Origin of the sequence: Plantactinospora sp. GCM10030261, assembly GCF_042666615.1 — a bacterium.
Classification (GTDB): domain Bacteria; phylum Actinomycetota; class Actinomycetes; order Mycobacteriales; family Micromonosporaceae; genus KBS50.
The window spans coordinates 1-114417 of sequence record NZ_JBHTDD010000020.1 but is presented as its reverse complement, the minus strand read 5'-3'; the positions used below and the strand labels follow the sequence as shown (position 1 = coordinate 114417).

Here is a 114417-nt window from a genome sequence, read left to right as displayed (position 1 = left end):
TGCGGGCGGGCGACGCCATCGAGGTGCTGCCGCCGCTAGGGCAGTTCACCACGGCCTTCGATCCCACCAGGACCCGGCATTACGCGGCGGTGGTCGCCGGTTCCGGCGTCACACCCGTGCTCGCGCTGGTCGCGACCGCCTTGGCCGAGGAGCCGACGAGCAGCTTCACCCTGGTGTACGGCAACCGTTACGCGCGCAGTGTGATGTTCGCCGAGGAACTGGCTGATCTCAAGGACAGGTACCCGGCCCGGCTGCACCTGATTCACGTGCTGTCCCGGGAGCCGGGCGATTCGCCGTTGCTCTCCGGCCGGGTGGACGCCGACAGGCTGGGTCGGCTCCTGGACACGCTGCTGCCGGCCGACCTGGTCGACGAGTGGTTCCTCTGCGGCCCGTACGGCATGGTCACCGACGCGCAACGGGTGCTCGCCGAGCGTGGGGTCGCCAAGCAGGCGGTGCACACCGAGTTGTTCCACGTGGACGAGCCGCCGGCGCCGATCCGCCGCCCGGAGGACTCGGCCGCCGGCAGCGAGGTCACCATCCTGCTGGACGGCCGGGCGTCGAGCTTCCGGATGGGTCGCGACGAGCGGGTTCTCGACGCGGCGCTGAAGGTGCGCGGCGAGTTGCCGTACGCCTGCAAGGGCGGGGTCTGCTCGACCTGCCGGGCCAAGGTCGTCTCCGGTGAGGTGACGATGGCTCGCAACTATGCCCTTGAGCCGGACGAGGTGGCCGCCGGATACGTGCTCACCTGCCAGTCCAGTCCGGTCACCGATACCTTGGAGATCGACTACGACGCCTGAGGGAAGTCGGTCACGGGCTGTCCGTGGAGCCCGGATCAAGTGGGGTTGTCGAGCGCATGAGGCGGGCGGAGAGGTTCTCGTGTGCCAGCAACCGAAGGGCGGAGATGAGCGTTTCGCCGAGGATGGTGCCGATCACGACACTCTCGGCGATCTGATCGGGTTCGCCGCGCGCGGCGGTCGCCGCGACCTCCATCTCGGCGATGCGTTCGACCGCCTCCGCGTACGTGCCGAGCTGTTCCGCGAGGTGGGCCCTGTCGAGTGCGCGCAGGGCGGTGATGGTGTCGACGAGCGTGGCGATGGCCGGCGCGTCGGGGTCGATGATCCAGCCACGCCCCTTCACGAACTCCCGGACCTGGGCGGTGGCCGCGGCACGCGTGTCGTCGTCGGCGGTCACCTGCCGGCTGGGGGTGACGGCGCGGTGCACCGTGCCGATCCGGTCGTGCGTCGACATGGTCTTCGAGTCGAATGCTTCCAGGACCGACTTCACCCGGGCGACCGGGACGCTCGCCAGCTCGATCAGGGCGCGGATCAGCCGGAGCCGGTGCAGGTGGGCCTCCGCGTAGCTCGCCTGGTTGGGGCTGCTCAGCTCGCCGGCCGGCAGCAGGCCCTCGCGTAGGTAGTACTTGATGGTCGGTACGGGGACGCCCGACCGGCGACTCAGCTCCGCGATACGCACTTGCCATCCCCTCCGACGTGATGGATAGTATCACTGTCCATATGCGGATAGTGCAACTACCCATTTTCCTTGACCTCCCGGGGGTCCAGGCGGCGACCAGAAAGGAATCCCGTGGAACCTATGGCACTCAGCACCGAGTCCCGGCTCATCGCCGGGGCGGTGCTGCTCACGATCGTCACCATCCAGGTGGGTGGTTGGTTCATGACCCGGATCGCCCGGGGAGATGTGGCCATGACGGACTTCCAGAAGTCCTTCGCCCGTGCCGGGCACGGCCACGCCGGAGCGCTCGTGCTGCTGAGCCTCATCGCCCTGCTCTACGCGGACGCGACCGGCCTCACCGGCGTGCCGCTGTGGGTGGCCCGGCTCGGCGTCCCGATCGCCGCGATCCTGATGTCGGGCGGCTTCTTCGCCTCGTCCGCGGGCAGAGGTCTTACGGCGCCCAACCGGTTCATCTGGGTGCTGTGGGTGGGTGCGCTGTCACTCGCCGCCGGAGTGATCACGCTCGGGCTCGGGTTGCTGACCGCGTAGCTGACCCGGAGTGATCCGGCATACCCGGCGGTGCCTTCCATCCGGCACCACCCGGGGAGGACGTACTCTCGGATTCGTGACGACTGTGAGCCGGGAGATCGACGACATCCTCCAGCGCGGCGCGGACGGCGGGCGGATCACGCCCGAGGAGGCGCTGCTGATCTACACGGATGCCCCGTTCCACGCGCTGGGCGAGGCCGCGGACGCGGTCCGCCGCCGCCGGTACCCGGAGGGCATCGTCACCTACATCATCGACCGCAACATCAACTACACGAACGTGTGCGTGACCGCGTGCAAGTTCTGCGCGTTCTACCGGGCGCCCAAGCACCGCGAGGGGTGGACCCACCCCACCGAGGAGATCCTGCGGCGCTGCGCCGAGGCGGTCGAGCTCGGCGCGACCCAGGTCATGCTCCAGGGCGGACACCACCCCGAGTACGGCGTGGAGTACTACGAGGAGCTGTTCTCCTCGGTCAAGCGGGCGTACCCGGACCTGACGATCCACTCGATCGGGCCGAGCGAGATCCTGCACATGGCCAAGGTCTCGCAGGTCTCGCTGGAGGAGGCGATCACCCGGATCGCGGCCGCCGGGCTGGACTCGATCGCCGGTGCCGGCGCCGAGATGCTTCCCGAGCGGCCCCGAAAGGCGATCGCACCGCTCAAGGAGTCCGGCGAGCGGTGGTGCGAGGTGATGGCGCTGGCGCACCGTCTGGGCGTGAAGTCGACCGCGACCATGATGATGGGGACCGGCGAGACCAACACCGAGCGCATCGAGCACCTGCGGATGATCCGGGACGTACAGGACCAGGCCGACCAGGGCGGGTACGGCGGGTTCCGGTCGTTCATCCCGTGGACGTACCAACCGGAAAACAACCACCTCAAGGGCCGCACCCAGGCGACCAACCTGGAATACCTGCGGCTGGTGGCGGTGTCGCGGTTGTTCTTCCCGACCATCCCGCACCTGCAGGCGTCCTGGCTGACCACCGGAAAGGAGGTCGGCCAGCTCGCTCTGCACATGGGGGTGGACGACCTCGGGTCGATCATGCTTGAGGAGAACGTCATCTCGTCCGCCGGTGCGCGTCACCGGTCGAACCTGACCGGGCTCATCGACATGATCCGGTCCGCCGGGCGGATCCCCGCCCAGCGGGACACCCTGTACCGCCACCTCCGGGTGCACTGGACCCCGGCGGACGATCCGGCGGACGACCGGGTTGTCTCGCACTTCTCCTCGATCGCGCTGCCCGGCGGTGGGGCTGGGCGGCGACTGCCGCTGGTCCAGCCCACCTGACGCGTCGCGGTCGACGGTGGTGCGGTGGAGCCGTGTCGCCTCGCGGTCGACGGCGATGCGGTCGACGGTGTGCGGTGTGATCGACTCGATGTCGGCGATATAGCGGGGTCGAACGCGGTGCAAGCCCCCAACTTCGCCGACATCGAGTCGATCATCTGTCCGTCGGCCGGTCGTCGGCCGGTCCTTGGCCGGTCCTTGGCCGGTCGAAGGTCACGTTTGGGCGGCGACGCGGCCGTTGGCACTCCATCAGCGTCCCGTCGTGCGATGCTGCTGCCCTGCGGACAAGCGCATGTCGGGGCGGTGAGGTCTGGCCGACGCCGGGGCCGACGTGCCCCGCTCCGATCGCGGACTCGTCGCGTCATCCATCGGCCCACGAGGGCCGTTCATATAGAGCCGCCGGGCGGGATGGGAAACCATCCCGCCCGGCGGTGCGTCAGGGGCGTGGCGCATTGATCTTGTGGCTGGGCAGGGGCCGCGAGGCCGCCACGGCCGTCGGTGAGGCCGCCGAGCCGGGGTCCGACCCGGGCTGGCAGAGTGGGTCGGCGTGAACCGCGCAGCACACGGCCGCCGAGCCGGCCTGGACAAGCAGCCGCACGAGGTAGCCGCGATGTTTGACGGCGTGGCCGCCAACTACGACCTGACAAACACCGTCATGACGGCCGGACGGGACCGGGCCTGGCGGCGGGCCACTCGGGCGGCGCTGGACCTCCGTCCGGGCGAGCGGGTCCTCGACGTGGGCGCCGGTACCGGGGTCTCCACCGAGGAACTGGGCCGCTCCGGGGCGTACGCGGTGGGGGTCGACCTGTCGATCGGCATGCTCGTCGCCGGTCGGCGGACCCGGCCGTCGGTGTCGTTGCTCGCCGGGGACGCGCTGCGGCTGCCCTTCGCCGACGCCACCTTCGACGCGGTGACCATCTCGTTCGCGCTGCGCAACGTGGTGGACACCGAGGCGGCGCTGCGGGAGTTCGCCCGGGTGACCCGGCCCGGTGGCCGCCTCGTGGTCTGTGAACTCAGCCACCCCACGAACGGGCTGTTCCGCACCGCCTACCTGTCGTACCTGATGCGCTGGCTGCCCACCGCGGCCCGGGTGGTTTCCAGCAACCCCGACGCCTACGTCTACCTGATCGAGTCGATCCGGGCCTGGCCGGACCAGGCGGCGCTGGCGAACCGGATCGCGGCGACGGGGTGGAACACGGTGGCATGGCGGAACCTGACCGGCGGGCTGGCGGCGCTACACCGGGCAACCAGGGCCTGAGGCCGGGCCCGTGTGCCCGGTTAGGCACACCTAACTGGGCGGCGGTGCGGCACCGGTCATAGACTCCCATGCGGAACCGCTTGTGAAGGAATTCACGAGCCATCGGAAGGAGGGCCCGGATGACCGCCGTCGAGAACGACGCCGACGTCATCGTCGTGGGCGCCGGACCGGGCGGCTCGACGACCGCCTACCACCTGGCCCGGCACGGGCTCCGGGTGCTGCTGCTGGAGAAGACCGAGTTCCCCCGGGAGAAGGTCTGCGGTGACGGGCTCACCCCCCGCGCCGTGAAGCAGCTCATCAAACTGGGCATCGACACGTCACCGGAGGCCGGCTGGCTGCACAACCGGGGACTGCGGGTGATCGGCGGCGGGGTCCGCCTGGAGCTGGACTGGCCGGAGCTGGCCAGCTTCCCCAACTACGGCCTGGTGCGGCCCCGACTCGACTTCGACGACCTGCTGGCCAGGCAGGCCGTGAAGGCCGGCGCCGAGCTGCGCACCGGCGTCACGGTGCTGGCACCCGTGCTGGACGGCACCGGCCGGGCGATCGGCGTCCAGGCCGAGCACGGTCCGGAGCGTACGCCGATCAACCTGCACGCGCCCCTGGTGGTGGCCGCCGACGGCGTCTCCGGCCGGTTCCCGCTGGCGCTCGGCCTGACCAAGCGGGAGGACCGACCGATCGGCGTCGCGGTCCGCCGCTACTACCGCTCGCCGGCCCGGCACCACGACGACTACCTGGAGTCGTGGCTGGAACTGCGCAGCCGGGACAGTGGTGACAAGCTGCTCCCCGGGTACGGGTGGATCTTCGGGATGGGGGACGGCCGGGTCAACGTGGGCCTCGGCGTCCTCAACTCGTCCACCGCGTTCGGCAAGACCAACTACCGGCGGCTGCTCACCGACTGGCTGGCGAACACGCCAGCGGAATGGGGAATGGCCGACGAGGCGAACGCGGATGGGCCGATTCTCGGGGCCGCCTTGCCGATGGGCTTCAACCGGGTGCCGCACTACACCCGGGGAGTCCTGCTGGTCGGTGACTCCGGCGGCATGGTCAACCCGTTCAACGGCGAGGGCATCGCGTACGCGATGGAGTCCGGCGAGCTGGCCGCCGAGCTGATCGTCCAGGCGCTGGCCCGGCCGGTCGGGGTGGCCCGGGAGCGGGCGCTCGCCGGCTACCCGGCGGAGCTGAAGAACCGGTACGGCGGTTACTACCGGCTCGGCGGCATCTTCGTGAAGCTGATCGGCCGTCCCGAGATCATGCGGATCGCGACCAGGCACGGGATGCCGCACCCGACCCTGATGCGGTTCGTACTCAAGCTGATGGCAAACCTGACCGATCCGCGGGGCGGGGACGCGATGGACCGGGTGATCAACGCGATGACCAAGGTGGCGCCGGCGGTTTGAGCGCCACGTCGGTCGGGCATCGCCGCCCGGCCGGCCGGCACCCCCGAGCCGACCTGCCCGGGAAGCGGTGCCTAGTGTGACCTACGACAACCGAGGGCAGGGAAGGACGAGCAGGAGAAACGATGTCGCTCTCCCCTTACGTACCGATCATCGGGCTGTTCGCCCTCGCCGCGGCCTTCGCGCTCTTCTCGGTGGCCGCCGCGCGGTTCGCCGGTCCGCGCCGATACAACAAGGCCAAGCTCGACGCGTACGAGTGCGGCATCGAGCCGAGCCCCGAGCCGGTTGGCGGCAGCCGGTTCCCGGTCAAGTACTACCTGACGGCGATGCTCTTCATCGTCTTCGACGTCGAGATGATCTTCCTGTACCCGTGGGCGGTCTCCTTCGACATCCTGCCGGCCTTCGCGTTCGTGGCCATGCTGCTGTTCATCGGAACGATCTTCGTCGCGTACGCCTACGAGTGGCGCCGCGGCGGCCTGGACTGGGACTGAGGGAGGACCGTCAGATGGGTATCGAGGAGAAACTCCCCGCCGGCGTCCTGCTCACCTCGGTGGAGAAGCTTGTCAACTGGTCGCGGAAGTCGTCGGTGTGGGGCGCCACGTTCGGCCTGGCCTGCTGCGCGATCGAGATGATGGCGGCCGGCGCGCCGCACTACGACCTCGGCCGCTGGGGCATGGAGGTGTTCCGCGCCTCCCCGAGGCAGGCCGACCTGATGATCGTCGCCGGTCGGGTGAGTCAGAAGATGGCCCCCGTGCTGCGCCAGATCTACGACCAGATGGCCGAGCCCCGCTGGGTGCTGTCGATGGGTGTCTGCGCCAGCAGCGGCGGCATGTTCAACAACTACGCGATCGTGCAGGGCGTCGACCACGTCGTGCCGGTCGACATGTACCTGCCGGGCTGCCCGCCCCGGCCGGAGATGCTCATCGACGCGATCCTCAAGCTGCGCGAGAAGATCGGCCACGAGCCGCTCGGCGCCAACGGTCGCAAGATGCTGGCCGCCCGCCAGGAACGCGGCGACGTGCCGGTCGTCCCGTACGGCTCGATGCCCTCCTCGTACCGCTCCGACCGGGCCCGCCGGGCCGAGTGGACCAAGGCGGTTCGCGAGGGGCGCGAGGAGCAGTTGCGCATCGAGAACTGGATGAAGGCCCAGAACCACCTCTCCGGGGGCGTAGCGAAATGACCGAGCCCAGCAAGAGCACCGAGCGGCCGGGCGGTGGCGTGCCGCTGCCCGCCACGCCGACCGGGGCCAGCACGACCGCCCCGGCCGACTACCCGCCGAGCAGCGTCGCCGGTCAGGGCATGTTCGGCAACCACGGCACCGGCGACACGTCCGGGTTCGGCGGGTTGGTGCGCCGGCGTCCCGCCGTGGGCGACAGCCCGCGCCCGTACGGGAGCTACTTCGACGACGTGACCGACGCGCTGGAGGAGGCGTACCCGGCCTTCGCTGACGCGATCGAGAAGGTGATCGTCGACCGGGGTGAGCTGACCCTGCACATCAAGCCGGCCCGGATCGCCGAGGTCTGCCAGATCATGCGGGACGACCCGGCGCTGCGCTTCGAGCTGTGCTCCTCGGTGTCCGGCGTGGACTACCTCGGCGCTGACGAGCGCCGGCTGCACGTGGTCTACCAGCTCACCTCGATGACCTACCGGCGGATCGTGCGGCTGGAGGCGGCGGTCTCCACGGTCGACCCACACCTGCCGAGCGTCACGGCTGTCTACCCGACCGCCGACTGGCAGGAGCGCGAGGCGTACGACATGTTCGGGGTCGTCTTCGACGGCCACCCCGCCCTCACCCGGATCCTGATGCCGGACGACTGGGAGGGGCACCCGCAGCGCAAGGACTACCCGCTGGGCGGCGTCCCGGTGGAGTACAAGGGCGCCGAGATCCCGCCCCCGGACCAGCGGAGGAGCTACCAGTGACGACTCCCGGATACGCACGCGAGCGGGACACCGCCGAGGGCAAGGTCTTCACGGTCACCGGCGGCGACTGGGACACGGTCGTCGAGGGGACCGACCCGATCGGCGACGAGCGGATCGTGGTCAACATGGGCCCGCAGCACCCGTCCACCCACGGTGTGCTCCGGCTCGTGCTCGAACTCGAGGGCGAGACCGTCCGCGAGGCCAGGTCGGTGGTGGGTTACCTGCACACCGGCATCGAGAAGAACCTCGAGTACCGCAACTGGGTGCAGGGCAGCACCTTCGTCACCCGGATGGATTACCTGGCCCCGATCTTCAACGAGACGGCGTACAGCCTGGCGGTGGAGAAGCTGCTCGGCATCACCGACGAGATCACCGAGCGGGCCAACACCATCCGGGTGCTGATGATGGAGCTGAACCGGATCTCCTCGCACCTGGTCTGGCTGGCCACCACCGGCATGGAGCTGGGCGCGCTGTCGATGATGCTGTACGGCTTCCGGGAGCGGGAGTACATCCTCGACATCTTCGAGATGGTCACCGGTCTGCGGATGAACCACGCGTACGTGCGTCCCGGCGGCGTCGCGCAGGACGTGCCGGACGAGGCGATCGTCAAGATCCACGAGTTCCTGGAGCTGATGCCCAAGCGGCTCCAGGAGTACGAGGACCTGCTCTCCGGCCAGCCGATCTGGATCGAGCGGACGAAGAACGTCGCGGTGCTCGACGTGACCGGCTGCCTGGCGCTCGGCGTCACCGGTCCGGTGCTGCGCTCCGCGGGCCTGCCCTGGGACCTGCGCAAGACCATGCCGTACTGCGGCTACGAGACGTACGAGTTCGACGTGCCCACCTCGAACGACGGCGACGTGTGGGGCCGGTACCAGGTGCGGCTGGCCGAGATCCGGGAATCGCTGAAGCTGGTGGAGCAGGCGCTCGACCGGCTGCGGCCCGGCCCGGTCATGGTGGCCGACAAGAAGATCGCCTGGCCGGCGCAGCTCGCCATCGGCGTGGACGGGATGGGCAACTCCCTGGAACACGTCGCCAAGATCATGGGTCAGTCGATGGAGTCGCTTATCCACCACTTCAAGCTGGTCACCGAGGGGTTCCGGGTCCCACCCGGCCAGGTGTACGTGGGGATCGAGGCGCCCCGCGGCGAGTTGGGCGTGCACGCTGTGTCGGACGGCGGGACGCGGCCCTACCGGGTGCACTACCGGGAGCCGAGTTTCGTCAACCTCCAGGCGCTCCCGGCGATGGCCGAGGGCGGCCTGATCGCGGACGTGATCGCCGGTGGCGCGTCGCTGGACCCGGTGATGGGCGGTTGTGACCGGTGAGCGTGAACGGAAAGAAGACCCTCTCATGACTGACGCGATGGTTGACCTCTCGCCCGCCGCCACGGCGCTGCACGAGCAGCTCGCCGACCGGGCCCGGGAGATCGTGGCCCGCTACCCGGCCGACCGGTCCCGGTCCGCGTTGCTGCCGCTGCTGCACCTGGTGCAGTCGGTGGAGGGCTACGTGTCGCCGGCCGGGGTGGAGTTCTGTGCCGGTGTGCTGGGCCTCAACAAGGCACAGGTCGGCGCGGTGGCCACCTTCTACACCATGTACAAGCGGCGGCCCACCGGTGACTGGCTGGTCAGCGTCTGCACCAACACGCTGTGCAACGTCCTCGGTGGACAGCAGGTCTACGACACGCTGTCCGAGCGGCTGGGCGTCGGGCACGACGAGACCACGGCCGACGGCACCATCACCCTGGAACACGCCGAGTGCCTCGCCGCCTGCGACTACGGCCCGGTGATGACGGTCAACTACGAGTTCTTCGACCAGGTGGACCCGGAGAGCGCCAGCGCCGTCGTGGACGAACTGCGGGCCGGTGGCCGGCCCACGCCGACCCGGGGCGCCCGGCTGTGCACCCTCAAGGAGATGTCGATCCAGCTCGCGGGCTTCACCGACCCGCGGGATGAGGCGATTGCCGACGGGCGGGCCGGCGAGCCGTCCCTGCGCGGCCTGCGGCTGGCCGAGGAGCACGGCGTCTCGGTCCCCGGCTTCGACCCGGACACCCCGATCCGGCGACGGGACGAGAACACCGGCAAGCCGGCCGACAAGCCGGCGCCGCCCACCAAGGTTCCGTCCTCGCGGACCGGCAGCACGGCGCCGGACACCAAGGACCCGGACGTCAAGGACCCGCAGGTCCGCACCGCTGAGACCCGGCAGCCGGACGCCCGTACCGCCGTGCCGGACGCCCCCGGCAACGCGGCCCCGGCCGACGGTGTCCCGCCGGGACCGGCCGACGCCCGGTCGGCCGAGGCGGCCGGAGTCGGGGCCAACCCGCCGGCCGGTGACGCCAAGCCCGCCGGTGACGACACCGGCGCGCAGGAGCGCAACCTCGCGGATGCCGGCGGGGCGCCGGCCGGCGGCGAGAAGGAGGCCGAGAAGTGACCACCCCTCGACGGGAGACGCTGCAGAAGCTGACCCCGGTGCTCACCAAGCGCTGGCTCTCGCCGGACGCCTGGCGCATCCGTACCTACGAGAAGCTGGACGGGTACGCCGCGCTGCGCAAGGCGATCACGGCGCACCCGGACGACCTGATCCAGCTCATCAAGGACTCCGGCCTGCGCGGTCGGGGTGGCGCGGGCTTCCCGGCGGGCCTCAAGTGGGGTTTCATCCCGCAGGGCGACGGCAAGCCGCACTACCTCGTGGTCAACGCCGACGAGGGTGAGCCGGGCACCTGCAAAGATCTGCCGCTGATGACGCACGACCCGCATTCGCTTATCGAGGGCGTCATCATCGCCTCGTACGCGATCCGGGCCAACCGCGCGTACATCTACATCCGTGGGGAGGCGGTGAACGCGGCCCGCCGGCTGCGCAACGCCGTCGACGAGGCGTACGCCAAGGGCTACCTCGGCAAGAACATCCTGCGCTCCGGGTTCGACCTGGACGTGGTGGTGCACGGCGGCGCCGGCGCGTACATCTGTGGCGAGGAGACCGCGCTGCTGGACTCGCTGGAGGGCTTCCGCGGCCAGCCGCGGCTGCGCCCGCCGTTCCCCGCGACGCACGGCCTGTACGCGTGCCCCACGGTGGTGAACAACGTCGGCACCATCGCGAGCGTGCCGTACATCGTGCTGGGCGGCGCGGACTGGTGGAAGAGCATGGGTACGGAGAAGTCGTCCGGACCGATGATCTATTCGCTCTCCGGCAGGATCGCCAACCCGGGCCAGTACGAGTGCTCGATGGGGATCACCCTGCGCGAGCTGATCGAGCTGGCCGGTGGCATGCAGCCCGGACACAACCTGCGGTTCTGGACGCCTGGCGGGTCGTCCACCCCGCTGCTTACCGCCGAGCACCTGGACGTGCCACTGGACTTCGAGGGAGTGGCCGCGGCCGGCTCCATCCTCGGCACCACCGCCACCCAGATCTTCTCCGACCAGGACTGCCCGGTCTACGCGACCTACCGGTGGCTGGAGTTCTACCACCACGAGTCGTGCGGCAAGTGCACCCCGTGCCGGGAGGGCAACTTCTGGATGGTCCGGGTCTACCGGCGCATCCTGTCCGGCCTGGGGACCCACGAGGATCTGGACACCCTGCTCGACACGTGTGACAACATCCTCGGCCGGTCGTTCTGCGGCCTCGGCGATGGCGCGACCAGCCCGGTCACGTCCTCGCTGAAGTACTTCAAGCAGGACTACCTCGACTACATCGAGGGCCGGACCGCGCCGAAACTGTCCGACAAGCAGTTGGTAGGGGCGCATTAATGAGCGCGAGGAGTGAGCCGGGTTTGCGAGCCCCGCAGTCGCGAATGGAAGGCGGTGCGGCATGACTGACGTTGCCAAGGCCACCGACACCGTCACGCTCACCATCGACGGCGTCGAGGTCACCGCACCCAAGGGCGCCCTGCTGATCCGGGTCGCCGAGCAGATGGGCATCGCCATCCCGCGGTTCTGCGACCACCCGCTGCTGGCCCCGGCCGGTGCCTGCCGGCAGTGCCTGGTCGAGGTGGAGGGGCAGCGCAAGCCGGTCGCCTCGTGTACCCAGACGGTGGCCGACGGCATGGTGGTGCAGACCCAGCTCACCTCGGAGGTCGCCAAGAAGGCGCAGGCCGGGATCATGGAGCTGCTGCTTGTCAACCACCCGCTCGACTGCCCGATGTGTGACAAGGGCGGCGAGTGCCCGCTGCAGAACCAGGCGATGTCGACCGGCCGGTCCGACTCGCGGTTCCACGAGCACAAGCGGGAGTACCCGAAGCCGTTGCCCATCTCCAGCCAGGTCCTGCTGGACCGGGAACGGTGCGTGCTGTGCCAGCGGTGCACCCGCTTCTCGGAGGAGATCGCCGGGGACAAGTTCATCGACCTGATGGGCCGGTCCAGCGCCGAAGAGATCAATATTTACCGGGACGAGGCGTACGGGGTCGACTCGGACGACGCCGAAGTGGTCCCGTTCAACTCCTACTTCTCCGGTAACACGGTGCAGATCTGCCCGGTCGGCGCGCTGACCGGCACCCAGTACCGGTTCCGGTCCCGCCCGTTCGACCTGGTTTCCTCGCCCAGCGTGTGTGAGCACTGCTCGGCCGGCTGTGACCAGCGCACCGACTGGCGGCGCGGCAAGGTGATGCGCCGGCTTGCCGGCGACGACCCGGCCGTCAACGAGGAGTGGAACTGCGACAAGGGGCGGTGGGGCTTCCGCTACGCCACCGCCACCGAGCGGTTGACCACCCCGCTGGTCCGGGACCGGGAGACCGGCGAACTGCGCGAGGCCTCGTGGAGCGAGGCGTTCGCGGTGGCGGCCGACGGGTTGCGGGCCGCACGGGACGGCGACCGGGGCGTCGGGGTGCTCACCGGCGGCCGGCTCACCGTCGAGGACGCGTACGCGTACGCCAAGTTCGCCCGGGTCGCGCTGCACACCAACGACATCGACTTCCGGGCCCGGCCGATCCGTCTGGTCGACGCGGAGGTCGCCGGTGAGGAGGCGGACTTCCTGGCCGCCTGCGTGTCCGGGCGCACCGACGTGACGTACGCCGACGTGGAGAACGCCAAGGCGGTCGTGGTGGTCGGGCTGGAGCCGGAGGAGGAGTGCCCGATCCTCTTCCTGCGGCTGCGTAAGGCGTACCAGAAGAAGGGCCTCCAGGTCTTCGCGCTCGCGCCGTACGCCACCCCGGGCCTGGAGAAGCTCGGCGCCAAGATCGCCCGGGTGGTCCCGGGCGAGGAGGCGTCGGTGCTGGCCGAGCACCCGACGGTGGCCGAGGCGCTCGGCGCCGAGGGGGCGATCCTGCTGGTGGGCGAGCGACTCGCCACCGTGCCGGGCGGCCTCTCCGCCGCCGCGGCGGTGGCGGAGCGCACCGGCGCCAGGCTCGCCTGGGTGCCGCGGCGCGCGGGCGACCGGGGCGCGGTGGACGCGGGTTGCCTGCCCAACCTGCTGCCCGGCGGCCGACTGGTCACCGACGCGGCGGCGCGCGCCGAACTCGGCGCCGCCTGGGACGTGCGGCCCGGGGACATCCCGAGCCAGCGCGGCCGGGACACCGACGAGATCGTCGCGGCGGCGGCCGCCGGTCAGCTCGGCGCCCTGGTGGTGGCCGGGGTCGACCCGGCCGACCTGGCCGACCCGCGACTCGCCGAGCGGGCCCTGGACGAGGTGCCGTTCCTGGTCAGCCTGGAGCTGCGGGGCAGCGCGGTGACCCGCCGGGCGGACGTGGTCCTGCCGGTGGCGCCGGTGGTGGAGAAGGCCGGTAGCTTCCTCGACTGGGAGGGCCGCCTGCGTCCGTTCGAGGCAGTGTTGAACACCGCCGCGATGGCCGACGGTCGGGTGCTCGACGCCCTGGCCGCTCAGCTCGGGGTGCGACTCGGCACCAGCGACGTGAACGGCGTCCGGCGCGAGCTGGGCACCCTGCCGACCAGCCGGGCCGATCGCCCGCAGCCGCCGAGGGCGGCCCCCGCGGGCGTGCCGACCCCGGCGACCGGGGAGGCGGTGCTGGCCACCTGGCACCAGCTCATCGACCTGGGGACGCTCACCGAGGGCGACCCGTACCTTGGCGGCACCGCCCGCCAGCCGGTGGCCCGGCTGGCCAAGGCGACCGCCGAGGCGATCGGGGTGGCCGAGGGCGAGCCGGTCACGGTGGGCACCGACCGGGGGGCCGTCACCCTGCCGGTAGCGCTCACCGAGATGCCCGACGGCGTTGTCTGGCTGCCCACCAACTCGCCCGGTTCGACGGTCCGGCGGGCGCTCGGCGTACCGGCCGGTGCCGTGGTCCGGCTTTCCGCCGGCGCCGCCGGGCGGTCGGAGTCCGGGGAATCGTCCACCGTGGCCGGTGGATCCGGCGTCGCCGCCGACGCGGCCGGTCGGCCGGGGCCGCTGCTCAACACCGATCCCGGGAGCCTCCAATGACGAGCCTCTACCTGGCGCAGGATCCGACGCTCGCCGACTTCGGCCGCGACGTCTGGTGGATCGTCCTCATCAAAGTCGTGGCGGCGTTCGTCTTCGCCGTGCTGGCCACGCTGCTCGGCGTGTGGTTCGAGCGGCGTGTGGTGGCCCGGATGGCTCAGCGGCCCGGCCCGAACCAGATCGGTCCGCTGGGTCTGCTGCAAACCCTCGCCGACGGTCTCAAGATGGCCTTCAAGGAAGACATCCTGCCGACCAAGGCGGACAAGGTCGTCTACTTCTTCGCGCCGACCATCTCGGTGATCGCGGCGGTGACGGCGCTGGCCGTGGTGCCGTTCGGTCCGATGGTCAGCATCTTCGGCCACTGGACCCCGTTGCAGGTCACCGACGTGCAGGTGGCGGTGCTGGTGGTGCTGGCCGCCTCGTCGATGGGCGTGTACGGCATCGTGCTCGGCGGCTGGGCGTCCGGCTCGACCTATCCGCTGCTCGGCGGGCTGCGGTCGAGCGCACAGATGATCTCGTACGAGGTGGCGCTGGGCCTGTCCATCGTGGCCGTGTTCATGACCGCTGGCACGATGTCGACGAGCGGCATCGTGGCGGCCCAGGCGGACGCCACCCGGTTCACCATGTTCGGCCAGGAGATCCCGGCCCCCGGCTGGTACGCGCTGTTGCTGCTGCCCAGCTTCATCATCTTCTTCATCTCGACGGTCGGCGAGACCAACCGGGCGCCGTTCGACCTGCCCGAGGCGGAGTCCGAGCTGGTCTCCGGCTTCATGACCGAGTACAGCTCGCTGAAGTTCGCGCTGTTCATGCTCTCCGAGTACGTCGCCATGGTGACCATGTCGGCCGTGACCGTGACGCTGTTCCTCGGCGGCTGGCGGGCACCCTGGCCGATAAGCGTCTGGGACGGGGCGAACTCGGGCTGGTGGCCGCTGCTCTGGTTCCTCGCCAAGGTCATCCTGCTGGTGTTCGTCTTCGTCTGGCTCCGCGGCACGCTGCCCCGGATGCGGTACGACCAGTTCATGCGCCTCGGTTGGAAGGTGCTCATCCCGGTCAACCTGGTGTGGATCGTGGCGCTCGGCGGCATCCGGGTCACCAGTGGCTGGGAGCGCACCGACCGCCTGATCGCGATCGGTGTCCCGGTGGGACTGGTGCTGCTGGTGGCGCTGTTCTGGCCAAGTCGCAAGGCGGAGCCGAAGCCGTCGTTGCAGGACGAGGTGCGGGCCCGACCGGAGGGCAGCTTCCCGCTGCCACCGATGGACCTGCAGGTGCCCCCCAGCCCGCGGACCAGACGGGCGGTCGCCGAGCGGCAACCGGCAAACATCGGCGCCGACGAGAAGGAGGTGTGACATGGGTGCGATCACGGACAGCTTCAAGGGCTTCGGGGTCACCTTCTCGCACATGTTCAGGAAGGTCGTCACCACCGACTACCCGTTCAAGCCGCCGGTGTCGGCCCCCCGCTACCACGGGCGACACATTCTCAACCGGCATCCGGACGGCCTGGAGAAGTGCATCGGGTGCGAGCTGTGTGCCTGGGCCTGCCCGGCCGACGCCATCTACGTCGAGGGCGGCGACAACACCGAGGAGCAGCGGTTCTCGCCCGGTGAGCGGTACGCCAGCACGTACCAGATCAATTACGCGCGATGCATCTTCTGCGGCTTGTGCATCGAGGCGTGCCCGACCCGCTCGTTGACCATGAGCAACGAGTACGAGCTGGCCCGGGACAACCGGCAGGATCTGATCTTCACGAAGGAGCAGCTCCTCGCCCCGCTGCTGCCCGGGATGGAGCAGCCGCCGCACCCGATGCACCTCGGCGACAGCGAGAAGGACTACTACGTCGGCGCGCTGGACAACCCGGGCACCTCGGCGGGCGCCGAGCACTCCCCGATGGGGCCGGGCCGGTACACCGTGGACGAGCACCCGGGAGTGACCTTCCCGGGCGCCGAACAGGCGGAGCAGCGCGCCGGGCGGACGGCCGAGCAGGCCGAGCGCCGGGCGGCGGCGGGCAAGGGAGATCGGACGTGACGACACAGGCGGTGCTCGCTGCGGCGGGCGGGGTGTCCACCGGGGAGGCGGTGACCTTCTGGATCCTCGCCCCGCTGGCACTTGTCGGCGCCCTCGGGATGGCGGTGTCCCGCAACGCCGTCCACTCGGCGCTCTGGCTGGTGCTGACCATGCTCAGCCTGGGTGTGTTCTACGTGCTCCAGGCGGGGCCGTTCATCGGCATGGTGCAGATCATCGTCTACACCGGCGCGATCATGATGCTGTTCCTGTTCGTGCTGATGCTTGTCGGCCGGGACGCGTCCGACTCGCTGATCGAGGTGCTGCGCGGGCAGCGGATCGCCGCGATCGGGTTGGGTGTCGGGTTGGCGGCCCTGGTCGGCACCGGGGTGTACCGGGCCACCGCGGGTGGCACGTCGGTCGGTCTGGATGCGGCCAACGCGAACGGCAACGTCCAGGGCATCGCCCGGCTGCTCTTCACGGACTACATCTTCGCGTTCGAACTCACCGCGGCGCTGCTGATCACCGCCACCATGGCCGGGATGATCCTCGCCCACGTCGAGCGGCGCAAGGAGGACAAGCGCGACCAGGTGGCGACCATGAAGGCCCGCTTCGCGCCCGGTAACTACCCGGGTCCGAAGCCTGGGCCGGGTGTCTTCGCCACCTCGTCGTCGGTCGCCACCCCGGCGCGGCTGCCCGACGGCCGCCCCAGCACGCTCAGCACGCCGGAAATCCTTCCGGTGCGCGAGCTGACCGCCGAGGAGACCTCCCTGAAGGGCACGGACAAATGAGTGACTTCTTCTCGGTGGAGCCGAGTCACTACCTGGTCCTGTCGGCAATCCTGTTCACCATCGGGGCGGTCGGCGTACTGATCCGGCGGAACGCGATCGTGCTGTTCATGTGCGTCGAGCTGATGCTGAACGCGGCCAACCTGGCGCTTGTCACCTTCAGCCGGATCAACGGTGACCTGAACGGCCAGATCATGGCGTTCTTCGTGATGGTGGTGGCCGCCGCGGAGGTCGTGGTGGGCCTGGCCATCATCATGTCGATCTTCCGGAGCCGGCGTTCGGCGAGCGTCGACGACGCCAACCTGCTCAAGTACTAGAGGGGCCTGACGTGGAAACGACTGTCGAGTACGCCACGGCGAGTGGCGTACTGAGCAGCGTGTGGCTGCTGGTGGCGATCCCGCTGGCCAGCGCGGCGATCCTGCTGCTGCTCGGCCGTCGCGCCGACCGCTGGGGACACTGGCTGGGCGTGGCCAGCGTCGGGGCCGCCTTCGTCCTCGGCCTGGTCAGCTTCTTCGCGCTGCGCGGCCTGGAGAACAAGTCGGTGGAGCGCAGCCTCTGGGAGCTGATCTCGGTCGGCGACCTGACTGTCGACTTCGGTCTGCTGTACGACCCGCTGGCCGCCGTCTTCGTGCTGCTCATCACCGGCGTCGGCTTCCTGATCCACGTCTACGCGGTGGGCTACATGGCGCACGACGCGGGGCGCCGCCGGTTCTTCGGCTACTTCAACCTGTTCGTCGCCGCCATGCTGCTGCTGGTGCTCGGCAACAACTACGTGATGCTCTATATCGGCTGGGAGGGCGTCGGCCTGGCGTCGTACCTGCTGATCTCCTTCTGGTACGACCGGCCGGCGGCGGCCACCGCGGGCAAGAAGGCGTTCCTGATGAACCGGGTCGGCGACGCCGGCCTGGCGATCGCCATCTTCATGATGTTCGCGACCCTCGGCACCACGCAGTACAGCGACGTGTTCAACGGCGTCAACCAGTTGGCCGCCGGCACCGTACTGGTGATGGGCCTGTTGCTGCTGCTCGGCGCGACCGGTAAGTCCGGCCAGTTCCCGCTCCAGGCGTGGTTGCCGGACGCGATGGAGGGCCCGACCCCGGTGTCGGCGCTGATCCACGCCGCCACCATGGTGACCGCCGGCGTCTACCTGATCGCCCGGTCCAATCCCATCTTCTCGGCCAACCACACCCTTCAACTCGTGGTGGTCAGCATCGGCGCGCTCACCCTGCTGATCGGCGCGATCATCGGGTGCGCGAAGGACGACATCAAGCGGGTGCTGGCCTGGTCCACGGTCAGCCAGATCGGCTATATGTTCCTCGGCGTCGGTCTCGGCGGCGCGGCGTACGCGCTGGCCATCGTGCACCTGCTGGCGCACGGCTTCTTCAAGGCCAACATGTTCCTCGGAGCCGGTTCGGTGATGCACGGCATGAAGGACCAGGTGGACATCCGCCGGTTCGGTGGACTCGCCAAGCACATGAGGATCACCTGGCTGACCTTCATGATGGGCTGGCTGGCCATCATCGGCATGTTCCCGTTCTCCGGCTTCTTCTCCAAGGAGCCGATCATCGTGGCCGCCTTCGAGCGGGAGGACTGGACGGCCTGGCTGTTCGGCTTCGCCGCGCTGCTCGGCGCCGGGCTCACCGCCTTCTACATGACCCGGCTGTTCGTGCTGACCTTCCACGGCCCGGCCCGGTGGACGGACGACATCAAGGAGCCGCACGAGTCGCCGGCGATCATGACGGTGCCGCTGGTGCTGCTCGCCATCGGCTCGGTCGGCGCGGGCTTCCTGCTCTCCACCTCGGTTCCCGACTGGCTCGCCCCCACCCTCGGCGAGCCCGGCGGCGAGCACGAGGCGGTGCTGTCCCACACCGTGATCACGGTGCTCTCCCTGCTGGTGACCGTGCTGGGCGCCGGACTGGCCTGGGCACTGTTCCGCAACGGCACGGCCACCCAGGAGCAGCCGGCCGGCGTCCTGGTCCGGGCCGCGCGGCGCAACCTCTACGGCGACGCGGTGAACGAGGCCATCTTCGAGAAGCCGGGCGTTTTCCTCACCCGGGCCCTGGTGTACCTCGACAACAAGGGCATCGACGGCGTGGTCAACGGGCTGGCCGCGGCGGTCGGCGGCGGTTCCGGCCGGCTCCGCCGGTTGCAGACCGGCTTCGTCCGGTCGTACGCGATGTCGATGCTGACCGGCGCGGTGCTGGTGGTGGCGGCCTTCCTGGCGCTACAGGCGGGCTGGCTCTCATGAGTGAGCGGACCATCCGGGGAGCCGACGGCGGCGTACCGGGACTGACGAGACGAGGTAAGGCCGAATAATGTCCGACTTCCCCTTCCTCTCGGTGCTGACCGTCGCGCCGCTGGTCGGCGCGCTGGTGGTGGCGTTCCTGCCACGTCAACGGCCACAGTTGGCCAAGGTGGTCGCCCTCGGGTGGTCGCTTGCGGTGCTGGTGCTGTCGGTGTTCATGTGGGTGGCCTTCGAGGTCGGCGGCGACCGGCTGCAGTTCCACGAGTCTTACCCGTGGATCCCGCGCTGGGGCGTCAACTTCACATTCGCGGCGGACGGCATCGCGCTGGTGATGCTGATGCTGATCGCCCTGCTGGTGCCGCTTGTGATCCTGGCTTCCTGGCACGACGCCGAGTCATCCAAGCGGTCGGTGCCTGTCTACTTCGCCCTGCTGCTCGTCCTCGAGTGCACGATGATCGGTGTCTTCGCCGCCGCCGACGTCTTCCTGTTCTACGTGTTCTTCGAGGTCATGCTGGTGCCGATGTACTTCCTGATCGGCAGCTACGGCGGCCACCAGCGGCAGTACGCGGCGGTCAAGTTCTTTCTCTACTCGCTTGTCGGTGGCCTGTTCATGCTGGCCGCCGTGATCGGCCTGTGGGTGGTCGGCGGGAAGACCTTCGACTGGGTGGCGCTCACCGACGCGAACATCGCCACCGACACGGCCCGCTGGCTGTTCCTCGGCTTCTTCGTGGCGTTCGCCATCAAGGCACCGTTCTTCCCCTTCCACACCTGGCTCCCGGACGCCGGTGGCGCCGCCCCCGCCGGCGCCGCCGCGCTGCTGGTCGGCGTGCTGGACAAGGTCGGTACCTTCGGCATCCTGCGGTACTGCCTGCCGCTGTTCCCGGAGGCGTCCCGCTGGTTCGCCCCGTGGGCGCTGGCGCTCGCCGTCATCGGCATCATCTACGCGGCGCTGCTCGCGGTCGGGCAGCATGACCTGAAGCGGCTGGTGTCCTACACCTCGATCGCGCACTTCGGCTTCATCGGGGTCGGCATCTTCGCCTTCACCACCCAGGCCGGCACCGGCTCGGTGTTCTACATGCTCAACCACGGGCTGGCCACCGGCCTGCTGTTCCTCGTGGTGGGCATGCTGGTGGCCCGCCGCAACTCGGCGCTGATCCGCGACTTCGGCGGCGCCGGCAAGCTGGTGCCGCTGCTCGCCGGGGTGCTGTTCTTCGCCGGCCTCGCCTCGCTGGCGCTGCCCGGCACGGCGCCGTTCATCTCCGAGTTCCTGGTGTTGATCGGCACCTTCACGGTGAACAAGCCGGTCGCGATCATCGCCACGGTCGGCATCATCCTCGCCGCCGCGTACGTGCTGTGGATGATTCAGCGGACCACGCAGGGCACGCTCAACCCCGCGCTGGCCGAGTCTCCAGCGATGCGCAAGGACCTCTCCCTGCGGGAGAAGGTCGTGGTGGCTCCGCTGATCGCGCTGCTCCTGGTACTCGGCTTCTATCCGAAGCCGGTCACCGATGTCATAAACCCCGCCGTCCAGGCGACCATGCAGGACGTCGGCGCCACTGATCCGGCACCGACGGACGTACAGGAGGCCAGCCGGTGAACGAGCTGCAGTTGCCCTCGATCGACTATGCGGCGCTCGCGCCGATACTGATCGTCTTCGGGGCGGCCGTTGTCGGCGTACTGGTCGAGGCTTTCCTCCCGCGCCGGTCGCGTCACCCGGTGCAGTTCGCGACCGCGTTGATCGCCCTGGTCGCGGCCGTCGTGATGGTGGTGCGCAACGCGAGCACCCGGTCGTTGACCGCCGCCGAGACGGTCGCGGTCGACGGGCCGACGCTGTTCCTCCAGGGCACCATCCTGGTCCTCGGGCTGGTGGCACTGCTGCTGATCGGGGAACGCTCGGTGGAGCAGGGCGGCGCCTTCGTGTCGCAGGCCGCCATCGTGGTGGATTCGCCGGCGGACCGGGCCCAGGCGGAGCGGGCGCCGGGAGCGACCGAGGTATACCCCCTCGTCACCTTCGCCCTGGGCGGAATGCTGCTCTTCGTGGCGGCGAACGACCTGCTGACGATGTTCATCACGCTTGAGGTCTTCTCCCTGCCGCTGTACCTGCTGTGCGCGCTGGCCCGCCGCCGGCGCCTGCTCAGCCAGGAAGCGGCGATGAAGTACTTCCTGCTGGGCGCGTACGCCTCGGCGTTCTTCCTGTTCGGCATCGCGCTGGTGTACGGCTTCACGTCGGGCGTGACAAACGCCCGCGGCCGGGGCGGAGTCGACTTCGGCACCATTTCGGCGGCGGTCTCCGATTCGAACGCCAGCCCCGTGCTGCTCTTCGCCGGCCTCGCGCTGATCTCGATCGGCCTGCTGTTCAAGGTCGCGGCGGCGCCGTTCCACGTGTGGACGCCGGACGTGTACCAGGGCGCGCCGACGCCGATCACCGGTTTCATGGCCGCGTGTACCAAGGTTGCCGCCTTCGGCGCGCTGCTGCGGGTGCTCCATGTCGGCTTCGCCGGCGCCGCCTGGGACTTCACCCCCGTCCTCGGCGCTGTGGCGGTGCTCACCATGCTGGTCGGGGCGGTCCTCGCGGTCACCCAGACGGACATCAAGCGCCTGCTCGCGTACTCCTCGGTCGCCAACGCGGGCTACCTGCTCGTTGGCGTGCTCGCGCTGAGTCGGGACGGCCTGTCCAGCACGATGTTCTATCTGGTGGCGTACGGCTTCACGGTGCTCGCCGCGTTCGCCGTGGTGACCCTGGTGCGGGACGCCGACGGGGAGGCCACTCACCTGTCCCGCTGGGCCGGCCTGGGTCGCCGCTCGCCGCTGATCGCCGGTGTTTTCACCTTCCTCCTGCTCGCGTTCGCCGGTATCCCCCTGACCAGCGGCTTCACCAGCAAGTTCGCGGTGTTCGGGGCGGCGCTCGACGGGGGGCAGGCCTGGTTGGTGATCGCCGGCGTGGTCACCAGCATGGTCCTCGCCTTCCCGTACCTGCGGGTGGTGGTGATGATGTGGCTGTCCGAGCCGGGTGAGACCACGCCGGCCGTGGCCGCGCCGGGCTGGGCCACCGGAGTCGCCGTGGGCATCGGTGTGCTGGCCACCCTCGCCCTGGGGGTGGCGCCCGGTCCGTTGCTCGATCTCGCGAACGGTGCCGCCGAATTCGTCCGATGACGCCCGGCTTCGCCCGGTTACCGGCCGGGGGTCGGAATCCGGCTCCGCCCCCCGCCTGGCCCGCTGGCCAGCGTGTGGCATGGTTGGAAGCGTGGTGAGACCGGGGGACGAACGTCCAGGCGCAACCGGCCCCGGCGCGCGCCGGAGCGGGTCGAGCACGCGCCAGCGCTTCGGCGCCATGGGCCTCGAACAGCTCGACCCGACCGTCGAGGCGGCGATGGGATCGGTGCTGGGGTCCGTCGAGGCTGAGCTGCGGGACAGCGTGTTCAGCGCGGACCCGTTGGTGGCCGAAGCGGCTCGGCACCTGGTCGAGGCGGGCGGCAAGCGGTTCCGGCCGATGCTGGTGGCGCTGGGCGCGCAGTTCGGCGACCCGCGCGAACCGTTTGTCGTCCCGGCCGCCGTGGTGATGGAACTCACCCACCTGGCCACGCTCTACCACGACGACGTGATGGACGAGGCGCCGGTGCGTCGGGGCGCGCCGAGCGCGAACTCCCGGTGGACCAACTCGGTGGCCATCCTGGTGGGCGACTATCTGTTCGCCCGGGCCGCCGACATCGCGGCCGACCTGGGCACCGAGGCGGTACGGCTGCAGGCGCGCACGTTCGCCCGGCTGGTGCACGGTCAGATCGCCGAGACCGTCGGGCCGCGCGGTGGTGAGGACCCGGTCGCCCACTACCTGCACGTGATCGCGGAGAAGACGGGCTCGTTGATCGCGACGTCCGCGCAGTTCGGCGGGATGTTCGGCGGGGCCAACCCGGCTCACGTGGCGGCCCTCGCCCGGTACGGCGAGACGATCGGCGTCGCCTTCCAACTCTCCGACGACCTGCTGGACATCGCCTCGGAGTCGGAGCAGTCCGGCAAGACGCCCGGCACCGACCTGCGCGAGGGGGTGCCCACCCTGCCGGTGTTGTACGCGCTGGCCGCGGACGACGGCGACGCCGCCTCGGTGCGGCTGCGGGAGATCCTGGCCGGCGGTCCCGTCACCGACGACGAACAGCACGCCGAGGCGCTGACCCTGTTGCGCGAGTCCGCCGCGTTGAAGCGGGCCCGGGAGACGGTGCGCAGCTACGCGGAGGAGGCCCGGGAGCAGCTCAGCCCGTTGCCGGTGGGCGGGCCGCGACGGGCCCTGGAGTCGCTCTGCGACTTCATCGCCGACCGCACCAGCTGAGCCGCGAGCAAGCGTGGACCATCGCGACACCCTCGGGCCTGCCGGGCGATTCTGGCGGACCCGGAAACGGCGGTCGAGGTGCCGGCTCCCGCCCCGGCCAGGTCCTACGAGCGGAAACCAGTCGTTGTCGACCGGATCATCCTGCTTCCCGACCCGTGGAGTGCCGAGGTGTGGCGGCTCGACCTTGGCCCCGACGCGGCGGACCAGCCCCCGGGACTGGTGGTGGGCGACACCTGCAACCAGTGGAACGGGCAGTTCGGTGACGTTGCGTTCGGCTGGGCGCGATGGGCGGTGGGCGCACCGCCGTACTGGCGTGACGACCACGTCCCATTGATCAACATCAGCGACCAGTCCTTCCATCCCACACCCTGGCCGACGACGTACGCCTCGATCCCGGCAATGGCACTGCGGGCGGGCGACTTTGACCAGGTCACGGCCGGCGGAGAGGCGTACTGAGCTGGCGGACGCTGGAGTCAGTTCTCGTGGTTCCCGGGCCTGAGCAGCAGGCGCCGGCCGGTGAGCATGAGCACGGCGGCGAGCAGCATCGCCACCGCGGCGCCCCACCACATCGCCGGATAGCCGGCGTGGCCGGCCACCGCACCCAGTCCCAGGGGGCCGAGGCAGCCACCCGCGTACACCCCGGTCTGGGTGATCGAGGTGGCGGCGGCCGGGGCTTGCGGATGCAGCCGGACCACCGCGAAGTTGAGCAGGCCCGGCCAGGCCCAGCCGAGACCGAAGCCGAGCGTCACGCCGGCCACCAGCGGCACCGGACCCTCGACGGCCAGCAGCCCGAGGCCGCCCGCGCCGACGACCAACATGCCGGCGATCACCGCGACGTGCCCCGAGGAGCGCCGGTCGGCCAGCCAGCCCGCGCCCACCCGGGCCACCACGCAGACCACGCTGCCCAGGGTGAGCGTGAGACCCGCCAGGGCCGGCGAGAGGCCACGGCCGGCCGCCGAGTCGACCAGGAAGGTGCCGAGCGCGTTGGCGGCGCCAGCGGCCAGCGTGGCGGCGAAACCGAGCACCACGAGCGCGCCGGTCGCCCGGCCGCCGCCCCCGGCCGGCCGGTCCGTGGCCGCGGTCGGATCCGGGGGTACGCCGACGAGCGTGGCCACCGCCAGCGCGGCCGCCAGGACGAACGCCCAGCGCCAACCGACGGTCAGCGCAACCGCCGGCACGGCGGCACCTGCCAGCAGGGTGGAGAGCGGGATGGCGGCCTGCTTGGCGCCGAACGACAGCCCTTGCCGGCCGGCGGGCACCTGCCGGGCGAGCGCCATGTTGCTGGACAGTTGGCCGAGCGCGTTGGCGCCCGCGCTCACCGCCAGCAGCAGCACCAGGATCGGGTACGAGTGGGAGAGCCCCGCGATCGCGAGTAACGACCCGGCGGAGAGGACGATGCCGGCCCGCGCCACCGTGCCCGGGCCGTACCGCTCGACGAGCGCCCCGGAGGGGACCGATGCCAACGCGCTGACGCCGAAGTACACGGAGACCGCGAGCCCGAGGCGGACCGGGGAGAAGGCCAGGTCGCGACCCATCTGCACGGCCAGACCACCGACCAGGAACACCGGAAGAACGCAGGCCACGGTGGTGGTGACGGCGCCGGCCGCGGCCCGGACGGGGCGACGGACCGACGTGGTCACGGGCGGTTCGAGGTGGGTGGCGGCCATCTCGATCGACTCTACTTCGCCGAGAAAGAGAACCCTTCGTGTCTGACGCCGCACGTACCGTCGCGATAGGATCTGGCTCCTCGATCCCTACGGGCATTTCGCAGACGCCCGGTTTTACATATGGTGTAACTAACGTGGCGGCGGAGGTGGTTGTGCGCGACCCCTTGGCAGAACCTTCGGACCTGATCCGCAGCGTGTCCCGTGCACTGCGCGTCCTCGAGGCGGTGGGTCGGGCCCCGAAGGGCCTGACCGTGAAGCAGATCGCGCGACGCTGCGAGCTGACCGTGGCGACCACCTACCACCTGGTGCGCACCCTCGCGTACGAGGGATACGTGATCCGTCGCGAGGACGGGACCTACATCGTGGGGCTGGAGGTGGCGGACCGCTACCGGGAACTTGTCACCGCGTTCCGGGGCCCACCGGCGGTGGGGGAGGCCCTGCGCCGGGCGGCCGCGGAGACCGGCCACAGCCATTACCTGGGGCGTTTCGTCGGCGGCCAGGTGGCTGTCACCGCGGTGGCCGAGGGTGCCCGCTCGCCGTACCTGGAGGATCTGGTGCCGGGCTTCGACGAGGGCGCCCACGCGACCGCCCTCGGCAAGGCGCTGCTCGCCACGCTCTCCCCCGAGCAGCGACTGCGCTACCTGCGGGAGTTCGGCATGCGTCCGTTCACCTCGGCCACCCTCACCACGACGGACAGCTTCGAGGCCGACATCGTCGCCGGTGACCGGCGCGGGATGCACCTGGAGATGGGCCAATTCCGGCAGGGTGTGGCGTGTGCCGCCGTGTTGGTGGCGCCGGAGAAGGACATGGAACGCCGGGTGGTGCTGGCCTGCGCGTTGCCGGCCGCCGAGATGATGACGTCGGCCCGGATGGTCCGGGCGAAGCTGCTGGCGGTCGCCCGGTCGGTCGCCGACGGGCTGGCCACCGAGGGGTGAGACGGGGCCGGCGCCGGTTCTGGCGGCCGGCCCCGCCGGAGATGGACCGACCCGTCCGGTGGCGGTCCGGACGGGTCGGTCCTGGAGTGATGTTTCGTGTGTCGACGGCCGATGGGCCGCCGTCGTGATGCTCGAAGGGGATCAGCGGCCGATGGCGCTGCCGTCCAGTCGCCAGGTGACCACCACGGCGGGCTTGGCGTAGTCGCCGTTCGGCCAGGTGGACTTCGGGTTGTCGATGCTGGCCCCGGAGATCTCCCCGGGGTGCTGGACCGCCACGAACACCGAGCGGTCGTCGGCGGTGATGAACGGGCCGCACGTCTCCGCGCCGATCGGCACGGTCAGGAACTGCTTGAGATGCCCCCGCTCCGGCCCCTCGATGTGGGTGGCGAACAGGCCGTCGTTGCTGCCCAGGGCGTTGCCGTCGGTGGAGATCCAGAGGTTGCCGGCGCCGTCGAAAGCCACGTTGTCGGGGCAGGAGATCGGCGAGACCTTCGACTTGTCGAATCCGGCGAAGTAGGTCGACTCGTCCGCCGGGTCACCGCAGACGATCGGCAGCGACCAGGTGAACGTCTTGGCGGCGTTGTCGCCGCCGGCCTCGACGAGTTCCAGCACCTGCCCGTGCTTGTTCTCGTTGCGTGGATTGGCCTCGTCCGCCGGCGCCTTGCCCGGCTTGCCCCGGTCGGTGTTGTTGGTAAGCGCCACGTACACCTTTCCGGTGGCCAGGCTCGGCTCGACGTCCTCGGGCCGGTCCATCTTGGTGGCCCCGACCTTGTCGGCGGCGAGCCGGGTGAAGGTGAGCACCTCGTCGACCGGCATCCCCTCGACGTACGACCGCCCGCCCGCCGCCAACTTGATCCACTCGCCGGTGCCGTTGAAGGCGCCGTCACTCGGCAGCTTCCCGGACCCGTCGATCTCCCCGGCGCTGGTGAAGCCGAGCTTGGCGACGTACAGCGTGCCCGACTCGAGCAGGCTCAGGTTGTGCTGTCGGGCCACCCACGAGTTGCCCGGCATGAACTTCTTGTCGGAGACGAACTTGTAGAGGTAATCGAACCGCTCGTCGTCGCCCATGTAGACGACCACATCGCGGTGGCGGGTCACGATGACGTTGGCGCCCTCGTGCTTGAACCGGCCCAACGCGGTGTGCTTGCGCGGGCGGCCCTCGGGGTCGAACGGGTCCAGCTCGACGATCCAGCCGTGCCGGTTTGCCTCGTTCGGGTTCTTCGTAAGGTCGAAGCGCTCGTCGACCCGGTCCCACTTGCGGCTGCCGCTCGGGTAGCGGGCCGTGGTGTTGATGCCGTACCGGGCGAACCGCGCCTTGTCCGCGTCCGACGCGCCGTCGCCACCGACGAAGTACTGGTTGAAGTTCTCCTCACCGGAGAGCACCGTGCCCCACGGGGTCATCCCACCGGCGCAGTTGTTGAGCGTGCCGATGACGGTCCGGCCCTTCGGATCGGCGGCCGTCCGCAGGAACGGCGACCCCGCCGCCGGGCCGGTGAGCTGGAACCGGGTGGCCAACGCGGTGATCCGCCGGTTGTACTGCCGCCGGCCCGAGCGCACCAGGCGCCACTGGCCGGTGCGGCCCACCCGCTCGATCTCCACCACGGACATGCCGTGCGCGGCCATCGCCGCCTTGACCTGCTCCACGGACAGCGCGTCCTGGCTGGTGAAGCCGGGGAACATCAGGTCCTCGTTGGTGTACTCGTGGTTCACCACGAGCAGCGCACGGTCACCCCGGCCAGGTAGCGGAAGCACGCCGACGTAGTCGTTGTTGTAGCCGAACTGCTTCGACTGGGTTGCTCCGGTCTGCCGATGGATGTTCAGCGCCGGTGCGTCCGGTAACACCGGGTCGCCCCACTCGATGAGCACGGCGTGGTCGTACCCGTTGGGCACGACCACCGTGTCCAGGGTGTTCGGCGGGACCGCGGAGAAGGTCAGTGGGCCGGCCTTGGGACCCCGGCCGGGCGCGGCGGCGGCCGGAGCCGCGGGCGCCGCCGCGGCCGGCGAACCGGCGAGCGCGCCCGCGGCCGTACCGCTGAAGCCCAGCACGAGGGCGCCGAGCGCACCGGCGCGGACCACGCCGCGGCGGGACATCTCGGCGCTGACCAGGTCGCCCAGGTACGGATTGTCGGACTGGTTCGGTACCGGGTGGTCACAGGCGTTGCCACACCGGTACAGGCAGGTCATGGAGTCCCGGCTGCCGTGCCGGGTGGTGTTGAGCAGGGGGAGCAGCCGACGGCGGTCGCTCATGGGGATGGAGCCTCCTCGTTCTTATGCAGATCAGGGGCGTCTGGGGCCGGTGGCGGTCGACGCGGTGAGAGCCATCCGGACCGGACGGTAGGGGCAGCCCATGAGCGCCGTCCGGCGGAAACGTGAACCACCGGTGAACAGGCGAGCGGTGAACCTTTCGGCCGGTAAACCCGTACGAGAAATCGGAAGGCACACCGGTCAGCTCGGCGGTGAGCGCGCGAGTCAGCGGAGGGAGGTGGCCGTCATCAGCGACTTGGACGCCCAACTGCTCCGCGCACTGCACGACGAGCACGCGGAGGCGCTCTACGCACACGCGTTGCGCCTCGTCGGCGGGGACCGGCAGCGCGCCGAGGACCTCGTCCAGGAAACCCTGCTCCGGGCCTGGCGGCACCCGGAGGCGCTGGATCCGCGGCGCGGGTCCATCCGGAGCTGGCTCTTCACCACCGCGCGCAACCTGGCCATCGACGCCTGGCGGCGGCGCAACTCCCGGATCGGGGAGGTCGTCACCGACACCGTGCCGGAGCCACCGCAGGGTCCGGACGAGACAGACCGTGCGGTGGAGGCGTGGACGGTGGCCGAGGCCCTCGGCCGGCTCACTCCCAGCCACCGCGAAGTGCTGGTGGAATGCTTCTATCTGGGCAGGTCGGTCGCGGAGGCGGCGGCGAGGTTGGGCGTTCCGCCCGGAACGGTGAAGTCGCGTACCCACTACGCGTTGCGCTCGTTGCGGCTGGTCCTGGCGGAGATGGGGGTGATCCGGTGACCAGTTGCGAGTTCGCCCACGACGACGGCGCGTACGTGCTGGGTGCCCTGGCCCCCGCGGAACGGGCCGCCTACGAGCGACACCTCGGTGGATGCGCGGACTGCCGGGAAGCGGTCGCCGAGATCGCCGTGCTGCCGGGCCTGCTCGGCCGCCTCGACCCGGCCGGTTTGGACTCCATCGCGATGGGCCTGGACGCTGTCGCGCCATCGGTGGAGTCGCGGCTGCCCACGCTGCTCGCCAATGCGCGCGAGGTGCGGCGCCGGGACCGGCGCCGGGCTCGGTACCGGACCCTGGGTGGCGTGCTCGCCGCCGCCTGCCTGGCGCTAATCGTAGGTCTCGGCGCCACCGTGCTGACCCGTGGCAACCCTCCGCCGGTCCCGGGCGGGTCGCCGGCCACGAGCGAACCGGTCGTCCAGTTCGCCGCTATGCGGCCGGTACGCGGCGCCGCCCCGGTGACCGCGGAGATCGCGCTGGACGACACCCGGTGGGGCACGAAGGTCACCATGCATTGCAGCTATCCGCCGAACGGCGAGTACCCGAAGGCGTACACCTTCCGGTTGGTCGCGTACGGCGCGGATGGCGCCCAGGAGCAGGTGGGTTCCTGGCTCGCGGCGCCCGGCGACGATCTCACCTTCTCCGGGGTCACCCGGTTCTCCGGGGCTGAGTTGACCCGGCTGGAGCTGCTGCGGCCGGACGGCACCGCACTGCTCGGCTACGACGTCCGCTGACGACGGACTCGCGGCCCTACCGTCCACCGGACCCGGCCCGGACGGACCCCCCGCCAGCCGGAGGGATGGCTGGCGCGCCGGGGGGAGGAACCACGGCCGGGCTGTTGGCTCGCGCGACCCGGTCGCGGCGGGCTGTCCGGAGACCGTCCACAGTGAACACCACAAGCGCGAGCCAGACCAGTGCGAACCCGGCGAGGCGGGCGGGGGGCATCGGCTCGTGGAAGATGAGTACGCCGCAGCCGAGTTGCAGGATCGGCGCGAGGTACTGGAGCAGACCGAGGCCGGTGAGCGGTAGCCGGTTGGCGGCACCGGCGAAGAACAGCAACGGAACGGCGGTCACCGCGCCGGCGCCGACCAGCAGCGCCGTGTGTCCGGCGGACACCTCACCGAAGGTGCCCTCGGAACGCCAGGCCAGCCAGCCGAGAAAGGCCAGCGCCGGGACGGCGAGCGCGGCCGACTCGACGAACAGTCCCTCCGCCGCCGGCAACCCGAGTCGTTTCTTGACCAGCCCGTAGCTGCCGAACGTGCAGGCCAGGACCAGCGCCAGGTACGGCAGCCGGCCGTAGTCGACGGTGAGCACGGCGACCGCGAGCGCGCCGAGGCCGAGCGCGATCCACTGCGCGGCGCGCAACCGTTCCCGCAGCACCGCGACGCCGAGCAGCACGATGACGAGAGGATTGATGAAGTAGCCCAGCGCGGTTTCCACGACCCGGTCGGAGTTGACCCCGTAGGCGTACGTCCCCCAGTTGACGGCGATGAGCCCGGCGGCCAAGCCGACGCCGGCCAACGCCTGTGGCCGGCGTCGCAACCGCACGAGGAACCGCCAGTTGCGCAGGGCGGCGAGGACGATGGCGACGAAAGCCACCGACCACACGACGCGGTGCGCCAGAATCTCCACCGGTCCGGCCGGCCGCAGCAGCTTGATATAAACCGGCATAAATCCCCACATGCCGTACGCGGCGATGCCGAACAGGTATCCGATCCGGAGCTGGCTCACCGTTGATCGAGCTCCATCCACCGCTCCGGGGTGGCCAGCGCCGCGAAACCCACGCCCGCGTAGACACCGTGGGCATCCGCCGTCGACAGCAGGATCCGTCGTACGCCCCGGTTGAAAAGTTCGTCCCGGACGTGTTCGGCCAGCCACCGCCCCAGTCCGCGACCCCGGTCGGCCGGGTCCACGTACACGTCGCAGAGCCAGCCGAACGTCGCGCCGTCCGTCACCGCCCGGGCGAACCCGACCTGGGCGCCGTTTCCGATCCGGTATATCCCGCACACCAGGGAGCCGGCGTTGGCCAGCTCCTGGACCTGGAGCGACCGTCCGAGGGCCCAGTAGGAGTCCTCGGACAGCCAGCGGTGCACCCGACCGAGGTTGATCCGGCTCGGATCGGTGGACAGCTCGTAGCCGTCGCGGACGACAATCCCCATGTCTGCGAACCGTAGATCACTCCCGGCCGAGCGCTCGGGCCAATTCCCGGATCGTGGCCCGGACCTCCTCAGTCGCGGTCCATCACCAGCCCGAGCAGCCAGGTGACCACGCTCACGAAGAGCGCGCCGAGCACCGCTGCCGGCCAGAACCCGTCGACCTGGAAGGGCAGGTCCAACTCGCCGGCGATCCAGCCGGTCAGCAGGAAGAGCAGGCCGTTGACGACAAGCGCGATCAGGCCGAGGGTGAGCGCGTAGACGCCGCAACCGATGGTCTTGATGATGGGTTGCAGGACGCCGTTCACCAAGCCGAAGATCACCGCCACGATGAGCACCGTGGTGGCCTTCTCCGTCATCGAGTCGGTGGTCAGGTCGATGCCTGGGATCACGAGGGTGGACAGCCAGAACGCCACCGCGGTGGCGATCAGCCGGAGGAGAATTCCCATCCGGGCATGGTGCCATGCCGGTCAACCCCCGGACGCCCGTCGTCAGCGGCGGATGGCGGGACGGGGCCGGCCGGGTTGACCAGGTGCGACTCGGTCGCCGTCGCGGCCAGCACCGCCCACCGAAGCGTTCCGTGCTCGACCAACGCCACCATGTCGTCGCGGATCCGGGTCAACCAGTCGCCGGCGGTCGTCGTCCCGAGCGTCGCACCGACCAGGGCTGCCTCGTCCGCTCCGAGTCGGCCCAACGCCACCAGGTCCACCCGGCCGAGCCGGGTGCGGTCGTCGACGCTCAGGCCGTCGCGGACGATCAGGGTGGCCGTCCAGCCCCCGGTGCTGTCGGCGTCCACCGTCATCGCCGGCGGATCAGGCACCGGGCGAGGGCCGGGCGCCGGCCGGGTCTTCACCGGCACCGGCCCGGCGTCCACCACCACGAACAGGGGGCGCACCGGCGTACCGACGGCGTCGATCGGCCGCCCCGGTGCCCGCATCGTGACCGCCGCGCCGGTCGGGTCGATCGCGGCGACAAGCGCCGCCCAGGCCGCCGGCCGGGCGGTGCGCACCACGATCCGAGCGCCGAGCGCCCGAGCCCGCATCGTCCACAACCGCGCCGGGCCGAGTCCGCCGACCAGCAGTACCTCGGTCGGTCCGGGGCGAAACAACCGCGCCGTCACCGGTGCGCCGTGCCGGTCGACGCCGAGCACCAGCCCGGCGTCGCCGACGCGCGGCATGGACACGCGCGCGTTGCCGCCGGAGTCCAGACCCGGCGACGACAGCTCGGACGTCAGCGGCAGGGTGGCCGCGAGGGCCGGGAGATGTTCGCCGTCCAGCCGCTGTGCCGTCCCCCCGGCCTCGCCGACCAGCCGGTGCAGCGCCGCTACCCCGTCCGACAGCAGCGGCGCGGCCAGTCGTACCAGGACCGGTCCGTCGGACGCGCGACCCGGCGCGGTATCCACGGCCACGGTTACGGCGGCGGCCGGCAGCATCAGCAGCCGGTCCAGTGGCAGCGCCGCGGAGCCGTCCACGCGGTACGTGACCTGGAGCTGATCGCCGATCCGCAGGGCGGCCCACCGTTCGGCGACGGGACCGCCCGGTTCGTATCCGGCGAGGTCCGCCACGGCGGCCAGCACCTCCCGATCGGTGAGTGGCGTGACCGGCAGGGGCGCGAGTCGACGTCGGATTCGGCGTGCCGCCGCACCGAGAGCCTGGCGCAGTTCCGGTTCCGACCATCGGTCGGACCGCAACACCCGCACCGCGAGCAGCGCCCGGTCCCGACTCGGCCGCCGCCCGCCGGTCAGTTCCCGGTAACCGGTCCCCGCCGGCCCTGTGACGTCGGGAGCGGGTGCGGCAACCGTGGTCACCAGCAGCCGCAGCAGCACCGTCGGCGCGTTGGCGGGGGAGGCGGGCAGCAGATCCGCGGGCCGGGGCAACGGGCGGGGCGGGTCGCCGAGGACCCGGGCCGGATCGCCGAGTTCCAGCACCATGGTGAGCGCCGTGGTGCCGGTGAGGACACCGGTCACCGTCCCGGACAGGTCCATCGGTACGACGCCGGTCCGGGGCGCGACCAATGCGAGAAAACGCGACCCGCCGGCATCGGGCCCGATCGTCCGGTCGCGGACGTACCGCCGCGCCACGACGCCGACCCAGTCGGTCAACCATCGGCCGCGCAGCCGCAGCCAGCCGGCGCAGAGCAGCGCGGCCAACGGCACGGCCACGGCGAGCCGGGGGCCGCTGCCGGTCGCGGCGAGGAGTAGCGCGAGGGCGACCTGGGTGGCGACCACGCGGGCGGTACGGGAAGCCAGGACGGTACGCGCACGTGCCAGTTCTGCCGTCACCGTTCACCCATCGTCGATCCGGTAGTGGCTTATCGTATTGGCCGACGTCGGTGAAAGGGGGCCGGATGCCGTCGCGGCGGGATCAACTGCACTCGTACCAGTATCTGGTGCAGCGGGTGGTTGCCGCGCTGGTGCTACGGGAGACCGATCCGGCGCGGTCCCCGTTCCGGCGAGCCGCCGGTGCGGCTCTTGCCAGCGTCCTGGTGGCCGGGATCGCACTCGGTGGCATGGCCCTGTACGGCGCACTGGCCGGCACCGACACCGGTCGCTACCGGGACGGCTCGGTGGTCATCGTCGAGCGGGAGTCCGGCGCCCGGTACGTCTTCCGGGACGGTCGCCTGCATCCGGTGCTCAACTACGCGTCGGCGTTGTTGATCGTCGGGACCGCGCAGCCACGGACGGTCCTGGTGTCGCGCCGGTCGATCGAAGGGGTGCCGCGGGGAACGCCGCTGGGCATCGGCGACGCGCCGGACTCGTTGCCCCGCGCGGCTCGGCTGGCGGCCGATGGGTGGACGGTCTGTTCCACGGTGACGGAGGGCTCGGCGGGTCGGCCGGAATCGGTCCTGCTGGTCGGCGCCGAACCGGCGGGCGCCCGCCCGCTCGACGGCGGGCTACTGGTCCGGCATCCGGATGGGAGCCCGCATCTGCTCTGGCACGGCCGGCGGCACCTGGTGCGCCAACCGGATCTGGTGCTGTCCGCCCTCGCCTGGACCAGCCGGCGGTTGGTGCCGGTGGCCCCGGCACTGCTCAACGCGCTGCCCGCCGGAGCCGACCTGGCACCCGTGCGGGTGCCCGACGCCGGCCGGCCGTCCGGTATGCCGGACGTGCCGGTGGGAGAGGTGTTCGTGGTGGCCACCCAGGGCGGCGACCGGCAGTACGCGGTGGCCCGGGTGGGTGGCCTGGCCGGCATCACGGAGATGCAGGCGGACCTCCTGCTGACCGCGCGCCGGCAGGCCGCGCCGACCGTCTTGCCGCAGGGCCGTTACGCGACCCTGCCCAAGGTGCCCGATCTGGTGCCGACTGGTCCGGGGGCGTTGCCGGCCCGCGCTCCACGACTCGTCGAAGCCGCCGCGGCGGCGGTCTGCGGCCGGTTCACCGATAGCGCCGACCTGCCGCAACTCCGGCTTGCCGAGCCGGCGGCGCTAACCGCGGGCGGACCGCGGGCCGCGCCGGCCACCGGTGGCGGACCGTTCGCCGACCGCGTCATGGTCGCGCCGGGTGGCGGCGCGGTGGTGGAGGCGATGCCGGCTCCGGGGGCGCCCGGCGGCGCTGTCTGCCTCGTCACGGATCTTGGTCGCCGGTACGTGGTGCCCGGCGGTGAGGTGCTCGCCGTGCTGGGTTATCAGCGGGTGCGGCCGATCCGCCTGCCGTCGTCGGTGGTGACGCTGCTGCCCGCGGGGCAGGCCCTCGACCCCGCCGCTGCCCGCGCCCCTGTCGTCCGGTAGAGACGGACGCCGGCCGTTGTCCACAGGGTCATCGTGGGGGCTACCGCCGGTGGACTCGGCCGGCTAGCGTCAGCGATGAGAAACCAATCGATCACAAACAGTGATCATGGACGGCGGTCGACCGGTGGCACCGGTGGGGCTGCCGCGAGACGGAGCGGGGGTGCCGCCGGATGTCCCGGACGCAGGCGGAGGCCGCGGTGCTGCGGCAGACCGCGGCGAGGTTCGAGCAGGTCGATGAGGCATTGCAGGCGACGTTGACCGGCCTGATGGCCGAACTGGAGGCGTTGCGTCAGGCCTGGCGGGGCGCCGGTGGACGCACCTTCGAGCAGGTCAAGCAGCAATGGGCGGCGGACCAGGCGGCGCTGCAACGGGCACTGCGGGAAACCGCGGCCTCGATCCGGGCCGCGGGCCAGCAGTACGACGCCACCGACAGCGCGGCGGCCGGCCGGATCACAGCCGCTCATCGCGGCGTCCAGTTGCCTCTGTGACCATCGGGCGAAGGAGCTATCCACGATGAACGACGGGCTACTGGTTGTCAGTTTCCCGGCCCTACAACAGGCGAGTGTGGACATCCAGCGGGCGTTGCACGCCCTGGAGTCCCAACTCGGGCAGCTTGAGCGCGACGCGGCGCCGTTGGTCGCGACCTGGGAGGGGGCGGCCCGGGAGGCGTACGAGCAGCGCCAGGCCCGGTGGCGCACCGCCGCGCAGGACCTGCGCCAGATGCTTGCCGAGATCAAACTCGCGGTCGACGATTCGGCGGCCGACTACGTGAACACCGAGAAGCGCAACACCGGCCTGTTCGGATAGGACTGCCTCGCCGGCTGCTCGCGGGCCGTTCAGCGCGGACGGCCGAGGTCGGGGCTGCCCGGTGACCACCGGCGCCGCACACCGTGGGGAAGCACCGCCGCGGTCGTCAGGACAAGCACAGCGAGCCCCGCCGCGAGAGCGCCGATCATCATGGCGGCATGGCCGGATTCGTTCCGGCGGGACTCCTGGACGGCAAGCGACGGATCAACGGGCCGGGCCGGTAGCGCCGCGACCGGTCCCGCCGGCCCCGTCCCGGTGGTTCCGGTGACCGCCCGGAACGGGTTCAGTACGCCCCGGCCGTGGCCGGCGCCCGCGTCGGGTGCCGGGTCGACGTTGTCCAGGATCTGAACGGCGACCTCGGCGGCTGTTGACCTCGGCCGGTACTGCCGGATCAAGGCGGCCGTCGCGGCCACGAACGGCGCCGCGTAACTCGTGCCGTCGCGCTCCTGGGTGGCACCCGCGAGGCTGGCTACCGGTACGCCAGCACCCGGTGCCATCAGGTCCACATGCGGCCCGGTCTGGGAGAACTCGGATCGCTTACCATCTCGGCCGATGGCGCCGACACCGAGAACGCCCGGATAAGCCGCCGGGTACGGCCGGGGATCACCGCTGTCCCGCCGGTTGCCGGCGGCGGCGACCACCACGACATCCCGAGCCACCGCGAAGGCGACCGCCGTTCGTATGCTCGGCACGTCGCGGTAAAGCACCACGGAAAGGTTGATCACGGTAGCGCCCTGCTCCACCGACCAGCGGATCGCGTGGGCGAGTTGCTGTGGGTCCGCCGGTCGGCCGGTTTCCCGACCGTCGATCACCTGCTGCTCACTCACCCGAATCGGAAGGATCCGGGCGTCCGGGGCGAGCCCTCGGACCGGTGTGTCGGGTCGGGGCGCTGCGGCGATGATGCTGGCCACCGCCGTACCGTGTCCGACGCAGTCCTGCCAGCCGTCACGTCCGTGATCCAGGAAGTCCGCTCCGACGTCCACCCGGCCGGCGAGCTGGGGGTGACTCGCCTGGACGCCGGAGTCGATCACCGCGACCGTGACGCCGGCACCGGTTGCCAGCGCGGCGAGTTGTTCCGGTGGATAGCGCCGTTGCGTCCAGGGAGTCCCGGCCGGAGCCGGCTGAGCCGCTGGCTGGGCGCCGCACCCGGACTCGGGGGCGCCAATGCCCGACCGGCTCGGGTCATCACCGGAGAGGACGATGCCGGCGGGTACGGTGAGCTGGCCGAGCAATCCCGCTGCGAGGACGGCGGCGAGGGATCGGAGCAGGATCATCAACCCCCCATCGTGTCGACATCGGCACGGAATGTTACCCAGCAGGGCTAGGGGATGTGGCCCATTAACAGGGCCGGGCGGCAATCGTAATCATGAAAGTACCTTGTAGGTTGTACCCGAATGCCCGTTGGCCTCTTCCGAAGGGACGGTGGGCCGTGACCAACTGGAAACCGGCCACCGAGGCCGAGGCGGCGCTGCGAGACGCGCTCAACGCCAATGATCAGGAACTGTACTTCCAGATCTTGTCCCGGCTCGACCTGTTGCTCCCGGTCCCCACCCAGACGCCATCCGGCCGTCCCACCGGCTGGGGCACCTGGACCAGCGGAGGTCGTACCCACGTCCTGGCGTTCACCTCCCTCGACGCCGTTCGCGCCTGCCTGCGCGAGAACGCCGGGCCGACCTGGCGGACCAGCTACCGTGAGTTGGCCGCACGCTGGCCCAACCCGCAGTGGTGGCTCGCCGTCAATCCTGGTCTCCCCATCGAGGGGTACCTGCCGGCATGGTTCGTCGCGCAGTTGGTCCGTGGTGACGTCCGGATACCGGGCCGGACGATGGGTGCGCGCGCCCGCCTGGACCGGGTCAGGGACGGTGGTGGTCACCCGCCGGGTCCCCCTCCGCCGGCGCAGGCCCCGCCGGTCCATCAGGCCCCGCCTGTCCAAGCCCCACGGGTCCCGCCGGTCCCGCCGGTCCGTCCGGCTGCGCCGGTTCGTCAGACTCCGCCGGTTCGTCAGACTCCGCCGGTCCATCAGACTCCGCCGGTTCGTCAGGCCCCGGCGCCGGTTTCCACAGCGGGCGGCGAGCCGCCCATCGAGTACGGAGAACCGGTCGATGCCGCCATCGCCCGTTCCTCGACAGAGTGGGCGACGTCGCCACGTTCGTCAGCGCGGCCAGTTCCACAGGCGGACCCAGCTCCGCGCCCAGGCTCGCCCGATCCGTCTGCCTCCCGCGCGGACGAGGACCCGCGATATCCCGTTCTCGGCGAGTCTCACGCGTCCCCCCAGCGGCCCAGCACTCCGTCGGCGCCGCAGCAGCGTCCGGAGGTGCCGCCCACTCCGCCGTTGGAGCCCACGGAGTTGACCCCGGCGCCGACGTTCACCGTGCCGCGACCGGTGACGGTCGATCAGCGGCCGCTCATCATCGAGGGCGCGGTCGTGGACGAGCGCACCACTGTCGCAGTCTCCGAGGACAGTGGTTCCCTCAACGGTGATGTGGTCAACGGTGATCCTGTCGAAGCGGACGCGTTCGTCACCTCGCCGGTCACGTCAGGGTCATATCCGGCACCGGCCGAGCCAACCGAGTCGCCGGCCAGCCCAGCTGTCCCGTCGTCCATGCAGTCCGGGAGTCTGCCGGCGCCGGATGGCGATCAGGTGTTGCCCGCCCGGTATCCCGTCGTCGAGCCGCCGCCGGTGTACGTTGCCGAGCGCCAGCCCACCACCGCCGAGCCACCGCCGCCATATCGTGTGCGGGAGCCGGCTGCGGCCTCCGTCGCGCCGGAGGCCGAGCCGACTTCGCACGTCGTCCCGTCCCCGATGATCGTCCCGGAGGCGCTGGTCGAGCCAGTGGCCGAGGTCGGACCGGAGTCGGCGGTCGAGGCGGGCCGACCGGTCGAGCCAGCGGCCGAGGTCGGGCCGATGACTCAGGTGGATCCGGTGGATCGTGCGGTGGAGGAGCCGGTGCTGGGCAGCGGCTCGGGCATTGGGACCGCCACGGCCCAGTCGGCCCGCGGCGCCCCGGCAACAGACTCCGTCGCCCAGGCATTCGTTCCGGCCAACGACATCGAACAGAACCTTTACGATGCCGCGGCAGCGGGAAGCACCGACGGCTTCCTCTCCAATCTGCTGCTGGCGCGGGTCTTGGTGCCCGTCGCGCCGGACATGGATCCGGAAGCCCGTCCGGGCGACGAGGCGTTCTCGTGGCAACCAGAGACGATCGACGGCGTGACGTACGTCGTGGTCTTCACGTCTCCGGAGCGCCGTGCCGAGCATCCGGCCGTGCCTGCGCACACCGTTGACGTCAAGCTTGTCCACCTCATCCGGCACTGGCCGGATCCCCACTGGTCCTTCGCGGTCAACCCGGGTAGCCCGGTGGGTGCGAAGCTGCCCGGCGAGCAGATCGTGGCCTTGGCCAACTGGGCGGCCGAGGTGGGGCTCGGTGACGATGACGGGACGGAGCCGTCGGAGGCCGCCGACCCGCATGCCGCGAAGGTGACACCGGCGGCGACGCCCATGTTCGGAGAAACTCCGGCCGCGGCGCCGATCGCCGCGACGACTCCGACAACCACAGGCTCCCCGACGGCCCTCGGCACTCCGACAACCACAGGCACCCCGACGGCCATCGGCACCCCGGATGCCGCGGCAACGACGCAGGCCACGCCGGCCGTAGCCGCCGTGCCGCAACCGGCAGCTCTGACGGAGCCGGCTGTGCCGACGGAGCCGGCTGTGCCGACGGAGCCGGCTGTGCCGGCTTCCGCGGGATCGGCGGCACGTCCACCGGCACCGGAGGATCCGAACGCTCCGGTCCTCATGCAGAAGGTGATCTCGCCGGGTCAACTCCGGTTTTATCTGGAGCGCGGGTATGACCGGGTCGCCGGCTTCGTACACCGGGTCAGCGAGGTCTCGCACCTGCGTACGCCTGAGGCGTTGTACACCGCGCTCGGACTGGCCCACCCGGACTCGCCGTTCTCGCCGCACGCCGAACTCGTCTACGCTTTGCGGTGGCCGGCCTACCAGCCGAAGCTCTACCGGATCCCGTACGGCGGTCAGAACGCCGCGGCGATGCGGGCGATGCAGGGCTGGATGATCGAGCGACCACCGTTCCGCGGAAACGGGTTCGCACCGGGGGACAGCGCCGACGTCATCGCGGAGTTCAAAGTGGACAGTGCCCGGTTGCCGCACGGAGCCCAACTCCTGCGGCTCGGACGGGACGGTAGCGAGCGGTTGGTGGCCACGCTTGACGCCGACCTGCCCGGCTGGACGCCGGTGGTGCCATCGTGATGATCCGCGACGGCTTTGTCGCCCGCTGGCGGGGCGACGAGTACGACGCCAGCCCGCACGGGACAGAGGTACGGCTCTACCGGGTCGATCCGGCGGACGGCTTCACCGAGGTGCGGCCCGGACGGTATGTCCGGGTCGTTCCCATGACCGAGGTCTCCGGGGTGGAGTATGTGCGGACCGCGTGCACCTGGCGTGGGCAGCCGTTCATCGTCCTCGGCGAGCAGGATGGCTGGCTCCGGTTGGAGTACACCGGCGGACACTGGCCGGTCGCCGAGGCGCTGGGTCTGGAAACCTTCGACTACGGGGTCTACCAGGGCTGGGCGCCGGCCGGTGACGTGACCGATCTTCGGGAGCAGCGACTCTGAGCCTCAGGCTCAGGACTTCGCCCAGCGCAGCACCTCGCCGAGAACCAGATCGGGTGCCTCCAGGTGGGGGTAGTGGCCGACCCGGTCGAGGAGCCGCCACTCGTACGAGGCGACGACGTACCGGCCGGAGCCCTGAGCGGTGCGGGGGAGGGATGCCCGATCCAGTGCGCCGTGCAGTTGCAGGGTGGGCGTGACGATCGGCTGCTGCATGGCCTTCACGAACCGGTATCCGTGCAGGCGCAGCGCGGACCGGAACGCCCACCGGTAGCCCTCCAGGGCGCAGAACGCGGCCTGTGGGATCCGCATCGCCTCCCGGTAGCGTTCGGCGTAGCGGGCGAACGAGTCGCTGCCCACCCAGTGCGGGCCGCCCCAGCGGGCCAGCACCTCGCCCACCAGTTCGGCGTCGTGCCGCGTCAGCACGTGCTCGTACCGGGGGAGCTGGAACCTCAGGGCGGGCGTGGCGGCGGCGAACTGTCCCCGGGGGTCGGCGAAGATGGCGGTGCGTAGCCGGAGCGGATGCGGTGCGCCGAGGATGACGAGCCGGCGTACCAGGCTGGGGTGGAACGACGCGGCGGCCCAGGCCACCATGCCACCCACGCCGGAGCCGACCACGATGGCCGAGCGCTCGCCCAGGCCGCGGATCAATCCGGCCACGTCGGCGGCGAGCGTGTAGCCGTCGTAGCCGCGGGGCGGCTTGTCACTCGCGCCGTAACCACGCAGATCCGCCGCGACCGCCCGGTATCCGGCGTCCGCGACAGCCGGCAGGATCTCGTGCCAGGCCCACCAGAACTCGGGAAAACCGTGCAGGAAGAGCACCATCGGGCCGGTGCCGGCCTCCACGACGTGGAACCGGCTGCCGTTGCCGCCGACGAACCGGTGTGTCCACGGCCCCTCGGTCAGCACGCTGGACTCGTCGACGGCCGAGCGTCGCTGCTCCTTCATATCGACAGCCTAGGACCCGGGCGCCCGCCCACCATCGCCTCGCCGGGCAAATGGGGGGAGGGTACGGGTAGTCACCCTGAGGGGGTGGGGGTGGGAAGAGGGGGCGCCCGGGACCGAGATCGGTCCCGGGCGCCGGGTCGCTGGTGCGGTCGATCAGGAAATGCGGATCTTCATCGAGGTGCCGTTCTGCTCCACAACGCGGATCTTGACCCCGTTGTTCGGGACCTTGACGCCGTGGTTCGGCAGCTCCTCGTACCAGTACTGCTTGCTGTCGTCGAACAGCGGCGCGGCCGCCTGGCCCCGGATGTACTGCGGCTGGCCGTTGATGTGCAGGGTGAACGAGTCCGCCTTCTTGAGTCCGAAGGGGGCGTCGTACACCTGCACCCGGGCCCGCCACGGGTTACCGGTCAGGTTGTAGATCGGCCGTGGGTGCGCGTCGATGGTCAGGTTGCGACCCTCGCCGGGGTGCCCGCCCGGGTTGTAGTCCGGGTGGTACGGCATGGTGTTGTTGTCCTTCCACCGCGTGTTCCAGTAGGTCAGGAGCAGACCCTCCTGGTACGCGTAGTGGTCGACCCAGTCCGGCTTGGTGTTCAGGTAACCGAAGTAGTACGGGCCGTGCTCCAGGTACTTGTCGTACGAGACGTACGACCGGTTGCCGGCGATGTAGTAGTTGTCGAAGTCCTGCGTGTAGGACTCACCGACGACCAGCCAGCCGTCGAGTTCCCACCCGGCGCCGTCCGCCTCCGCGCCATCGCTGAGGATGGTCTCGCCGTCCGCGGTGACGGTGATGTCGTCGGCCCGGAAGCCGCCCTCCGACACCGCGCCGTCGGTGACGTAGCGGAACCGGAACTGTGCGACCTTGCCGGCCGCGAAGTCCATCGGGATGGTGATGTCGACCCACTCGCCACCGCTGCTGCCGGTGAGAGCGTCACGTCCCTCGCTGTCCTTGATCGGCTCCCCGTTCAGCGTTGCCGGCAACTGCGTCCAGGTCTTGCCGCCGTCGAGCGAGCCCTCGAAGTAGAGGAAGTCGTAGTCCGCCTCGATTGAGAAGTTCGCCTTCATCGACATGGACGCCGACGACTTGCCGGTGAAGTCGAGGGTCCGGGTCATCGTGTTGTTCAGGTCGTCGTCGTTGCCGGAGAAGTACTGCTTCTCCCCGGCGAACGGTTTGCCGGGCGTGAAGGTGTACGTCCGCTTGGGCAGCACCACGACCGCGGCCTGTGGCTTGGCGGAGTTGTACTCCTCCGGGCCGAGCTTGATGGTGCGCCGCTGTCCGGCTACGACCACCTCGTAGTCGAGCCAGCCGAGCTGGAGCTTGTTCCAGGCACCGAGGTCGGCACCCCGGTCGCCGATGTACGGCTCGTTCTTGGCACCGACCCGGCTCTGCGCCATCAAGCTCCAGTGCTCGACGCTGTTGTCGCCGCTGGCGCCGGTGTTGTAGTCGTCCGGCAGGCCCAGGTCGTGGCCGTACTCGTGGTAGAAGACGCTCCGTCCGCCGTTCTCCGGCTGGATGGTGTAGTCACCGATCCACAGACCAGTGTTACCGATCTGCGTACCGCCGTACTTGTTGAAGTCCGGGCCGGTCCTGCCGGCGCTGGTGCCGTACGCGTACCAGCGGTGGCTCCAGATGGCGTCCTCGCCCTGGTACGGGTCACCGTCGGCCTCGTCGCCGCCGGAGTGGACGATCTGGAAGTGGTCGATGTAGCCGTCGGCCTCGTTGAAGTCGCCGTCCCCGTCGAAGTCGTACCGGTCCCACTCGTCGAACTGCTTGACGTCCTCGGCGATCTGGGCGTCGGTGCGGCCCTGTGCCTTCTGGTCGGCGACCCACTGGTTGGCCGCGTCGCGTACCAGGTCCCAGGTGGTGGCGCAGACGTTCCCGGAGCAGACGTTGGGGTCGTCGCCGTTGGCGTCCTTCGGGTCGTCGCCCGAGCGGCCGTACCGGGCCTCGTTGTACCTGACCTTCACCCAGTCGGTGACCACGCCGTCGACGCTGTAGCGGCCCGAGGACTGGGCCTCGTAGTACTGCTTGAGCGACTCGTCACCGGCACCGGTGCCGAAGTACAGCTTCTCGTAGTGTTCCCGGTTGTAGTCGGCCTGCCAGACGGTCGAGTTGTCCTTGGTCCGGTCGGGCTCCGGGATCTTGTTGTGCAGCGGCCCGTCGAACACGGTCGGTCCCGGCGTGGTCGGGTCGGTGTCCTTGTCCGGGAAACGTGGGTCCCGCTCGTCGCCGAACTCGGCCAGGATCACGAAGATCCGGTCGGTCTTCTCCCGGCCCAGCTCGACGTACTGGTCCTTCTTCTTGCGCTGGCCCGCGGCCATGCTCCGGGCGCCGGCCGGGCCGCCGTCGGTCTTGCCGACCTTGACGACGGTGCTGCCGTTGCGCTTCTCGGCCTTGGCGCGTCCGGACAGAACATCGCTGAGGCCCTGCTCACGCAGGGTGCGCCGCTTCTCCTCGAGCGGGTTGGGCAGCTCGTCGTGGAACTGCCGTGGTTCGGCGACCGCCGGGGCGGTGGTCGGTGAATCGGCCGCGGGTGCCGCCGACGCGGATGGGCCGAGGGCCACACCCGTCGCGGTCAGCGACAGCCCGAGTAGCCCCACTGCGACTTTGCGCACGTGGTACCTCCGGTGTTGGGGGTTCGACGTCAGCGGGGAGGCTGGCATCGCGAGGTGACCCATCCGTGTGACGGATGAGACTCCTGTGAACCTAGACACCGATGGGCACCGGGGGAAGTAGGCTGCGTCGATTTATTTCAAGGTCTTGATGACGTCACCCATCCGTGTAACACCGGCCAGCGCCGTGACCGGGGGTTTTTCGAGGCGAGGCCCGCCGGGAGCGAGCTGCTCCCGACGGGCCTCGATGGTGCGTGCCGCCGCGCCGGACGGGTACCCGTCCGGCGCGGTCAGCGCCGTGCCGGGGTGACCAGCACCGCCGCGTACGCGTTGTCGCGTGCCGCGAACAGGATGCTTATCGACACGCCGTACCGCACGCCAGCGTCACCGGGGTTGCCGGTGCCCAGGACCGTGAACCCGAGGTCGGTGCCGTACAGCTCGGTGGCCGGCGTTCCGTCCTGGTTCACCACCCGGGTGGTGTACGGGGCGTTGTTCTTCGAGGGAACCACGACGGAGGCGTCGTTGTCCCGCGCGTACAGCGACTCGCCGCGCACCTCGATGCCGGGGTACCAGCCCTTGGCGTCGGTGAAGCCCCGTACCGGCTGCTGGGCTCCGAAGCTCGTGCAGTACTCGCTGTACGGCTCGCCCGCCGCCTCCAGGCACTCCTTGAACGGGTACGTCTTGTGCGTCCCGAACGCGGCGTTGCTGGACTGCGGACGGCTGGGCAGGTTGTCCAGCACCGACGGGTCCTTCTCGGCCGCCGTGCCCTGCCGGCGCAGCGGGTCGAAGTGTGAGTCGACGATGAGCAGGCCGCCCTTCGCCCCGTAGCTCGGTAGCGCCGTCAGGTTCGCCGTGGTGTGGTTGACGTCGCCCATCGCGGTGTCCCGGTACCAGACAAGCATGCCCGGCGCGTTGTACGCGACCTTCTCCACCTTCCACGCGTCCCGCGAGTACGTGGTGTCGTACGTGTACCGCAGGCCGTTGTCGAAGCCGTCGAAGTTGCGCCACTCGGCCAGGTAGTAGTGCGCCCTGACCTGGGTGCCGCCGTCGATGTGCCAGCCGGCGCCGGTGGTGTCGGTGAAGGTGCCACCGGTCTGGGTCCAGCCGGCGTTGCCGCTCTCCACGTCGTCACTCCACGTGGTCTCGCCGCCGCCGGTCACCGAGAAGTCGTCGGCGAACCAGCCCCGCTCCAGGAACGCCTCGTCGGAGGCGTACCGCAGGCGGACCTGCACCGTGCTGCCCGCGTACGCCGACAGGTCGACGTAGTCGTGCCGCCACCCGCCGGTGTCCCCGGTCAGGCCATACTTCTTGTTGCCGAAGTCGACCATCCGGCCGTTCGGGTCGGCATAGCCGTCGTCGGTGGACACCAGGTTGCCCTCGGCGTCGTACACCTTCTGCTCGGACCAGGTCGCCCCGCCGTCGGTCGAGACCTCGACGAACCCGTAGTCCCAGTCCTCCTCGATGGTGTAGTTGTTCCACATCCAGAACTTCGCGTCGGCCGCCGCCGGGACACTGACCTCGCGGCTCAGCTTGACGTCGGCCCAGTTCTGGTCGGCGCCGCTGTACCACATGTTCTCGCCGCTGTGCGGGTCGGCGAGGGTGATCACCTTGTCCGGCAGGTCGACCTTGATCCCGTCCTTGGTGCCCACCGGCGTCCGGGACGTCTGCCCGAGCAGGGCGGCGCGGGGCCCGGAGCCCGGCGCGACGGTCATCGGGTCGGCCCAGCCGAGCACCCACTTGTCCCACAGGCCCATGTGGGTGGGCAGTGCCTGGAAGATCTCACCGGAGTGCGATCCCGAGGCCATCAGGTCCCAGAAGTCCACGTCCGAGTCGGCGTTGCCGGAGGTGTCGTAGAGGTCCGGCAGGCCAAGGTCGTGGCCGTACTCGTGGGCGAACACGCCGACGCCGGAGTCCTCCGGCTGCACGATGTAGTTGGACACCTTCAGGCTGGTGCCCGGGATGGTGTAGCCGCCGGCGACCGACGAGGAGTGCGCCCAGACCGCGTAGACGCCCTCCTTGCCGCCGCCACCGGACTTGTCCTCACCGGCGTGCACCAGCACCAGGTGGTCGATCACACCGTCCGGCTCGAAGAAGTTGCCGTCGCCGTCCCGGTCGCCCTGGTCCTCGATGTCGTAGTCGGACCACGGGAAGTCCGGGTCCATCGCGGCCAGCGTGTCGATGGCGTCGGTGGCCAGCCGGCTCGCTCCGGCCGGGTTGTCCGGGTGGCCGTTCATCGACTGCTGGCGTCCGGCGACCCAGTTGCCGTTCTCGTCCTGGAAGCAGCGGGAGGCGGCGTACCAGCCCTCCGAGTGCGGCACCTTGATCCACGGGCTGGCCTGCCCGTCGACCGTGTACGCGCCCTTCGACATCTCCAGGTACATGTTGTGCATGGTGCGACCGGCCAGGCTGATGCCCGGCTTGCCGTCCGGACCCGTCAGGTCCGTCCGCACCCGCTCGGTGATGCCCTTCTTCGAGTAGAGCATCTTGTCGAAGTGCTCGGGCGAGAAGTCCGACACCCACATCGAGTTGTTGTCCTCGTGCGGCAGGGTCGCCGGGTTCGGGATGTTGTTGTGCAGCGGCCCGTTCTGCACGGTGCCGTTGACGCACGTGCGGTCCTCGAACACGGTGCTCGGCACCATCACGTCGGTGAAGTCGTCGTTGGCGTTCTCGTTGAACTCCACCAGCAGGGTCAGCAGCTTGGCCGTCTGGGTGGTGGGCGCCTTCTTGAACTTCCGTGGGCTCTGTCCGGTCCGGATCGACTTGGCCTCCGTCTTGGCCAGTTCCCTGGCCGCGACCGGGTTTCCGGCGGCGAACTTGCGGTCGAACGCCTTTGCCTCCTCGACCATCTCCGGGGCGTAGACGCCACCCTTGCCCTTGATCTCCTTACCGTGGGTGTCAGGTTCCACCGCGGGTTCGGCGTAGTTGATGTAGAACTCGTCCGCCCCGATGGTTGCGGGAGCCGGACCGGTGTTCGCGGCGGCGCTGCCCGGCACGGTCAGTGCCGTGGCGGCGAGCGCGATGACGGGTAGCGCGACGAGCAACCGTCGGCGCGACCCAGGAATGGGGACGTTCATGCCACTCCACTTCGTCGGGCATGGGGGGATTGCCGGGTTGGGGACGCGTATTGGTGCGCAGCGATCCAATCCGATGGGCGCGAACCTAATCGCGACAGTTGCCGCCGGGCAAGAGGTTGGCGGGTGTCTCCACCGTTCAGCCGGCTTTCAGTCGCCGAAACGACGGTGGGTGGCGGTCCGTGTGCGGACCGCCACCCACCATTAAGTACGGTAAATCAGTCCTCGTCGGACTTTGCCGACTTCATCCCAGAGGAGATCAGCTCCATCACCGAGGAATCCTGGAGCGTGGTCACGTCGCCGAGCGACCGGTTCTCCGCCACGTCCCGCAGCAGCCGTCGCATGATCTTGCCGGATCGGGTCTTCGGTAGCTCCGGCACCAGCATGATCTGCCGTGGCTTGGCGATCGGACCCAGCGTCCTGGCCACGTGGTTACGCAGCTCGGCGATGAGCGCCTCGCCGGCGTCACCCTCGGTGTCGACGGTGCCGCGCGGGATCGTGAACGCCACGATCGCCTGACCCGTCGTCGGGTCGGTGGCCCCGACCACCGCCGCCTCGGCCACCGACGGGTGCGACACCAGCGCCGACTCGACCTCCGTCGTGGAGATGTTGTGACCGGACACCAGCATCACGTCGTCCACCCGGCCGAGCAGCCACAGGTGCCCGTCGTTGTCCTTCTTGGCCCCGTCGCCGGCGAAGTAGACCCAGTCGCCGCCCGCGTTCCCGGCGCCCGAGCCGTCACCCGCGCCCCCCGCGCCTGCGGCGCCCGCGCCGAACCGCGACCAGTACGTCTCGATGAACCGCTTGTCGTCGCCCCAGATGGTGCGCAGCATCGAGGGCCACGGCTCGCGCAGCACCAGATAGCCACCGCCCCCGTTCGGCACCGGTTGGCCCTGGTCGTCCACCACGTCGGCGCTGATCCCGGGCAGCGGTGACATGGCGCTGCCCGGCTTGGCCGCCGTCACCCCGGGCAGCGGGGAGATCATCATGCCGCCGGTCTCGGTCTGCCACCAGGTGTCCACCACCGGACAGGCACCCTTGCCGATGTGCTGCCGGTACCACATCCATGCCTCGGGGTTGATCGGCTCGCCGACGCTGCCGAGCAGGCGCAGTGACGACAGGTCAGCCTTGGCCGGGATGTCCTCACCCCATTTCATCATCGTCCGGATGAGGGTCGGGGCGGTGTAGAGGATGGTCACCCCGTACCGGTCGACGATGTCCCAGAACCGGCCCTTGTGCGGCGTGTCCGGCGTCCCCTCGTACATCACCTGCGTCGCGCCGTTGGAGAGCGGACCGTACACGATGTAGGAGTGACCGGTCACCCAGCCGATGTCCGCCGTGCACCAGTAGACGTCGGTCTCCGGCTTGAGGTCGAAGACGGCGTGGGTGGTGTACGACACCTGGGTCAGGTAGCCGCCGGTGGTGTGCAGGATCCCCTTGGGCTTGGCCGTCGTACCGCTGGTGTAGAGGATGAACAGCGGATGTTCGGCGTCGAACGGCTGGGCCTCGTGGGTGTCGGCCGCGGCCTCCACCGTCTCGTGCCACCAGTGATCCCGGTCCGTCCAGGTAACGTCGCCGCCGGTGCGGCGGACCACGAGAACATGCTCGACGCTGTCCGTGCGGGACACCGCCTCGTCGACTGTCGACTTGAGGTCCGACGGCTTGCCCCGGCGGTAGCCACCATCGGCGGTGATCACCAATTTGGCGCTGGCGTCGGCGATCCGGCTGGACAGCGCGTCGGCGGAGAAGCCGCCGAAGACCACACTGTGGGTGGCGCCGACCCGGGCGCACGCCAGCATCGCCACCGCCGCCTCCGGCACCATCGGCAGGTAGATCGCCACCCGGTCGCCGGCGGTCACCCCCAGGTCGGTAAGCGCGTTGGCCGCCTGGCAGGTCATCCGGAGCAGCTCGGCGTACGTGATGGTCCGCTGGTCGCCCGGCTCACCCTCCCAGTGGATCGCCACCCGGTCGCCGTTGCCCGCGGCGACGTGCCGGTCCAGGCAGTTGTACGCGACGTTGAGCTGACCGCCGACGAACCACTTCGCGAACGGCGGGTGGGACCAGTCCAGCGTCTGGTCCCAGTCACGGACCCAGTCCAGCCGGCGAGCCTGCCGTTCCCAGAACGCCAACCGGTCCCCGGCGGCCTCCTCGTACGCCCCGGCGGTCACGTTGGCGTCGGCCGCGAGCCCGTCCGGCGGAGGGAACACCCGCGTCTCGTTCATCAGATTGGCCAGCGTCTCGCTCATCTCAGCCTGCCTCCCGGTCCCGTGACGTGCGTCTCCCGGCTGAATCTAGCCGTGCGGCTCGGGCTCCCGCGACCGCTGGAGACCCGGTGAGCTGGCCCACGCGCCGAACGGACCCCACCGAGCGCTGGCCGGGCACTGGGTGGCGCTCAGCTAGCGTGGCGGGGTGACCAGCGATCCACTCGCCCCGCTGCTCGACCTCGCCGACGTGGCATCGGCCGTCGCCCGCGCCCGCGAACACGTCGACAAGGCGCTGCGACACCGCGCGCTGCGTCGGCAGGGCGGCCAGGTCGCGGCCGAGATCAGCCTGCGGTGCGCAGTCGCGTCCGCCGCGCTGGAGGGCTCCGGGTACGACCGGGAGAGCGTGCGCGCGGGTACGGTGACCGACCCCGTGGTGCAGGGGGCCCTGCGGGTGGCCGGCGCGCTGCCCGGACTGGCCGATCGCTGGTCGACGGCGCCCCGGCAGGTGCTGGCCCGGCTGCACGTGCTCGCCGCCCGGGACGTCGTACCGCCAGATGATCTCGGTCGGCCGACCGCGGACCCGGCGGTGGGGGCACGGCTGGACGGCCTGGCCGGCCTGGTCACCGGCGGCACCAGCGTCCCGCCGGTGATCCTCGCCGCCGTCGTACACGGGGAGCTGCTGGCCCTGCGGCCGTTCGCCGGGCCGTCCGGCGTGGTGGCCCGGGCCGCCGCCCGGCTTGTGTTGATCTCAAGCGGTTTCGACCCGCGCGGCCTGGTCGCCGTCGACGTGGGGCACCAGGCTCGGGAGCCCGAGTACGTCGGCTCGGCCGGCGCCTTCGCCACCGGCACGCCGGACGGGCTGCGTTCCTGGCTGCGGCACTACCTGACGGCCGTGGAACTCGGCGCCGACGAGATCGCCCCCGCCGCGGCGTAACGGTCGCGCGTTGATCAGGGGTTCGGTCAAGCCGTCCCGGACCCGCGTTGATCAAGAGGTTTGCGTCAGGTTTCCGCGCTGAGCTGACGCAAATCTCTTGATCAACGCGGGTCCGGCGGAGGTTGGCGCGCCGGGGGCGCGGCGGGGTCAGACCGTCGCGGTACGGGCCCGGCGGTGCCGGCCGTACCAGGCGACGCCGATCGCGACTCCGACCCCGACGCCGATGGCGGCCGCGGCGACCGGCACGGCCGGCCGTTCGCGCAGCCGGCGCCCCAGCGGGATCGGGTGCCGGAACTCGAGGACCGGCCATGCCTGCTCGGTGGCGAGTTTGCGCAGCGCCCGATCAGGGTTGACCACGGTGGGGTGACCGACGCACTCCAGCAGCGGCCGGTCGCTGATCGAGTCGGAATAGGCGTACGACTCGGTCAGGTCGTAACCACGGTGACGGGCGAGTTCGGCGACGGCCGTGACCTTGCTGGGACCTGCGGCGTAGAACTCCACCTCGCCGCTGTACCGCCCGTCCTCGACCGTCATCCGGGTGGCGATCACGTCGGTCACGCCGAGCAGCGCTCCGATCGGGCGGACCATCTCCTCGCCGGAGGCGGACACCAGCACGACGTCCCGCCCGGCGGCACGGTGCTCCTCGATCAGCACCGCGGCCTCCGCGTAGACGTACGGGTGGATCAACTCATGCAAGGTTTCCGCGACGATCTGGCGGACCTGCTCCACCGGCCAGCCCTTGCACAGAGCGGCCAGATAATCCCTGGTCCTGGCCATGGTCTGCTCGTCCGTGCCGCCCAGCCGGAACATCAACTGGGCGTACGCGGACTTCACGACGTCACGCCGCGTAATCAGCCCATCCCGATAGAAAGGCCGGCCGAACGCCAAGGCGCTGGACTTGGCGATCACGGTCTTGTCGAGATCGAAAAAGGCGGCACTTCGGCCCACGGCGGGCAAGTCTAGTCGGATGACCGGGCGTGGGCGGGTGTCCGGGGTCACTCTCGCACGTCACAAGGGGTAAGAGCCTGATTGCCCGATCAGGTAAGGGCATGATCGCGGTCACCCACCGCAAGCATTATTTCGCAGGGTGTGGACGTGCCGGCCACTCGACGTATACAAGAGCGGTCAGGCATGCTTGTATCTAGCGACAACGCTTCACCTGGCAGCTCTCGGCGGTTGCACCCCCCGTAACCGCTGAGTGGGTTCGGCTCAACCCCCCCGGAGCCGAACCCGCAGACGACCCCCGTCACCCCCCCCGACGGGGGTCGTCTCCTCTCCGGACGAGGGACCGCCGCGAGACGGGCCGGCTGTCTGCCGCCGGCCTTCCGACACGCGGACGGTCAGTTCGCCGGCTCATCGACGGTCCAGGTCCTGGCCGGTGTGTCTCGTCGGCAGCCCGCGCCCATCAGGTCCACATCTCTCCTGGTGCACATACCAGATCGCCGGGTCGCGAGGGGGTTATCCACAGGCGGTCCCGCTATCCACAGGCCGGCTTTCCGGCGCCCCGGTCGGTCGATCGGCGGCTGAGGCTGGAGCGGTCCATCCAACCGCCGCCATGGAGGCCGCGATGTCTACCCGCACCGTCCACGCCGGACGCCGGCTCCCCCTGGTTGTCACCTCCGACACCGAACTGCTCGATGAACTGCTCCGACTGGCCGCCGTCGGCGGCATCGACGTCGAGGTAGCCACGGATGCCGCCGACGCCCGGGCCAGGTGGATCGGCCCACCGATCGTGCTTGTCGGTAACGACCAGGCGGCCTCCTGTCTCCGAGCGCGGTTGCCGCACCGGGGTCGCGTCGTGGTGGTGAGCCGGGCCGGTCACGGTGATCCGGAATGGGAGACAGCCGACCTGCTCGGCGCCGAACACGTGGCAGTGCTGCCGGCGGCGGAACCGTGGCTGGTGGACCGGCTGGGAGAGAGCCGGTCGATGTCCGAGCACCCCCAGCCGGGGCGGGTGCTGGCCGTGATCGGCGGGCGGGGTGGGGCCGGGGCGAGTGTGCTCGCCGGCTCGCTCGCCCTCACCGCCGGCCGCCGCGGCCTGCGTACGCTGCTGGTCGACGCCGATCCGCTCGGCGGTGGGCTGGACCTCGTGCTGGGCTGGGAACAGATCGAGGGTCTCCGCTGGCCGGACCTTCGCCAGGCCGACGGCCGGGTGGACGCACCCGCTCTGGTGCGAGCGCTGCCGAGCCGGGGCGACCTGGTCACCATCTCCTGGGACCGGGGTGATCCGGTGGCCCTGCCCGCGGACGCGATGGCGGCCACCCTCGACGCCGGGCGTCGCGGCCGGGACCTGGTCGTGGTGGATCTTCCCCGGCGTCTCGACGACGCTGCGGTCGTCGCCCTCCAGGCGGCCGACCGGGCGTACCTCGTCGTGCCGGCCGAACTGCGGGCCACGGCGGCGGCGGCCCGGGTCGTCGCCACCACCGTCCTGCACTGCCCGCAGCTCGCGGCGATCGTGCGTGGTCCGGCACCCGGCGGGCTCAGGGCCCGCGAGATCGCCCGGTCGCTCAACCTCCCCCTCGTCGGCACGCTGCGACCAGAGCCGGGACTGCGCCGCGCACTGGAACGCGGCGAGGCACCGGCCACCTCGGGGCGGGGACCGCTCGCGACGCTGTGTGGACGCCTCATCGACGACCTCGTCGGTGCCGCCTCGGCAGGCGCGGCGTGACCTCCGGCATCGCCGACCGGGTACGCCGGCAGTTCGCGGTCGAGGGGTCCACAGTGACACCGGCCGCGGTGGTGGCCGCCGTCCGCGCCGAGCCGTCTGCCGCCGTGCTGGGTGACACCACGCTGCTCCGGGTGGCGGCCAGGGTGCACCAGGATCTCGTTGGCGCCGGCCCGTTGGCACCGTTGCTGGCCGACTCGGAGGTCACCGACGTGCTGGTCAACGGGGTCGACGTATGGGTGGACCGGGGACACGGGTTGGAGTCCGTGCGGGTGGATCTCGGCGACCGGTCCGACGTGCGACGGCTGGCGCAGCGACTGGTCGCGGCCTGCGGCCGGCGGCTGGACGACGGAGCCCCTTACGCGGACGCCCGCCTGCCCGACGGCACCCGGCTGCACGCGGTCCTGCCGCCGGTGGCGACCGACGGCCCCTACCTGTCACTGCGCACTTTTCGGCAGCGCCCGTTCACCCTCGACGACCTGGTGCGTCGGGGCACGGTCACCGGGCCGGCCGCCGAACTGCTCGCGGCACTGGTCGCTGCCCGGCTGGCCTACCTCGTGGTCGGGGGGACGGGATCCGGCAAGACCACGCTGTTGAACACGTTGCTCGGGCTGGTTCCGTCGAATGAGCGGATCGTCCTTGTGGAGGACGCAGCCGAGCTGCGACCGGTGCATCCGCATGTCGTCGGCCTACAGACCCGGTTGTCGAACGTGGAGTCGCGCGGATCGGTGGATCTGGCGGACCTGGTTCGCCAGGCGTTGCGGATGCGACCCGACCGGTTGGTCGTCGGCGAGTGCCGAGGCGGCGAGATCGTCGATCTGCTCTGTGCTCTCAACACCGGTCATGACGGCGGTGCCGGCACCCTCCACGCCAACGAGCCGCGCGACGTGCCGGCCCGGTTGGAGGCGCTCGGGCTGCTCGGCGGCCTCCCGAGGGCGGCGTTGCACGCGCAGGTCGCGGCGGCCCTGCAGGTGCTGGTGCAGGTGCGGCGCACGACCGGGGGACGGGTCCTGGAGTCGGTGAACGTCCTGGCGCCATCGGGGCCGGACCGGATGGTCACCGTCCTTCCCGCGTGGCGCCGCAGCGTCGGAGCGGGGCCGGCCCGGGCGGCGCTCGCGCGACTCATGGCCGACCGTGGCGTACGCGTACCGGCGGCGCTGGCAGGCCGCGCCGCCGCCCCGCGCCCGGACGTGCCGGCGACCGTTTCCGAGACCGGCACACGCCCCGTCGAAGCGGCGTCCGGCGATCACTCCGTCGCGTCGGTCGCGCACGCTCAAATGCCCGGGAACGACGTCCGGGGCGGATCGTGAGCGCCATCGACCTGATTGTCACCGTGGCGGCTGCGGTCGCGGCGCTGGGCTGGTGCCTGCCCCGCCGAGTGACTGGACCGGTCGCGTTTCGAGCCGGGCAACCAGCCCCGCTGGCCGGGGTGGCCAGACGCCACGGGCCGGCGGACTCCGCCGCGGCGCGTCGCCGGCAGTTCGGTGTGCGCGGCCTTGCCTGGGTCTCGGCGTCCACAACCCGGGCGGTCGGCACGGCTATCGTGCTGACCGCCGCCATCGGGGGATTGGTCGGTGGCCCGGTGGGTGCCGTCGTGTCGGGCACCTATGCCGGCTTGACGGTGCGGGGGGTCCTGCGTGCCCGTGCCAGCCGGCGAACCAGAACCGAACGGGATCGGAGACTGGACCGGCTGAGCACCGTGGCGGCCGAGCTGCGGGCGGGAGCGCGGACACCCGTCGAGCTGCCGACAGATGCCGTCAGTGCCTCCCGACTCGATGAGTTGGCCGCGGCGGCGGTCCGGCTGGCCGAGCGGACGGGGGCGCCGTTGGCCGAGTTGCTGGAGCGCATCGAGTCCGACGCGCGGGCGATGGACCGGGCGTTGGCCGCTGCCGCGGCCCAGGCCGCTGGCGCCCGAGCAACCGGGTTGCTGCTGGCCGCCCTGCCGGTGGGCGGGCTACTGCTCGGTTACGGCATCGGCGTGGACCCCGTCCATCTCCTGCTGCACACCACGCTCGGGGCGGTGTGCGCGATCGGTGCCGTCGGGTTGCAACTTGTCGGGCTGCTCTGGACCGACCGGCTCGGTGCATTGCCTGTCCGGGTGGTCTGATGCGGCCAGAGGAACTGGTCGGATCCGCGCTGATCCTGTTGCTGGTGCTGCTGGTCGCGCGCTGGCTGGCGGCTGTGACCGGCCGAACCGCCCGTCGGCGGCTGCGGCGGCTGCGGATCGGACCCACCAGCGCCCGGGACGTGATCGGGCCAGCTGTCGAGGCGCCAGCCGGGGACGCCAGCCATCGCTGGATCCGGCCAGACCGGATCCGCCTGGTGACAGCGGTATTCGGGGTGAGCGTCGCGCTGGCGCTGGGCGGATCGCTCGGTGCGTTCACCGGTGCCGTCCTCGCGGTCGGGGCCGATCACGTGCTGCGCCGAGTCGAGCCGTCCGAAGTCCGCGCCCGGCGGCGCCGGGAGGCGGCCGACCTTCCGCTCGCCACCGACCTCGTCGCCGCCGCATTACGTGCGGGTGCGCCCGTGGACCGTGCGGTGACGGCTGTCGCGGAGACGCTCGGCGGCCCGCTCTCCGAGCGGATGCACCGGGTCGGACGGACGCTGCGGCTTGGCGGCGAACCCGAGGAGGCATGGGCCCACCTCGGCCACGTGGACGGAGCTGACCGAGTCGCCGCTGCGGCGATCCGCTCGGCGACCAGCGGCGCGTCCCTCGCCGGCACACTGCTCCGGATCGCCGACGACCTGCGAGCCGATCGGGCCACCGCTGCCGAGGCGGCAGCCCGGCGGGCCGGTGTGTTGATCGTGCTGCCGCTGGGTCTGTGCTTCCTGCCCGCCTTCATACTCGCCGGCCTGGTGCCGGTGATCGTCGCCGTGCTCGGCGACGTCCTGTGAGTACTCAAGAGACGAGGAGCACCATCGTGCGCAAGCTGATCGACCGTCTGCGACCCGACGACGGGATGAACACCGCCGAGTACGCCGTCGGTACGCTGGCCGCCGTCGCCTTCGCCGGCATCCTGCTGAAGGTGCTGACGTCGGGCCACGTCCAGGCGGCGTTGACGGCCGTGATCGACCGGGCGTTCAAGTGACCCGGCGCCGGCAGGCCGGCCCCGGCGACCGAGGGTCGTTCACCGCAGAGCTGGCAGCCGGCCTGCCGGCGCTGGTGTTGTTGATGCTGACCGGCCTGACGGCCGTCAACGCGGTCACCGTCCGGACAGAGTGCCTGGACACGGCCCGGGATATGGCGCTGGCCGTCGCCCGGGGCGACGAGCGAGGTCGTGACGCGGGCGAGACGGCCCCGCCCGGAGCCACGTTGTCGGTCAGCGTCGAGGGCGAACTGGTTCGGGTGACCGTCGAAGCGCCGGTGCGTGCGCTCGGTACTCCGCTTCCGGGCACCCGTGTCACCGCCACCGCCATCGCGGCGGTCGAGCCGGGAACGGTGGCCGGGCCAGAGACGGCGGTTGAGCCGGGAACGGCTGCCGGGCCAGAGGCGGAGGCGAGCCGATGAACTGGCGCCGTAACAGACGGGCCGGCATCCCCCATCCCGGTGGGGCCACCCGGGACCGGGGGAGCGCGTCTCTCTGGCTGCTCATGGTCGGCCTGCTGCTTGTGGCCGCGGGGCTGACCGGTGCGGCGGTGGGTACCGCGCGAATGGCGAACAGACAGGCCCAGGTCGCAGCCGATCTGGGAGCTCTGGCCGGCGCCGTCCGGGTGGCGGACGGGAAGGCGGCTGCCTGCCGTCGAGCGGTCGAACTCGTGGCGTTGAACAACGGCCGGTTGGTCTCGTGTCAGACCGACGGGCTGGACGTGACTGTCACCGCGTCGGTGACCACGACGCCGCTGCCTGGCCTCCGTCGTGTGGCGCGAGCCGCCGCCCGCGCGGGACCGGTGCGCACGACGGCGGCCGGCGGTCCCGCCGCGAGACACCGGGTAGGTCACAGTTGGCGGGCAGCTTCCGCTGACCGTGAACGGACGCGCGTCGGGCGAGGAACGCCCATCCAGGTCCATCGGACTGACGCGCGCCCGTCCGGGTCAGCGGCCCTGCAGCGCGTCCAGGGCGACGGCCATCGCGATGACCAGACGCCGGTCGAGCTGAGGGTGGTTGATGTCAATGGTGTACCGGTCGCGCAGCCCCCACTTCTTCACCACCGAGAACGCCACCTGGCCGTTCATCGTGAAGTCGAAGTGGTAAGGCAGCCAGGACAGCGAGTCGACGAACCGGCGGAGCAGTGCCACCGGGAGGCTCCGCTCCTGACCCACCGCGACACCCAGGCCGGGCTGCTCGACGTGCCAGGTCGAACGCAGCAGGGAGGCCTTCCAGTCCTTGCGGAACAGGCCGATCGGCGACCCGCCGGCATCGGTGACGTCGTACGTGGCACCGAGGTCCATCACCTGCCGTGCCTTGAAGCCGAGGACCGGCTGCTGCTTTCTGTCGTCGGTGTAGAGGGTCACCTGCTCCTTGAACGCGAGCCGCTTCTGCTGAGCGAACGCGAGTAGTCCGCCCTCGGACCCGTCCGGGGCGACGGCGTGTACCTCGTACTGGTTGACCATCATCCGGATCCGTTGACGGATGAGAAGCTGCCGCTGGGCCTGCAACTGGGCGAGATCCATGTGTACTCCTTGGTGGTTGTCCGCGCGGGAGTCTCGCACAACGCGGGCGATGTCGCGGACCCACCTGACCTGGCCTCGGGGGCGGGGCCTGGCCGAGTTCGACGCCGCCATAACGACAGGCCGAACAAAGTCGTTGATGCAGTCGAGCGGAGATCCGCCACGCATTTGTCGACTTTCGGTGGACGTGAAACGGCTGACCGTACGCAGGACGGGTGGGCACCGCGCATGACGAGTTCAAAAGGTGAGGGCGACGGTACTGCTCAGGGGCGGTCCGATGCCGCGTCGGGAGATGCCGCGCCGGACGGACAGGTCGGTCGTCCATCGCCGACCGCACCGTGGCGGCCGCCCGGTGCGGTTCCGGGGCGGCCCACGCCCCCGCCCGGAGGGCTAGCGCCTCGACACGGACCCGGACCGAAACGAGCGGCGAGAAACCCGTGGCGTTCGTTCAGCCTCACGCTGATCGTCGTCCTGCTGGCACTGGCCGGATGGACCGGCTTCCTCTGGATGGACCGCTCCGGCGAGCCGAAGGTGACCCAACCGACGCCATCCGGATCTGTCCCCAGCCCCACGGGGTCCCCGGCGTCGCCGTCGCCGTCGCCCGTCGAGCTGGCGCCCGTTTCGTACGAGGGCCAGTTCAGCATCGACGAACGCACCAAGGACCTGGATCTGGATCCGCCGGCCCGCGCCCCCGCCAGAAACGGTGGTGATCTTCTGTGGGACGAGAACCTCGGTCTGCGCGCCACCGACGGCGTCAAGATCGGCCTCTGGCGTGACCGGGAACAGCCCACCTACGAACAGTGCTCGGTCGCGGCCCGGGCTGCCGCTCTCACCCGGGCGGAACTCGACGAGGGCCACGTGGCCTGCGTGCGCACGAACGGTGGAGGCGTGGCCCGGCTGCGGGTGACAAGCGTCGAGGACCGCTCCTACAGCTTCACCGCGACGATCTGGCGCATGCGCGAAGACTGACGGCACCGGCCGCCGGCTCGGCGCGCGGTGCCGCGAAGATCAGTCGGATTCGGCAGCCGGCTCGCCGGGGAGGTTGGCCAGCACCACGTCCAGCAGGGTCACCGCTTCGGGCTTGGCCAGCGGATTGTTCCCGTTGCCGCATTTCGGAGACTGCACGCACGAGGGGCAGCCCGTCTCGCAGCCGCACTCGACGATCGCGTCCCGGGTGGCCCGCAGCCAGCCAGACGCGGCATGGTATGCCCGCTCGGCGAATCCGGCGCCGCCCGTGTGCCCGTCGTACACGAACACGGTCGGCGCCTCGGTGTCCGGATGCAGGGCCGTGGAGAGCCCACCGATGTCCCAGCGGTCGCAGGTGGCCACCAGCGGCAGCAGACCGATCGCGGCATGTTCGGCGGCGTGCAGCGCCCCCGGCACCTCCGCCGGATCCACCCCGGCCGCCGTCAGCGACCGCGGTGACACCGTGAACCACACCGCCACCGTGCGCAGCTCGCGAACCGGCAGGTCGAGCGGCCGGGTGTCCAGCACCTCGCCGGTGGCGATCCGGCGTCGCTGGTAGGAGACAACCTGGCTGGTCACGTCCACCTCGCCGAGGAACAGCCCGACCGGTCCCGCGTCCACATAAGACCGCACGGACGCCACCGACAACGAGGTGACGTCGCGGGCGTGTGTCGACCAGTCCGGCTCCTCCGCGTGCACCAACGCGCAGGCGCCCTCCAGGTCCAGCTCGTCCACCAGGTACGAAACGCCCTGGTGCAGGTAGACGGCGCCGGGATGGACGAGAACGTGCGAGGACGACTCCTCCACGGTGCCGAGCAGCCGGCCGGTCGCCGACTCGACCACGCAGATCGGCGTCCCGCCGGTGCCGCGTAGGTCCACCTCGGGGCGTCCGGTGTGGCGCCAGTACCAGCCGGTCGGGCGCCGGCGCAGCGCCCCGGACTCGGTCAACGCCGCCACCGCCGCGGGTGCGGCCGGGCCGAACAACTCCAGGTCGGTCTCGGTGAGCGGTGCTTCGACCGCCGCACAGCACAGCTGTGGCCCCAACACGTACGGGTTGCCCGGGTCCAGGACGGTTGCCTCCACAGGTCGTCCGAACAGTGCCTCCGGATGGTGTACCAGGTAGGTGTCCAGCGGATCGTCGCGGGCGATCAGGACCGCCAACGCCTCCCGGCCGGATCGGCCGGCCCGTCCGGCCTGCTGCCAGAGGGAGGCCCGGGTGCCGGGATAACCGCAGATCAGCACGGCGTCCAGCCCGGTCAGGTCGACGCCGAGCTCCAGTGCGTTCGTCGACGCCAGGCCCAGCAGTTCGCCGGAGAGCAGCGCCCGTTCCAGCTCCCGACGCTCCTCCCGCAGATAGCCGGCCCGGTAGGCGGCGACTCGCCGGCCGAGGCCGGGTACCGCCTCGTCCAACGATCGCCGGGCGGCCGTCGCGATCACCTCGGCGCCACGCCGGGAGCGGACGAACGCCAGCGTCCGGGTGCCGGTGGCAACCAGGTCGCTCAGCAGGTCCGCCGTCTCCCGCAGCGCCGACCTGCGGACCTGGGCCAGGTCGCCGCCCGGCACGAGGTGCCCGGGGCTCGGATCCGGCCGGTCCGCGGACCGGCCGGTACTCGCGGAAGCACCGGTACCCGGGGGTCCGTCGAGACGCGCGCCCGTGCCGGCATCCACGACCGTGTCGGTGTCCACGACCGTGTCGGTGTCCACGACCGTGTCGGCATCCACGACCGTGCCGGTGTTCCGGGTCGCGCCGGGTTCCGGCGGCAACAGTGGCGGCTCCCACAGCGCGAAGGTCACGCCGCCGCGCGGCGCGGTGTCCTCCGTGACCGCCGTGACGGGTAACCCGATGAGCCGTCCGGCGGTCCCGGCGGGATCACCGGCCGTGGCCGAGGCGAGCACGAAGGTCGGGCCGCGTCGTGCCGCCCAGTCCCGGCGGGAAGCGAAAGCGGCTCCGGCCGGGAGCGGGGCCACGCCGGTGATCCGGCCGGCTCTCGCTGGACGGACCTCTCCCGCTCCGCCGCCCGGGCCTGTGGTGCCATCCGGGCCCGCGGCGGCCAGGGCGCCCGGAGCCAGCGGGCCTGCGGTGCCATCCGGGCCCGTGGTGCCACCCGGGCCCGGCCCGGGACGGCCGTACCGGTCGGCCTGGCGGCGCAGCCGGCGCAATACGTGCGCGACGTGTGAGCCGAACACACCCCGGTACGTGTGGCACTCGTCCACCACGACGTACGCCAACCGGCGCAGGAACGCCGACCAGCGGGCGTGTCCGGGCAGGATGCCGTGGTGGAGCATGTCGGGGTTGGTCAGCAGGAACCTGGAGTGCTGCCGGATCCACTCCCGCTCGGCCTGCGGGGTGTCACCGTCATAGCAGGCCGGGCGTACCCCGTCGAGCCCCAACTCGGCGACGGCACGCAACTGGTCGGCGGCGAGCGCCTTGGTCGGCGCCAGGTAGAGCACCGTGGCACGCGGATCGGCGAGCAGGGTGGACAGGGCCGGCAGTTGGTAGGCCAGGGACTTGCCCGAGCCGGTGCCGGTGGCGACCACGACGTGACTGCCCGCGTACGCGAGGTCGGCCGCCTCGGCCTGATGCCGCCAGGGGGCGACGACCCCGCGCTCGACCAGCGCCTTCCGCAGTTCGTCCGGTACCCAGTACGGCCAGTCGGCCGAGGTCCCGGCGCTGGCGGCGACCCGTTCGACATGGGTGACCGGGTCGCCGGTGGACCGTGCCCGCAACTGACGCAGCAGCCCCTCCGGATCCGGGTCGATCCGGGCGCCTCGGGGTTCGGCGGCCGCTGATGTCACGTCCTGCACTCTCGCACTACCGGTGGGCCAGCGGCCAGCGGGGTGCGTAGCCGGGCCGGAGTGGGTAAGGAGCGAACGCCCCCGGTGCCACCCGAGCGTTCGGCGGCCGTCCGATGCGTCCCAGGTCGGCCGAGTGGTTAGATGCCCAGGAGCACCATCGACGCCGGCGGGGACGCCCCGGTCGGCCCAGGCCGCAGGCCGCAAGCTCGCAAGGAGGATCGGATGGAGCTTTCGCTGACGACCCGCACCGTCGGCGACCACACGGTGCTGGAGGTCGGCGGCGAGGTGGATGTCTACACCGCTCCCCGGCTTCGGGAACGGCTCGTCGAGTTGATCGATGACGGTGCCCGTAAGGTCGTCGTGGATCTCGGACGGGTGGACTTCCTCGACTCGACCGGTCTCGGCGTGCTGGTCGGCGCGCTCAAGCGGTTACGCACCGTGCAGGGCACGTTCGGCCTGGTGTGCGACAAGGAGCCGTTGCTCAAGATCTTCCGGATCACCGCACTGGACCAGGTGTTCCCGATCTATCCCACGGTGGACGCGGCGATGGCGGCCGACTCCGCCGGTCCCGGCGCGTGATGTCGACGGTCCGGCTGTCCTTCTCTCCGGCGCCGGTGCACGTGCGGACCGCCCGGCTCGTCGGGGTTGCGGTGGCCCGCAGGGCCGGCGTTGCCGAGGAGCTGCTCGACGAGGTCCGGTTGGCGATCGGCGAGGCGTGCACCCGGGCGGTGGCGCTGCATCGCCAGTACGGCCTGCCTGACCTCGTCGACGTGGAGATGAGTGACCAGGGCAGCTACACGGTACGGGTGATCGACCGGGCGCCGGTCGAGGCCGGGCTGGGACTGGCGGCGTTACCGCCGGACGAGTTGGCGGACGAGTCGTTGACCGACGAGGCGCTGACCACCGGCGTGGGATTTGCCCTGCTCGCCGGCTTCGTCGAGGACCTCTCGGTGCGCCCGGTCGAGATGGGCATCGGCACCGAGGTGCGGATGGTGTGGCCGGTCGGTCGAAAACCATAACCACCGAGAAGTCGTTAACACAATGATGAAGATCATCGGGACACGGTGCGGGCTGGGTGTGACCTGAGACACCGGCGAGGGCTAGAGTACCCGGGGTGATCAGCAAGTGCCCTGGTCCCGCGCGTGCGGGACCGGGTCGTTGCTCCCTGCGTGTGTCGCCGGGCCCGTACCTTCGCGGTCCGGCGCGACTGTTTCGGTACAGGAGGACATAGATGTCCGGGACCTTGGTCGCCGCTGACGGCGGCGTGTCCCTCACCGGTGGGAATCTGACCTACGTCGTCATCGCCGCGGTCATCGCGTTGGTGGCGCTCGGGTTCGCCGGCGCCCTCTCCAGGACGGTGCTGGCAGCCGGCAAGGGAACTCAACGGATGCAGGAGATATCCGGGGCCGTCCAGGAGGGCGCCTCGGCCTACCTGCTCCGCCAGTTCAGAACCCTCGCGATCTTCGTCGTCGTCGCGGTCGTCCTGCTCTTCCTGCTGCCGGTGCACGACACCGCCGGCAGCGAGACCGGGGTGAAGATCGGTCGATCGCTGTTCTTCGTGGTCGGCGCGGTGTTCAGCGCCCTCATCGGCGGCCTCGGGATGGCGCTGGCCACCCGGGCGAACCTGCGGGTCGCGGCGGCGGCCCGGGAAGCCACCGGCGGGCGCGAGGCGGCCATGAAGGTGGCCTTCCGGACCGGCGGTGTGGTCGGCTTCCTCACCGTCGGTCTCGGCCTGCTCGGCGCGGCGCTCGTCGTGATCATCTACAAGGGTGACGCGCCCACGGTGCTGGAGGGCTTCGGCTTCGGTGCCGCCCTGCTCGCCATGTTCATGCGGGTCGGCGGCGGCATCTTCACCAAGGCCGCCGATGTCGGCGCCGACCTGGTCGGCAAGGTCGAGCAGGGCATTCCCGAGGACGACCCGCGCAACGCCGCCACCATCGCCGACAACGTGGGCGACAACGTCGGTGACTGCGCCGGCATGGCGGCCGACCTGTTCGAGTCGTACGCCGTCACGCTTGTCGCCGCACTGATCCTCGGCCGGGCCGCGTTCGGCGAGGAGGGCCTGGTCTTCCCGCTGATCATCTCCACCATCGGGGTGCTGGTGGCGATCGTCGGGGTCTTCCTCACCCGACTGCGGGCCAGCGACAAGTCCGGCCTCACCGCGATCAACCGGGCGTTCTACCTGTCGGCCGTCATCTCCGCGGTGCTGGTGGCGATCGCTGCCTTCCTGTACCTGCCCAGCACCTTCGCCGGGTTCGCCGGTTCGTCGATCGAGAACGTGGACCGGGACCCCCGGCTCGTGGCGATCGGCGCGGTGGTCATCGGTATCGTGCTGGCCGCCGCCATCCAGGCGCTCACCGGCTACTTCACCGAGACCGACAAGCGTCCGGTGCGGGACATCGGCAAGACGTCGCTTACCGGTCCGGCCACCGTGATCCTCGCCGGCATCAGCGTCGGGCTGGAGTCGGCCGTCTACTCGGCGCTGCTCATCGGTGCCGGCGTCTTCGGCGCGTTCCTGCTCGGTGGCACCTCGATCACGTTGAGCCTGTTCGCCGTGGCGCTGGCCGGGACCGGTCTGCTCACCACGGTCGGTGTGATCGTGGCGATGGACACCTTCGGCCCGATCTCGGACAACGCCCAGGGCGTCGCCGAGATGTCCGGTGACATCGACGAGGCCGGCGCGCGGACCCTCACCGAGCTGGACGCCGTCGGCAACACCACCAAGGCGATCACCAAGGGCATCGCGATCGCCACGGCGGTGCTGGCGGCGACCGCGCTGTTCGGCTCGTACACCGACACGCTCGGGATCTCGTACGCCGACGCCGGGGTGCAGAACGTGGGCGGGGAAATCCTGAACGCGCTGAACGTGGCCAACCCGCGCAACCTGGTCGGCCTCATCATCGGCGCCGCCGTCGTCTTCCTCTTCTCCGGATTGGCGATCAACGCGGTGTCCCGGTCGGCGGGTGCCGTGGTGATGGAGGTCCGTCGGCAGTTCCGGGAGCTGCCCGGGATCATGGACGGAAGCCAGCGGCCGGAGTACGGCAAGGTGGTCGACATCTGCACCCGGGACGCGCAGCGCGAGCTGATGACCCCCGGTCTGCTTGCCATCATGGCCCCGATCGCGGTCGGGTTCGGTCTCGGGCCGGGCGCCCTGGCGTCCTATCTGGCCGGTGCCATCGGTGCCGGTACGCTGATGGCGGTGTTCCTGGCCAACTCCGGTGGTGCCTGGGACAACGCTAAGAAGCTGGTGGAGGACGGCCACCACGGCGGCAAGGGCTCCGAGGCCCACTCCGCCACGGTGATCGGTGACACCGTCGGTGACCCGTTCAAGGACACCGCCGGCCCCGCGATCAACCCGCTGATCAAGGTGATGAACCTCGTCTCGCTGCTGATCGCGCCGGCCGTGGTGGCGTGGAGCGTGGGCGAGGACAAGAACACCCCGCTGCGCATCGGGATCGCGGTGATCGCCGCGCTGGTCATCGTGCTGGCCGTGGTGTGGAGCAAGCGGAAGCCGGTCGCCATGGACGAGTCCGATGGCGGCGGCACCGGCACCGGCCGGCCTGACCAGCGGCCGGAGACCGTGAGCGCCTGACCGCTGCCAGGAAGGGCCCCTTCTGTCAGGAGGGGCCCTTCCTGGCCCGGAGGTAGACCTACTTCCTCCCGATTAGGCCGCTCCGCGTAGCGGGGCGACAGGGACCAACCCGGCGGGACACCGGTCGGTCGAGGCCGCGTGGCTTGCGGCCGAACCCGGCGGTCGCCTGGGCATCCCGGGATGTCCTGCCGAAGCCGTACGCTGCAACGCATGCGTACCCCCGGCCCGTCCGCCGTTCCCCTCGCGGCGGTGCTTCTCGCCGTTGCCCTCCTGGTGGGCGCGTGCGGTGCGGGCCCCAGTCCGCGGGCTTGGGCGGCGTCGGTCTGCCAGGCGCTGGGGCCGTGGCGGACCGAGATCAACAACTTGACCAGCGTGACTCAGCAGCAGATCACCGCGAAGACCACCCCGGCCCAGGCCAAGGAGAACCTGGTCCGGCTGATGGCCGGCGCCGAGCGGGCCACCGAGACCGCCCGCGAGCAGGTGGCGGGAGCGGGGGTGCCGGACGCCGACCAGGGCGAGGTCGTTTCCCGCGGTTTCATCGCCTCGCTGACCGCGGTGCGGGACGCGTACGGCAAGGCGAAGACCTCGATCGAGGAGCTGAGCATCGATCAGCCGGCCGTCTTCTACGACGGGGTGCAGGCGGTGATGGAGACTCTGAACACGGACTACCGGGCGAGCGCGGTGGACACCAGCAAGCTGAACTCTGAAGAACTCGAGCGGGCCTTCGACGAGGTTCCGGAGTGTCGCTGACGCCGCCCGACGAGTCGAACCCGCCGGCCCTGTTCGCACCGCCGCCGGGGGCGGAGCGATCGGCATCGGCGAGCCGGGGAGCGTCCCCGGAGCGGGGAGCGTCAACGGCGGGGCCGCGCGGTTCGACGGCCGCGCGCGGTTCGACGGCGGGGCCGCGCGGTTCGACGGCCGCGCGCGGTTCGACGGCGGGGCCGCGCGGTTCGACGGCCGCGCGCGGTTCCCCGGCGACGGGCGACGCGCAGCGTACGGCAGCCCGGCGGTCCGACCCGGCCGACGAGCCCGGCCGGCAGCCGTCCCTGTTCGGGGTGGCGGCCGTCGAGCCGTCGCCGGACGACCTGGATGGCCTGCTCGCCGGCCCCGGCCAGGTGGTCCGCATGGGTGGGACGGCCCGGGTCTCGGTCGAGGTGGCGGATGCCTGGCGGGTGCATGTGCTGGTCGCCGAACTGCGGCATCGGGGGTTGACGACGAGTTGGGCACACACGGCGGAACGACGGTTGGCCGTCCGTACGGCGTACACGGCAACCCTCACCCCGCTGGCGAGGAGCTGGCTGCGGGACACCGGGAAGCGCCCGCCCGACGGGTTCCACCTGGGCGGTGCGCGGCTGCGGTTGTGGGTGGCCGCGGCGGGCGTCCCCGACCCGTCGGGCTTCGTGCTCGGGCTCGGTCTCGCCGACGAGCCGTGCTGGGCACCGGTGGGTGCCGCCCTGGCGGCCGTCGGACTCCCCGCCGAGCTGCTGGCTCCGAGCGGCGGCGGACCGGCGTACCGGATCGAGGGCCGGCGTGCGGTGGCACGACTGGCCGAGTTGGTGGGTGAGCGGCCGGCGGCGGCCCCGCCCGCACGGTGGCCGGGCGGCGCCTGACGGGACAGGGCCGGGAGCGGCGACCGCCCGGCGCCACGACGTCGACCGACGGCGGAGCGGTTCGGTGTCTGGCCGCTCCGACGGGCGGCATTCCATCGACAGCTGTCTGATCATGGACAGTCCGTGGTGTGATTTGACCCGGAAAGCGCGCCGCCGGGCCACCTCGACGGACAGTGATCCGCTCGGAGCGGCCCGCCGAGCCCGTTCGGCGGTGTACGGTGTCGCCGTTGCGACCGCCGCGTTGCGGGTCGCCGCTGGTGCGTGTTACCGCAGCTCAACGGCTTGTCAACGGCCCGAGGAACGAGTGAGCCGGCAAGCGCGTTACGTTGGACGCGCGGTCCGCCGGCCGACCAGCGGGATCGGTGGGCGCGGGGACGATGGCGATCGCCGGCCGGCGATCGACGCGGCGGACGCCCGATCGGCGGCCAGGGTGGCCCGCCGGACAGCGCAAACAGGAGTGAGGTCGGGGAGAAACGTGCCGAGCAACGCCAGGAGCACCCGTCTGGTCATCGTCGAGTCACCGGCGAAGGCCAAGACGATCTCGGGCTATCTCGGCCCGGGGTACGTCGTCGAGGCCAGCTTCGGCCACGTCCGCGACCTGCCGCGCAACGCCGCGGAGGTGCCCTCCGGGTACGAGGACAAGCCGTGGGCCCGGCTCGGTGTCGACGTGGACAACGGCTTCACCGCCCTCTACGTGGTCTCCCCGGACCGGAAGAAGCAGATCACCAAACTCCGTTCGCTGGTGAAGGAGGTAGACGAGGTCTTCCTCGCCACCGACGAGGACCGCGAGGGTGAGGCGATCGCCTGGCACCTGGTGGAGACCCTCAAGCCCAAGGTGCCGGTGCGGCGGATGGTCTTCCACGAGATCACCAAGCCGGCGATCCAGGCCGCCGTGGCCAACCCCCGGGAGATCGACAGGGACCTGGTGGACGCCCAGGAGGCCCGGCGGATCCTGGACCGGCTGTACGGCTACGAGGTCTCCCCGGTGCTGTGGCGCAAGGTGCGCAGCGGGCTGTCCGCGGGGCGGGTGCAGTCGGTGGCCACCCGGATCGTGGTGGAGCGCGAGCGGCAGCGGATGGCCTTCCGCACCGCCGAGTACTGGGACATCCAGGCCACCCTCGCCGTCCGCGACGCCCGTGAGGGCCCACGCACCTTCAACGCCACGCTGGTGGCGCTGGGCGATGACCGGATCGCCACCGGCAAGGACTTCGAGCCGACCACAGGCCGGGTCCGTCCCGGCGCCGGGGTCACCCACCTCGACGAGGCCGGCGCCAGGGGGCTGGCCGCCCGGCTGGACGGGCAGCCGTTCACCGTCACCCGGGTCGAGGAGAAGCCCTACCGGCGGCGGCCGTACGCGCCGTTCATCACCTCCACGCTCCAGCAGGAGGCGGCCCGCAAGCTGCGGTTCTCGTCCCAGCAGACGATGCGCACCGCGCAGCGGCTCTACGAGAACGGCTACATCACCTACATGCGGACCGACTCGGTAAACCTCTCGGAGACCGCGATCGCCGCCGCCCGACGGCAGATCGCCGAGCTGTACGGCGACCGCAGCGTGCCCCCGGAGCCGCGCCGCTACAAGGGCAAGGTGAAGAACGCGCAGGAGGCGCACGAGGCGATCCGTCCCGCCGGGGACACCTTCCGAACGCCGGGTGACCTGGCAAAGGAGCTGTCCGGCGAGGAACTCCGGCTCTACGAGCTGATCTGGCGGCGGACCATCGCCTCACAGATGACCGACGCTGTCGGGTCGAGCGTTTCGGTGCGGATCCGGGCGGTGTCCAACGCCGGCGAGGAAGCCGACTTCGCGGCCACCGGCAAGACCATCACCGACCCGGGCTTCCTCCGGGCGTACGTGGAGTCGTCCGACGACGAGAACGCCGAGGCCGAGGACGCGGAGCGCCGGTTGCCGACGCTGACCAGGGACCAGCCGCTGACCGCCGAGCAGTTGGCCGCCCAGGGCCACCACACCCAGCCGCCCTCGCGCTACACCGAGGCGTCGCTTGTCAAGGCGCTTGAGGAACTGGGCATCGGCCGGCCCTCCACCTACGCGTCCATCATGCAGACGATCCAGGACCGGGGGTACGTGAGCCGGCGCGGCCAGGCGCTGGTCCCGTCCTTCCTCGCGTTCGCCGTGGTCGGTCTGCTGGAACGGCACTATCCACGGCTGATCGACTACAACTTCACCGCCAGCATGGAGAACGAGCTTGACGAGATCGCCGGGGGCGACCACGCGGCGGTGGACTTCCTCACGGCGTTCTATTTCGGGGACTCCCGGGGCGGCGCCGGTGACGAGCAGATCGCCCGGTCCGGTGGCCTGAAGAAGATGGTCACCGAGAACCTGAGCGACATCGACGCTCGCAGCGTCAACTCGATCCCGCTGTTCCGCGACGACGACGGTCGCGAGGTGGTGGTCCGGGTCGGCCGGTACGGCCCGTACCTGCAGCGGATCCCGACCGGCGCGGCACCGGAACCGGCGGACGAGGGCGGTGCCGAGGACCGGGTCACCATCCCGGAGGCACTGGCGCCCGACGAACTCACCCCGGAGAAGGTCAACGAACTGTTCCTCGGCGGTGGCGGTGAGCGCAAGCTCGGCGAGCACCCCGAAACCGGCGAGCCGATCCTGCTCAAGTCCGGCCGGTTCGGCCCGTACGTCTCCACGGGTGACCGCAACTCGTCGCTGCTGCGTTCGCAGTCACCCGACTCGCTCACCCTGGCCGACGCGTTGCGGCTGCTGAGCCTGCCCCGGGTGGTGGGGGTGGACCCGGAGGGCAACGAGGTGCTGGCCAACAACGGCCGGTACGGCCCGTACGTCAAGCGTGGTGACGAGTTCCGTTCGCTGGACGGCGAGGAGAAGCTGTTCACGGTGACGCTGGAGGAGGCGCTGGCGTTGCTCGCCGCGCCGAAGACCCGGCAGCGCCGAGCGGCGGCGCCGCCGTTGCGGGAGATGGGTGTCGATCCGCTGACGGAGAAGCCGCTGGTCATCAAGGACGGCCGGTTCGGCCCGTACGTGACCGACGGGGAGTCCAACGCGTCGCTGCGGCGTGGCCAGACGCCGGAGGCACTCAGCATCGAGGAGGCTTCCGAGATGCTGGCCGAGAAGCGTGCGAAGGGTCCGTCGCCGCGCAAGAAGGCCACCAAGAAGGCGGCGGCGAAGAAAGGCACCACCGCGAAGAAGGCGGCGGGTGAGGGTGTGGCCGCGAAGAAGACCGCCGCCAAGAAGGCAGCCGCCGGTAAGTCGACGGCGAAGAAGGCGGCGGCCGTCAAGAAGACGCCGACGAAGAAGACCGCCGCGAAGAAGGCAGCGCCCGCGAGGGCCAGCGCGGCGCGATCCGCGGATCAGGATTAGGGCCTGAGCCAGAGCCCCTGGGCGGCCGGCGGCGAAGTAGACACGGGCTTCAGTTCCGGCAGTCGCGTGACCGGGACGTCGCCGCGGGCGACCGGGCGGACACTGTGCGCGTACTGTGTCCGCATGTCCGGATCGATGGTGACCCGAGCGGGGTCGCCGCGCGGCGCCATTGTCGCGGTGCTGGTCCTGGTCCTCGCCAGCGGTTGCGCGCCGGCGGACCGGTCGACGGTGCGCTGGTCCGCGGGTGCGGCTCCGAGCGTCTCGCCGACAACGGCCGTCGCGGGGGGCGAGGTCGCTTCCCCGTCGGGAGGGTCGAGCGCGGCTGGTCCGGCCGGCGACACACCTGGCCCGGTCGGCACGGACGGACCCGGCGTGGCCGCTTCCGGTGGTCCGTTGGGTACGGACGCCGCAGGCCGACGGGTGGTCCGCATCCTCGGCGCGGGTGACATTCTGGTGCACCCCGCGCTCACCGAGCAGGCGCGCCTGGACGCGCGGCGGTCCGCTCGGCGCGGTCTCGACTTCGCTCCGATGTTCGCCGGCGTGACGCCGCGGATCCGCGCTGCCGACCTGGCCCTGTGCCATCTGGAGACACCACTGGGCGAGGCGGCCGGGCCGTTCGCCGGCTACCCGAGGTTCAACGCGCCGCCGCAGGTGCTCGACGCGGTCCGGTGGGCCGGCTTCGACGGGTGCTCCACCGCCTCCAACCACACCCTGGACCAGGGGTCGACCGGAGTCCAGCGCACCGTGGCGGCGCTCGACGCTGCCGGACTCGGCCACACCGGCAGCGCGGCCAGCGGGAAGGGCGCGGCGGCCCCGAAGATCTACCAGGTGGGCGGTGCCGACGGCGTCCGGGTGGCTCACCTGTCGTACACGGCGAGTCTCAACGGACTTCGGCGGCCGAGGGGCCGGGAATGGCTGGTCAACGTCATCAACCCGGCGGCGATCCGGGCCGAGACGCGCCGGGCCCGGGCGGCCGGCGCCCAGATCGTGGTCCTCAGCCTGCACTGGGGGACCGAATACCAGCACCGGCCGGACGCGGCGCAGCGCCGGTGGGCCCGGCAGTTGGCCGGTTCCGGAGTGGACCTGATCCTCGGCCACCACGCGCACGTCGTGCAGCCGGTGACCCGGGTCGCCGGCACCTGGGTGGGGTACGGGATGGGCAACGAGATCGCCCGACACTCCCGACCGGTCGACGCCAACCGGGAAGGACTGATGGTCCAGGCCACCTTCGCCGAGGTGGGCCCGGGGAGGTGGGCCGTCGACCGGGTCGAGGTGATCCCGACCTGGGTGGACCTCGCCCCGGACATCCGACTCGTGGACCTGCCGGCCGCGCTGGCCGATCCTGGTGTTCCGGCCGACCGACGGCGGGTCTACCAGGCCTCGTACCAGCGGATCCGGCAGGTCGTGCTGGCCGAGGGGCCAGGCGCCGCGGTGGTCACGCGTTAGCTACGGTCCGAGCACCCGATCGGTGTACGCGTTGCCGAACACCCGGTCCGGGTCGAGCCGGTCGCGTACCGCGAGGAAGTCGTCGAACCTCGGGTACGCCGGGCGGAGCGACGCGGCTTCCCGGTAGTGCAGCTTGCCCCAGTGCGGGCGACCCGCCAGCTCGGTGGCGACCCGTTCGAACGCCCGGAAGTACGGCTCGTAGGGCATCCCGACGTACTGGTGAATGGCCACGTACGCGGACTCCCGTTGGTAGCCGTGGGAGAGCCAGATGCCGTCCGGCGCGGTGAACCGTACCTCCACCGGGAAGAGCACCCGGAACGGCAGGTCGTCGATGATCCGGCGCAGCGCGGCCAGCGCCTCGGGCAGGGCGGCCCGCGGCATGCCGTACTCCATCTCCACGAATCGGACCCGCCGGGGCGTACAGAAGATCCGGTCGGACCGGCCGGTGTAGACGCGGGCGGTGAGGGCTCGCGCGGACACCGCGCTGATGGTCGGGACCAGCCCGGGGACGGTCCGCCCGAGCCGGCAGGCGCCGGCGAACGCCGTGTTCGCCAGGAACTCGTCGTCCAGCCAGCCGCGCAGCCGGGACAGCGGCCGGTCGTCCAGCGGAACGCGGTTATTGATCTTGACTTGGACCCGGTCGGTGTAGGGAAACCAGTAGAACTCGGCGTGCTCGTTGCCCTCGATCAGGTCGGTGAGGCCGGCGAGCGTGTCGGACAGGGGTGCCGGCCGTTCCTCCGCCCGGAGCACGAACGCGTCCACGCAGCGCAGGGTCACCGCGACGACCGCACCAAGTACGCCGAGGCCGACCTGGGCGGCGGCGAAGATGTCCGGCCGCTCGGTGGCCGAGCACCGGATCACCTCGGCGGTGCCACTGACCACTGTGAGTTCCTCGACGAAGGTGGCCAGGCAGCCGTACCGGGCTCCGGTGCCGTGAGTGCCCGTGGCGACCGCGCCGGCGATCGTCTGCTCGTCGATGTCACCGAGGTTGGGCAGCGCCAGGCCGTGCGTGGCGAGCAGGTCGTTGAGCGTGCGCAGGGTCATCCCGCCGGGAACGGTGACCAGCCGACGGTCCCGGTCGACGTGCACCGGCCCGGTCAGGGACGCGAGGTCCAGTCGCCCGCCGTCCGGACGGGCGATAGCCGTGAATGAATGTCCGGAGCCGCTCACCGTGATTCGACCACCAGCCGCGCGGGCGTTGCCCACGGTCTCGATGACCTCGGTGAGGTCGGTCGGGCGGTGCCTGGCGGCCATGGCGCGTTGGTTGCCGGCCCAGTTGGACCACGGCGTGGCACCCTCGGGGAGCGGGCCGGCGGGTGGACCGGCAGCGGGCCCGGCGGTGGATGGCGGCCGCATGACACCTCCCTCGGAATGAATACGAGAATTACTCATATCATTATCTCTACCTGCGAGTAAACATCGTCATCCGGCTTCGGTCGTTAAGCCGGGTAACGTTTCGAACTCGCCACGGGGAAGCTTTGAGGCTTCCCGGGCAGTCTTTTGTCGAAAGGGTGTGGCGACGAGTGTCTACGTCAACCGCCACGACCGGTCCGCTGCGTCGGGTTCCGGTGCAGGGTCGCAGTGTCGCCCGGGTCCAGCGGATGCTCGACGCCTGCGCCGAGCTCGTCGACGAGGTGGGGTACGAGGGGCTGACCACCACTCTGCTCGCCGAGCGGGCCGGAGTGGCCATCGGGTCGGTCTACCAGTTCTTCCCGGACAAGCGGGCGATCGTCCAGGCGTTGACGTTGCGCAACCTGGAGGCATATCTGCTGCGGCTGAGTGACCGACTCACCGGCGGCGACCTCACCGACTGGTGGGACGGTGTGGACGCCGGGATCGACGAGTACATCAGCATGCACCGGGAGGTACCCGGCTTCCGCACCCTCCACTTCGGTGACATCGTCGACGTGCACCTGCTGGACGAGGACCGGGACAACAACGGCGTCATCGCCGAGCAGCTCACCCAGGTCCTCGTCGACCGGTTCGGGATCGGCGACCAGGTCCGGTTGCGGTTCGCGCTGGAAATCGCCGTGGAAGCCGCCGACGCGTTGATCAAAATGGCCTTCCGGCGGGTGCCGGAGGGTGACGAGCGGGTGCTCGCCGAGGCCAAGTCGTTGATCCGGGAATACCTGTTCGCGCACGTGGACGCGGACCGGCCAGCGACGGCGAAGGTTACCCAGAAGGCCGGCAAGAGCTGACAACGAGGGTCCCTCAGCCGAAGGCGCGCCCGTCGCCGCGATAGGTGGGCACGCTGTCGACCAGCCGGTCCCCCTCGACGAGGTGCAGCGTGTCGACCCGCTCGCACAGCTCACCCGCCTTGGCGTGGCGGAACCAGACCCGGTCACCGAGGCGTAGGTCGGCGGCGACGGGGCCGATCAGCGGGGTCTGCACCTCACCGGCGCCCTCGGTGGGGAGCAGCCGCAGTCCGGGGGGCAGGCACGGGGTGGGCAGCCGGTCCCGACCGGCCGGTCCGGAGGCCACCCAGCCCCCGCCGGCCACGGTGACGGTGCCGGCCGCCGGTCTGCGGACCACCGGCAGGGCGAAGTAGGCGGCCGGGGTCGGCCGCCAGGCCCGATAACCGTCGAACAGGGTGGGTCCGTACAACCCGGATCCGGCCGTGATCTCGGTGACCGCCGGGTCCGCGGCGGTCAGGGCGAGGCTGCCGGTGCCGCCGCCGTTGACGAACTCCAGGGCGGCGTGCCGCCCGACGGCCGCCACCGCCGCCCGTCGCCGGCGCACCAGTTCCCGGTACGATCCGCGGTGCACCGCCCGGATCAGGGTCCCCCGTACCCGCCGACCCGGCGGCGCGTCGCCCAGGCCGGCGATCTGTGCCTCGTACGCGAGCACGCCCACCAGCCGGAATCCCCGGCGGCCGGCGATGGTGGCCGCCAGTCGGTCGGCCGCCGCCGCACTGTGTACCGGTGAGCGGCGGACCCCGACGTGCAGGCGGGTGCCGGGGCCGCCGCCCAGCGGTCGCCAGGAGGCGTCCAGATCGAGGCAGGCCCGCAGGGTGGGTCGCCGGTCCGCGGGCGCGACGGCGTCGACAAGCGACAGTTGTTCGGGATCGTCGATCATGAGGGTGACCGCCTCGGCCAGCCGCTCGTCGCTGGCCAGTTCGCCCAGGGCCGATCGGTCGGCGGTGGGATAGCCCACCACGATGTCGTCGGTCACCCCCGCCCGGACCAGCCAGATCGCCTCGGCGAGGGTGAAGGCCAGCACCCCCTGCCAGCCCGGCCGGGCGAGCACCCTGGACAGCAGCGCCCGGCAGCGTACCGACTTGCTGGCCACCCGGAGTGGCTTGCCGGCGGAGTGCGCCACCATGGCGTCGGCGTTCGCGTCGAACGCCGCGAGGTCGACGGCGGCGAGCGGGGGCTCGTGGCCGGCGGTGGCCAGATCGAGCCCGGCGCGGAGCCGGGCGGCGGGGTCGGTCACGTCAGCACGGTAGCCAATCGACGAGAAATCAGAAAGAAGTTCATATCTGGGGTGGGGCCACCCGCCGGTCACGAGCCCCTTACGCTGGCGGATCAGGGGAATGTCGGGGCCGGGGTGGACCGCCGCCCGACTAGAGTGGCAATTCGGGGGAGCCCAGCGATGGGCTGGCACGTGGAGGTACGGCCATCGGTATCAGTAACGACCGGGCGGACGGTGACGACACACTGGCCGGGCCGTCGGTCTCACCATCCAGCGCTGTCGACCACTCGGGCGTCCAGGCGCTCCGCTCCGTGCTGCGCCGCCGGCCGTTCCGACGGCTCTGGCTGGTGCTCAGCGTGGCCGCTTTCGGTGACTGGCTCGGCCTGCTGGCCACCTCGATCTTCGCCTCCAGCCAGGTCGAGGGCAGCGCGGCCAAGGGGGCGGCGTTCGGTGGGGTGATCGCGGTCCGGCTGCTGCCGGCACTGGTGCTCGGTCCGGTGGCGGGCATCCTGGCCGACCGGTTCGACCGGCGCTACACCATGGTCATCTGCGATGTGCTGCGGTTCGTCCTGTTCGCCTCGATCCCGCTGGTCGCGCTGTCCGGCGTGTCCGGTGCCGTCGTGGTTGGTTGGGCCGCGATCGCCACCTTCCTGATCGAGGCGGTCACGCTGCTCTGGATCCCGGCGAAGGAGGCCGCAGTTCCCAACCTGGTGCCGCGGGCTCGTCTGGAGACCGCGAACCAGCTCAGCCTGATCACGACGTACGGCCTCACCCCGGTCCTCGCCGCGATAAGCCTCTCCGTCCTCACGGTCGGGATTCCCCGGGTCACCGGAGACGCCCCGCCGGCCTGGGCCGAGCCGGCGCAGCTCGCCCTCTATTTCAACGCGTTCTCCCGGCTGGCCACCGCCCTCGTGGTGTTCTTCGGGATCAAGGAGATCAGCGGCCGATCCGGCGCCCGGGAACGGTCCGAGGCGAGCGTGTTGCGCCAGTTCGTCGAGGGATGGCGGTTCATCTCCAAGACCCCGCTGGTACGCGGCCTGGTGCTGGGCATCTTCGGGGCGTTCGCCGGCGGCGGCATGGTGATCGGCACAGCCAACTTCTTCACCCGCTCGCTGAACGCCGGACCCGCCGCGTTCTCCCTGCTCTTCGGCGCCCTGTTCGTCGGGTTGGCGATCGGTATCGGGCTCGGTCCGACGGTCGTCCGGGACCTGTCCCGGCGCCGCTGGTTCGGCATGAGCATCGTGCTGGCGAGCGCCTCGGTGCTGGCGCTCGCCGCGGCCATCCACCTGTCGATGGCCATCCTCGGCGCCATCCTGGTCGGTGCCGGCGCGGGGATGGCGTTCCTCGCCGGTATGACCCTGCTCGGCGGGGAGATCGCCGACGACGTACGGGGTCGGGTCTTCGCCGTCGTGCAGACCGGCACCCGGATCGTGCTGATGCTGGCCATCGCGCTGAGCAGCTTCCTGGCCGGTCTCGGTGGCTCCCGCGAGCTGCGCGTCGCCGACCTCGGCATCTCGGTCTCCTCGACTCGGCTGCTGCTGCTGGCCGCCGGCATCGCCGGCATCCTGGCCGGGATCAGTTCGTTCCGCCAGATGGACGACAAGCCCGGGGTGCCGGTGCTCGCCGATCTGTGGGGCTCCATCCGGGGCCGCCCGCTGTCCCCTACCGAGCCGTTCGCCGCCAAGGGCGTGTTCCTGGTCTTCGAGGGTGGCGAGGGCGCGGGCAAGTCCACCCAGGTCAACGTCCTCGCTGAGCGGCTGCGCGAGCAGGGGCGGGAGGTCGTGATCACCCGGGAACCCGGTGCCACCGATGTCGGCGAGCAGATCCGTGGGCTGGTGCTCGGCCGGCAGGCCGGGATGCCGCTTGCGCCACGCACCGAGGCGCTGCTCTACGCGGCCGACCGGGCGCAGCACGTCGCCGCCGTGGTCCGTCCGGCGCTGGCCCGGGGAGCGGTGGTGATCAGTGACCGGTACGTCGACTCGTCGCTGGCGTACCAGGGTGCGGGCCGTACGTTGCCGGTCGACGAGGTGTCCTGGCTCTCGTCGTGGGCGACCGGAGGGTTGAAGCCGGATCTGGTGGTGGTGCTCGACGTGGAGCCGGCGGTCGGGCTGGAGCGGGTCGCGGGACGCGGCGGGGACATCGACCGGCTGGAGAGCGAGTCGCTCGCCTTCCACGAGCGGGTGCGGCTGGCGTTTCTGGATCTGGCGGCCGCCGACCCCCGCCGCTACCTGGTGCTGGACGCTTCCCGTCCGGCCGACGAGGTGACCGAGGCGGTTGTCGCCCAGGTGACCGAGCGGTTCACCAACCCCGACACCATCGTGCACCCGGATCCGGCCCGTCCCCCCGACACGTCGGTGGAACCGAAGTTATCCGACGCGGAGTTCTTCGCCGACATGCCACCCCCGGGGTCGGACCGGACCGGGTCACCGGCCCGCCAGCCGACGCCGGTCCGGTCGGCCCCGGCGGCGCGGCGCGGCGAGCCGCCGGCCAAGACGCGGGACGGTGCGCCGCCGGCCGAGACGCGGGACGGTGAGCCGGCGGCCAGGACGCGGGAAAGCCAGCCGGTGGCGCGAACCCGCGGTGGCGAGCCGGACCCTCCGTCGGGGAGCTTCCGCTGATGGTGGACGTGTTCGCCGACCTGGTCGGTCAGGACGAGGCGGTCGCCACCCTGCGCCGGGCGGCCACGGCGGCGGCTGTGCTGCTGCGGGCCACGGCCGAGGCTGGGCCGGACAGCGGTGCGGAGCTGGCCGGGATGACGCATGCCTGGATCTTCACCGGGCCGCCCGGGTCCGGGCGATCGGTCGCCGCGCGCGCCTTCGCGGCGGCGTTGCAGTGTGCGCTGGGCACCGGATGCGGCGACTGCGCAGGCTGCCACACGACGCTGGGCGGCACCCATGCCGACGTCCGATTCGTGGTGCCCGAGGGACTGTCCATCTCGGTGAGCGAGATCCGCACCCTGGTGCTCCGGGCGGCCAGCACGCCGGCTGGTGGCCGCTGGCAGGTCGTGGTGATCGAGGATGCCGACCGGCTCACCGAGGCGGCCGGTAACGCGCTCCTCAAGGCGATCGAGGAACCGCCGCCGCGGACCGTGTTCCTGCTCTGCACCCCGTCCACCCACCCGGACGACATATCCGTCACGATCCGGTCGCGGTGCCGGGTGGTGCCGCTGCGTCAGCCACCAGCGGCCGCCGTCGCCACTGTGCTGACCACTCGCGACGGCGTACCGGCCGACGTGGCGACCTGGGCGGCGGCCGCCGCCCAGGGGCATGTGGGTCGGGCCCGCCGGTTGGCCCGGGATCCGGACGCGCGCCGCCGCAGGGAGGCCGTGCTGGCCGTCCCCCGCCGGCTCACCGGTGTCGGGGCTTGCTTCGACGCCGCGTCGGCGCTGATCGAGGCGGCCGAGGGGGAGGCTGCCGCCTCGGTCGCCGAGTTGAACGCCGGCGAGCGCACCGCACTGGAGACGGCGCTCGGCGCCGGCGGCACCGGGCGTGGGGCGAGCGGCGCCATCCGGGGCGCGGCGGGGCAGCTCAAGGAACTGGAGCGGCGGCAGAAGTCGCGAGCCACCCGGGTGCAGCGGGACGCGCTCGACCGGGCTCTGGTCGACCTGGCCGGTTTCTACCGGGACGTGCTCACCGCGACGCTGCGCGCACCTGTGGATCCCGTGCACACCGACACGGCGGAACTCGCCCGCACCGCTGCCGGCCGGTGGACCGCGGAGGCGGCGCTGCGCCGGCTGGAGGCCGTACTGGCCTGCCGGACGGCGATCGAGGCCAACGTCAAGCCCAGGATCGCCGTCGAGACCATGATGCTCGCGCTCTGGCGGGGGTGAGCGCCGCAAGCCTGTGGACAGTGGCCTTTCCAGATCAGACATCGACCGGTACGGTTCGCTCGACGCAGCGTGACGAGGAGCCGGCCGATGGGGCGCGAGATCGACGAAGCCTGGATCGAGGAGGCGATCGAGCGCTACCGGCGCATCGAGGAGTTGCAGGCTGACTTCGACCGCGCGGCAGCCACCACCGAGGTAACCGTCCGTTCCCCCGACGACCTGGTCGAGGTGGTGGTCACCGCGGCCGGCGTGATCGTCGAAGCACGGATCGTCGGTGTTCTCACCGGGCGCACCAATGTCGAGGTCGGCCGGTCCGTCACGTCGGCCGTCGCCGCGGCCACCGACGCGGCCCGGTGGGCCAGGGAGAAGCTGCGCACCGAGATCTTCGGTGGCTACCGCCCCCTCACGGAGGTTTGAGATGGACAGCCTGGCGAGCCTCGGCGGCCGGTTGGATGTGGCCGCCACCCGGCTGGGCACGGCAACGGGTGCGCTCGCCGCGGCGGCCAGGCTGGCGCCGGACGCGTTCGGCGTCCACGGGCCGGGCCGGCTTGGCGAAATCGGGCGTGCGCTGCATACCCGGTGGGTCGCGGCGATCGACGACCGAGCCCGCGAGGCCGGCCAGCTCGCCGCCGAGTTGACCGACGTGGCGGGGGCGGTTCGGTTGGCAGCTCGGGGCTACGCCAACAGCGACCAGGCGGCCCGTCACAGGTTCGCCGAGGAGTGGTGATGGACGTCCTGGACCGGGTCGCCGGTCCCGGTGGCGACCTGCTGGGTCGGGTGGACGACCTGCTCACCACCCTTGGTGCCCCGGAGGACCACCGGATCTGGCCGATGCTGCGGCGGGTCGGCGCGCTACCCGGCGCCGCCGCGGGCTGGGTGGCCGAGTTGCGTCCAGCGACACTGTCCGCCGCCGGTCAGGCGGTGCGCGCGCCGCTTCCGACGTACGAGGACGTCGCCGCCAGCCTGCTCACGGACGTCGACTGGGCCGGGGCCGCCGCCGACGCGGCCCGCGACCGGCGGGTCGCGCTGGCGGAGCGGCTCACCGGCGGGCCGGAGACGTTGACCGGCCGGCTCGACGGCACCGCGCGGTACGCGGAGGAGCTGACCGACTGGGCTCGCCGGGCACGCGGCGGCCTCGGTCGTACGGTCGTCGAGGCGCTCGGGTCGGCCGAGGCTGTCACCGTGCTGACCGGCGAGACCACGGGCGGGGAGCCGAACGCCGCCCTGGCGGCGGCCGAGATCGGTGCCCGGGTGTTGGCGTGCGTGGCGGACGTCCTCGACGGCGGGGTTGAGCTGTTGCGCCGGTTCGGCTCCGAGCTGGCGGAGTCACCCACCCGGCCGGTCGCCGGCGGGTCCGGCCGGTTCGACGACGCCTTCCGGGCCCTGGAGTAACGGGCGTCGGTGGCGGTGGAGGCCACGCCGGGTGCGGAGAGCCGGGCTCCGGCGCGCTGACCTTCGCCGCCGCTGCCCACCTGACGCCGACGGACCAGCCGCGCGGGATCGGTGACGGAAACGATGGTCCAGGCAGTCATAAAGGAGGGATCCGCCGCCGGACCAGAGGAGCGAATCATGGATCAGAACTTACGAGGGCTCTTCGAGCGTGCCCTCGGCGACGAGCCCGTCCCGCCGGGAAACCTGAGTCGGGACGTCATGGCTCAGGGCCGGGGCCTCCGCCGTCGGCGTCGGCTGCTCGCCACCGGCGGGGCGACCGGCGTGGTCGCCGTTCTCGCCACGGTGGTCGCTCTGACTGTTGGGGCGGCGCCGGGTGATCGGCCGCCATCGGTGGTGCTGCCCGCCGCCGTCATGCCCACGACGGACAACGCCTGCGACTCACCGCTGGTGCGGGAAGCGGGTGACGCCTCGATCTTCCTGCTGGCTCACGTCACCGACCAGCAACACCTCGACCTGCGCGCCGCGTTGCAGTCCGACCCGCTGGTGCGGGATTTCCAGTTCCGCAGCCGTGACCAGGCGTACGTCAGATTCAAGGAGCTGTATCGGGACCAGCCCGACCTGGTCGACGCCGTCACCGCGGACCAGTTCCCGGAGTCTTACCGCGTCGAGCTGGTGAAACCCTCGGAATACCAGCGGTTCGCGGCGAGGATCGGCGACATGGACGGGGTGGACCTGGTCCAGGACAACAAATGCCCGCCGGGCTCCCCATCGAGTGCGCCGGCCTCCCCCTCGAAGGACGGCGCGTGACGGGCGTCCGCGAGGTTGTGCCCGTCGTGCCGCCGGGCGGGCTCGGCCGTGACCCGGTGACCGGCTGGGGTAGGGCTCGTCAGCGGCAGAAGGCCGCCCGAGACGACGAGTTCACCGCGTTCGTCGCCGCTGTCGCACCCCGGCTGCGGCGCACGGCGTACCTGATGAGCCGGGACTGGCACCTGGCTCAGGACCTGACCCAGATCACCCTCGCGAAGATGTACGCGTCGTGGGGTCGGATCTGGCGTACCGCGAATCTCGAGGCGTACAGCCGGCGGGTCCTCATGAACGCCGTCCTGGACCAGAAGAAGCGGCGCAGCGACACCGAGGTCGTGCTCGCCGACCTGCCCGAGATGCCCCACCAACGACCGAACACGGAGCTGCATGTCGCCTTGATGGACGCCTTGGCCACGATGCCCGTCCGCGACCGCGCCGTCCTGGTGCTGCGCCACTGGGAGGACCTGAGCGTGGAGACCGTCGCCGAGATCCTCGGGATGTCCACCTCAGCGGTCAAGATGCGGAACGCACGCGCGTTGAGTCGGCTTCGGGCGCTGCTTGGCGAGGACTTTGTCCGGAACTGACCCGCTCGCCTGCTCGGCGGCGTGTGACGGCGGTCCTGGAAGCAGCCACCGATGGTCCCGGAACAGCCAACGGCGTCGCGCTCGGGAGCGCCGTACCCCTCGGCAGCTCCGGCTGCGACGCCGTGGCTTTCCTGCACCCCCCGCAGGTTTATGTGCCTCACCTAACGCTGCCGCGGCCGATTTGTCGCCGGATCGATGAGTGTTCTAACCGGACGGTCGAGGGGATCGAGACGTCCGGGCGCCGGGCGCTCGGACGGCGCCGGCCGGCCCGTCCGGCCGGAGGATGTACCGCATCGCCCGGGTGGCTCATCGGCCCGGGCGCCGCCGTCCGGACGTATGGTGGGCCGATGGGAATGCTCTGTGCGGTCAGCTTCAACCGGTACGGGCGCCTGTACTACCTCGACCCGGGTGACCTGCGCCCGCAGGTGGGTGACCGGGTCCTGGTACCGACCGACGACGGCCCGGAGGTTGCCGAGTGCGTCTGGGCGGCCCAGTGGGTCAGCGAGGACACGAGCGGGTTTCCCCAGCTCGCGGGCCTGGCCGACGAGGACGACCTGCGCCGGGACGACCTGCTGCGGACCCGCAAGGCCGAGGCCAAGGTCGCCGCCAAGCGGCTGATCCGGGAGCACGCGTTGCCGATGAAGGTGGTGGCCGTCGACCACGTGCTCGACGAGACCGCCAGCGGGGGCCGTACCACCATCTATTTCACAGCACCACACCGGGTCGACTTCCGATCCCTGGTCCGCGATCTGGGCGCCACCCTGCGCTGCCGGGTGGAGCTGCGCCAACTGTCGGCCCGTGACTCGGCACGGGTGCAGGGCGGCATCGGGCCGTGCGGTCGGGACCTGTGCTGTGCCACGTTCCTCAACGACTTCGAACCGGTCACCATCCGGATGGCCAAGGACCAGGATCTTCCGCTCAACCCGCTGCGGATCTCCGGCGCCTGCGGGCGGCTGATGTGCTGCCTGAAGTACGAACATCCCCTCTACGCGGAAAGCACCAACTACCCCGCGTCCGGCCAGCGGATCGAGACGCCGGAGGGGACGGCGAAGGTCGTCTCCCGGCACCCGCCCAGTGAGACGGTGACGGTCCGGCAGATCTCCGACGGGTCCGTCCGGCGATGTGCACTGTCCGACGTCTGCGGGCCTCGTCAGGCGTACGAAAGCCGTTAGCCCTGGTGAGGAGCCGAGCCGTTACTACGGTGTGGCGCCCAGGATGATGGCGATGGTGCCAACGGTGGCCATGAGGAGGGCCGTGCCCGGGTGCATGCCGATCGAGATCCGGATGTCGCGCTTGCGCCAGACGAGCCAGACTGCCGGAAACATAAAGATGATCTTCGAAAGCACGGTCCACGGTGCCCAGAAGTGGTACACCGAGAACAGGACCGTGTTGAGAATGGGCGCACCAACGCCCACATGGGCGATGCGGGGCATCAGGAATCCGCGGAAGTAGATCTCCTCGATGAGGGGAAGGGTGAACCCGGTCAGCGGGAGGCTGATCAACATCGTGATGACAAGCTGTGATTGCGAGTACCCGTCGATGTAGGTGGTGGCGCTGCCGCCCGCGCCTTCGAACGGGATCCAGGTGAAGAACTGGTCGAAGACGACGTTGTCCAGCGGGACGAGTGCGAGGGACACCACGGTCATCCACACGATGAGGCCGACGATGATAGCGGTGAGCTTTCCGCGTGGGATCGGCCTGTCGATGTAGTGCACTACTCCGCGTAGTGTGTAGCGGCCGGTGCGCTTGCGGCCCAACCAGAACAGGCCGAACTGAAGCGGTGCGAGCACGATGACCAGGGCGATCGCCCAGGCCAGGAAGACCGGGTAGTTGATCGCCCTGACGAACGGCTCGGCGAGGAACAAGTAGGCGGCGACGACAAGGGCGCCGGGCACGAGGTGCAGCGTGATCGACAATGGGAGCGAGTGACGGTCGGCAAGGAGCATCTCGACCAAGCGGTTCGGACGGATGCCTTTCGTGGCGGGGATGTCGGTGTTCACCATGCAGCGAAGAATCCATCCGCCCCCTGTCACCGGCCTGTCACGCCCCTGACGCGGCCCGAACAGGCGTTCCGGCGGTGCCGCACCGATTACCGGTGCTGACCCAGGGTCGGAGGTCCCGGTTACCGGAGGATCTTTCCTCTGCCCGTGCCCCCCGCCCCGCGCCACCCTGAACGGGGACAGCGGGCGGCGGGTGCGTCGACGACAGCGGGAGGTCAGGGTGCGGCAGGCTGGCGAGGCGACGCGGCCGGGGACGTCAGATCCCATCGAGGCGGCCGGCCTGACCTCGGCGCAGGCGTCGGCGCGGCTGCGCGCCCACGGCCCGAACATCGTCGGCGGCCAGCCCCGGCGCCACCTCGCGACGCGGCTGCTCCGTCAGGTCGCCGACCCGTTGGTCGCCCTGCTGCTGGCTGCCGCCGTGGTGACCACGGCGCTCGGTGACTATCCGGACACCGCGGTCATCGTTCTCGTGGTGCTGCTGAACAGCGCCATCGGCGTGGTGCAGGAGGTGCGCGCGGACCGGGCCATCGCCGCCCTGGACACCTTGGCCGCGCCGACCGCCCGAGTGGTCAGGGACGGCATCGACACCGTCGTTCCGGCCGCCGAGCTGGTCCGCGACGACCTGGTGCGCGTCGAGGCCGGTGATGTCGTGCCGGCCGACCTGCGGCTGGTGCAGGCGAGCCGGTTACGGCTGGACGAGTCGGCGCTCACCGGCGAATCGGTGCCGGTCGACCGGGAGGCCGGAGCGGAGATCTCGGCGGGAACCGTGGTGACCGTGGGCCGGGCCAGTGGCACGGTGCTGCGTACCGGTGCCGGGAGCGCCCTGGGCCGGATCGCCGCGCTGGTGCGGGGTACCCGGCCCGGCGCCACCCCGCTACAGCGTCGGCTGGCCGGCCTCGGCCGGACGCTGGGCCTGCTGGCAGTCCTGCTTTCCGGGGCGGTCTTCGCGCTCGGCGTGCTCGGTGGGCGACCCGTCGGGGAGATGGCGGTGACCGCGGTGAGCCTGGTGGTGGCCGCGGTGCCGGAGTCCCTGCCGGCGGTGGTGACCCTCGCGCTGGCCTTGGGGGCCCACCGGATGGCGGCGGCGAACGCCATCCCGCGGCGGTTGCACGCGGTGGAGACGCTCGGCTCGGTCACGGTGATCGCCTCGGACAAGACCGGCACCCTCACCGAGGGGCGGATGGCCGTGCAGCGCGCGGTAACCGGGGACGGCGTCCAGTTCTCGGTCACCGGCGTCGGCTACGCGCCGGACGGGGTCGTGTGCCGGGAGGCGACGGTTACCGGAGGGGAACTCCCACGGCCGGGGACCGAGGCCCCGGGCCGGGAGATCGCCGTACCCGATGAGCTGCGCCGGCTGGCCCGGGCGGGGCTGCTCTGCAACGACGCGAACCTGGCGCCACCGGCGGACGGGCGGCCCGAGTGGACGGCGGTCGGTGACCCGCTGGAGGCGGCGCTTGTCGCCTTCGCCGCGCGGAGTGGCCTGGACCCGACGGCCGTCCGGGCCGTCTGGCCGAGGGTCGCGGAGCAGCCGTTCGATCAGGCGAACCGGCGGATGACCACGGTGCACCGGGACCCCGCCGGCGGCTACCTCGTCGTGTGCAAGGGCGCTCCGGAGAACGTCCTGGCCGAGCCGCTGGTAACGGTGACGGACGAGGAGCGCGCCGGGCTGGCCGCCGGCGCGGATCGGCTGGCCGCCCGGGGGCTGCGGGTCCTGGCCCTGGCCGCCGGGCGGACCGACCGGTTACCCGACCCCGCCGCCCCCACCGGCCTGCGGCCGGTCGGACTGGTCGGAATCGGGGACCCGCTGCGAGCCGTCGCGCCGGCCATGGCCGGTCAGTTCGACGCGGCCGGCGTACGACTGCTGCTGGTCACCGGCGACCATCCGGCCACGGCGACCGCCATCGGTGGTCAACTGGGTCTGTGGCGGCACGGTGAGCCGGTGGCGCACGGTGACACTGGTATTCCGGCCGCCGAGGACGCCCGGGTCTATGCCCGGGTGCAGCCGGAACAGAAGCTGGACATCATCGCCGCGTTGCAGTCCCGGGGACATGTGGTGGCGATGACCGGCGACGGGGTGAACGACGCGCCGGCGCTGCGTAAGGCGGACATCGGGGTCGCCATGGGCGGCGGCACCGAGGTGGCCCGGCAGGCCGCGGACCTGGTGCTTGTCGATGACAACCTCGGTACGGTCACCGCCGCGATCGGGGAGGGCCGGCGGATCTACGACAACATCCGCCGGTTCCTCCGGTACGCGCTCGCCGGCGGCTTCGCGGAGATCGCAGTGATGCTCGTCGGACCGTTTCTCGGCCTTCCGGTGCCGTTGCTGCCCGCCCAGATCCTCTGGATCAACCTGCTCACGCACGGGCTCCCCGGGGTGGCCCTCGGGGCGGAGCCGGCCGAACCGGACGCCCTGCGTCGGGGTCCGCGGTCACCCGCGGAGTCCGTGCTGGGTGGCGGGCTGGGCCGGAGCGTCATGCTGGCCGGCTCGCTCATCGCCGCGGTGACCCTCGCCGCCGGGTTGTTCGCCGCCCACGCCGGTCGGCCGTGGCAGTCGATAGTCTTCGTGGTGCTCGGCCTCGCCCAACTCGGTGTGGCCCTGGCGGTACGGACCCGGCGTGCCCCCGGAGCACGGCACCACAATCCGGCCCTGCTGGCCGCGGTAGCCCTGTCGGGGGTGCTCCAGATCGCGGGAGTGCTGGTGGCGCCGTTGCGGCTGCTGCTCGACACCGATCCATTGACCGATATCGAATTGATTGGGTGTGCGGCCGTGGCGGTGCTGCCCGGTCTGATCCTGCGACTGCTGAAGGGTAGATCATGAACGGGACGGTGAAGGATCCGGTCGTCGTCGGTGTGGACGGCTCGGCGTCGGCGCTCGACGCCGTGCGACTGGCGGCGCGCGAGGCGTGGTGGCGGGACCGGCCACTGCGTATCGTGCACGCGTTCATCTGGCCCTTGCTGCGCGTACCGGTGGGTCCGTCACCGTACGGGCCGAGCGAGGGCGGCCTGCGGCACCAGGCTGAGCGGCTGGTGGCTGAGGCGGTTGATGTCGCGGCCAAGACGGTGCCCGACCTCCCGGTTGATTCGGCGATCGTGGACGGTGCCGCGCCACCGGTGTTGCTGCGGGCCGCCCGGGACGCCGAGTTGCTGGTGCTCGGCAGCCGCGGCCTGGGAGGTGTCGGTGACCTGCTGCTCGGCTCCACGGCGGTCCAGGTCACCGCGCATGCCACCTGTCCGGTGCTGGTGGCCCGCGGTGAGCAGCGGGTGGACGGGCCGGTGGTGGTCGGCGTGGACGGGTCAGCACAGTCCACCCGGGCGATCGACGTCGCGTTCGACGAGGCGGCCCACCGAGGTGCCGCCCTGCTGGCGGTGCACTCGTGGCCGTTGCCCACGCCGGTGGGTTGGATGGCGCCGTACGACACCGATGTGCTCGCCGAGGACGAGGATCGGCTGCTGGCCGAGGCGCTGGCCGGAGGAAGCGAGCGGTATCCGGACGTACGGGTGCGGCGCCGGGTCGGGCCGGGCGATCCCGGTCGCATGCTTGTCGACGAGTCGGCGAAGGCGCAGTTGGTGGTGGTCGGTGCCCGGGGACGGGGCGGCTTCGCCGGCCTCCTGCTCGGGTCGGTGAGCCACCGTCTGCTGAACTCGGCCCGGTGCCCGGTGTTGGTGGTCCGGCAGGCGGGTACCGATGGATCGGACTGACCGCCCATATAGTGGAGGAATGAGCATGAAACGGCCGGTCGTTGTCGGCGTCGATGGATCACCATCCAGCGTGGTAGCCGCCGAGCAGGCGGCCGAGGCGGCGGTGGCGCGGTCCTGCCCCCTGCATCTCGTGCACGGCTACCTCCATCCGTTCGGCTACGGCGTGCCGCTGAACCCGTACGAGATGGAGGTGCCGCCGCCCAACGACGATGCGCAGAAGATGCTCGACCAGGCCGCCGCCGAGCTGCGCGACCGGTGGCCGGGCCTGGAGGTCGAGGTACGCCAGGTGGCCGGCGGCCCGGGAGCGACCCTGGTCGAGGAATCGCGTCACGCGGACCTCGTCGTGGTGGGATCCCGGGGGCGCGGCGGGTTCACCGGCCTCCTGCTCGGCTCGGTCAGCACCCAGGTGGCCACCCACGCCCACTGCCCGGTGCTGGTGGTTCGCCCGATCGACGAGCCGTTGCCGGTCACCGGCCCCGTGGTGGTCGGAGTGGACGGCTCGGACTCGGGGCGGGCGGCGGTGGACTACGCGGCCGACGAGGCGGTCCGGCGGAGCACCGGCCTCGTGCTGTTGCACGCCTGGTCGACGCAGTGGGCGGCACCGGTGGCGACCGGAGCGGCCCCCGGCATGGGTTGGCCGCCGGAGCGGTTCGACGATTTCGAGCAGGCGTATCAGGAGGCGGCGACCCAACTGCTCGACGAGGCGGTGGGGGCGGTCCGGGCTCGGCACCCCGACCTGGCCGTTGAGCGGCGCCCGACGCGTGCGATAAGCGTGGAGCAGGCGCTTATCGAGGCCAGCGGGCAGGCGTCGTTGCTCGTGGTGGGCTCACGCGGGCTGGGCGGGTTCACCGGCCTGCTGCTCGGCTCGGTCAGCCGGACCGCCGTGCACCACGCGCACTGCCCGGTCCTGGTCGTCCGAGGCCAGGAAGACCCGGCCGGCGACTGATCAGCGGAGCGTGATCGGCGGCTCGGCCAGGTACGCGGTCCGACTGATCAGCGGAGCGTGATCGGCGGCTCGGCCAGGCGGGCGGTCAGCGGCCGTTCCGGCTCGATCCACGGTGCGTCCGGCGGCCCGTCGGGCTCGGCCCGCCACTCGTGGCAGACCCTGTCCACCGCGATCGGATAGATCGTCAACGCGCCGTCCGGGTCGATGTGCAGCCGCAGGAAGCTCTTGGCGTCCTCGATGCCCTGCCCGGCGAAGAGTTCGTTGAGGTTGACCCCGAACTCGCCGGCGACGAGCAGATACGTGGCGGCCAGCTCGGTGGCCACCAGGCCGGCGACCGGCCCGTACAGCACGACCGCGGCGGCCACCGGTAACGGCCACTCCCACTCGTAGAACGGCAGGCGCAGCCACAGCCAGGTCCCGCCCGCGGCCAGCGCGATGTGCGCCACACCGTGCCCGACGCCCAGCAGCCAGTGCCGGGCGTGCCGCTTGCCGCCGGAACTGGGTGGCTTGGCGAAGAACGCGGCGCCGAGCAGCGTGACCAGCAGCATCGCGATCAGCGGTACGCTGAACAGCCGCTGCTCGGGACCGCCGGACCGATGCGTCGTGGCGCCCGCCATGGCCAGCATGAGCAAGGTGTGCAGGGTGCCGAGGAGAGTGCCGAAGCCGGGGTTGCGCAGCGGTAGTCGACCGAAGATGCCCCAGGAGTAGCGCCGCGAGCGGCTCGCCGACGGGTAGCGACCGGCCAGCTCGTACGAGCGGGTGGGGCTGGCCCGCCGGGATCGGGTGTCCTCCGGCGGCACCTGGATGCGCTCGGGCAGCTTGTGGGTGGGGTAGAGGTACGCGCCGCCCCCGCCGCAGGTGATCAACTGTCGGTCCGGTCCGGCATAGCGGGCGTAGTGGTGGATGTCTCCGGAGATGAGCAGCCGGACGGCGGCGCCGGTGGGATCCACGACCTTCCGGATGAAGTAGTCGATCGAGTCGTACGCCTCGGGCTGGTCGACCGCCTTGACCCAGGATGGTTCCGGGGCCGCCAGGATGACCTTGGAACGCGGGCCGAGGCGCCGCGCGGCCTCCTCGAAGTACGTCAGTTGCGGATCGTCGAGGTACGACCCGGACTGGCCGTCGATCCCCAGCAGCCACCAGTCGCCGGGCAGTTCGACGGCGAAGTACGAGCGGGTCTGCGGGGTGCACCAGCCCCCGACGTTGTCGTCCCGGGAGCGGACGAACAGCCGCAGGAACGCGGTCAGGCCGTCGTACCAGTCATGGTTGCCGGGGATGGCGTACAGGGCCGGGCGTTCCCGGCCGGTCGCGGCGGTGGGCAGCGCCGACTCGTAGGGCCCCTTGCAGCGGTCCTCGTACGCCTGCGCGCTGGCCGTCGGATAAACCTGGTCGCCGCCCATGACCAGCATCTGACCGCGGGGTAGGGCCGTCCCGTCGATCTCCAACTCCGGCCGGGAGAGCAGGTAGGCCACCGAGTACGTCGCGTCGAAGCCGTCGCCGAGGTCCGCCACGAAGTCGACCCACAGCCCGGCTGCCGTACCCGGCTGCCGGTGGAGCTGCCGTGGCAATGAGCCCTGAAGCTCCCGTTTGTCCAGGTACGCCCCGAAGAGCATGGCCAGGACCGTTCGGAGTCCCGTGAAGACGAGGAGCAGCGGTGCCAACCAGGGGACCGGTGCCCGGCGGGTGTAGCCCAGTTCCTGCGGGTCGAGGCTTCGGGGTCGACGGGGAGGTGCCGATTCGGCCCCGGACCGCTGCGCGGGTGCCGGGCTGCCGGCGGCGGTGGCGCTGTCGTCGGCGTTCGGGCTTCCCGCGGCGGTCGTGCTGGGCCGCTGCGCGGCTGCCGGGCTCGCCGTGGTGGCGTCGCTGGGCCGCTGCGCGGCTGCCGCTCGATCGTCCGTCACCGGCCGGAGCCTAGCCGCCCGCTCCGTGCCATGCTGTCCAGTGCCCGACGGTCGCCTCCGTGCCGCCCCGGGCCTGATTGATCGTGGATTCCCGGTGCCCCCGGAGGGGCCTCATGAATCCACGATCGCCACGGGAAACCCCTGTGGGGGACGGTCGGGCCGTGCCGTACACTTGACCGCTGTTGCCGCCTTAGCTCAGTCGGCTAGAGCGACGCACTCGTAATGCGTAGGTCGACGGTTCGATTCCGTCAGGCGGCTCGGTGCCGAAGCCCAGGTCAACGACCTGGGCTTCGCCGTTTTCGCGGGCCGGCCTGGCAGAACGTGCGAGCGAACGCGCTATCGCGCGAGCATGCCGCGCAGGATTCTGACGATCTCAGCAGGCGCCTCCTCGGCCATGAAGTGGCCGGCTGACGTGGTGTGGTGCTCCAGGTCGGTGGTCCAGGCGCGCCACAGCGCGGCGGCGTCGAAACCGAGGGTTGTTCCCCAGTCCTGTTGGACGACGGTGACCGGCATAACCAGCCGGTTCCCGGCGGCCCGATCGGCCCGGTCGTGGTGGATGTCGATCCCGGCCGAGGCGCGGTAGTCGGCGACGATGGACGGGACTGCCTCGCGCGACGCGCTGAGGTACTCCGCCCGTACGTCCGCGGGGATGGCTTCCGGATCCCGAGCCCATGCGTCGAGGAAATAGCCGAAGAAGGCGTCCGCGCTGGCGCTGATCATCTGCTCGGGCAGGCCGGGTGGCTGGGCCATGAGATAGAGGTGGAAGGCGACCGCCGCGTTGGCGCCGTGCAGAATGTCCCACATGTCCAAGGTGGGCAGCACGTCGAGGGAGGCGAGGTGGGTGATCGTGTCGGGATGGTCGAGGCCGGCGCGGATGGCGACCAGGGCACCACGATCGTGCCCGGCGAGGGCGAACCGCTCTTGACCGAGTTCGCGGGCGACGGTGACGACGTCCGCGGCCATGGTCCGCTTCGAGTATGTGCCGCCGTCACGCTCGGCGGGCTTGTCGCTGGCACCATAGCCGCGAAGGTCGGGGCAGATCACGGTGTGGTCGGCAGCCAGATCGGCGGCGACGTGACGCCACATGAGATGGGTCTGTGGGAAGCCGTGCAGCAACACGATCGGGCTGCCGGAGCCGCCCACCCCTACGTGCAGCAGCACGTCCTCCTCGACGGCGATGCGCTGATAGTCGAAACCGGGAATGGTGGTAGCCATCGTTCGTACCCTTCTGCTCGGCAGGTGTCTTCAGCGTGCCGGTCGCCGATGAGCAACCGATGAGCGCGATACGTTGAGCTGCGACACGGAAGGGTGGTTCGCTCGGTGCGGGTCGGATTCGGCGTTCTCGGTCCGGTCGTCGCGTGGGACGAGAGCGGCGCGTCGATCGACCTGAAAGGGCCGAGGCACCGCGCGGTGCTGGCCCGGCTCGTCGTGGCCCACGGCCGGGTCGTCCCGGTCGGCCAGCTCGTCGACGATCTGTGGGAGGAGCCGCCCCCGGGTGCGGTGAGCGCGGTGCGCACGTTCGTGGCCGCGCTGCGGCGTGCGCTGGAACCGCAGCGCCGACCACGTGAGCCGGCCCGGCTGCTGGTCACCGAGGGGCCGGGCTACGCGCTGCGGGCCGCGCCGCAGGCGGTCGACGCCTGGCGATTCGCCGACGCGGTCGCCGACGCGTCCGCCGCGGTGCCGGACGAGACCCTCAACCACCTGGACCGCGCCCTGAGCTGGTGGCGAGGTCCCGCGTATGCCGGCTTCGACGAACCATGGGCCCGCGTCGAGCGTTCCCGGCTCGAACAGCTACGGCTGAACGCGGTCGAGCGGCGGGCCGAGGCACTCCTGATTGTGGGGCGAGCCGTCGACGCCGTACCGGATCTCGACGCCCACGTGACCGAACATCCGTGGCGGGAGGAGGCGTGGCGGCTCCTGGCTCTCGCCCTGTATCGCGCGGGCCGTCAGGGCGATGCGCTGGCGGTGTTGCGCCGGGCCCGCGGCCGGCTCCTCGAAGAGCTCGGTCTTGATCCGAGTTCGCGCCTTCGCCGCTTGGAGACGGACATCCTGCGTCAGGACCAGCGGGTGAACGGGCATCTTGACAATGCAGGCCCGGAACAGGTCTGGGCGGAGGCCGCGGCGGCATACGACCGCACCGTGGCCTCCGGAGCCCCGGCGCGTCTCGAGTCCACCATCGGCCTGCTGAGAAGTCTCGCGGTGGCTGGACCTGGCGGGCTCCAGGCCGCGAGGGACCAGCGACCCGCGGCTGTCGCCGCCGCCGAGCGGCTGGGCGACCCAGAACTCACCGCCCGGGTGATCGGCGGCTATGACGTACCCGCGATCTGGACCCGCTCGGATGATCCAGAGCGGGCGGCGCAGATCGTAGCGGCCGCCGAGCGGACCCTGTCCGCCCTTCGCCCCGGCTCGTCCGACGCCACCCGGGCTCGGTTGCTGGCCACCATCGCGGTGGAGTCGCGCGGCACCCGGTCGGCGCGTGGGCCGGAGGCAGCCCGGGAAGCGGAGCACATCGCGCGCCGCCTGGGCGATCCGGCCCTGCTCGCCTTCGCCCTCAACGGCGTGTTCATGCAGACGTTCCAGCGCGCCGGCCTCGCCTCCGAACGGGACGAGGTCGGCGCCGAAATCGTGGCGCTCGCCGCCCGGCACGGTCTGGTGACGTTCGAGATCCTCGGGCATCTCGTCCGCCTGCAGGCGCGCAGCGCACTCGGGGACTTCTCCGGCGCGAACGGCCACGCCGCCGCCACGACACAGCTCGCCGCGCGGCATGGGCGACCGCTGGCCAGCGTCTTCGTCCAGTGGTACGAGGCGTTGCGGCTGGCAGCGACCGGGGCGTCACCGCAGACCGCCGAGGCGGCCTATCGCGAGGCGGCGGTGCCGCTGTCCGACGCGGGCATGCCCGGGGTGGAGCGGGGTCTCCTGCCGCTCGCCCTGCTGTGCCTGCGGGTGTGGCACGGCCAGCCGGCCGGCTTCGCCGAAGACACCGACTGGGGGCCCTACCTACCCTGGGCGCGTCCGCACGTCCTGCTGGCTCAGGACCGCCCGGCCGATGCCGCCGTGGCCCTGCGTCGAATCCCGGAGCCCTCACGCGACCTGCTGTTCGAGGCGCTGTGGTGTCTCACCGCCCAGGCCGCCATCACGATGGACGACCGGGGCGTCATGGAACGGGCCAGGACCGAACTCGCACCTGCCAGCAAGGAACTGGCCGGAGCGGGTAGCGGCATGCTCACCATCGGCCCGGTCGCGCACCACCTCGGTTGCCTCGCCACCGCGCTCGGCCGCACGCGATAGCCAGCGCCGCTGGGGTCACCTCCCCGGGAGCAGGCAGGCCACCAGAAACGTCGAGGGTGGACCCGCCTCAGGTAACGTGCCGGGAGTGCCGCACTCCTTCGCCGACCTGTTACGCCGTCACCGGCACGCCGGCCAGCTGACCCAGGAGAGCCTCGGGGAACGCGCCGGCATCAGCGCCCGATCGGTGCGGGAACTGGAGCGTGGCCGGGCTCCGCGACCACGCTCCGTCGAGCTGTTGGCGAACGCTTTGGGCCTGGTCGACGTCGACCGCGCGGAATTCGTGCACGCCGGCACCGCGCTGCACTGGGCCAACCGGGTGACGCCGGCCATTGCGCCGCTGGGTATCCCGCACCACCTTCCAGCCGACCTTCCCGATTTCGTCGGTCGCGCGAACGAACTCGGTCGCGCCGCCGAGGCGCTGCTCGACGGCCGTCTCGTGGTGATCTCGGGGCCGCCCGGTGTGGGCAAGACCGCGCTAGCTGTGCATACCGGACACGCCGTCGCCGACGCGTTTCCCGACGGACAACTCTTCGCCCTACTCCGCGACGCGGCCGGTGCTCCGGTCGATCCGGCCGACGTGGTGGCGTACCTGCTGCGCGAACTCGGGGTTGACGGGTCGGCCGTGCCGGCCGGAGCCGCCGCCCGCGCCTCGCTGTTCCGCTCCCGGCTCGCCGGCCGACGAATACTCGTCATCCTCGACGACGCCGCCAGCCACACCCAGGTCGAGGCCATGCTCCCGGCCGGGCCCGCGGCGGCGATCGTCACTGGACGCCTCCCGCTGACCGGCCTGCCTGGGGCAACCGCGCTCGACCTGCGCCCGCTGCCCGGTGACTCGGCGGTCGAGCTATTGGGACGGGTGGCCGGCTCGGACCGGGTGGCGGCCGAACCGTGCGCTGCGGCGGCGCTGGTGGAGGCATGCGGCGGGTTGCCACTGGCCGTGCGGGTGGCCGGCGCAAAGCTCGCTGCCCGTCCGCAATGGACGATAGCGGCGCTGAGTGAGCGGCTCGCCGATGAGCGAGGCCGCCTCGACGATCTGAGGCACGGCGACCTGTCCGTGCGGCCGGGCCTCGAGCTCATCCACCAGGGCCTCGACGCCTCGGCGGCGCGGGCGTTCGCCCTGCTCGGCGCCCTTCCGGTACGGTCGGTTCCCGACTGGACGGTCGCCGAACTGCTCGGCACCGGATCGGCCGAGGGCATGGCGGCCCTCGACCAACTCGTCGACGCCCGGCTGCTCGACCCGGACGGGCGCGCCCCGGCCACCGTGCCACGGTACCGCCTGCACGACGTGACCCGGTTGTTCGCGCGGGAGCGTCGGGAGGCCGAACTCACAAGTGCGCAATGGACGGCCGCGCTGGAAAGGGCGGCGACCGGATGGTTGGTACGGGCCCGCCTCGCTGGCGCGGCGTTGGCCTGCGAGCGGTATCACCTCGACGACGACGGACCCCTTCCGCTGGTGGGAGTTCCAGCAGCCGTCGCGACCTGCCGGACTCGCCCACTCGACTGGTTCGAGACCGAACGGCAGGCACTCGAAGAGGTTGTTACCGCGTGCGTCGACGCAGGGTTGACCGCATTGGCCCGTCGCCTTGCCGGCCGGTGCGCCGACTTCTACGAGCTGAGCGGATATTACGACGACTGGCTGCGCACCGCCGAGACCACACTGGAAGGTTGCCGGAAGGCCGGCGACCGCACCGGTGAGGCGCTTATGCTGCGTTCGCTGGGAACGGCGCTGGTCGAGGTCGATCTGCCAACGGCTGCGTCCACCCTCGGCGAGGCGAAGGCGCTCGCCGCCGAGGTCGGGGACCGGGATGGCGTCGCGATGGCGGGCAAGGAACTCGGCTTCGTGTTCGGGCTTATGGGTCGGCTTGCCGAGGCCGAAGCTGAACTATGCGGAGCCATCGACGGCTTGGCGGACGACCGGCTCCCCAACCGTGCCATCGCCTTGTGCAGCCTCGGGTTCGTGCACCGCCAACGGGGTGACACGACCGGCGCGGTGCGCTTCCTCCGACGGGCCTCGACGATCGCGCGCTCGTGCGACGACCCGTTCGCGCAGGCGTACACGAACCGCGGGCTCGCCGGTGCCTACCTGGCGAACGGCCAGCCGGGACCGGCCGAGCGGGCCGCCGCCAAGGCGGCGACTCTGTTCGCCCGCATCGGGGATGTGATCGGCGCCGCGCAGGGCATGCGCGTTCGCGGCGAGGCGCTGGCGGCCGAACCCGGCCGGCTCGCCGACGCCGAGTGGGTCCTGCGAGCCGCCGCGGAAGCGTTCCAGGCACGGGGCCACGATTGGGGCTTCGCGCTCGCCGAACTCAGCCTCGGGGAGGTCGAGACGCGGACAGCGGCGCCGGGTGCGGCCGCACGGCTGCGCCGGTCGTTGCGGTACTGGTCCAAGGAAAACGTTCCCGCGCTACGAGCACGCACGCTCGTGGCCCTCGCCGAGGCGGTCGACCGCGACGGCCGACCAGACACGCGGCTACTGCGGCGCGCCCACCGGATCTACCGTGACCTGTCAATGCCCGCCGCCGATACGATCGCTGCGCGGCTGGTCGAACTCGAAGGCCCTCCCGTCTCGGACCCGACGCACCGGACCTCGAACCCGGCGGGACCGATACCGGCCGGGGTGGACGGCGATTGATCGGCGGATCGCACGAGTCAGCCGCCACCGGAAGTGGGATGCGTCGGCAGGGACATGCGTCGGTACACGACGGGTCCGATGACGGTCGCGGGCGCGGGCGCGACCGGATCGCCGCCGACGCGCCGGACCACCACTCCGATCAGTCGGTCGCCGGCCACCAACCCGAAGCGGCGGGAGTCGACACTGAAATTCGGGTTGTCGCCGACCACCACGTACCGGTCGGCCGGGACGGTGGCGCCATCGCGGGCCCAAGCGGGAAGCCAGCGCGGGAACGGATCGCCCGGCACCGCGGCGAGCCGCTTGACTATCAGTGGCGCGGGTGGTCCCGGGGAGCCGCCGGCCCGGCAGGGCACCGGTTCCCGGAGCACGACCACGTCACCGGCTCGCACGCGGGACGCTGGGCGACGCCGGGCAAGCACCCGGTCGTCGGGGTGCAGCGTCGGAGTCATGCTCACACCGACCACCGTGACGACCAGCACTCGGCGCCGCGAGGTGACGCCCAGGCCGACCACGCTGGCGATCGCGCACAGCGTCACCAGGAACCACGTCACCTGAGCACCTCCCGGTAGCCGGCAGCCTGCAGGTCGAACAGCTGTGCGTAGCTACCGCGCTGGGCCATCAGGTCGTCGTGGGTGCCGCGTTCGACAACGTGACCGTCGCGTATGACGACGATGATGTCGGCCTCGCGCACCACGCCGAGCCGGTGGGAGATGAGCAGCGAGGTGCGACCGCGGCGCAGGGTCCGTAGCCGCCGATGAACCTCGTGCTCGGCCTCGGCGTCGAGGGACGAACTGGGCTCGTCGAGGATCAGCAGGTCTGGTCGATCCCGTACCACGCCGCGGGCGATCGCCACCCGCTGCCATTGCCCGCCGGAGAGCGTTACTCCCGACGGAGCCTCGTCACCAAGGCCGGCATCCGGGAGGAGGATCCGGGTCAGAGGTGTGTCGTAGCCGGCGGGAAGCCCTTCGAGCGTCGGATGTACGCCGGCCGCCCGTGCTGCCGACTTGACCCGCTCCCGGTCGGGCAACACACACCCGTCATCGATCGCGATATCGCCGATCGCGACGTTCTCGTGGGCGGTCAGGTCGTAGGCGACGGCGTCCTGGAACACGGCGCGTACCCGTGCCCGTAGGTCGGCTGGGTCGAGGGTTCGGATATCGATGCCGTCCCACAACACCACGCCGCGTACCGGGTCGTACAGCCGGCACAACAGCTTGACGAGGGTGCTCTTGCCGGCGCCGTTGAGACCCACGACCGCCGTGGTGCGGCCGGCGGACAGCGTGAGGTCGACGCCGCGCAACACCCACGGCAGGTGGTCGGCGTACCGGAACCACACGTCCCGCAGCTCGATGCCGGTCCGGAGCGGCGGCGCCGGTACGGGATCCGGCCGCACCGGAAGGTCAGCTTCGACGTCGACGACGGCGGTCCAGTGTCCGAACAACAGCAGCGCCTGGTGCACCGACACCAGGTCGGTGACCAGTCCACCGAGGGCCGCCTGCACCGCGGCGACGGCGGCTACCACGAGCGCGATGTCACCGACGGTCAGTTCACCGGCCGCGGCCGCGCGCACCGTCCACAGCAGCAGACCACCAGCGACGACCGCGCCGGCCAGCGCCAGCATGCCCTGCACGACCAGCTCGCGCCGGTCGACCCGGCGGTGCGCGGTGTTGATGGAGCGCAGCTCGGTCAACATCCGGCCGAACAGGAACCAGCCGGCGCCGAACAGCCGCACCTCCTTCGCGGTGTCGACGTCGACGAGAAGGTTGGAGTAGAACATCTCGCGGCGTTGCGCCCGCCCAACCCGGGCCACCATCGCGGCGCGGCGCCGGCTCAGTGCCAACTCGGCGTAGACCGAGGGGACGGCGCTGAGCAGCACCGCCACCGCGATCCACGGCCCGAGCAGCAGCAGGGTCGCGGCGAACCCGGCGATGGTGAGCGCGCCGCGCACCATGCCGAGACCGGATTCGACGACCGTGACGGGTGCTCCGGTGCCGGACGTCCGGGCGACCTGCAGGCGGTCGAGGAACGCCGGGTCCTCGAAGTACCGCAGGCCGACGAAGCGGTTGACGACCGCGTACAGGTCACGGGTCGCGGCGAGCAGTACCCGCCGTCCCGTCTCGGTACGCAGGTACCGGGTGGCATGCGGTACGAGTGCGGTGGCGACACCGGCGATCGCCAGCAGCACGGTGAGTCCCACGAGGCCGGTCCACTCCACGCGGCCGGCGGCCACCCGGTCGATGACGGACTTCATCAGCCAGGCAACGGCGATCGGCACGCCGCCGCTGGCGACCGACATCAGCAGGTACCAGGTCACCTGTCCGGGCGCGGCTCTGAAGGCGAGTCCGAGCGCCCGCCCGGCGCGGGCTGTCATGGAACGGGTCAACCGACCGTTGCCGTCTCGACCTCGGTATCCCGCTCGACGATCGGACCGAGGTCGTAGTCGGTAGCGTCGACCTCGCCGTCCCGGATGAGCAGGAACGACGGGTACCCGGTCACGCCGAATGCCTGCTGCACCGGACCGAGGTCGGGTTCGACGACGACGGTTGCGACGGCGCTGAGTTGCTCGATGTAGTCGGCCGACGCTTCCGGAGTCCCGGCGATGACGGCGAGCACGCTGTCCCGCCCACCGGGCCGCTCAGCGGCGTGCCGGACGAACCCGGGCAGCCGCTCTGCGCACGGCTTGCACGACGGGGAGAGGAACCCGATCAGCGGGCGCTCACCCAACGAGGCGAGGGTGACGGTGCGCCCGTCGACGGCGGACGCCTCGAACGGCGCCACGTTCGCACCGGCCGGGAGGGTCGTCGCGGCGTCACCCATCGGGGGGCGGCTGCGCAGGTCGGCCAATTCGGTGGTCTGCTCCCGTAGGCGGCGCACGACACCGATGGTCAGCAGTAGGTTGACGACGGCGATCAGCCCCACGAGGGCGACGGTCGCGGCCAGGTACGGCATCGGATCTCCTTGACGACGAGACAGTCCGGCGGGTGCCGGCGGGCCGGTCAGCCGGCCCGCCGGGTCACCCCCTGTTGTTCAGACGGTGGTCAGCACTCGTACTTCACTTGGATGGTGCACCCGCCGCAGGTGTACTTCTTGCCGTCGTAGCAGCACTTGCGGTACATGCCGTAGATGCCCGAGCAGTAGCACCACACGTTGCTGCAGGTGACGGCCTTCGCCGTCGCCTTCGGCGCAACCAGGGCGAGCAGGCGGTCGGACACTGCCGTGATGGTTCGCGTCATTGGATCCTCCCGTGACCCGGCCACGGGGTGCGGCCGGACAAGATCCATCAAAGAGTTCGGATGTGGCGGGCACCAGGATGTCCGACCGGACGTTTGAGCCGTTCCCGTACGACCGGAGCGGCGGGCCGTGGAGAACCGAGGCGATGGTCAGGCAACCAGCCGCACGGGTAGGAGGGCGAGAACGACTGTTGCGGCGACCGCCAGCAGAATGCGTGGTGTCCGAAGACCGCGCCACCACGGGATCATCCAGAGCAGCAACCACAGTGCGCCGGCGATGACCACGTGCCCGCCGATCACGCCGAGGGTGGTCTCCTCACACCTGTTGTCGGCCAATGCCTCCCGACACAGCGCCGGCTGGCTCAGGGAGCCGTCCCGGAAGCTGGCCAGGACCCCCGCCATGCAGGCCACCACCGGGGCCGCCACCAGGGTGAGCAGCGGCGTAACCAACCATCCGGCGAGATCCCGGCGCCGGTCCTTGAGCCATCCCACCGGCAGCAGGTTACTGCCGGACATCGGTGCTGAGTAGGTCCCGGCCGCCGGTGCACCGCCGGTTCGCCCACGGCTTGGTCGGCATACCGACTCCGTTCGGCGCTGGATGGGTGCAGACTCGGCGGGAGGAGAGGGGTCTGGCATGGGCGCCACGGTCGCTGGGCTTGAGCTGTACGCGGGGCCGCCGGTCCTGGGTGGGCCGGATGATCTGGACGGGATCATCCGGTCGTTCATCGACGACGCGGTCGAGTCGCTGTTGATCGCGGTACAGGAGATCGACTCGGAGTTGATCGCCAAATCGATCCTGGCGGCCAAGGCCCGCAAGGTGGCTGTGCAGATCATCCTGGAGGGCAGCTATCTCACCGAGGAGACGCCCCCGACGGACCCCTGGCGGGTCGGCGGCGAGAACGAGGTCAACCGGGCTATCCACGCGGCATTCCTGCGCGCCGGGATCGACGTCATCACGGACCTCAATCCGGCGATCTTCCACCAGAAGTTCGTGGTACGCGACCACGGCGAACCGACCGCCGCGGTGCTCACCGGTTCGACGAACTTCACCCGCACCGACACCGGCACCAACAACGGCGGGGGGAACAACCTCAACCACGTCCTGATCCTGCACGGGCAGCGGGCGGCCAGCCAGTACCGGGGCGAGTTCCTCCGGATGCGCTCCGGCACCTTCGGCCAGTTGCACGAGCGGGTGGAGCCGAAACCGGCGGAGTTCCGGCTCGCCGGCATCCGGGTCAAGCCGCTGTTCGCCCCCCGGCACGGCCCGGAAATGGAGATCATGAAGCAGATGCTGAAGGCGGCCGTCAGCATCGACTTCGCGATGTTCACCTTCGCCCAGTCCTCGGGCATCGACGACACGATGGTCCGGCTGGTGGGCCACGACCTGCCGATCCGGGGCGTGCTCGACCGGGGCCAGGGGGCGCAGCGGTGGGCGGCCACCACCGGGCTGCGGGCCGCCGGCGTCCAACTGTGGGAGAACAGGCCCGGCACGGGCGTCCGCAAGCTGCACCACAAGCTCATGGTGATCGACGAGCGGATCGTCATCCTGGGCAGCTTCAACTACACCGGCCCGGCCACCACGCTGAACGACGAGAACATCATCGTCCTGGGCGACCTGGAAGAGACGGACGTGGCTGCCGAGGCCACCCAGCGGGGGTTCGCCGCCTTCGCCGCCGCCGAGATCCAGCGCATCATCACCGACCTCGGCCGACCCGTCACCTGACCATCGCGCAGACAGCGCGACCTGGTGGAGCGGGGCTGCGGGCCGGAGGGTCGTCCGGACCCGCCTGTCCACGGTCGAACCGCCGAGAGATCACAGGTGGTGGCGCCGCCACCGGCTCAGCTCCGTCTCCTCGGCCTCGTGCTCGCGTAGTGCCGACTCCCGGACCCGGTCCCGGGCTGCCCGCCCGGTCACCCGTTGGATCATGGCCAGCAGCAGACAGACGCCGGTGAGCAGGCCGAGTGCCGCGAGCGCCCGCATCTGGGCAGCGGCGAACGCGAGGGCGATGAGCGTGCCCGCGGCGAGCAGCCAGGAGGGCCGGAGCCGGCGGAACGTCCGGACGACGATTGCGGCCTCGGTGAGGAGGAACAACGTGACCGCCCCGTAGAGCACGCCGATCTCGTCCCCGTGCAGGTGCTGGCGGGGACCGGCCACGGTGGTGACGAGCACCTTCAATCCGAGCGCCGTGAAGACGATCGCGATGATCAGCGGCAGGTGCAGGTAGGTGTAGACGTCCCGGATCAACGGGACGCGTACCCGGTCCCGGGTGCCGTGCACCGCCTGTTCGACGGCCATCGCGAGGCTGTCGAAATGCAGCCACCAGAGAGTGCCGACCAGGGCGATGCCGAGCACCGCCGCACCGATCACCGGTCCGCTCAGGTCGAGGTCGTTGCCCTGCCCGGGCCCCAACCCCAGAGCGATCACCGATTCGCCGAGCGCCACCAGCACGATCTGGGCGTGCCGCTCCGCCCAGTGCCCGGCCGACGTCAGGGACCATCCGGCATACGGCAGCAGGAAGCCCAACGCGTACTCGACGACCAGAGCGAGCAGCCACGCCCCGAGCCGTACCAAGGCCTCGGTCCGCTGTCCCACCACCGTGAAGTACGGGATGAGCGCGCCGGCCAGGACCAGCCCGCCGGCCACGGTGGCCGGCACGGCGAGGAACCAGAGGTCCCGGCGTGACCGGGTGGCCGGATTCCAGACGCACCAGAAGGTCGCGATGGTCAACGCCCGGATTGTCAGGTAGGTCAGCGCGAACACCAGCGGACCGGGCAGGTCGTCCGACTGGTCGATGAACGCCCGCGGGGTCGCCAGCGCGAGCACGAGGACGGCGCTCATGATGCCGATCCCGATCAACGGCAGCACTCCGGTGTCCGCCCGGACGAGGTTGCCAAGGGCTGCGAATCCGCTCCAGCACCACCAGAGCAGGGCCAACACGACGCAGCCCGCTTCCAGCCCCAGCACGCTCAGTTCGTCGGCGAGGAGTTCGGTCACGTTGAGGAAGGCGAAGACGAAGACCAGGTCGTAGAGGAGTTCCAGCCGGGTCACCCGGGATCCCGGTGCCCCGGGGAGCAGCCAGCGTGACGATCGAATTCGCGCTTCGCGGCTGGCCGACTCACCGTGCTCCGCGGCCTCGCGTCCCGGCCGGTTGGCGTCCCCCACCGTCGGTACCTCAGGTCATCAGGCTGGTGAGGAAGTCACCGAGACCCTGCGCGATCGCCATGAGCCCACCACCGATGGCCTTCACGGTCTGGGCCGCCCCGTCGGGACGGAACGCCATGAAGAAGATGACGAAGCCGAGGAACAGCCAGGCGAAGATTTTCTTGACGGTAATCGGCATCTTTTCCCCATTCGGGTCGTGAACGGCTCCTGTCCGTACACGATTGAGGTCCTGATCTGAGCCGGCGCCGGATGGCGACGCGAGGGCTTCCCCGGCGGAGGCGGCTCGCAAACGGACCAGGACCGGGACGGCTACCGATGGGTCGGCAACACCCGCCGCAGGTTTGTCCCGTGGACAACCGGGTAGCGCCGTTCGTACGGCCCGAAGCCGACGTCGTGGCGAGGTTGCGACCCACGACCGACCAGGAGGCGACAATGGAGAGCCGGATCAAGGTGCTCGGCCACCCGCTGCACCCGATGTTGGTGATGTTCCCGGTCGCCCTCTTCGTCACGGCCGTCCTGTTCGACCTGGTCGACGCGTTCGGCGGGCCCGAGGTGCTGGGCGAGGTGGCGTACTGGAACATCGCGGTCGGGCTGGTGGTGGGCGTGCTGGCCGCCGCGGTGGGCTCGTTCGACCTGCTCGCTATCCCGGCGGGCACCCGGGCCAAGCGGGTCGGCGTCATTCATGCCCTGGTCAACATCGGCGTGCTGCTGCTCTTCGGCGGCGTCTGGCTGACCCGGATGTCCGCGGACGAGCCGAACGCGGCCGGTGCCCTGGTGGCCATCGAGGTGGTGGCGCTCGCCGGGGCCGGGATCGGCGCCTGGTTCGGCGGCGAACTGGTCGACCGGCTCGGCGTCGGGGTCGATCCCGACGCCCATCTCGACGCGCCCAGCTCGCTGCGCCCGGGCGGCCCGGCGAACAGCAAACTGGATCAGATGGGGGATGCGCGATGAGTCATCCGAGACGCTCCGATCGAGGCTGGGACCCGTTCGCCGAACTCCAGGCGCTGCGCGGTGAGCTGGGCCGACTGGTCGGCACCGCCCTGGTGGGTGCTGGCGGCGGTACGCCGGACGTGGACCTGACCGAATCCGCCGAGGGCTGGACGGTGACGGCCCGGCTGCCCGGTGTCGCCCCCGACGAGGTGGCGCTCGAACTGGACGATCGTGAGCTGTGCATCCGGGGCCGGTCCGAAGCGGAGGTCAACGCGGATCTTGGTATGCCCGGCACCGGCTCCCGCAGCCGCACCTTCGAGCACCGGGTGACCCTGCCCAACCACATCGACGCCGACCGGATCGACGCGGTAATGGATCACGGCCTGCTCACCGTACGGCTGCCCCGGGCCGCCCGCAGCGCGCGTCGCACCATCACGATCGGCCGGACCGTCCCCGGCGCGGCCGGTGCCGCGGGCGGCGTGAGCGTCGGCGTCGGCCCGGCCAGCCCGTCGCTGGCCGGAGATCCGGCAGCCGACCGGGAACTGCATCGACCGGACGTCGTAGACACCACGCTGCGCCAGCCCGGCTGAAGCGCGATCAGATGATCGGACGCGTCCGGGATCTGGTGCCCGAGGTCGAACGCATCGCCGTGCTGCGGGCCAACGCGCTCGGGGACTTCATCTTCGCGTTGCCTGCCCTGGAGGCGTTGCGGGCCGCCTATCCGACAGCCGAACTGGTCCTGCTGGGGGCGCCGTGGCACGCCGGCCTGCTCGCCGGGCGGCCCGGCCCGGTGGACCGGGTGCTGGTGGTGCCGCCGGGCCCGGGGATCCGGGACCCCGGCCCGGACGAGCCGGTCGGGCAGATGACCGACTTCCTGGCCGCCGCCCGGCGGGAACGGTTCGACCTGGCGATCCAGATGCACGGCGGTGGCGCCAACTCCAATCCGCTGGTCAGCGCCCTGGGCGCCCGACTCACCGCCGGCCTGCGGGCCGCGGACGCTCCGCCGCTGGACCGCTGGCTCCGATACGTGTACTACCAGCCGGAGGTGGTGCGTTATCTCGAGGTCGCGGGCCTGGTCGGCGGCCAGCCGGCCGGCTTCACGCCCCGGTTGGCGGTCACCGAGGGCGACCGGGCCGAGGCGCTGGCGGTCGCGGGTCCGCCGGACCGTCCCCGGGTGGCCCTGCACCCCGGTGCCAGCGATCCGCGTCGCCGCTGGCCGGCCGAGCGGTTCGCCGAGGTGGCGGATCGGCTGGCCGGTGACGGGTACGAGGTCTTCGTCACCGGCGGCGCCGGTGAGCGGGACCTGGCCGAGCGGGTGCGGTCGGCGGCCCGCGTGCCGGTGCGGTCGCTGGCCGGTGAGCTGTCCCTCGGCGGGCTGGTCGGCTTCCTCGCGAGCTGCGCGGTGGTGGTGTCGAACGACACGGGGCCGGTGCATGTGGCCGCGGCCGTGGGCACCCCCACGGTCGGCATCTTCTGGGTCGGCAACATGATCAACTGTGCGACGCCGGTCCGCGCCCGGCACCGGCCGATCGTCTCGTGGCGGTTGACCTGCCCCGTGTGCGGCGCGGCGGGCGGCGAGGACATCTACCCGGACCGGCCGGACACCGCAGGCTGTGATCACCGGGAGTCGTACGTCACCGACGTACCGGTGGTGGAGGTGCTGGCGGCGGTGGCAGACCTGGCGGCTGCCGATAACCTGCCGGCTACCGACCCTCGTCGGCGAGGATGACCTCCCACGCCTCCACGTCCCGGTCGGTGACCGTGGTCGGTGACTCCAGGTGGAAGGCGCCACTGGGCAGGATGCCGGCGCCGCCGTACCGCTCCAGCACGGCGAGCTGCGCGGCCACATCCTCGCCCTGGTGCCGCGCGTCCAGCAGGGGCCAGAAGTCGAAGCCGCCCGCCGCGATCAGCCTGGCCCGGTCGTACAGCACGCAGCCGCCGATCCAGGAAACCTTGTACGCCCGCCACTCGTCCCGACCGAGCGCCAACCGTTCCGTGATGTGGAGCAGGTTGGCAGCCGGATGGATCCGGGCCCGGTCCCATTCCGGGGTGCCGGGCCGTACCTGTTCGGCGACCGGTGGCCCGGACCACTCCTCGTAGTGGCGATGGGTCTCCGGCCGTACGTCGTCGGCGTAGGACAGCCCGTGCACCGCGTTACCGACGAAGCCGCAGCCCAACCGCTGGATCGCGGTGAGCATCCGGGCAGGCGCCCCCGGTTCCAGCCAGACGTCGTCGTCGACGAACATGACGTACCTGGCTCGGGACTTCTCGAGCAGGAAGGCGCGGTGTTCGGCCAGGCCCCGGCGGGGCAGCCGCCGGGTGAGTAGCACCGGATGGCCCTGGTGCCGCAGCACGCGCGCCATGGTGGCGGCTGCCGGCTCGGCCCACGAGGGCCCGTCGTCGGACTGGTCGCTCACCACCACCCCGAATCCCGGTGGTGAGTTCTGCGCGGCCAGGCCGGAGAGGGTGACGGCCAGTTCGGCCGGCCGGTTACGGGTCGGGACCAGGACGTCGAGCAGGCGGTCCCGCGCGAAATCGGCCGGATGACCGGGGTCCAGCGGCCGGTTCACCGCCGCCGCTCACTCGATTGGAAGGCACCCTCGTCGTCACTCTCCGGACGTGACGGGCCCCTTCCAGCCGCTGGGGCGCGGGCCGACCCGTGCGCCCGGATCCTGTCGATGATCGCCGAGGTGGACCGGTCCGGTACGTAGCCCAAGGTGCGTACCTCGCCACCGAGGTCGTGCACCAGCGGTGCCTCGGGTACCAGCTCGGGCGGGTAGTCGCCGCCCTTGACGTACACGTCCGGCCGGACGACCTCGATCAACGCGCCCGGCGAATCCTCCTCGAAGACCACCACGAAGTCCACGCACGACAGCGCGGCCAGCACGGCCACCCGGTCCTCGACCGGATTCACCGGGCGGTCGGGGCCCTTGAGCCGACGTACGCTGTCGTCGGAGTTGACCGCCACGATGAGCAGGTCCCCGAGGGCGCGCGCCTGCTCCAGATAGCGCACGTGGCCCCGGTGCAGCACGTCGAAGCAGCCGTTTGTGAAGACGATGGTGCGGCCGGCCGATCGGTGCCGGTCGACCAGGGCGGCGAGCCCCACCGGATCTACCACGCTGGGCCAGCGACCGCCCGCCTCGGGTGCACCGAGCGCGGCGAGCAGGTCCCCCCGGTCGCAGACGCAGGTGCCCGTCTCCGACACCGTGATCGCGGCGGCGAGCTGGGCGAGCTGGGCGGCGGTGTGCAGCGGCGCGTCGGCGGCCAGTGCCAGGGTCATGGCCGCCAGATAGGAGTCGCCGGCCCCCACGGTGTGGCTCGCCGGCACCGGCGTCGTGGCGTTGTGCCGTGGCTGCCCGTCGGCGCCCCCGACCACCGAACCGTCCGCGTCCAGGGTCACCGCGACGACGTCCGCGCCGGTGCGTTCCCGCAGTTCCGGTAGCCGGGACCGGGCCACCTCGACGCGGTCGGCGTACGGCTCGGCGCCCGCGGCCACCACCTGATGGTCGGCGAAGCCCAACTCGTCGCCGGTCAGTTCGAGGTCACCGGACGGGATCGACGTCTCGCTGGGCAGCAGCGACACCGCGTCGGGCACGACCGGCCGGGGTGGTTCCGCGTCGAGCAGGCGGGTGGCCTCGGCGAAGCTCGGGGTCACCACGGTCGGTGCCAACCCGCGCCATTCGGTGAGGTCGTGCGCGTCGAGGGCCACGATGGCGAACAGATCCCGGTGCCGGACCAGCCAGTCGCGCACCGGCGGGGGAAGCGCCCCCGCGCCGTAGTCGCAGATCACCAGCGTCGGATCGCCCTCGCCGCCGGCCCGCAACTCGTCAGTGGCCCGGGCGAGGGCGGCGAGCAGGTGACCAACCGCCTCGTCGGTGAGCCTGTCGTCGGCGTCCCCCTCGTCCTCGCGTACCAGGATCTGGTTGCCGGCCAGCAACCGCCGCTTGATCGGCGTGGGGCGGCCCGGTTGGGACACCGTGCGGTCCCACACGCCGGCCCGGTCCAGGCAGTCGTGCAGTTCGTCGCCGGCGACGTCCGTCCCGACGGGTGCCACGAGGGCGGCCCGGCCGCCAAGCGCGGCCAGGTTGACCGCGGTGTTGGCCGCACCGCCGGCGGCCACCAGCCGGCGGCGCAGGGTGAGGACCGGTGCCGGGGCCTCCCGACACAACCGGTCGGAGTCGGCGAACCGCCATTCGTCGAGCATGGCGTCCCCGACCACCAGCACGCCACGCCCGACCCAGCCATTGACCACGGCGGCGAGCCGGCGTTGTTCTGCTGCTCCTGTCGCCATACCGGTACGGGTCCCCGGGCGGCCGTCGGTCAAACCACGGTAGGCGACCTGGCACTCCTGGTGGCGTACGCCACTGTTGGCGACGTTTGCCCCTTCCTGGCCCGGGAACGTCATTTGGTGAGCGAGAGGAGACTGCCGATGGCACCGTCACTGCAGGGAAAGCGCGTCGCGTTCGTCGCCACCGACGGGGTGGAGGAGGTCGAGTACACCGAGCCCCGCAAGGCCGTGGAACAGGCCGGTGCGGTGGCCGAGCTGGTCTCCATGAAGCCCGGCTCGATCCAGGCATTCAACCACCTGGACAAGTCCGGGACGTACGACGTCGACGTGACCGCCGCCGACGCGGACCCGGACCGGTACGACGCGCTGGTGTTGCCCGGCGGCGTGGCCAATCCGGACGCGTTGCGGACGGATCCGGACGTGGTCCGGTTCATCCGGGCGTTCTTCGACACCCACAAGCCCGTCGGGGTGATCTGCCACGGACCGTGGACACTGATCGAGGCGGGCGTGGTCGAGGGGCGGACCCTGACCTCCTGGCCGAGCCTGCGCACGGACCTGGCCAACGCCGGGGCGACCTGGGTGGACGAGCAGGTCTACACCGACAACGGCCTGGTCAGCAGCCGGAAGCCGGACGACATTCCGGCCTTCTGCGCCAAGATCGTCGAGGAGTTCGCCGAGGGCAAGCACTGACCCGGTGCCCGTCACCGGCGCTGGCGGCGGGCACCGGGTGCCAGGCCAGGCCCGGCGCCCACGCGGTGGAAAGGGCCCCTTCCCGGTCGAAAGCGACGGGATGGGGCTCTTACCTCACGTGCCGGTGCTAACGGGACCGCCGGCCACGTAGACGACCTGGCCGTTGACGAATCCGGCATCGGGATGCACCAGGTATGCGGCGGTGTGCGCGATGTCCTCGGGCTGGCCCACCCGGCGTACCGGGATGGACTCGGCGGCGATCCGCTGGTGTTCGGCGAAGTCACGACTGAGGCCGCGGGCGGTGGCCCGGGTCATTCCGCTGACCACGAAGCCTGGTGCGATGGCGTTGGCGGTGACGCCGTGCGGGCCGAGTTCGAGGGCGAGCGACTTGGTGAACCCGAGGATTCCGGCCTTCGCGCTGGCGTAGTCGCTGCGGCCGGCGGTGCCGTGGGCCGAGATGCTGGACAGGTTGACGATCCGCCCCCAACCGGCCTCGATCATCGACGGGGCGACGAGCCGGGTGAACAGGAAGGGCGCGCGCAGGTTGACCCCGACGACGGCGTCCCACTGGGCCACCGTGAGTTCGGTGATGGTGGCGGTGCGGTTGAAGCCGGCGTTGTTGACGAGCACGGTCGGCGGTCCGAGCGCCGCCGACACCTCGGCCACGGCCCGGGTCACGGCGGTTTCGTCGGCGATGTCGGCCGCCACGGCCGTCGCGGTCCCGCCCGTGGACCGGATCGCCTCGACCGTGCCGGCACAGTCGGCCTCGGCGAGGTCGACTATCCCGACGGCCATGCCGTCCCGGGCGAGTCGCTTGGCGACGGCGGCGCCGATTCCGCCGGCGGCACCGGTCACGATGGCCACCCGACGCGTTGAGTTCATCATGGCCCCAGTCCACGGCAACCGCCGCCCGGCCCGGTAAGGATTTAGCGAGCGGCTACATGTTCGGTCTCTGGGCACACCCAGACCAATGCCGGGGATTGCGGCGCTTCGTTGCTTACTCAGCGTCATGTGGTCGCGAGCCCGTCCGTCGGCTCCACTCCCCTTTGCCGTGCTGTAGCCCACGCAACAGTTACTCAGGGCGACGCCGGTGAGTCGGCGAGGTCGGAGGCGAGGTGACCCACCGTAATCCGGCGGGGTCTGGGGTGGCATGACCTGCAGTCACGCGGCTCACCGCCTTCCCGCGCGACGGTCGGTCGGGCCAAGGGGTGGACGTCAGCCGCCGGCGCCACGGAGCCGGCGAGGTAGCGTACGGTCCAATGATCTACTTTGATCTTGGTGTCGACGACTTGGCCGACACCCGGTTCGCGATCTCGCCGGTGGCGGACACGGTGTGCAGCCTCTGCGTGCTGCGCGACCCCGGCCGGTACGCGCTGCACCTACCCTGGCGCCGGGACGTCCTCGATCGGCTCGGCGCGGTGGACACCCGGCTGCTGATGTCCCTGGTCGGCCGCAGTGGCGCGCTGCCGGACTTCCTCACCCCCCGACCGCCCGATTTCGCGCTCACCATCGACGAGGAACTGGACGTCATCCGGCGTACCCCGCCCGACCTGGTGCGCCGCGACCTGTTCGCCACGCACCGGCCGGACCCGCCGCCGGAGGTGCTGGCGGAGTCGCTGACCGGGGGAGACCGGGCGGTCGGCCGGCTCCGGGGCGCTTTGTGTGACCTGCTCCGGCACTACTGGGAACTGGCCATCGAGCCGTACTGGTCGCAGATCCGGTTGCTGCTGGAGGCCGACATGACCTACCGGGCCCGCCGGCTCGCGCGGGGTGGGGCCCGGCTGCTCTTCGCCGACCTGCACCCCAACGTGAGTTGGCGGGACGGGACGCTGCGGATCGACAAGATGATCGGCCACCATCGGGTCGCCGCCGCCGGTCGGGGCCTGCTGCTGGTGCCGACGCTGTTCGCGTACAAGCCGGTCCCGCCGCTCGATCCGACCGAGCCGCCGTGGCTCGCGTACCCGTGCCGTGGGGTGGCGACCCTGTGGGCCGCGCCGCCGGCCGCCGACGGCACCGCGCTGGCGGCACTGCTCGGGCCGCCCCGGGCGACGCTGCTGAGGCTGCTCGCCGAGGAGCTGCCCACCGTCGAACTCGCCCGCCGGCTGCGAGTGACCCCGAGCGCGGTCTCCCAGCACCTGCGGGTGCTGCACGCGACCGGGCTTGTCACCCGCAGCCGGGACGGACGGCGGGTGCTCTACCGGCGCAGCCCGCTCGGCGACCAACTGGTCGGCCAGGCGGTCGGCCATCCGGGCGCCCCCTGACCGCCACGTCAGCGGCCTGCCCTGGACGCTACTTGACCACCAGGTGGCCGGTCCGCTCGAAGGCGGCCAGGTCGGCCAGCGTCTCGATGACCGAGGTCGAGATCGGTGCCGGGAACTCCGCCGCCGTGAAGAACCGGGCGTCGGTGGTCTCCTCGGTCGTGGTGACCAGGTCGCCGGACCACCTGTCGACCCGGAACGCCACGGTGAAGACCTGGTAGGTGTGGCCCCACATGTTGGTGTGGGTGCGGTCCGGGCCGGTGTACATGGCGAACGGGGTCACCGCCGCCGCCCGCAGCCCGCTCTCCTCCCACACCTCGCGGACCGCGCACTCGGAGATCGACTCGCCCAGCTCCATGGCACCCGCCGGCATCGCCCAGTGCCCGTTGTCCGAGCGTTCGATGAGCAGCACCCGGCCGGCGTCGTCGCGGACCACCGCGCGGGCCCCGACGAACAGCAGGACCCGGTCGCCGGCCAGGGCGCGCAGCTGACCCACGTACGACTCGGCCCACGACAGATACGCCATGGTTCCTCAGCCTATGGGCGCCATGGCCAGCGCGCGGACGAGAAGATCCGAGCCGGCCACGCCTTTGAGGATGTGAGCCACACCACTACGGTCGTATCCATGCGTAGCACGATGATGGACGCCCCCCTCCAGGTCTCCCGAATCCTCGTCCACGGCAGCACCGTGCACGGGCGCTCCGAGGTGGTGACGTGGACCGGCGGCGAGCCGCGCCGCATGTCGTACGCCGAGGTCGGCGCCACCGCCGCCCGCCTCGCCCACGCCCTGCGCGACGATCTCGGGGTCACCGGCGACCAGCGGGTCGGCACGTTCATGTGGAACAACAACGAGCACCTGGTGGCGTACTTCGCGGTGCCCAGCATGGGCGCGGTGCTGCACACCCTCAACATCCGGCTGTTCCCCGACCAGCTCGCCTACATCGCCAACCACGCCGACGACCACGTGGTCCTTGTCGACACGACGCTGGTCCCGCTGCTGGCCAAGGTGCTACCCGAGATGACCACCGTTCGGCACGTGGTGGTGGTCGGCGGCGGGGACCCGGCACCGCTTGTCGCCGCGGCCGGCGGGCGGATCGCCGTACACCACTGGGACGACCTGCTGCGTGACAAGCCGGACCGGTACGACTGGCCCGAGGTCGACGAGCGGGACGCGGCCGCGCTCTGCTACACCTCCGGGACCACCGGCAACCCCAAGGGGGTGGCCTACTCGCACCGGTCCATCTACCTGCACTCCCTCCAGATCTGCATGCCGGAGGGGTTCGGTCTCGGGCCGACCAGCAAGGAGCTGGCCATCGTGCCGATGTTCCACGCGATGTCATGGGGCATCCCGTACGCGGCGTTCCTGTCCGGGGCGTCGCTGATCATGCCGGACCGGTTCCTCCAGGGCGCCCCGATCGCCCAGATGATCGCCGCCGAGCGGCCCACGCTTGCCGGCGCCGTGCCCACCATCTGGACGGATCTGCTCGCCCATCTGGACGCCAACCCGACCGACACCTCGTCCCTGCGGGAGGTCATCGTCGGCGGTTCGGCCTGCCCGCCCGCGCTGATGCACGCCTTCGCCGAGCGGCACCAGATCGACGTCGTACACGCCTGGGGGATGACCGAGATGTCCCCGCTCGGTTCGGTGGCCCGCCCACCGGCCGGCGCAACCGGCGAGGCGGCCTGGCCGTACCGCTACAGCCAGGGACGGATCCCGGCCGGCGTCGAGGCGCGCATCGTGGGACCGGACGGCCAGCCGATGCCCGCGGACGGGACCTCCGTGGGGGAACTGGAGGTCCGTGGTCCGTGGGTCACCGCGCGGTACGTCGGGGACGACGGCCCCGACCCGGACAAGTTCCGCGACGGCTGGCTGCGTACGGGTGATGTCGGCACCCTGTCGACGGAGGGCTACCTCACGCTCACCGACCGGGCCAAGGACGTGATCAAGTCAGGCGGCGAATGGATCTCCTCGGTGGAGCTGGAGAACGCGCTGATGGCCCACCCCGCGGTGGTGGAGGCGTGCGTGGTGGGGGTGCCCGACGACCGGTGGGACGAGCGTCCGCTGGCCACCGTGGTGCTCCGGGAAGGGACAACGGCCTCGGCCGAGGAACTGCGCGAGTTTCTCGGCACCCGGGTGGCGCACTGGCAGTTGCCCGAACGGTGGGCGTTCATCGAGGCGGTGCCGAAGACCTCGGTCGGCAAGTTCGACAAGAAGCGGGTCCGGTCCCGGTATGCCGATGGCGAACTGTCGGTCACCACGGTCGGATGATGTGGCGCCATCTGCCGCCGGTCGGCCGGACCATCGCCGTCGCGACCGTCGACGCGGTCGGTGCCGCCCGAGCCCGGGACGTGGACGGCTACGTCACGGCCACCGATCGGCTGGCCGCCGTCGATCCGCGACTCGTCGGACCGGTGCTCGGCACGGTCACCCGCATGCTGCTGGAGGAGACGCACCCGAACGGGCTTACCGGCGAGGACCTTCGGGAGATCCAGCGGCGAGCCGCCCGGTCCGCGGAGGTGTGGCTGCCCGACACCGACGGGCACGCGATCGGCGTGCTGCTCACCGGCGCGCTCGGCGTCCAACCGGACGAGGCCGGGCCGGTCGAGGCGACCGCGGTTGCCCGGCACGCGCCGCTGCTGCTCGCGGATCTGGTGACGGCCTCCGGTCTGCCGCTCGCCGACTTCCTGGACGCAGCGTTCGCCGAGACCGCCCGGACCGAGACGATGGAGCTGCCGTAGGGACTCACCGGGCTTCTAGCACGTCCCGGCGGGGCGCGCGGACGTTGTCGAGTTATCGGTACGCCGCGAGCCGGTCTGCGCTACGACTGCCTGAGCGGGGCGGCGCCGCCTCGCGGGCGGGTGGACGATGCGGCCGGGTGATCCGACGAAGCTGCTGCACAAGGGCGAGGCGACGCGGCGGGCCTCGTTCCTCGAACTGTTCTTCGACCTCGTCTTCGTCTTCGCGCTGACCCGGGTCGTGGCCCGGGCCGTGGAGGACCTCACGGCCGAGCCCGGGTACTCCCAGGTCGCGGAGGTGGCCGGCGACGCGGCCAAGACGGCGCTGGTGCTGCTCGCCCTCTGGTCGGTCTGGCAGGGCACCGCGTGGACCACCAGCCGGTACGACCCGTACCACCCGATAGTGCAGCTCAGCGTGTTGATCGCGTTGGTCTCCAGCATGGTGATGGGCGTCGGCATCCCGCGCGCCTTCGTCGAGGGCGGCGCCGTGTTCCTCGCCGGCTACCTGACCGCCCAGCTCAGCCGGCCGCTGTTGCTGTCCATGACATTGCCGGCGGGCGAGCGGCGCCGGCTCAAGCTGCGGATGCTGATCACACATTCGGTGACGGCGGTCCCGTGGGTCCTGGGTTATCTGTTCACGGAGGGTAGCGAGCGGGCCATTGTCTGGACCGGGGCGCTGGGCATCGAATACCTGGCCAACCGGTTCGGCTGGCCGGTGCCCGGCCTCGGCCGGTCCACCGCCGCCAAATGGAGCATCGCCGGTGAGCACCTGGCCGAGCGTTACCAGCAGTTCTTCCTGGTCGCGCTCGGGGAGGCGGTGCTGGTCACCGGGCTTACCTACGTCGACGGCACGCGGGGGCCAGCGCCGACGACGGCCTTCGCCGTGGCCCTCGGTACGTCGATCCTGCTCTGGAGGATCTACTTCTACCGCGCCGGCCAGATCCTCGCCGAGGCCGTCGGGGCGAGCCGGCACCCCGCCCGGATCGGCCGCTCCGCCGCGGACTCGCACCTGCTGATGATGGCCGGGTTGGTCACCACGGCGATCGGCTACGAGCTGACCATCGCCCACCCGAGCGGGCACACCCCACCCGCCTGGATCGGGGTGATCCTCGGCGGGCCGGCGCTGTACCTGATCGGCCGGTCCCGGTTCGAGCGGGAGGTCTTCAACCGCATCTCCCCGTCCCGCCTGATCGCCCTCGCAACCCTGGGCGTGCTCTTCCCGGCACTGCTCTGGGCACCGCCTCTGGTGGTGCTGACCGCGGCCGGAACGGTGCTGGCCGCGGTGGCGGCCGTCGACGCGCGGCGGGCCTGGGGCAAACCCCCAGAGCCACCAGCACCCCCCATCTAGCCCCGCCCCTGCCCCCTGC

General features: G+C 71.2%; 97 protein-coding genes, 1 tRNA gene and 2 pseudogenes (1 of these 100 only partly in view). 69 read left to right on the top strand and 31 right to left on the bottom strand.

The genetic code is table 11. The features are described 5' to 3' along the window. Positions 1 to 797, top strand: partial view of a 1,2-phenylacetyl-CoA epoxidase subunit PaaE gene (gene paaE, locus ACFQUZ_RS22485; RefSeq protein WP_377445560.1) — the 3' portion only. Its footprint begins 313 nt before the window's first position; only the last 797 of its 1110 coding nucleotides appear in the window; the start codon falls outside the window, past its left edge; the stop codon is at positions 795 to 797. Between the two features lie 10 nt (positions 798 to 807). Here paaE and ACFQUZ_RS22480 read toward each other — a convergent pair whose 3' ends face one another. Then, the gene (locus tag ACFQUZ_RS22480) at positions 808 to 1473 is read right to left on the bottom strand and encodes a MerR family transcriptional regulator (protein WP_377445558.1); all 666 of its coding nucleotides are present in this window, start codon (positions 1471 to 1473) and stop codon (positions 808 to 810) included. A 120-nt stretch (positions 1474 to 1593) separates the two neighbouring features. On the opposite strand from ACFQUZ_RS22480, the gene ACFQUZ_RS22475 reads away from it, so the two are divergent. The 20 genes from ACFQUZ_RS22475 (at position 1594) to ACFQUZ_RS22380 (ending at position 24020) form a co-directional block, all read left to right on the top strand. Next, positions 1594 to 2001, top strand: a complete 408-nt coding sequence (locus ACFQUZ_RS22475) for a hypothetical protein (RefSeq protein WP_377445555.1) — start codon at positions 1594 to 1596, stop codon at positions 1999 to 2001. A gap of 76 nt (positions 2002 to 2077) precedes the next feature. Further along, positions 2078 to 3286, top strand: a complete 1209-nt coding sequence (gene mqnC, locus ACFQUZ_RS22470; RefSeq protein ID WP_377445552.1) for a cyclic dehypoxanthinyl futalosine synthase — start codon at positions 2078 to 2080, stop codon at positions 3284 to 3286. A gap of 544 nt (positions 3287 to 3830) precedes the next feature. Next, the gene (locus ACFQUZ_RS22465; RefSeq protein WP_377445550.1) at positions 3831 to 4541 is read left to right on the top strand and encodes a demethylmenaquinone methyltransferase; all 711 of its coding nucleotides are present in this window, start codon (positions 3831 to 3833) and stop codon (positions 4539 to 4541) included. Positions 4542 to 4642: 101 nt separating this feature from the next. Further along, positions 4643 to 5938, top strand: a complete 1296-nt coding sequence (locus tag ACFQUZ_RS22460) for a geranylgeranyl reductase family protein (protein WP_377445637.1) — start codon at positions 4643 to 4645, stop codon at positions 5936 to 5938. 122 nt (positions 5939 to 6060) lie between these two features. Further along, positions 6061 to 6426, top strand: a complete 366-nt coding sequence (locus tag ACFQUZ_RS22455) for an NADH-quinone oxidoreductase subunit A (RefSeq protein WP_377445548.1) — start codon at positions 6061 to 6063, stop codon at positions 6424 to 6426. Between the two features lie 14 nt (positions 6427 to 6440). Further along, positions 6441 to 7115: a NuoB/complex I 20 kDa subunit family protein gene (locus tag ACFQUZ_RS22450; protein WP_377445545.1), complete on the top strand. Its 675-nt coding sequence runs from the start codon at positions 6441 to 6443 to the stop codon at positions 7113 to 7115. Continuing rightward, the gene (locus ACFQUZ_RS22445; protein WP_377445542.1) at positions 7112 to 7855 is read left to right on the top strand and encodes an NADH-quinone oxidoreductase subunit C; all 744 of its coding nucleotides are present in this window, start codon (positions 7112 to 7114) and stop codon (positions 7853 to 7855) included. The genes ACFQUZ_RS22450 and ACFQUZ_RS22445 overlap by 4 nt, the downstream gene beginning before the upstream one ends. Then, positions 7852 to 9177: an NADH-quinone oxidoreductase subunit D gene (locus tag ACFQUZ_RS22440; protein ID WP_377445540.1), complete on the top strand. Its 1326-nt coding sequence runs from the start codon at positions 7852 to 7854 to the stop codon at positions 9175 to 9177. Before ACFQUZ_RS22445 ends, ACFQUZ_RS22440 begins: the two co-directional genes overlap by 4 nt. Positions 9178 to 9202: 25 nt before the next feature. Beyond that, complete coding sequence (nuoE, locus tag ACFQUZ_RS22435; RefSeq protein ID WP_377445538.1) at positions 9203 to 10279, top strand: NADH-quinone oxidoreductase subunit NuoE; 1077 nt, start codon at positions 9203 to 9205, stop codon at positions 10277 to 10279. Then, a complete protein-coding gene (nuoF, locus tag ACFQUZ_RS22430) occupies positions 10276 to 11592 on the top strand; it encodes an NADH-quinone oxidoreductase subunit NuoF (protein WP_377445537.1) in 1317 nt (438 codons plus the stop codon). Before nuoE ends, nuoF begins: the two co-directional genes overlap by 4 nt. A 61-nt stretch (positions 11593 to 11653) precedes the next feature. Beyond that, entirely contained in the window at positions 11654 to 14215 is a 2562-nt protein-coding gene (locus ACFQUZ_RS22425) for an NADH-quinone oxidoreductase subunit G (RefSeq protein WP_377445534.1), read from the top strand. Further along, the gene (gene nuoH / locus ACFQUZ_RS22420; RefSeq protein ID WP_377445531.1) at positions 14212 to 15558 is read left to right on the top strand and encodes an NADH-quinone oxidoreductase subunit NuoH; all 1347 of its coding nucleotides are present in this window, start codon (positions 14212 to 14214) and stop codon (positions 15556 to 15558) included. The genes ACFQUZ_RS22425 and nuoH overlap by 4 nt, the downstream gene beginning before the upstream one ends. Before the next feature lies 1 nt (position 15559). Further along, positions 15560 to 16234, top strand: coding sequence for an NADH-quinone oxidoreductase subunit NuoI (nuoI, locus tag ACFQUZ_RS22415; RefSeq protein WP_377445528.1), 675 nt, complete (start codon positions 15560 to 15562; stop codon positions 16232 to 16234). Beyond that, a complete protein-coding gene (locus ACFQUZ_RS22410) occupies positions 16231 to 17001 on the top strand; it encodes an NADH-quinone oxidoreductase subunit J (protein ID WP_377445526.1) in 771 nt (256 codons plus the stop codon). The genes nuoI and ACFQUZ_RS22410 overlap by 4 nt, the downstream gene beginning before the upstream one ends. Further along, entirely contained in the window at positions 16998 to 17315 is a 318-nt protein-coding gene (gene nuoK, locus ACFQUZ_RS22405; protein WP_377445524.1) for an NADH-quinone oxidoreductase subunit NuoK, read from the top strand. The genes ACFQUZ_RS22410 and nuoK overlap by 4 nt, the downstream gene beginning before the upstream one ends. An 11-nt stretch (positions 17316 to 17326) precedes the next feature. Beyond that, positions 17327 to 19246 carry an NADH-quinone oxidoreductase subunit L gene (gene nuoL, locus ACFQUZ_RS22400; protein ID WP_377445521.1) on the top strand — a complete coding sequence of 640 codons (1920 nt, stop codon included), beginning with the start codon at positions 17327 to 17329 and terminating at the stop codon, positions 19244 to 19246. A gap of 67 nt (positions 19247 to 19313) precedes the next feature. After that, positions 19314 to 20840: an NADH-quinone oxidoreductase subunit M gene (locus ACFQUZ_RS22395; protein WP_377445518.1), complete on the top strand. Its 1527-nt coding sequence runs from the start codon at positions 19314 to 19316 to the stop codon at positions 20838 to 20840. Then, on the top strand, positions 20837 to 22396 hold the full coding sequence (gene nuoN / locus ACFQUZ_RS22390; protein ID WP_377445515.1) for an NADH-quinone oxidoreductase subunit NuoN: 1560 nt from the start codon (positions 20837 to 20839) through the stop codon (positions 22394 to 22396). The genes ACFQUZ_RS22395 and nuoN overlap by 4 nt, the downstream gene beginning before the upstream one ends. Positions 22397 to 22475: 79 nt before the next feature. Further along, a complete protein-coding gene (locus ACFQUZ_RS22385) occupies positions 22476 to 23564 on the top strand; it encodes a polyprenyl synthetase family protein (protein ID WP_377445513.1) in 1089 nt (362 codons plus the stop codon). A 78-nt stretch (positions 23565 to 23642) separates the two neighbouring features. Further along, the gene (locus tag ACFQUZ_RS22380; protein WP_377445510.1) at positions 23643 to 24020 is read left to right on the top strand and encodes a hypothetical protein; all 378 of its coding nucleotides are present in this window, start codon (positions 23643 to 23645) and stop codon (positions 24018 to 24020) included. 17 nt (positions 24021 to 24037) lie between these two features. Here the strand turns inward: ACFQUZ_RS22380 and ACFQUZ_RS22375 are convergent, their stop codons facing one another. Then, positions 24038 to 25231, bottom strand: coding sequence for an MFS transporter (locus ACFQUZ_RS22375; RefSeq protein WP_377445507.1), 1194 nt, complete (start codon positions 25229 to 25231; stop codon positions 24038 to 24040). A gap of 152 nt (positions 25232 to 25383) precedes the next feature. Between ACFQUZ_RS22375 and ACFQUZ_RS22370 the strand changes: the two genes are divergently transcribed. Beyond that, entirely contained in the window at positions 25384 to 26166 is a 783-nt protein-coding gene (locus tag ACFQUZ_RS22370; protein WP_377445504.1) for an IclR family transcriptional regulator, read from the top strand. 141 nt (positions 26167 to 26307) lie between these two features. Here the strand turns inward: ACFQUZ_RS22370 and ACFQUZ_RS22365 are convergent, their stop codons facing one another. Further along, positions 26308 to 28413: a PhoX family protein gene (locus ACFQUZ_RS22365; protein WP_377445501.1), complete on the bottom strand. Its 2106-nt coding sequence runs from the start codon at positions 28411 to 28413 to the stop codon at positions 26308 to 26310. Between the two features lie 244 nt (positions 28414 to 28657). On the opposite strand from ACFQUZ_RS22365, the gene ACFQUZ_RS22360 reads away from it, so the two are divergent. Both ACFQUZ_RS22360 and ACFQUZ_RS22355 read left to right on the top strand, forming a co-directional pair. Then, positions 28658 to 29173 carry a sigma-70 family RNA polymerase sigma factor gene (locus ACFQUZ_RS22360; RefSeq protein WP_377445634.1) on the top strand — a complete coding sequence of 172 codons (516 nt, stop codon included), beginning with the start codon at positions 28658 to 28660 and terminating at the stop codon, positions 29171 to 29173. Beyond that, positions 29170 to 29901 (top strand): anti-sigma factor family protein, encoded by a 732-nt coding sequence (locus ACFQUZ_RS22355; RefSeq protein WP_377445499.1) that lies wholly within the window; start codon positions 29170 to 29172, stop codon positions 29899 to 29901. Before ACFQUZ_RS22360 ends, ACFQUZ_RS22355 begins: the two co-directional genes overlap by 4 nt. 16 nt (positions 29902 to 29917) lie before the next feature. Here ACFQUZ_RS22355 and rarD read toward each other — a convergent pair whose 3' ends face one another. The 4 genes from rarD to ACFQUZ_RS22335 form a co-directional block, all read right to left on the bottom strand. Further along, positions 29918 to 30850, bottom strand: coding sequence for an EamA family transporter RarD (gene rarD, locus ACFQUZ_RS22350; protein ID WP_377445632.1), 933 nt, complete (start codon positions 30848 to 30850; stop codon positions 29918 to 29920). A 44-nt stretch (positions 30851 to 30894) separates the two neighbouring features. Further along, a complete protein-coding gene (locus ACFQUZ_RS22345) occupies positions 30895 to 31326 on the bottom strand; it encodes a GNAT family N-acetyltransferase (RefSeq protein WP_377445495.1) in 432 nt (143 codons plus the stop codon). A gap of 68 nt (positions 31327 to 31394) precedes the next feature. Further along, positions 31395 to 31769 carry a phage holin family protein gene (locus ACFQUZ_RS22340; RefSeq protein WP_377445492.1) on the bottom strand — a complete coding sequence of 125 codons (375 nt, stop codon included), beginning with the start codon at positions 31767 to 31769 and terminating at the stop codon, positions 31395 to 31397. Then, on the bottom strand, positions 31748 to 33601 hold the full coding sequence (locus ACFQUZ_RS22335; protein WP_377445489.1) for a type VII secretion protein EccE: 1854 nt from the start codon (positions 33599 to 33601) through the stop codon (positions 31748 to 31750). The genes ACFQUZ_RS22340 and ACFQUZ_RS22335 overlap by 22 nt, the downstream gene beginning before the upstream one ends. Before the next feature lie 65 nt (positions 33602 to 33666). On the opposite strand from ACFQUZ_RS22335, the gene eccB reads away from it, so the two are divergent. The 3 genes from eccB (at position 33667) to ACFQUZ_RS22320 (ending at position 35853) form a co-directional block, all read left to right on the top strand. After that, positions 33667 to 35046: a type VII secretion protein EccB gene (gene eccB / locus ACFQUZ_RS22330; RefSeq protein ID WP_377445487.1), complete on the top strand. Its 1380-nt coding sequence runs from the start codon at positions 33667 to 33669 to the stop codon at positions 35044 to 35046. 170 nt (positions 35047 to 35216) lie between these two features. Continuing rightward, a complete protein-coding gene (locus ACFQUZ_RS22325; RefSeq protein WP_377445485.1) occupies positions 35217 to 35534 on the top strand; it encodes a WXG100 family type VII secretion target in 318 nt (105 codons plus the stop codon). Between the two features lie 25 nt (positions 35535 to 35559). Continuing rightward, positions 35560 to 35853, top strand: a complete 294-nt coding sequence (locus tag ACFQUZ_RS22320; protein ID WP_377445483.1) for a WXG100 family type VII secretion target — start codon at positions 35560 to 35562, stop codon at positions 35851 to 35853. A 29-nt stretch (positions 35854 to 35882) separates the two neighbouring features. Here ACFQUZ_RS22320 and mycP read toward each other — a convergent pair whose 3' ends face one another. Continuing rightward, entirely contained in the window at positions 35883 to 37127 is a 1245-nt protein-coding gene (gene mycP, locus ACFQUZ_RS22315; RefSeq protein WP_377445481.1) for a type VII secretion-associated serine protease mycosin, read from the bottom strand. Positions 37128 to 38947: 1820 nt separating this feature from the next. Here mycP and ACFQUZ_RS22310 point away from each other — a divergent pair. Together ACFQUZ_RS22310 and ACFQUZ_RS22305 are read left to right on the top strand one after the other, a co-directional pair. Continuing rightward, positions 38948 to 40120 (top strand): annotated as a pseudogene (locus ACFQUZ_RS22310) (SseB family protein); the annotation flags it as partial. Beyond that, positions 40120 to 40485 (top strand): hypothetical protein, encoded by a 366-nt coding sequence (locus ACFQUZ_RS22305; protein ID WP_377445630.1) that lies wholly within the window; start codon positions 40120 to 40122, stop codon positions 40483 to 40485. The pseudogene ACFQUZ_RS22310 and the gene ACFQUZ_RS22305, both read left to right, overlap by 1 nt. A 9-nt stretch (positions 40486 to 40494) precedes the next feature. Here ACFQUZ_RS22305 and ACFQUZ_RS22300 read toward each other — a convergent pair whose 3' ends face one another. The 4 genes from ACFQUZ_RS22300 to acs form a co-directional block, all read right to left on the bottom strand. After that, positions 40495 to 41427: an alpha/beta fold hydrolase gene (locus ACFQUZ_RS22300; RefSeq protein WP_377445478.1), complete on the bottom strand. Its 933-nt coding sequence runs from the start codon at positions 41425 to 41427 to the stop codon at positions 40495 to 40497. 153 nt (positions 41428 to 41580) lie between these two features. After that, positions 41581 to 44025: an immune inhibitor A domain-containing protein gene (locus ACFQUZ_RS22295; protein ID WP_377445628.1), complete on the bottom strand. Its 2445-nt coding sequence runs from the start codon at positions 44023 to 44025 to the stop codon at positions 41581 to 41583. Positions 44026 to 44327: 302 nt separating this feature from the next. Beyond that, a complete protein-coding gene (locus tag ACFQUZ_RS22290) occupies positions 44328 to 47111 on the bottom strand; it encodes an immune inhibitor A domain-containing protein (RefSeq protein ID WP_377445475.1) in 2784 nt (927 codons plus the stop codon). A 215-nt stretch (positions 47112 to 47326) separates the two neighbouring features. Beyond that, complete coding sequence (gene acs, locus ACFQUZ_RS22285; RefSeq protein ID WP_377445474.1) at positions 47327 to 49354, bottom strand: acetate--CoA ligase; 2028 nt, start codon at positions 49352 to 49354, stop codon at positions 47327 to 47329. A 163-nt stretch (positions 49355 to 49517) separates the two neighbouring features. Here acs and ACFQUZ_RS22280 point away from each other — a divergent pair, with 163 nt between their 5' ends. Next, positions 49518 to 50246, top strand: a complete 729-nt coding sequence (locus ACFQUZ_RS22280; RefSeq protein WP_377445471.1) for an oxidoreductase — start codon at positions 49518 to 49520, stop codon at positions 50244 to 50246. Positions 50247 to 50393: 147 nt separating this feature from the next. Here ACFQUZ_RS22280 and ACFQUZ_RS22275 read toward each other — a convergent pair whose 3' ends face one another. Then, positions 50394 to 51194, bottom strand: coding sequence for an HAD family hydrolase (locus ACFQUZ_RS22275; RefSeq protein WP_377445469.1), 801 nt, complete (start codon positions 51192 to 51194; stop codon positions 50394 to 50396). A gap of 619 nt (positions 51195 to 51813) precedes the next feature. Between ACFQUZ_RS22275 and ssd the strand changes: the two genes are divergently transcribed. The 7 genes and pseudogenes from ssd to ACFQUZ_RS22240 all read left to right on the top strand — a co-directional run. Further along, on the top strand, positions 51814 to 52914 hold the full coding sequence (gene ssd / locus ACFQUZ_RS22270) for a septum site-determining protein Ssd (RefSeq protein ID WP_377445467.1): 1101 nt from the start codon (positions 51814 to 51816) through the stop codon (positions 52912 to 52914). Beyond that, a complete protein-coding gene (locus ACFQUZ_RS22265; RefSeq protein WP_377445465.1) occupies positions 52911 to 54221 on the top strand; it encodes a TadA family conjugal transfer-associated ATPase in 1311 nt (436 codons plus the stop codon). Before ssd ends, ACFQUZ_RS22265 begins: the two co-directional genes overlap by 4 nt. Beyond that, on the top strand, positions 54218 to 55018 hold the full coding sequence (locus ACFQUZ_RS22260; RefSeq protein WP_377445462.1) for a hypothetical protein: 801 nt from the start codon (positions 54218 to 54220) through the stop codon (positions 55016 to 55018). The genes ACFQUZ_RS22265 and ACFQUZ_RS22260 overlap by 4 nt, the downstream gene beginning before the upstream one ends. Then, complete coding sequence (locus tag ACFQUZ_RS22255) at positions 55018 to 55806, top strand: type II secretion system F family protein (RefSeq protein ID WP_377445460.1); 789 nt, start codon at positions 55018 to 55020, stop codon at positions 55804 to 55806. The genes ACFQUZ_RS22260 and ACFQUZ_RS22255 overlap by 1 nt, the downstream gene beginning before the upstream one ends. 65 nt (positions 55807 to 55871) lie before the next feature. Continuing rightward, positions 55872 to 56000 (top strand): DUF4244 domain-containing protein, encoded by a 129-nt coding sequence (locus ACFQUZ_RS22250; RefSeq protein ID WP_377445626.1) that lies wholly within the window; start codon positions 55872 to 55874, stop codon positions 55998 to 56000. Beyond that, positions 55997 to 56419 carry a TadE family type IV pilus minor pilin gene (locus tag ACFQUZ_RS22245; protein WP_377445459.1) on the top strand — a complete coding sequence of 141 codons (423 nt, stop codon included), beginning with the start codon at positions 55997 to 55999 and terminating at the stop codon, positions 56417 to 56419. The genes ACFQUZ_RS22250 and ACFQUZ_RS22245 overlap by 4 nt, the downstream gene beginning before the upstream one ends. Beyond that, positions 56416 to 56805: pseudogene (locus tag ACFQUZ_RS22240) on the top strand (Rv3654c family TadE-like protein); the annotation flags it as partial. The gene ACFQUZ_RS22245 and the pseudogene ACFQUZ_RS22240, both read left to right, overlap by 4 nt. A 138-nt stretch (positions 56806 to 56943) precedes the next feature. On the opposite strand, the gene ACFQUZ_RS22235 reads toward ACFQUZ_RS22240, so the two are convergent. After that, positions 56944 to 57522, bottom strand: a complete 579-nt coding sequence (locus ACFQUZ_RS22235) for a hypothetical protein (protein WP_377445457.1) — start codon at positions 57520 to 57522, stop codon at positions 56944 to 56946. 528 nt (positions 57523 to 58050) lie between these two features. On the opposite strand from ACFQUZ_RS22235, the gene ACFQUZ_RS22230 reads away from it, so the two are divergent. After that, a complete protein-coding gene (locus ACFQUZ_RS22230) occupies positions 58051 to 58488 on the top strand; it encodes a hypothetical protein (RefSeq protein ID WP_377445455.1) in 438 nt (145 codons plus the stop codon). A gap of 39 nt (positions 58489 to 58527) precedes the next feature. Here ACFQUZ_RS22230 and ACFQUZ_RS22225 read toward each other — a convergent pair whose 3' ends face one another. Continuing rightward, entirely contained in the window at positions 58528 to 61290 is a 2763-nt protein-coding gene (locus tag ACFQUZ_RS22225; RefSeq protein ID WP_377445453.1) for a DEAD/DEAH box helicase, read from the bottom strand. Positions 61291 to 61503: 213 nt separating this feature from the next. Here ACFQUZ_RS22225 and ACFQUZ_RS22220 point away from each other — a divergent pair, with 213 nt between their 5' ends. The 7 genes from ACFQUZ_RS22220 to ACFQUZ_RS22190 all read left to right on the top strand — a co-directional run bounded on the left by ACFQUZ_RS22220 (position 61504) and on the right by ACFQUZ_RS22190 (position 71272). Further along, a complete protein-coding gene (locus ACFQUZ_RS22220; protein WP_377445451.1) occupies positions 61504 to 61860 on the top strand; it encodes an STAS domain-containing protein in 357 nt (118 codons plus the stop codon). Beyond that, entirely contained in the window at positions 61857 to 62300 is a 444-nt protein-coding gene (locus ACFQUZ_RS22215) for an ATP-binding protein (protein ID WP_377445448.1), read from the top strand. The genes ACFQUZ_RS22220 and ACFQUZ_RS22215 overlap by 4 nt, the downstream gene beginning before the upstream one ends. Before the next feature lie 212 nt (positions 62301 to 62512). Then, positions 62513 to 64873, top strand: a complete 2361-nt coding sequence (locus ACFQUZ_RS22210) for a sodium-translocating pyrophosphatase (RefSeq protein ID WP_377445446.1) — start codon at positions 62513 to 62515, stop codon at positions 64871 to 64873. A 210-nt stretch (positions 64874 to 65083) separates the two neighbouring features. Next, the gene (locus ACFQUZ_RS22205) at positions 65084 to 65623 is read left to right on the top strand and encodes a hypothetical protein (protein WP_377445443.1); all 540 of its coding nucleotides are present in this window, start codon (positions 65084 to 65086) and stop codon (positions 65621 to 65623) included. Positions 65624 to 65919: 296 nt separating this feature from the next. Then, the gene (locus ACFQUZ_RS22200) at positions 65920 to 66483 is read left to right on the top strand and encodes a hypothetical protein (protein ID WP_377445624.1); all 564 of its coding nucleotides are present in this window, start codon (positions 65920 to 65922) and stop codon (positions 66481 to 66483) included. 475 nt (positions 66484 to 66958) lie between these two features. Further along, positions 66959 to 69826 (top strand): type I DNA topoisomerase, encoded by a 2868-nt coding sequence (gene topA / locus ACFQUZ_RS22195; protein WP_377445441.1) that lies wholly within the window; start codon positions 66959 to 66961, stop codon positions 69824 to 69826. Between the two features lie 123 nt (positions 69827 to 69949). After that, entirely contained in the window at positions 69950 to 71272 is a 1323-nt protein-coding gene (locus ACFQUZ_RS22190) for a CapA family protein (RefSeq protein WP_377445439.1), read from the top strand. On the opposite strand, the gene ACFQUZ_RS22185 is transcribed toward ACFQUZ_RS22190, so the two are convergent. Next, positions 71273 to 72628, bottom strand: coding sequence for a D-arabinono-1,4-lactone oxidase (locus tag ACFQUZ_RS22185; protein ID WP_377445437.1), 1356 nt, complete (start codon positions 72626 to 72628; stop codon positions 71273 to 71275). It lies immediately after the preceding gene. 245 nt (positions 72629 to 72873) lie between these two features. Here ACFQUZ_RS22185 and ACFQUZ_RS22180 point away from each other — a divergent pair, with 245 nt between their 5' ends. Further along, positions 72874 to 73470 (top strand): TetR/AcrR family transcriptional regulator, encoded by a 597-nt coding sequence (locus ACFQUZ_RS22180; protein WP_377445622.1) that lies wholly within the window; start codon positions 72874 to 72876, stop codon positions 73468 to 73470. Positions 73471 to 73483: 13 nt separating this feature from the next. Here ACFQUZ_RS22180 and ACFQUZ_RS22175 read toward each other — a convergent pair whose 3' ends face one another. Next, on the bottom strand, positions 73484 to 74704 hold the full coding sequence (locus ACFQUZ_RS22175) for an amino acid deaminase/aldolase (RefSeq protein WP_377445435.1): 1221 nt from the start codon (positions 74702 to 74704) through the stop codon (positions 73484 to 73486). Between the two features lie 326 nt (positions 74705 to 75030). On the opposite strand from ACFQUZ_RS22175, the gene tmk reads away from it, so the two are divergent. The 8 genes from tmk (at position 75031) to ACFQUZ_RS22135 (ending at position 82461) form a co-directional block, all read left to right on the top strand. Further along, positions 75031 to 77301: a dTMP kinase gene (gene tmk / locus ACFQUZ_RS22170; protein WP_377445620.1), complete on the top strand. Its 2271-nt coding sequence runs from the start codon at positions 75031 to 75033 to the stop codon at positions 77299 to 77301. After that, positions 77301 to 78512 carry a DNA polymerase III subunit delta' gene (locus ACFQUZ_RS22165; protein WP_377445432.1) on the top strand — a complete coding sequence of 404 codons (1212 nt, stop codon included), beginning with the start codon at positions 77301 to 77303 and terminating at the stop codon, positions 78510 to 78512. Before tmk ends, ACFQUZ_RS22165 begins: the two co-directional genes overlap by 1 nt. Before the next feature lie 87 nt (positions 78513 to 78599). Continuing rightward, a complete protein-coding gene (locus ACFQUZ_RS22160) occupies positions 78600 to 78926 on the top strand; it encodes a YbaB/EbfC family DNA-binding protein (RefSeq protein WP_377445429.1) in 327 nt (108 codons plus the stop codon). Between the two features lies 1 nt (position 78927). After that, on the top strand, positions 78928 to 79236 hold the full coding sequence (locus tag ACFQUZ_RS22155; protein ID WP_377445428.1) for a hypothetical protein: 309 nt from the start codon (positions 78928 to 78930) through the stop codon (positions 79234 to 79236). Then, positions 79236 to 79901 (top strand): hypothetical protein, encoded by a 666-nt coding sequence (locus ACFQUZ_RS22150; protein ID WP_377445425.1) that lies wholly within the window; start codon positions 79236 to 79238, stop codon positions 79899 to 79901. The genes ACFQUZ_RS22155 and ACFQUZ_RS22150 overlap by 1 nt, the downstream gene beginning before the upstream one ends. Before the next feature lie 177 nt (positions 79902 to 80078). Further along, positions 80079 to 80708, top strand: coding sequence for a permease-like cell division protein FtsX (locus ACFQUZ_RS22145; RefSeq protein ID WP_377445422.1), 630 nt, complete (start codon positions 80079 to 80081; stop codon positions 80706 to 80708). Next, on the top strand, positions 80705 to 81289 hold the full coding sequence (locus ACFQUZ_RS22140) for a SigE family RNA polymerase sigma factor (protein ID WP_377445419.1): 585 nt from the start codon (positions 80705 to 80707) through the stop codon (positions 81287 to 81289). Before ACFQUZ_RS22145 ends, ACFQUZ_RS22140 begins: the two co-directional genes overlap by 4 nt. 347 nt (positions 81290 to 81636) lie before the next feature. Continuing rightward, on the top strand, positions 81637 to 82461 hold the full coding sequence (locus ACFQUZ_RS22135; RefSeq protein WP_377445417.1) for a stage 0 sporulation family protein: 825 nt from the start codon (positions 81637 to 81639) through the stop codon (positions 82459 to 82461). Between the two features lie 24 nt (positions 82462 to 82485). On the opposite strand, the gene ACFQUZ_RS22130 is transcribed toward ACFQUZ_RS22135, so the two are convergent. Next, on the bottom strand, positions 82486 to 83292 hold the full coding sequence (locus ACFQUZ_RS22130) for a CPBP family intramembrane glutamic endopeptidase (RefSeq protein ID WP_377445414.1): 807 nt from the start codon (positions 83290 to 83292) through the stop codon (positions 82486 to 82488). 217 nt (positions 83293 to 83509) lie between these two features. On the opposite strand from ACFQUZ_RS22130, the gene ACFQUZ_RS22125 reads away from it, so the two are divergent. From ACFQUZ_RS22125 to ACFQUZ_RS22115, 3 genes are read left to right on the top strand one after another with little or no spacing between them, the layout of a single operon-like run. Continuing rightward, positions 83510 to 86107 (top strand): cation-translocating P-type ATPase, encoded by a 2598-nt coding sequence (locus tag ACFQUZ_RS22125; protein WP_377445412.1) that lies wholly within the window; start codon positions 83510 to 83512, stop codon positions 86105 to 86107. Then, the gene (locus ACFQUZ_RS22120; RefSeq protein WP_377445409.1) at positions 86104 to 86988 is read left to right on the top strand and encodes a universal stress protein; all 885 of its coding nucleotides are present in this window, start codon (positions 86104 to 86106) and stop codon (positions 86986 to 86988) included. Before ACFQUZ_RS22125 ends, ACFQUZ_RS22120 begins: the two co-directional genes overlap by 4 nt. A 19-nt stretch (positions 86989 to 87007) precedes the next feature. Then, positions 87008 to 87934: a universal stress protein gene (locus ACFQUZ_RS22115; protein WP_377445406.1), complete on the top strand. Its 927-nt coding sequence runs from the start codon at positions 87008 to 87010 to the stop codon at positions 87932 to 87934. A gap of 47 nt (positions 87935 to 87981) precedes the next feature. Here ACFQUZ_RS22115 and ACFQUZ_RS22110 read toward each other — a convergent pair whose 3' ends face one another. After that, positions 87982 to 89835, bottom strand: coding sequence for a metallophosphoesterase (locus ACFQUZ_RS22110; protein ID WP_377445404.1), 1854 nt, complete (start codon positions 89833 to 89835; stop codon positions 87982 to 87984). Between the two features lie 184 nt (positions 89836 to 90019). On the opposite strand from ACFQUZ_RS22110, the gene ACFQUZ_RS22105 reads away from it, so the two are divergent. Beyond that, positions 90020 to 90093 (top strand) — tRNA-Thr (locus ACFQUZ_RS22105). Positions 90094 to 90171: 78 nt separating this feature from the next. On the opposite strand, the gene ACFQUZ_RS22100 is transcribed toward ACFQUZ_RS22105, so the two are convergent. After that, positions 90172 to 91050: an alpha/beta fold hydrolase gene (locus ACFQUZ_RS22100; RefSeq protein ID WP_377445401.1), complete on the bottom strand. Its 879-nt coding sequence runs from the start codon at positions 91048 to 91050 to the stop codon at positions 90172 to 90174. 105 nt (positions 91051 to 91155) lie between these two features. On the opposite strand from ACFQUZ_RS22100, the gene ACFQUZ_RS22095 reads away from it, so the two are divergent. Beyond that, positions 91156 to 93123: a BTAD domain-containing putative transcriptional regulator gene (locus tag ACFQUZ_RS22095; RefSeq protein WP_377445398.1), complete on the top strand. Its 1968-nt coding sequence runs from the start codon at positions 91156 to 91158 to the stop codon at positions 93121 to 93123. An 85-nt stretch (positions 93124 to 93208) separates the two neighbouring features. After that, entirely contained in the window at positions 93209 to 95755 is a 2547-nt protein-coding gene (locus tag ACFQUZ_RS22090; RefSeq protein ID WP_377445395.1) for an ATP-binding protein, read from the top strand. Positions 95756 to 95772: 17 nt separating this feature from the next. Here the strand turns inward: ACFQUZ_RS22090 and ACFQUZ_RS22085 are convergent, their stop codons facing one another. The 5 genes from ACFQUZ_RS22085 to ACFQUZ_RS22065 form a co-directional block, all read right to left on the bottom strand. After that, positions 95773 to 96306 carry a S26 family signal peptidase gene (locus ACFQUZ_RS22085; RefSeq protein ID WP_377445393.1) on the bottom strand — a complete coding sequence of 178 codons (534 nt, stop codon included), beginning with the start codon at positions 96304 to 96306 and terminating at the stop codon, positions 95773 to 95775. Further along, complete coding sequence (locus ACFQUZ_RS22080; protein WP_377445390.1) at positions 96303 to 98126, bottom strand: ABC transporter ATP-binding protein; 1824 nt, start codon at positions 98124 to 98126, stop codon at positions 96303 to 96305. Before ACFQUZ_RS22080 ends, ACFQUZ_RS22085 begins: the two co-directional genes overlap by 4 nt. 8 nt (positions 98127 to 98134) lie before the next feature. Beyond that, positions 98135 to 98704 carry a TlpA disulfide reductase family protein gene (locus ACFQUZ_RS22075; protein ID WP_377445388.1) on the bottom strand — a complete coding sequence of 190 codons (570 nt, stop codon included), beginning with the start codon at positions 98702 to 98704 and terminating at the stop codon, positions 98135 to 98137. 89 nt (positions 98705 to 98793) lie between these two features. After that, the gene (locus tag ACFQUZ_RS22070; RefSeq protein ID WP_377445385.1) at positions 98794 to 98988 is read right to left on the bottom strand and encodes a hypothetical protein; all 195 of its coding nucleotides are present in this window, start codon (positions 98986 to 98988) and stop codon (positions 98794 to 98796) included. 147 nt (positions 98989 to 99135) lie between these two features. Further along, positions 99136 to 99501, bottom strand: coding sequence for a hypothetical protein (locus tag ACFQUZ_RS22065; protein WP_377445382.1), 366 nt, complete (start codon positions 99499 to 99501; stop codon positions 99136 to 99138). Between the two features lie 118 nt (positions 99502 to 99619). On the opposite strand from ACFQUZ_RS22065, the gene ACFQUZ_RS22060 reads away from it, so the two are divergent. Next, positions 99620 to 100708: a phosphatidylserine/phosphatidylglycerophosphate/cardiolipin synthase family protein gene (locus ACFQUZ_RS22060; protein WP_377445380.1), complete on the top strand. Its 1089-nt coding sequence runs from the start codon at positions 99620 to 99622 to the stop codon at positions 100706 to 100708. 90 nt (positions 100709 to 100798) lie between these two features. Here ACFQUZ_RS22060 and ACFQUZ_RS22055 read toward each other — a convergent pair whose 3' ends face one another. Both ACFQUZ_RS22055 and ACFQUZ_RS22050 read right to left on the bottom strand, forming a co-directional pair. Beyond that, positions 100799 to 102034 carry a low temperature requirement protein A gene (locus ACFQUZ_RS22055; protein WP_377445377.1) on the bottom strand — a complete coding sequence of 412 codons (1236 nt, stop codon included), beginning with the start codon at positions 102032 to 102034 and terminating at the stop codon, positions 100799 to 100801. 124 nt (positions 102035 to 102158) lie between these two features. Continuing rightward, complete coding sequence (locus ACFQUZ_RS22050) at positions 102159 to 102326, bottom strand: hypothetical protein (RefSeq protein ID WP_377445375.1); 168 nt, start codon at positions 102324 to 102326, stop codon at positions 102159 to 102161. Between the two features lie 254 nt (positions 102327 to 102580). Here ACFQUZ_RS22050 and ACFQUZ_RS22045 point away from each other — a divergent pair, with 254 nt between their 5' ends. From ACFQUZ_RS22045 to ACFQUZ_RS22035, 3 genes are read left to right on the top strand one after another with little or no spacing between them, the layout of a single operon-like run. Beyond that, positions 102581 to 103099: a DUF2231 domain-containing protein gene (locus ACFQUZ_RS22045; protein WP_377445617.1), complete on the top strand. Its 519-nt coding sequence runs from the start codon at positions 102581 to 102583 to the stop codon at positions 103097 to 103099. Further along, positions 103096 to 103668 (top strand): Hsp20/alpha crystallin family protein, encoded by a 573-nt coding sequence (locus ACFQUZ_RS22040; RefSeq protein WP_377445372.1) that lies wholly within the window; start codon positions 103096 to 103098, stop codon positions 103666 to 103668. The genes ACFQUZ_RS22045 and ACFQUZ_RS22040 overlap by 4 nt, the downstream gene beginning before the upstream one ends. 11 nt (positions 103669 to 103679) lie before the next feature. Then, the gene (locus tag ACFQUZ_RS22035) at positions 103680 to 104807 is read left to right on the top strand and encodes a glycosyltransferase family 9 protein (RefSeq protein WP_377445369.1); all 1128 of its coding nucleotides are present in this window, start codon (positions 103680 to 103682) and stop codon (positions 104805 to 104807) included. Here ACFQUZ_RS22035 and ACFQUZ_RS22030 read toward each other — a convergent pair. After that, positions 104782 to 105648 carry a glycosyltransferase family 2 protein gene (locus ACFQUZ_RS22030; protein ID WP_377445366.1) on the bottom strand — a complete coding sequence of 289 codons (867 nt, stop codon included), beginning with the start codon at positions 105646 to 105648 and terminating at the stop codon, positions 104782 to 104784. The two genes, ACFQUZ_RS22035 and ACFQUZ_RS22030, sit on opposite strands and share 26 nt — an antisense overlap. Then, positions 105645 to 107369, bottom strand: coding sequence for a D-glycero-beta-D-manno-heptose 1-phosphate adenylyltransferase (rfaE2, locus tag ACFQUZ_RS22025; protein ID WP_377445364.1), 1725 nt, complete (start codon positions 107367 to 107369; stop codon positions 105645 to 105647). Before rfaE2 ends, ACFQUZ_RS22030 begins: the two co-directional genes overlap by 4 nt. A 138-nt stretch (positions 107370 to 107507) precedes the next feature. Between rfaE2 and ACFQUZ_RS22020 the strand changes: the two genes are divergently transcribed. Then, entirely contained in the window at positions 107508 to 108056 is a 549-nt protein-coding gene (locus ACFQUZ_RS22020; RefSeq protein ID WP_377445361.1) for a type 1 glutamine amidotransferase domain-containing protein, read from the top strand. A gap of 114 nt (positions 108057 to 108170) precedes the next feature. On the opposite strand, the gene ACFQUZ_RS22015 is transcribed toward ACFQUZ_RS22020, so the two are convergent. Beyond that, positions 108171 to 108938, bottom strand: a complete 768-nt coding sequence (locus ACFQUZ_RS22015) for an SDR family NAD(P)-dependent oxidoreductase (protein ID WP_377445614.1) — start codon at positions 108936 to 108938, stop codon at positions 108171 to 108173. A gap of 377 nt (positions 108939 to 109315) precedes the next feature. On the opposite strand from ACFQUZ_RS22015, the gene ACFQUZ_RS22010 reads away from it, so the two are divergent. Continuing rightward, a complete protein-coding gene (locus ACFQUZ_RS22010) occupies positions 109316 to 110317 on the top strand; it encodes a metalloregulator ArsR/SmtB family transcription factor (RefSeq protein ID WP_377445357.1) in 1002 nt (333 codons plus the stop codon). 28 nt (positions 110318 to 110345) lie between these two features. Here ACFQUZ_RS22010 and ACFQUZ_RS22005 read toward each other — a convergent pair whose 3' ends face one another. Then, the gene (locus tag ACFQUZ_RS22005; protein ID WP_377445354.1) at positions 110346 to 110840 is read right to left on the bottom strand and encodes an NUDIX domain-containing protein; all 495 of its coding nucleotides are present in this window, start codon (positions 110838 to 110840) and stop codon (positions 110346 to 110348) included. 99 nt (positions 110841 to 110939) lie between these two features. On the opposite strand from ACFQUZ_RS22005, the gene ACFQUZ_RS22000 reads away from it, so the two are divergent. The 3 genes from ACFQUZ_RS22000 (at position 110940) to ACFQUZ_RS21990 (ending at position 114398) form a co-directional block, all read left to right on the top strand. After that, positions 110940 to 112583: a fatty acid--CoA ligase gene (locus ACFQUZ_RS22000; protein ID WP_377445351.1), complete on the top strand. Its 1644-nt coding sequence runs from the start codon at positions 110940 to 110942 to the stop codon at positions 112581 to 112583. Continuing rightward, positions 112580 to 113053, top strand: a complete 474-nt coding sequence (locus ACFQUZ_RS21995) for a hypothetical protein (protein WP_377445348.1) — start codon at positions 112580 to 112582, stop codon at positions 113051 to 113053. The genes ACFQUZ_RS22000 and ACFQUZ_RS21995 overlap by 4 nt, the downstream gene beginning before the upstream one ends. A gap of 127 nt (positions 113054 to 113180) precedes the next feature. Continuing rightward, positions 113181 to 114398, top strand: a complete 1218-nt coding sequence (locus tag ACFQUZ_RS21990) for a low temperature requirement protein A (protein WP_377445346.1) — start codon at positions 113181 to 113183, stop codon at positions 114396 to 114398. The last annotated feature ends 19 nt before the right edge of the window (positions 114399 to 114417 follow it).

What these genes read in the sequence shown, in the direction of transcription:
- ACFQUZ_RS22475 (WP_377445555.1), top strand. Translation starts at nt 1,594, where the DNA reads ATGGCACTCAGCACCGAGTCCCGGCTCATCGCCGGGGCGGTGCTGCTC.
- ACFQUZ_RS22455 (WP_377445548.1), top strand. Translation starts at nt 6,061, where the DNA reads ATGTCGCTCTCCCCTTACGTACCGATCATCGGGCTGTTCGCCCTCGCC.
- ACFQUZ_RS22450 (WP_377445545.1), top strand. Translation starts at nt 6,441, where the DNA reads ATGGGTATCGAGGAGAAACTCCCCGCCGGCGTCCTGCTCACCTCGGTG.
- ACFQUZ_RS22445 (WP_377445542.1), top strand. Translation starts at nt 7,112, where the DNA reads ATGACCGAGCCCAGCAAGAGCACCGAGCGGCCGGGCGGTGGCGTGCCG.
- nuoE (WP_377445538.1), top strand. Translation starts at nt 9,203, where the DNA reads ATGACTGACGCGATGGTTGACCTCTCGCCCGCCGCCACGGCGCTGCAC.
- ACFQUZ_RS22425 (WP_377445534.1), top strand. Translation starts at nt 11,654, where the DNA reads ATGACTGACGTTGCCAAGGCCACCGACACCGTCACGCTCACCATCGAC.
- nuoH (WP_377445531.1), top strand. Translation starts at nt 14,212, where the DNA reads ATGACGAGCCTCTACCTGGCGCAGGATCCGACGCTCGCCGACTTCGGC.
- nuoI (WP_377445528.1), top strand. Translation starts at nt 15,560, where the DNA reads ATGGGTGCGATCACGGACAGCTTCAAGGGCTTCGGGGTCACCTTCTCG.
- nuoK (WP_377445524.1), top strand. Translation starts at nt 16,998, where the DNA reads ATGAGTGACTTCTTCTCGGTGGAGCCGAGTCACTACCTGGTCCTGTCG.
- ACFQUZ_RS22395 (WP_377445518.1), top strand. Translation starts at nt 19,314, where the DNA reads ATGTCCGACTTCCCCTTCCTCTCGGTGCTGACCGTCGCGCCGCTGGTC.
- ACFQUZ_RS22385 (WP_377445513.1), top strand. Translation starts at nt 22,476, where the DNA reads ATGGTTGGAAGCGTGGTGAGACCGGGGGACGAACGTCCAGGCGCAACC.
- ACFQUZ_RS22375 (WP_377445507.1), bottom strand. Translation starts at nt 25,231, where the DNA reads ATGGCCGCCACCCACCTCGAACCGCCCGTGACCACGTCGGTCCGTCGC.
- ACFQUZ_RS22365 (WP_377445501.1), bottom strand. Translation starts at nt 28,413, where the DNA reads ATGAGCGACCGCCGTCGGCTGCTCCCCCTGCTCAACACCACCCGGCAC.
- rarD (WP_377445632.1), bottom strand. Translation starts at nt 30,850, where the DNA reads ATGTGGGGATTTATGCCGGTTTATATCAAGCTGCTGCGGCCGGCCGGA.
- ACFQUZ_RS22345 (WP_377445495.1), bottom strand. Translation starts at nt 31,326, where the DNA reads ATGGGGATTGTCGTCCGCGACGGCTACGAGCTGTCCACCGATCCGAGC.
- ACFQUZ_RS22340 (WP_377445492.1), bottom strand. Translation starts at nt 31,769, where the DNA reads ATGGGAATTCTCCTCCGGCTGATCGCCACCGCGGTGGCGTTCTGGCTG.
- eccB (WP_377445487.1), top strand. Translation starts at nt 33,667, where the DNA reads ATGCCGTCGCGGCGGGATCAACTGCACTCGTACCAGTATCTGGTGCAG.
- ACFQUZ_RS22325 (WP_377445485.1), top strand. Translation starts at nt 35,217, where the DNA reads ATGTCCCGGACGCAGGCGGAGGCCGCGGTGCTGCGGCAGACCGCGGCG.
- ACFQUZ_RS22320 (WP_377445483.1), top strand. Translation starts at nt 35,560, where the DNA reads ATGAACGACGGGCTACTGGTTGTCAGTTTCCCGGCCCTACAACAGGCG.
- mycP (WP_377445481.1), bottom strand. Translation starts at nt 37,127, where the DNA reads ATGATCCTGCTCCGATCCCTCGCCGCCGTCCTCGCAGCGGGATTGCTC.
- ACFQUZ_RS22305 (WP_377445630.1), top strand. Translation starts at nt 40,120, where the DNA reads ATGATCCGCGACGGCTTTGTCGCCCGCTGGCGGGGCGACGAGTACGAC.
- ACFQUZ_RS22300 (WP_377445478.1), bottom strand. Translation starts at nt 41,427, where the DNA reads ATGAAGGAGCAGCGACGCTCGGCCGTCGACGAGTCCAGCGTGCTGACC.
- ACFQUZ_RS22290 (WP_377445475.1), bottom strand. Translation starts at nt 47,111, where the DNA reads ATGAACGTCCCCATTCCTGGGTCGCGCCGACGGTTGCTCGTCGCGCTA.
- acs (WP_377445474.1), bottom strand. Translation starts at nt 49,354, where the DNA reads ATGAGCGAGACGCTGGCCAATCTGATGAACGAGACGCGGGTGTTCCCT.
- ssd (WP_377445467.1), top strand. Translation starts at nt 51,814, where the DNA reads ATGTCTACCCGCACCGTCCACGCCGGACGCCGGCTCCCCCTGGTTGTC.
- ACFQUZ_RS22255 (WP_377445460.1), top strand. Translation starts at nt 55,018, where the DNA reads ATGCGGCCAGAGGAACTGGTCGGATCCGCGCTGATCCTGTTGCTGGTG.
- ACFQUZ_RS22250 (WP_377445626.1), top strand. Translation starts at nt 55,872, where the DNA reads ATGAACACCGCCGAGTACGCCGTCGGTACGCTGGCCGCCGTCGCCTTC.
- ACFQUZ_RS22235 (WP_377445457.1), bottom strand. Translation starts at nt 57,522, where the DNA reads ATGGATCTCGCCCAGTTGCAGGCCCAGCGGCAGCTTCTCATCCGTCAA.
- ACFQUZ_RS22220 (WP_377445451.1), top strand. Translation starts at nt 61,504, where the DNA reads ATGGAGCTTTCGCTGACGACCCGCACCGTCGGCGACCACACGGTGCTG.
- ACFQUZ_RS22210 (WP_377445446.1), top strand. Translation starts at nt 62,513, where the DNA reads ATGTCCGGGACCTTGGTCGCCGCTGACGGCGGCGTGTCCCTCACCGGT.
- ACFQUZ_RS22205 (WP_377445443.1), top strand. Translation starts at nt 65,084, where the DNA reads ATGCGTACCCCCGGCCCGTCCGCCGTTCCCCTCGCGGCGGTGCTTCTC.
- ACFQUZ_RS22190 (WP_377445439.1), top strand. Translation starts at nt 69,950, where the DNA reads ATGTCCGGATCGATGGTGACCCGAGCGGGGTCGCCGCGCGGCGCCATT.
- ACFQUZ_RS22185 (WP_377445437.1), bottom strand. Translation starts at nt 72,628, where the DNA reads ATGCGGCCGCCATCCACCGCCGGGCCCGCTGCCGGTCCACCCGCCGGC.
- ACFQUZ_RS22180 (WP_377445622.1), top strand. Translation starts at nt 72,874, where the DNA reads ATGCTCGACGCCTGCGCCGAGCTCGTCGACGAGGTGGGGTACGAGGGG.
- ACFQUZ_RS22165 (WP_377445432.1), top strand. Translation starts at nt 77,301, where the DNA reads ATGGTGGACGTGTTCGCCGACCTGGTCGGTCAGGACGAGGCGGTCGCC.
- ACFQUZ_RS22160 (WP_377445429.1), top strand. Translation starts at nt 78,600, where the DNA reads ATGGGGCGCGAGATCGACGAAGCCTGGATCGAGGAGGCGATCGAGCGC.
- ACFQUZ_RS22155 (WP_377445428.1), top strand. Translation starts at nt 78,928, where the DNA reads ATGGACAGCCTGGCGAGCCTCGGCGGCCGGTTGGATGTGGCCGCCACC.
- ACFQUZ_RS22150 (WP_377445425.1), top strand. Translation starts at nt 79,236, where the DNA reads ATGGACGTCCTGGACCGGGTCGCCGGTCCCGGTGGCGACCTGCTGGGT.
- ACFQUZ_RS22145 (WP_377445422.1), top strand. Translation starts at nt 80,079, where the DNA reads ATGGATCAGAACTTACGAGGGCTCTTCGAGCGTGCCCTCGGCGACGAG.
- ACFQUZ_RS22135 (WP_377445417.1), top strand. Translation starts at nt 81,637, where the DNA reads ATGGGAATGCTCTGTGCGGTCAGCTTCAACCGGTACGGGCGCCTGTAC.
- ACFQUZ_RS22130 (WP_377445414.1), bottom strand. Translation starts at nt 83,292, where the DNA reads ATGGTGAACACCGACATCCCCGCCACGAAAGGCATCCGTCCGAACCGC.
- ACFQUZ_RS22120 (WP_377445409.1), top strand. Translation starts at nt 86,104, where the DNA reads ATGAACGGGACGGTGAAGGATCCGGTCGTCGTCGGTGTGGACGGCTCG.
- ACFQUZ_RS22115 (WP_377445406.1), top strand. Translation starts at nt 87,008, where the DNA reads ATGAGCATGAAACGGCCGGTCGTTGTCGGCGTCGATGGATCACCATCC.
- ACFQUZ_RS22100 (WP_377445401.1), bottom strand. Translation starts at nt 91,050, where the DNA reads ATGGCTACCACCATTCCCGGTTTCGACTATCAGCGCATCGCCGTCGAG.
- ACFQUZ_RS22080 (WP_377445390.1), bottom strand. Translation starts at nt 98,126, where the DNA reads ATGACAGCCCGCGCCGGGCGGGCGCTCGGACTCGCCTTCAGAGCCGCG.
- ACFQUZ_RS22075 (WP_377445388.1), bottom strand. Translation starts at nt 98,704, where the DNA reads ATGCCGTACCTGGCCGCGACCGTCGCCCTCGTGGGGCTGATCGCCGTC.
- ACFQUZ_RS22070 (WP_377445385.1), bottom strand. Translation starts at nt 98,988, where the DNA reads ATGACGCGAACCATCACGGCAGTGTCCGACCGCCTGCTCGCCCTGGTT.
- ACFQUZ_RS22065 (WP_377445382.1), bottom strand. Translation starts at nt 99,501, where the DNA reads ATGTCCGGCAGTAACCTGCTGCCGGTGGGATGGCTCAAGGACCGGCGC.
- ACFQUZ_RS22060 (WP_377445380.1), top strand. Translation starts at nt 99,620, where the DNA reads ATGGGCGCCACGGTCGCTGGGCTTGAGCTGTACGCGGGGCCGCCGGTC.
- ACFQUZ_RS22050 (WP_377445375.1), bottom strand. Translation starts at nt 102,326, where the DNA reads ATGCCGATTACCGTCAAGAAAATCTTCGCCTGGCTGTTCCTCGGCTTC.
- ACFQUZ_RS22045 (WP_377445617.1), top strand. Translation starts at nt 102,581, where the DNA reads ATGGAGAGCCGGATCAAGGTGCTCGGCCACCCGCTGCACCCGATGTTG.
- ACFQUZ_RS22040 (WP_377445372.1), top strand. Translation starts at nt 103,096, where the DNA reads ATGAGTCATCCGAGACGCTCCGATCGAGGCTGGGACCCGTTCGCCGAA.
- ACFQUZ_RS22035 (WP_377445369.1), top strand. Translation starts at nt 103,680, where the DNA reads ATGATCGGACGCGTCCGGGATCTGGTGCCCGAGGTCGAACGCATCGCC.
- rfaE2 (WP_377445364.1), bottom strand. Translation starts at nt 107,369, where the DNA reads ATGGCGACAGGAGCAGCAGAACAACGCCGGCTCGCCGCCGTGGTCAAT.
- ACFQUZ_RS22020 (WP_377445361.1), top strand. Translation starts at nt 107,508, where the DNA reads ATGGCACCGTCACTGCAGGGAAAGCGCGTCGCGTTCGTCGCCACCGAC.
- ACFQUZ_RS22015 (WP_377445614.1), bottom strand. Translation starts at nt 108,938, where the DNA reads ATGAACTCAACGCGTCGGGTGGCCATCGTGACCGGTGCCGCCGGCGGA.
- ACFQUZ_RS22010 (WP_377445357.1), top strand. Translation starts at nt 109,316, where the DNA reads ATGATCTACTTTGATCTTGGTGTCGACGACTTGGCCGACACCCGGTTC.
- ACFQUZ_RS22005 (WP_377445354.1), bottom strand. Translation starts at nt 110,840, where the DNA reads ATGGCGTATCTGTCGTGGGCCGAGTCGTACGTGGGTCAGCTGCGCGCC.
- ACFQUZ_RS22000 (WP_377445351.1), top strand. Translation starts at nt 110,940, where the DNA reads ATGCGTAGCACGATGATGGACGCCCCCCTCCAGGTCTCCCGAATCCTC.
- ACFQUZ_RS21995 (WP_377445348.1), top strand. Translation starts at nt 112,580, where the DNA reads ATGATGTGGCGCCATCTGCCGCCGGTCGGCCGGACCATCGCCGTCGCG.
- ACFQUZ_RS21990 (WP_377445346.1), top strand. Translation starts at nt 113,181, where the DNA reads ATGCGGCCGGGTGATCCGACGAAGCTGCTGCACAAGGGCGAGGCGACG.